Raw genomic sequence first — 114,248 nt, 5'->3', positions numbered from 1 at the left:
CACTGGTGCGAGGCCGTCGGCGGCTGAGGGTTCGCCGTACAGAGCGACCGCCGTGGGCTCCCGGATCACCAGCTCCGCCGTGGGGCGGTCGCCCGTCGGCTGATCACCCCCGGGCCGGACGCCCGCGGACGGGTCCGCCGCGGCCTGTTCGCTGGGGGCCTGCTCGGTGGCGGCTGCCTCCGGGGCCAACTCCTCCGCGGGGCGGCCGCATCCTGGACAGTTCAACGCACCGTTGAGCCGGCGCCGACAGGTCGAGCAGTAGTTCATGGGGTCTTCCGGGCAGGGTGCTGGGCCCACGGCCCAGAGGGTATTCCCGCAGCCTAGAGTGATGAGGACATGATCGAACAGGTGACTGGTGTGTGATTAATGCGGAGAATCGGTGTCGGGCCCGATGTCGGTCCCCGTGTCGACCGCATGCCATCCTCCTGACCGGCCCCGGTTCCGGGCCGTTCAAGGTCTGTCCGGACCACGGCGCGCATGCCACACTCGCGCCATGGCGGCCGTGCAACTCCCACGGGTTGCCTGGCGCCGCGTCCTGCCTGTGCTGGCCGTTCTGGCCGCACTGCTGGAGGCCACCGCCGGGCGCTACGGATACCACCGCGACGAGCTGTACTTCCTGGTGGCGAGCCATCATCTGGCATGGGGCTACGCCGACCAGCCGCCGCTGGTGCCGGTGCTGATCCGGCTGGAGACCGCCGTCCTGGGCGACTCGGTCCGGGCCCTGCGCACCCTGCCGCTGCTGCTGGCGCTGTGCACGGCGCTGCTCGCGGCGCTCTGCGCCAGGGAGTTGGCCGGGCTGGACGAACCGCGCAGCCGCCGCGCCCAGCTGCTGGCCGCGCTGGCCACCGCGGCCTCCGCGATGGCACTGGTGGGCGGCCATCTCTTCGTCACCTCCGGAGTGGACCTGTGCGTCTGGGCGCTGCTGCTCTGGCTGGTGCTGCGCTGGCTGCGCACCCGCGACGACCGGCTCTGGCTGCTCGCCGGACTCGCCGCCGGGGCCGGACTGCTCGTCAACAACCTGGTGGCGCTGCTGGCCTTCGCGCTGGTGCTGAGCGCGGCTGCGGTCGGGCCGAGGGCGGTGTTCCGCAGTCCGCTGCTGTACGCGGGGGCCGTGATCGCGCTGCTGCTCTGGGCGCCCGACCTGATCTGGCAGTGGCGGCACCACTGGCCGCAGCTGACGATGGCCCGGCGGATCTCGTCCAACTCGCAGCGGGTGCAACTGCTTCCCTTTCAGTTCGAGGCGTCCTTCCCGCTGCTGTGGATCGCCGGCTGGTGGGCGCTGAGCCGCCGTCAGGAGTTCACCGGGTACCGGATGCTGGCGGTGGGCTATCCGGTGACGCTGGTCCTGGTGCTGCTCACCGGCGGCAAGCCCTACTACGCGACCGGCTGGGCCCCACTGCTGCTGAGCGCGGGGTCGGTGGCCACGGTGGACTGGCTGTGGCGGGCGGACCGGGCGCGCACCGCGCGGCACACCGGCGCGGTGCTGCTCGCGGCGGTGCTGGGCGTGGTGTTCTCGCTGGTGGAGGTGGTCGCCGCACTCCCGGTGCTGCCGGTCTCGGCCTACCACGTCGTCCAGCCCCTGAACGGCGAGAACGGCGAGACGGTCGGCTGGCCCGAACTGACCGCCACCGTCGCCGGGGTGTACCGCGCGCTGCCCTCGGCCGCAGACCGCTCCAGCGCCATCCTGATCGCCGAGAACTACGGCGAGGCCGGGGCCCTGGACCACTACGGCCGCCCGCTCGGCCTGCCCGCCCCGTACGCCGACCACAACGGCTACGCCGACTTCGGCACCCCCTCGGGCGACGGCCCCTCGATCCTGGTCGGCTTCGATCCGGCCGACCTGACCGGCTACTGGGGCAGTTGCGCCCCGGCCGCCCGGATCGACAACGGCCGCGGGCTCGACAACCAGGAGCAGCACAAGCAGGTCCTGGTCTGCCGGAACCGGCTGCTGCCCTGGCGGGTCCTCTGGAAGCGGCTGCTGCACTACTCCTGATGCCGCACTACTCCTGACAGCCGCTCGGTACGAAGCTCATGGGCCCTCGGCGAGGGCCGACTCCTCCCGGTCCAGGTCGTACTGGAGGTGACGCCGGGTGGTGTCGCTGATCTCGTGCTGCTCGTACAGCCGGCGGAGCTCGCCGCCCTGCAGGGCTATCACCTCGCGGCGGATCTGCCGGTAGGCCGCGAGCACCGAACCGCCGCCCTGGCCATGGCCCTGCCCCTGCTCGCCGGGCTCCTGCTGATCGTGCTGGAGCCGGGCGTCCAGCGCTCGGCGGGCCTGTTCCAGGGCGGCGGTGGGGGCGGCGTCGAGGTCGGCGAGCTGGTCCAGGTGCTCCAGGCCGACGCCTGCCAGCCGGCGCCGGGTGCGGGCCTCCTCGCGGGCCGTGTGCTCGGGCTCCAGGGCGATGCCGGAGCGGTTGACCAGCGGCGCCAGGCTCAGCCCCTGCGCCACCAGGGTGGTCACCACCACGGCGGTGGTCAGCACCAGCACCAGGGAGCGTCCCGGCAGTGCGGTGCCGTCGGCGGCGACCAGCGGGATCGACAGCGCGGCGGCCAGCGGCATCACCCCCCGGGTCCCGGCCCAGGTGACCACGGCCGCCACCCGCCAGGACGCGGCGCCGCCGACGGGTTTGACCACTGAGGTCAGCGGCAGCATCCAGAGGATCCGCAGGCCGATCAGCAGCGCGGCGACGGCCAGCGCCTGCAGCGGCCACCAGCTGGTGCCGCCGGGCAGGTCCCGTACCAGCGTGGGCAGTTCCAGACCGACGATCGCGAAGACCACGCTCTCCAGCAGGAAGACCACGACCCCGTACACGGCCTGCAGCTGGAGCCGGATCCTGGCGTCGCTCAGCTTGTACCCCGAGCGTCCCAACACGACGCCGGCGACGACCACGGCAGTCACTCCGGAGGTGTGCACGCCCTCGGCCAGCACATAGGCGGTGTAGGGGGTGACCAGGGCGATCACCGTCTCCAGCACCGGGTCCGCGGTCCGGCGCCGGACCACCGCCACCCCGGCCGCGACGGCGGCGCCCACCGCGCTCCCGCCACCGGCCAGCAGCAGGAACTCACCCCCGGCGTGCGGCCAGTCCACCGCTGTGCCGGCGACCGCCACCCCGATGGCGACCTTGAACAGCACCAGCGAGGTCGCGTCGTTGAACAGGCTCTCGGCCTGCACCAGCACCTGCACCCGGCCCGGCAGCGCCAGCCGACGCCCCAGCGCGGTGACCGCCACCGGATCGGTGCTGGCCAGCACCGACCCCAGCACGAACGCCATCGGCACCGGCAGCCCGGTCACCGCGATCGCCAGCACGCCGACCGCCGCCGCGGAGGCCAGCACCAGGCCCAGCGCCAGCACCGTCACCGGCCGCCAGACCAGCCGCAGGTCGCGCATCGACAGATCCTCGGCCGAGGCGTACAGCAGCGGCGGCAGCACGACCAGGGCGATGGTCTGCGGAGCGATGTGCAGCGGCGGGGTGCCGGGGATCAGGGCCACCCCCAGCCCGGCCAGGACCAGCAGCGAGGGGGCGGGAATGCGCAGGCGGCGCGCACCCGTGGCCACGACGGTCGCCAGGACCACCAGGACGAGGATCGTGCCCACTGCGCGCATTTCGGGAACTCCGGCTCACCACCGGGGCCACCGCGGCGGAACGCGCGGTCCATCCCCGGGCCGACCAGACTTCCCGGCACACCGCTGCCAGCCTATCGTCCCCGTCCGACTCGCTCCCCTGCCTTCGTCAACCGAAGCTGGTCAGCAGGACCACCACCAGGGCGAGCAGCCCACCACCGACGATCAGCGCGAACGGCAGCACGACCAGCGCCAGCACCGAGAGCTGGGCGGCCCGGACCGCGAACGCCCGGGCGCCGCGCGGGGCGGGCGCGGCCGAGGAGGCGGGCGCGGCCGGCTGCCGGGGTCCGCGGTCGCGTCCCGCGGCGCGGCGGGATCCGCCCGCGGCGCGGGTGCCGGTGGCGCGGGTGCCTGTGGAGCCGCTTCGGTTGCTGGATATGTCGGGCATGGCCTTGCTCCGGGGTCAGCGGTCGGGTGACGAGAGGTCCCGTGTCGTGGGTCAGCGGGCCGCGTGGGCGGCCCGCCGTGACGCGGTGAGCACCGATTCCAACGCGCCGGTACGCAATCGCGCAACCACCGGCAGGCCGATCCGGCCCAGCAGCAGGCTCGCGACGAAGGCCACCGGCAGGGCCAGGACGGCTGCGGCGACCACGTCATGGGGGTAGTGGGCCCCGACGTAGACCCGGGTGAACCCCTCCAGCACGGCGAAACCGGCGGCGATCGCGCTCAGCCGCCGGTCGAGCAGGAACAGCGCGGCCACGGTGGCGGCGGCCGTGGTCTCGTGCCCGCTGGGGAAGGCGTAGTCGGTGCGCACCGGGCAGGCGGCCACGTAGTAGTCGTGCGGCAGCGAGTAGCACGGCCGCACCTCGGCGACCAGCTTCTTGACGACCTCGGCCACCGCGAACGCCGCCACCACGCACACCGGCGCGGCCAACGCGAGGGTCATCGCCCGGGCGTCCCGTCGGCGGGCCTGCCACCAGCCGACGGCCATCAGCACCGCGAACACGCCCAGGCCGGCGTTGGTCCAGAGCTCGACCGGACTGTTGAGCCACTTGGTGTCCCGGGCGAAACCGGTGACCGAGCCGAACAGCGAGCCGTCGATGTGCGAACCGTCGAACGCCAGCAGCACCGGGGAAGCAGTGGTCATGGAATCTGGTCTCTCGCTGTCGGTCGGAGCGGTGCGCGGCGGCGGGCAGCGTGACACACTCAGCTTCTACGAACTCGTAGAAGTTCTTGTGGACTGTAGACGATGAACGGCAGGGAACCAACTGGTGAACAGCGGAGACGATACCGGGACCGCAGGCGAGCGCAGACGCCTGGGGGCGCTGGAGGCCGAGGTCCTCGACCTGCTGCTGGCGTCCCGGGAGCCGCTCATCCCCGGCGAGGTGCTGCGGCGGCTCGACGACACCCTGGCGTACTCGACGGTGGTGACCGTGCTCTCCCGGATGCACGACAAGGGGCTGCTGACGCGCGGCAAGCGCGGTCGGGCCTACGCCTACGCACCGGTCGCCGACAGCCACGGGCTGACCGCCCGTCGGATGCGCCGGGAGCTGGAGTCCGATCCGGACCGGGCGGCCGTGCTGTCCCGCTTCGTCGAGTCGCTGTCGGCCGGCGACGAGGCGCTGCTGCGCCGCCTGCTGGCCGGCGAACTGGCCGGCGAACCGTCCGGCAACCCCTCCGACGTTCCTCCTGGGAGCACCGCGTGAACGCCTGGATCCTCTTCCTGACGGTCTTCCTCGCCTGTGCGGTCGAGGCCGTGGAAGCGCTGACCATCGTCCTCGCGGCCGGCACCAGCCGGCACTGGGGCTCCGCGCTGCAGGGCACCGGCGCCGCCCTGCTGGTGCTCGCCGCCACGGTGGCCGCGCTGGGCCCGGCGATCGGGCTGATCCCGCTCGATCCGCTGCGCCTGGTGGTCGGTGCGTTCCTGCTGGTCTTCGGCCTGCAGTGGCTGCGCAAGGCGATCCTGCGCGCCTCCGGCCACAAGGCCCTGCACGACGAGGAGGCCGCCTACGCCAAGCAGGTCGCCGCCGCAACCGCCGCAGCCACCGACAGCCGCGGCATCGTCCAGGACTGGTACGCCTTCACCCTGTCCTTCAAGGGCGTCCTGCTCGAAGGACTCGAAGTCGCCTTCATCGTCGTCACCTTCGGCAACAACCAGCGCGACGTCCCGGTGGCCGCCCTCGGCGCCCTGGCCGCCGCCCTGGCCGTCGCCGCGGTCGGCGTCGCCGTGCGGGCGCCGCTGGCCAGGGTCCCGGAGAACACCATGAAGTTCGTGGTCGGCACCATGCTCACCGCCTTCGGCCTGTTCTGGTCGACCGAGGGGGCGGGCGCGCACTGGCCCGGGTCCGACACCGCGCTGCTGGTCCTGGTCCCGGCCGTGGCCCTGCTGGCCCTCGGCTACACCGCCCTGCTGCGCCGCCCCGAGACCCCCGAACGGCCGCTCCCCCGAACTCAGGCCGAAGGAATCGTCCGATGAACAGGCTCCGCGCGTTCGGCGCGTTCTGGTACGACTTCCTGGTCGGCGACGACTGGCGGGTCGCCCTCGGTGTGGTGGTCTCGCTGGCCGCCTGCGCCGGCCTGGTCCAGGCCGGGGTGGACGCCTGGTGGCTGCTGCCGGTCGCCGTCGCGGTCCTGTTGGGACTGTCGCTGCGCCGGGCCGTGGCCGCCGCGCGCAAGGGCTGAGCCGTCTCCCCGTTCTGTCCCACCAGCCCATTTAGTCACCTTGACGATAACTGGGTTCCTCGATATCGTCTACCTGACGACAAGGGGGGCCTGTCATGGCCGACATCAACAAGCGCTTCGGACTGCGACACCTGCGCGCCGCACCCACCTCGCACATCCGCCACCTGCGCCGCGGCCAGATCGCCCACGAGGGTGCCGGGATCGCCTTCTGGTTCCGGCCGCTGGTCGCCGCGCTCTCCGAAGTGCCGGTCGACGACCGCGAGTTGGCCATGCTGTTCCACGGCCGCACCGCCGACTTCCAGGACGTGACCGTGCAGGCCACGGTCACCTTCCGGATCACCGACCCGGCAGCCGCCGCCACCCGGCTCGACTTCGGCATCGACCCGGACACCGGGGTGTGGCGCGCCGCGCCGCTGGAGCAGATCGGCTCGCTGCTCACCGAGACCGCCCAGCAGCACGCCCTGCACCTGCTCGCCCGCACCGCACTGGCCGAGGCGCTGGTCGACGGCGTCGCCTCGGTACGGGCCCGGATGGCCGAGGGCCTGGCCGCCGAGCCCCGGCTGGCCGAGACCGGTCTTGAGGTCATCGCGGTACGGGTGGTCGCGCTGCGGCCCGAGCCCGAGGTGGAGCGGGCCCTGCGCACCCCCGCCCGCGAGCAGATCCAGCAGGAGGCGGACCGGGCGACCTTTGAGCGCCGCGCCGTCGCCGTCGAGAACGAGCGCGCCATCTCCGAGAACGAGCTGGAGAGCAGGATCGAACTCGCCCGCCGCGAGGAGCAGTTGGTCGCCCAGCAGGGCGCCAACGCCCGCCGCCTGGCCGAGGAGGAGTCCGCCGCGGCGGCCGTCCGCACCGAGTCCGAGGCAGCCCGGCGAACCACCCTGGCCACCGCGGAGGCCGAGGCGGTACGGACCATCGGCGCCGCCACCGCCGCCGCCGAGGCGGACCGGCTCGGCGCGCACCAGCAGGTCGACCCGGCTGTGCTGCACGCGCTGGCGCTGATCGAGCTGGCCGGGAACCTGCCCAAGGTGAACCAACTGACGCTCACCCCGGACCTGCTGACCGATCTTCTGGGCAGGCTGGCGCGATGAGCCTGGCCCCGCGCGCCGTCCTGGTCCACCGTCGCACCGAGTACCAGGAGTTGATCGACCGTCACAGCACGCGTGGCCAGGCCGAGTTCTTCCTGCACACCCGGGGCCGGGAGATCGGCGAGGTCGAGCGGCGGCACCACCTGGCCGAGGCCGCCCTGGCCCAGGTCGCCGGGGCGGTCCCGGCGGACTGGCGGCACGCCCGGGTGGAGCGCACGGACCTGTCCCGCTTCCTGTTCGCGCCCGACGACGTGGTGGTCGTCGTCGGCCAGGACGGCCTGGTCGCCAACGCCGCCAAGTACCTCGAAGGACAGCCGGTGCTGGGCATCGACGCCGAACCCGGCCGCAACCCCGGCGTCCTGGTCCGGCACCGGGCCTCCGACGCCGCCAAGCTGCTGCGGGCAGCCGTCGAACCAGGGGTCGAGGCGCGGCTGGACCAGCGCACCATGGTGGAGGCGGTCGCCGACGACACCCAGCGGCTGCTGGCCCTCAACGAGATCTACCTGGGCCAGCCCGGACACCAGACCGCCCGCTACCGCCTCCAGCTCCCGACCGGGGCCGGCGACGCGCCCGAGCCGCAAGCCGTGTCGCAAGCCGAGTCGCAAGCCGAGTCGCAAGCCGAGTCGCAGGCCAGCTCCGGCGTCCTGGTCGGCACCGGCACCGGGGCCACCGGCTGGTGCCGCTCCGCCTGGCTGGAGCGGCACAGCACGCTCCGGCTGCCCGCGCCGGACGGGCCGGAGCTGGCCTGGTTCGTCCGCGAGGCCTGGCCCTCGCCCACCACCGGCACCGACCGGGTCCAGGGCCTGCTCGGCGCGGACCAGCGGCTCTCCCTCACCGTCGAGTCCGACCGCCTGGTCGCCTTCGGCGACGGCATCGAGGCCGACGCCCTGGAGCTGACCTGGGGCCAGGTCGTCCAGGTCGGCGTCGCCGCGACCCGGCTGCGGCTGCTCGGCTGAGTCCGGCGCCAGGCCGCCACGGTTCCTGCGTCACGCCGGTTGCAGCTCGGCGACCGGTGCCTCCCGGTTCCTGACCGGCCGAGTCACCTGCTTCGCCAGGCACGACGGCATCCCCGCCGTAACGCCCGCCTCGCGGCGCTGGTAGGCGCTGGGCGGCACGCCTACCAGTTCGGTGAAGCGGGTGCTGAAGGTGCCCAGCGACGAGCAGCCCACCGCGAAGCAGACCGCGGTGACGCTGAGGTCGCCACGGCGCAGCAGCGCCATCGCGCGCTCGATGCGACGCGTCATCAGATAGGCGTACGGTGGCTCGCCGTACGCCAGCCGGAACTGGCGGCTGAGGTGCCCGGCCGACATGTGCACGCCCCGGGCGAGCGCCTCGACGTCCAGCGGCTCCGCGTACTCGCGGTCGATCCGGTCACGGACCCGGCGCAGCCGCGCGAGATCGCTCAGTCGCTGGGCTTCGGCACGTGCGTGCGCCCATCCGGGACGGCACATGGGACTACTCCCTTCCTCGATCTTCCTCGATGTCCGCGAGCACCTCAGCGAAGCTCCTGGATACGGACCAGGTTGCCCGCCGGATCGCGGAAGGCGCAGTCGCGGATGCCGTACGGCTGCTCGGTCGGCTCCTGGACCACCTCGGCGTCACCGGCCTGCACCTTCTCGAACGTGCCGTCGAGGTCCCGGGTGGCCAGCAGAATCCAGCCGTAGGTGCCCTTGGCCATCATCTCGGCGATGGTGCGGCGCTCGTCCTCGGTGATCCCCGGGTCGACGGCCGGCGGCGCCAGCAGGATGGAGGTGCTGGGCTGGCCCACGGGGCCGACCGTGATCCAGCGCATCTTGCCCTGCCCGACGTCACTGCGGACCTCGAAGCCGAGGACGTCGCGGTAGAAGGCGACGGACTCGTCCGGGTCGTCGTGCGGGAGGACGCTGGTGTGAATGGTGATATCCATGCCTGTCACGTTAGCTTCGGCCCGGCGCCGGCACTTCTCGATTCCTGACCGGTTCGGCCAAACGGTCCCGGCCTGCACCCCCGGTTGACGGGGGCGCAGGCCGGGACGGTTCCGGTTCCTTCAAGACCTGACGGTCACAGCTGTCGTACCGTCAGGACGGACCCGTCCACTGCTGGTTGGCGCCGCCGGTGCAGTCCCAGATCTCCGCCTGGGTGCCCGCCGTGGTGGACCAGCCGGTGTCGTCCAGGCACTTGTTGGACTGCGGGTTGTAGAAGGACCCGTTGGACTCGTGCACCCAGACCTGGGCCCCGGTGTTGTTGCAGTCGTAGAGGTCCACGACCGTGCCGTTCGCCGTGCCGCCTCCGTTGATGTCCAGGCACTTCCCGAGGACGTGCAGGGTGGTGCCGGCCTGGACGTAGGTCCACTGCTGCGCGGCGCTGCCGTTGCAGGTGTAGACCTGGACCGGGTTGAAGTTGGCGGTGCTGGCGGAACGGTCGTCCAGGCACAGGCCGCCGTAGCCGGTGATCGCGCTGCCGGTCGTGCCGCCGCCCCCGCTGCTGCCGGTGGTCGTGTAGGCCGCGACGTAGCCGACGCTCATGGTCGCGCCGGAGCTGGTGGAGGAGGTCGGAGTGGTGCAGTTGCAGACGCCGTTGGGGAATCCGCCGCCGATGGCCAGGTCGAAGATGATCGACAGGTTGTGGTCGAAGGCCGCCTGCCAGGTGCTGGCGCCGACCTGACTCTCACTCACGCTGAAGTACTGGTTCCCGTCGAGGTACCAGGTGATGGTCTCGGCCGAGGTGTTGGTGCGGTCGAGGATCATCGAGTAGGTGTGGTACCCGGTCTGGCAGCCGGAGCATGCGCGCAGCCCGCTGCCGATCCCGTTGCCCTCGTTGCAGACGCCGCCGGGGTAGGTGCCGCAGTGGATCGTTCCGGCCACCTGGGACAGGGCGTTGACGTCCTCCATGATGTCGATCTCGCCGTTCTCGGGCCACTGGCCCGGGCCCAGCATCCAGAACGCGGGCCAGTAGCCGAGGCCGCTGCCCGGGTTCGGCTGCTGGATCGAAGCGGTGACCTCCAGCTTGCCCCCGGCCGGTGCGCCGACGTTGGCGCTCGGCGTCTGGATCCGTCCCGAGGTCCAGCTGCCGCCGTTGTTGATCGCGGTGATGTCCAGGTGACCGCTGCCGTCGAGGTGCACGTTGCTGGTCGAGTTGGTCATCGTCTCGATCTCGCCGGTCCCGAAGTTCGACCCGGGGCCGGTGTCGTAGATCCAGTTCGAGGACGACGGCGCGCTGCCGGACGCACCGGCGAAGCTGTCACTGAACACCGTCGACCAACCCGACGGCGGCCCCGGCACGGTGACCGCGTTGGCCGTACCGGGAAAGGTCATGTACGCCGCGACCAGCGCGACCGACGCCAGCAGCACCCCGGCGCGGGTCCGGCGCAGGAACCGCAGGAGAGAGAGCCCGCGCCGTGGGGGGCGCGGGGTTCGTGCATGTGTACCGGTCATCTACGACTCCCAAGAGTGCGCCGCGAACTGCCGTGTGGGGACGGGAGTTCCAGCACGGTTCCGAAACAGGGACGGCAGGACGTGCCGTCGTGAGAGCGCTCTCACATTAGATCTGAGGGAACTATCGACCTTGGCATGGACACGAGTCAATGCCTGCGTCACAGATTGGTCTAAACAACGGTGGCGGGAGGTGGGGGCGTGGGTGGGTGCGGGCGTACTGCGGGTGGCCGGGAGCGGGACGGCGCCGTGGGCGGCGGGGCAGGTCGGCGACCGAGCCCCCTTCCTGCGGCCGTCGAACCGGTGCGCGATTGCTCCCGATGGCTCGCCGTACTCCTCCGTGGGGCACGCCGGTCGATCCCGGGCTGGGGTGGCTCGCTCCGCTCGCGGCAACTACGAGGAGCGGGGCGGGTGGTGGGCGTGCGTTGCCGGGTGCGGGTGCGGGGGTGGTAGCAGAAACGTTCCTGCCGGTGTGACCTGCATGAACCGGGGTCACTTTTGGGACGCCGGGTCACTTTCGGTACGCCAACATCGGGGCGAATCAGGCATATCGGCATGATCAAGTGACACCTTGTCCCGAAGGTGACCCCAGTTCCCCCCATTGCCAGGGTTTTTGGGTCACTGGCCCTACTTTGGGGTCACTCAAATTCGGGCATATACGACATAGCGGACAGGATCTGTCGGACGAGTGACCCGAACGTATAGCCAGTGACCCGAAAACCCCGCGCCACCGGCTGCAGAATCGTTTCGCCACCCGCCCGGCCGGGAGGGCACCGCCCGCCGCCCGGCAACGCACGCCCGCCGCCCTCCCCGCTCCTCGTGGTTGCCGCGAGCGGAGCGAGCCACCCCAGCCCGCAACGGCGGAACGCGCCCCACGGAAGTGACGGGCAGTCACCGGGAGCAAGCGCGCACGCCGAGGCCTCCACCGGTCGGGGGCTCGGTCGCACCACGGAGGGCACGTACAGCAGACCGGTCAGTCGTCATACCCGACCGGGCGTCAGCGCACCGGCTGCGTGACGTCGGAGCCGGCGGCAGCGGACCGACCCTTGGCGTCCCCGTCGGCCGTGGGCCTTGCGCGGCCGGGGAGGAAGGAGGCGACGGCGAGGGCGAAGAGGGCTGCGCCGCTGCCGACGGCCATGACGGTGCGGAAGCCGGTGAGGGTGGGGACGGCGAAGCCGTGGAAGCGGACGGTCATGTGGGCGAGGATCACGCCCGCGACGGCGCTGGCGACGGAGGTGCCGAAGGCGCGCATCAGGCTGTTGAGGCTGTTGGCGGCGGCCGTCTCGCTCGGCGGCACGGCGGACATGATGAGGGACGGCATGGCCGCGTAGGCCAGCCCGATCCCGGCTGCGACCACGGCGGAGACCAGGATGAGCTGCCAGACCGCCGACGTCAGCGCGATGCCGATGCCGTAGCCGGTGGCGATCACCACGGCGCCGGCCATCAGCGTCGTCTTCGGGCCGGCGGTGGCCGTGATGCGTGCGGACAGCGGCGCCACCGCCATCATCACCAGCCCGGACGGGCCCAGGCACAGCCCGGCGACCAGGACGGTCTGGCCCAGGCCGTAGCCGGTGGCCCGGGGCAGCTCCAGCAGTTGCGGCAGTACCAGCGACATGGCGAACATAGCGAAGCCGAAGACCACAGACGCGAGGTTGGTCAGCAGCACCTGGCGGCGCGCCGCGGTGCGCAGGTCCACCAGCGGCTGTGTGCTGCGCAGTTCCCAGCGGGCCCAGACCAGCAGGACGACCACCGCGGCGGCGAAGAGTCCGCCGGTCCTGGCGCTGCCCCAGCCCCAGTCGGCGCCCTTCGATATCGCCAGCAGCAGGCACAGCAGCCCGGCCGAGAGTCCGACCGCGCCCGGCAGGTCGAAGCGTCCGCCGCTGCGCACCGGGGACTCCGGCACGAAGGTCAGCACGAGTGCGGCGACGACGACGCCGAGACCGGCCGCCGTCCAGAAGAGCGTGTGCCAGTCCGCGTGTTCGGCGATGAAGGCGGCGGCGGGCAGACCCAGGGCGCCGCCCACGCCCATCGAGGCGCTCATCAGGGCGACTGCGGCGCCGAGCCGCTCCGACGGGAGTTCGTCGCGCATGATGCTGATGCCCAGCGGGACGACGCCCAGTGAGATCCCCTGCAGCGTACGGCCGGTCACCATCGGCGCCAGGGTGCTGCTGGCACCGGAGATGAGCGAGCCGGTGATCAGCAGGCCGATGCTGATCAGCAGCATCCGGCGCTTGCCGTACATGTCCCCCAGTCGGCCGAGGACCGGCGTCGCGACGGCGCCCGCGAGCAGCGGGGCGGTGAGCACCCATTCGGCACCCGAAGCCGAGGCGTGCAGCAGCGTCGGGAGTTCGGTGACGAGCGGGATCACCAGGGTCTGCATCAGCGAGGCGACGATCCCGCCGAAGGCCAGCACGCCGACGACGACGGCCACGCGTGTCGAGCGGGCGGCATCCGGCCCGGCGTCAGGCCTCACTGCGGGTTCGGGAGAAGCGGACGGAACAGGCATGCGGACAACGCCTCCGGCATAAGGGCTGCGAGTCGGTCGGCGTCATGATGGCATATTTTATGTACGGCGTACACTAAATTGAGGCAGAACGGTGCGGGATAGCCTGCTCCCGGCCGCCCGGACACAACGGACACGCGGCGGACGAAGGGAAGCTCGCGGATGGCACCGGCAGCAGCACAGGAGAGCGGCCGCGGCAGGGGTCGGCCGGCGCGGCTGTCCGCCGAGCAGATCACCCTGGCGACCGTGGAGCTGCTGCGGCAGGAGCCGAACGCCGCCGTGACCGTCAAGCGCGTCGCCGATGCCGTCGGTGCGGCGCCGATGGCGCTGTACCGGTACTTTCCGGACCGCGAGGCCCTGCTCCAGGCGGCGGCGGACCATGTGGTGGCCACCATGGCGCGGATCACGCTCGACGACGGCCCCTGGCAGCAGCGGCTGAGCACCTGGATGCGCGCCGCGCACGAACGGCTGCTGCCCTATCCGCAGTTGCTGCCCTACATGGTCTCCACCCAACAGCCCGCCTGGCTGCCCATGCTCCTGCGCTGCTCGGAGCTGCTGGCCCCGCTGGAACTCGATGAGGACGACCTCGCCCTGGCCGCGGTGCTGATCGGTTCGTCCATGATCGGCCATGCCGTGTACGAGAGCCGGCGGCGGTCCGCCGAGCAGACCACCGCCGTGCTGTACCAGGCACTGGAGGGCCGTCCCCCCGCCGAGCGGGACGCCGTCCGGCCGCTGGTCGACGGCCTCCCGGCCGCCTATGCGCGGCTGCACGACACCGTCCTCGGCCAGACCATCGCCACCGTCGAGGCCCTCGCCCGGCGCCGAGAGAGCTGATCAGACCTGGTAAAAGGCCTGATCAGGCCCGGTCGCGCTGCTTCGCCGCCTCCTGCTTGTGCTTCTCCTTGATCCGCACCGTCTCCTTGCGGACCTCGGCCTGAGTGGCACGCTCGCGCTGCAGCCAGTCCGGGGCGGCGGCCTTCAGCTCGTCGATCTGCTCGGTGGTGAGCGCCTCGGTGACGCCGCCGCGGGCGAGCCCGGAGATGGAGACGCCGAGCTTGTCCGCGACCACCGGACGGGGGTGCGGACCGTTGCGGCGCAGGTCCGCGAGCCACTGCGGCGGATCGGCCTGCAGGGCGTTGAGCTCGTCACGGGAGACGACCCCCTCCTGGAATTCCGCAGGAGTGGCCTGGAGGTGGACACCCAGTTTCTTCGCCGCGGTCGCGGGCTTCATCGTCTGAGGGGTCTTCGGCTTGAGCGTCGTCATGGGGTCAAGAGTAACCAGCGCGCGGGCCCGCCCAGGTCACGGCCGGTAGCCTGGCCCCGTGACAGACACCCAGGCGATCTCCCCGTTCCGGCTCGTATTCGTTCCAGGGGTGACCCCCACCAAGTGGGTGAAGGTCTGGAACGAGCGGATGCCGCAGGTCCCGCTCACGCTGTTGGCGCTCGCCGCGGCGGAGGGGGGCCCGAGCCTGCAGCAGGGCGGAGCCGACGCCGGGCTGGTACGGCTCCCGGTCGACCGGACCGTCCTGAGTGCCATCCCGCTCTACACCGAGACCACGGTCGTCGTGCTCCCCAAGGAGCACCGGCTGGCCGAGGCCGCCGAGCTGACCGTCGGCGACCTGGCCGAGGAGATCGTGCTGCACCCCCTGGACGACGTCCTGGAGTGGGAGCAGCGCCCCGGGGTGCCCGCGAGGGAGCGCCCGGCCACGACGGCGGACGCCGTCCAGCTGGCGGCCGCGGGGATCGGGGTCCTGGTCGTCCCGCAGTCGCTCGCCCGGCTGCACCATCGCAAGGACCTGACCTACCGCCCGGTGACGGACGCGCCCCAGTCGCAGGTGGCGCTGGCCTGGCCGGAGGACCGGACGACCGACCTGGTGGAGGAGTTCATCGGGATCGTCCGCGGCCGGACGGTCAACAGCTCACGCGGTCGCGCCGAGACGCCCCCGCAGCCGAAGAAGCAGCGCGCCAAGGCGGGCGAGAAGACCGGCCAGAAGGCGGGCGACAAGCGCCAGCCGAAGGGCGCGGCGGCCAGGACCGGCGCCGGCGGTGCCGCTGGCGGACGGGCCCGCAGCGGCTCGGGCAAGGCCGGCAAGCCCAAGCCCGGCAAGCGCGGCAAGCCGCAGCGCCGCTCCTGAACCCGGGGCGGAACCCCGGCGTAGGACCTTGTGCATACCCGACTCACAAGGAGGGCGCACATGAACGTACGACGGAGTACAGCCCTTGCCGGTGCGGCGACCATGGCGCTGGCCATGGCGGTCGCGATCCCGGTGGGCAGCGCCGCCGCGGACGGGTCCTTCGTCGGAGCCGCACACCGGGTCTCCACGATCGCGTCCACGGTTCCAGCGAACGGCGACGTCAACCCGTACGGGGTGGCGGTCGTCCCGACGGACCAGGGGCGGCTGTACCGGGGCAATGTGCTGGTCAGCAACTTCAACGACTCCGCGAACCTGCAGGGCACCGGCACCACCCTGGTCCAGGTGTCCCCGGGCGGGAGGGTCACCCAGTTCGCCCGGATCGACTCCGCCAAGCTGCCAGGCTCCTGCCCCGGCGGGGTGGGCCTCACCACCGCGCTGTCCATCCTCCCCGGCGGCTGGGTGGTGGTCGGCAGCCTCCCCACCAAGGACGGAATGTCGGCCACCGCGAAGGCGGGGTGCCTGCTGGTGCTCGACAGCAGCGGGAAGGTCCGTGAAACCCTGTCCGGCCATGGCATCAACGGGCCGTGGGACATGACGGCCGTCAGCCGGGGTCCGGTCAGCGACCTGTTCGTCACCAACGTCCTCAACGGGACGGTGGCCGCCGGCGGCGCGACCGTGCACAAGGGCACCGTGCTGCGACTGACCCTGGTCGCCGGGCCGGACGGCCGACCGCCGCGCCTGGTGTCCAGCACCGTGATCGGCTCCGGATTCGCCGAGCACAGCGATCCCGCCGCGCTGGTGGTGGGCCCGACCGGCGTCGGCCTCTCCCGGAACGGGACGCTGTACGTCGCCGACACCGCCGGCAACCGGATCACGGCCATCCCGGACGCGGTGCGCCGCGACTCGTCCGCCGGCACCGGACGGACCGTCACCGGCAACGGCAGCCTGAACAGCCCGCTGGGGCTGACGGTGGCACCCGGCGGCGACATCCTGACCGTGAACGCCGCGGACGGGAACCTCGTGGAGACCACACCGGGCGGCCACCAGGTCGCGGTGCGCCAGCTCGACAGCTCCGGCAGCCCGGCGGGCGCGGGCGCCCTGTTCGGCCTGGCCGTCCAGCCGGACCGGCACGCCGTCTACTTCGTCGACGACGCCACCAACCAGCTGGACCTGCTGCACTGAGCGAGTAACGCTCGCGGGCCCGGACCGAGGAAAGCGGTTCCCCGGTCCGGGCCTTCTGCGTGCGGCGACGCCGGGCGGTCAGATCTATTGACGCTGGGGCAGGGAGGTAGGTACAACGATGGCACCGCATGGGCGCGCCGGCGGGTGATCCTCGTCCCCGCGCCCCTTCCGGTGCGGCTGGTGCTGTCCGCCGCCCCCCGCAGTGCGGTTCCGCCAAGGTCTCGTCAAGGTCTCGCCACCCACCCTCCGAGGATGTCGTATGCGCCTGCTCGAACGTCCACCCCTCCGCCCCGGGCGCGCCGCCCTGCGGGCGTTCCTCCTGCTCATGTCCTGCCTGGCGCTGGTCGCCGTGCCCGGTACCGCGCACGCGGTCACCACCGGCAACGGCTCGCTGGTGTACTCGCCCGCCGCGAGCAGTTCCTTCGACCCGGCCGGCACGACCTACGCGAAGATCGTCGTGCTGAAGCACAGCGGCACTGCCAACGGGCGCATCCTGGTGACCTACGACCAGCTGGTCTGGGTGAACGGGAAGCAGGTGTACCCGATCTACTCCAGCAGCGACAACGGTGCGACCTGGACGCACCTGACCGACGTGGTGCCGGGGAACGACTTCTCCACGCTGATCAAGACCTCGCAGCCGTCCCTGTACGAGGTACCGCAGGCCACGGGCGGTCTTGCGGCCGGAACGCTGCTGCTGGCGGGGAACATCATGCCCTCGGACAAGTCCAGCACCCGGATCGTGGTCTACAAGAGCACCGACCACGGCGCGACCTGGTCCTTTCTGAGCACCGTCGACAGCGGCGGGCCGGCCGTCTACGACCCGAGCGCGACCTCGACCACCACCGCGGTGTGGGAGCCGTCGCTCGGCCTGGACTCGGCTGGGGCGCTGGTCTGCTACTTCTCCGACGAGCGGCAGAAGGCGAGCGGCATCCTGCAGGCGGTCTCCTACCATGTGTCCACCGACGGCGGGGCCACCTGGGGCGCCGAGGGCAACGTCACCGCGATCGCCAATGACAGCGACCGCCCCGGCATGATCACGGTCACCGCACTGCCCAACGGGAAGTACATGGCGACCTACGAGGTCGTCAACCGCCCCTCGACGACGCTCAACACCGCGGTGGTGTACTACAAGTTCTCCAACGACGGCATCACCTGGACCGCCTCCGACCTGGGCACGCCGATCAAACTCGCGAACGGACGGGGGCTGGGCTCCTCGCCCTTCGTGAAGTGGGTCGCCGGCGGCGGCCCCAACGGCATGGTCGTGGTCTCCGCGAAGTGGGCGCTGGACTCCTCAGGGAGCATCAGCGGCGGCCAGAACTTCTACGTCAACTACAACCTCGGCCAGGGGCCCTGGGAGCGGCTGCCGTACGCGGTCACCTACGACGCCGGCGACACCCAGGGCGGCTACTTCGCCGGCTTCGCCCAGGCCTTCGACACCAGCGTGGACGGGAACACGCTGTACCAGGCGACCGACGTGGAGAACCTGACCACCACCTACAACGACATCCGGGTCGGCTCGATCCCGCTGAACGCCCACCACTACGAAGCTGAACGGGCCACCCTCACCGACGCCACCGTCGTCACGCAGATCGACGCGGACAACGGCAGCAAGGTCGGGAACATCAACTACTCCGACAGCAAGGTCTCGTTCACCCACGTCAACGTGCCCACGGCGGGGACCTACACAGTCAACGTCCGCTATGACAACGGGACCGGCGCCGCCAGCAGCCAGACCGTGAGCGTGAACGGGGGAACCGCCACCACGCTCAGCTATCCGGCCACCGTCGACTGGAACCGCTACGGCTGGGCACAGTTCACGGCGACCCTGAACGCCGGGGCCAACACGATCACCTTCGGCTACAACGGTACCTACGCGGAACTCGACGCCATCGACGTCTACCAGGCCGGGGTGGCCGCGGACGGGGAGTTCAAGCTGGTCAACCGCAACAGCGCGAAGGACCTGGAGATCACCTCCGCGCTGACGACCGAAAGCGCACCCGCGGGGCAGTGGGGGGACACCGACAACCCGGCCCAGACCTGGCGGATCAGCGCCTCCTCCTCGGGGGGCTACACGCTGACCAACCTCAACAGCGGGAAGCTGCTGACCGTGAGCGGGGCCTCCACCGCGAACGGCGCCGCGGTGGTGCAGAACGCGTCGAGCGGGTCCGCGTCGCAGCGCTGGACCCTGACACCGACCGACTCCGGGTACGCGACCTGGACCAACGCCAACAGCAGCAAGCTGCTGGAGATCTACGCGAACTCCACCGCCAACGGCGCGATCGCCGACCAGTGGGCCAGCACCGGCTACAACTGCCAGCAGTGGCTCCTGGTCAAGGAAGGCATCCAGTAACAGCAAGCAGCAGCAGTCGAGGTGGCGGGCCGCACGCCGGCCCGCCGCCGGGCTGTGGCACGTCCAGGCCCTGGAACGCCCCCTGGCCGAGTATTGCGAAGAGACGTCGGCCAGATGACAAACAGGCCATTGACGCGACAGCCACGCCAGGGGTACAACGATAGAACCTGATCAGCCGACCGCCGCTACCAGCGGCCGGCGGACGGCGAACCCCGCAGGTACGGGCCGGTGCTCCGGGTTCGGAGCCGCACTACCCCAGGACCTTCGCCGGTACGGTACCTGCCCGCTCCCCAGCATTCCCCTGCCCCACCCGCCGGCGCTGCCTGAGCGCGTGCCGTCCGTCCGCTCGCCCTGCCCAAGCCAGCAGCAGTAGTCAAGGGAGACTCCTATGTCATCGAACAGCTCCGAGCACAGATCCGCAGCCGCAGCCGCAGCCCAGCCCGCGGCCGGCCCCACCCGCCGTTCCCTGCTGCGTGTGCTCGGCGCGGCCGGGGTCGGGGCCGCCGCCGTCGGTGCGCTCAGCGCCTGTGCTCCCGGTACCTCCGCCGCCCCGAAGGCCCTGGGCTCGGTCGTGCCCTCCCAGGCCAAGGGCAGCACCACCCTCTGGTTCAAGGACGACGACCTGCTGAAGGTCTTCCGCGGCGTGGTGCCCGCGTTCACCAAGAAGTACCCGGCCGTGACCGTGAACCTGGTCGGCGTCGACATCGACAAGAAGCTGGCCCCGGCACTGATCTCCGGCGCGGGCGTGCCCGACGGCGCGTTCCTGGGCGACGGCAGCGTGCTCGGCCAGGCCGAGCACCTGACCGACCTCACCACCCAGATGGCCAAGTACCGCGCCGACACCGTGCAGTACAAGCTGGACGTCAACACCGACGGCCAGCGCCTCGTCGGCATCCCCTGGGACACCGACCCCGGCCTGCTCTACTACCGCGAGGACATCCTGGCCGCCGCCAAGGTCGACCCCGCCCAACTCACCTCCTACGACGCGCTCCTGGACGCCGCCCGGGAGATCAAGGGCCGCGATCCCAAGGCGCAGCCGATCCCGCTGGAGCAGGACCCCGACCTGGCCATGCAGTGGCTGATGATGCTGGTCAACCAGCAGCAGGGCACCGGCATGGTCGACTCCGCCGGAAAGCTCACCATCGACACCGACGCCTTCCGCACTGCGCTGACCTGGATCAAGAAGGTCGCCGACGAGGGCCTGGGAGCCCGCAGCAAGTTCGCCAGCACCGCGCAGATCGCCCAGGCCGACGGCGGTACCGTCTCCCTGGTCCCGTGGGCGATCTGGTACAACTTCCTGGTCCAGGGCACCTTCAAGAAGAGCGTGGGCCACTGGCGGGCCGCGCAGCTGCCCGCCTGGACGACCGGCGGGGCGCGCTCGGGCGTGATGGGCGGCAGCTCCTTCGTCATCCCCGCCAAGGCGGCCAACCCCGACCTGGCCTGGCTCTTCTACGAGTACGCGGTCTACAGCCCGGAGGGCTACCAGGCCGTCTTCGGCAGCAACAGCGTCTACCCCAACGGCCTGAACACCGCGCTGCCCTCGGTCAAGTCCGCACTCAGCGCGCAGAGTTCGCTGTTCAAGCCACTGGCCGGGCTGGGCAGCGAGAACCTGTGGGAGGTCGGCACCCAGGCCTCGCTGGCCATCCCGCCGGGCTACCGCATCCCGACCTGGTTCAACCAGGCCGACGCCTACCTCGGCGCCAACCTGCAGAAGCTGATGGACGGGAAGATGAGCGTGGACGCCGTCATCAAGCAGTCCGCGGCCGACATCCAGACCAACCTCGTCAACCGGGCCTGACCACCATGGCGAACCTGACCTGGAACACACGCGCGCCGCAGACGGCGCAGCAGGATTCGCCGGCCGCCCGCCGGGGCTGGGGCCGCCGCCCCGGCCCCGGCGGGGCCCGGGCCCGGCAGGAGCGGTGGTGGGGCCTCGCCCTGATCTCGCCCTTCCTGCTGATCTTCGTCGCGTTCACGGCCTACCCGCTGGCCTACGCCCTGGAGCTGAGCTTCAGCGACTGGCACGGCGCCGGCGTACTGCGCTGGGTGGGCTGGTCGAACTACAGCTATCTGCTCACCAACAGCGACTTCTGGGCCTCGCTCGGCAACACCGGGGTGATGTGGCTGCTGATCGTCCCCGCGCAGACCCTCGGTGCGGTCGCGGTCGCCAGCCTGCTGACCCGCTCGCGCCTGAGGTTCAAGAAGACCCTGCGCACTGTCGTCATCCTGCCCTATGTGACGCCGCTGGCGGCGATGGCGCAGGCCTTCGTGCTGCTCTTCGACGACCACTTCGGCGCGGTCGACCGGGTGCTGACCGCGCTCGGCGGGCCGAACATCGGCTGGCTGACCACGACCACCTGGGCGAAGCCGGCCATCGCCCTCTTCGTGATCTGGAAGACCAGCGGCTTCGCCCTGATCATCATGCTCGCCGCGGTCCAGGGCATCACGCCCGAGGTCTACGAGGCGGCGGCGCTCGACGGAGCAGGTCCGGTGCGGACCTTCTTCTCGGTCACGGTCCCGCTGGTGCGCCATGCCGTCGGCTTCTTCGTCGTCATCTCCACCCTCGGCATCTCGCAGATGTTCCTGGAGCCGTTCATGATCACCCAAGGCGGCCCCTACAACTCCTCGACCACCTCGGGGATGTACCTCTACAACCACATCTCGGCCTCCGACCTCGGCACCGGCGCGGCGAACTCCTTCCTCCTGGTGGTCCTCGTCCTGCTGCTGTCCCTGGTCGCGGTCCGCGTCCTGCGCTCCAGGGAGGACTGAGCCGTGACCTCCGCTCTGACCGAACGCCCGCCCACCGCCGCTGTCGCGGCCGCCGGATCCGGCTTGCAGCGCGTCCGTACCACCGCCGGCTATGCCTGCATGGTGCTGGCCGCGGCCGCCTTCCTGTACCCGATCGTCTGGATGGTCGAGTCCTCCTTCAGGCCGGGCGCGAGCATCCTCAACGACCCGCTGGGCTTCGACCCGTCCGCGGCGACGCTGCGCAACTGGACCGGCATGTTCGCCAACACGCCGATCCTGCACGCCCTGGTCAACACCGCGATCGTGGTCGTCGGCAAGGGCGGGCTGCTGCTCGTCCTCAGCCCATTGGCCGGCTACGGGTTCGCCAAGTTCGACTTCCCGTTCAAGGATGCGTTCTTCGGGCTGGTACTGCTCACCCTGATGCTGCCGACCATGGTGCTGATCATCCCGATGCTGCTGGAGATGAGCCAGCTGAACTGGGTCAACTCCTACCAGGCACTGATCCTGCCCGGTGCCGTGGACGCCTTCAGCGTGTTCTGGATGCGGCAGACCATCAGTCAGATCCCGGACGAACTGCTGGACGCCGCGCGGATCGACGGCTGCGGGCCGCTGCGCGCCTTCTGGTCGGTGATCGTCCCGGTGCTGCGGCCGAGCCTGGCCGCCCTCGCGGTGCTGTCCCTGTTCAACATCTACAACGACCTGGTCTGGCCGATCGTCGCCATCAACGACCAGCAGCACGAGACCGTCTCGATCCTGCTGGCAGGCATGTCCTCGAACATCCACGGCGGCCAGGCCGGCGTCAGCAGTGCCGACCTGTGGGGTCAGCTGATGGCCGCCTGCACCTTCGCGACCATCCCCACCGTGCTGCTGTTCGTGTTCCTGCAGCGCCACTTCATCCGCGGTCTGCTCGCCGGCAGCAGCCGCTGACCCCGCTACCAGGCCCCGGACGCCGGGCCCCAGGAAGCCGCGACAGTCCCCCTGCCCCACCGCCGAAGGAATGACGCCAACGTGACCGCACGGCAGCAAGCCCACCTCACCGTCCACCCCCTGTTCGACATCGGCGAGATCGATCAGCGCATCTTCGGCAGCTTCGTGGAGCACATGGGACGCTGCGTCTACTCGGGCGTCTTCGAACCCGCTCACCCCACCGCCGACTCGGCCGGCTTCCGCGGCGACGTCACGGCCCTGGTCCGCGAGCTCGGCGTCGGCCTGGTGCGCTACCCGGGCGGCAACTTCGTCTCCGGCTACGACTGGCGCGACGGCGTCGGCCCGGTCGGCGACCGCCCGACCCGCCTGGACCTGGCCTGGCGCTCCCTGGAGCCGAACACGGTCGGCATCGACGAGTTCCTGCCCTGGGCCCGCAGGAACGGCCTGGAGCCCATGATGGCCGTCAACCTCGGCACCGCCGGTCCCAAGGAGGCCGCCGAACTGGTCGAGTACTGCAACCTCGCCGAGGGCACCGCCACCGCCCGCGAGCGCGCCGCCAACGGGCATCCCACCCCCCACGCGGTGCGGACCTGGTGCCTGGGCAACGAGATGGACGGCCCCTGGCAGATCGGCCACACCACCGCCGCCGAGTACGGCCGCCGGGCGGCCGAGGCCGGCAAGGCCATGCGCCTGGTCGACCCCGGCATCGAACTGGTCGCCTGCGGCTCCTCGTTCCGCCACATGCCGACCTTCGGCGCCTGGGAGGACACCGTGGCCGAGCTCACCCTGGACGTCGCCGACTACATGTCCATGCACGCGTACTACGACGGCACCGCCGACCGCCGCGACTACCTCGCCTCGGGGCAGCGGCTGGAACGCTTCATCCGGGACGTCGTCGCCACCTGCGACGCCGTCAGCGCCAGGCTGGGCTCCTCACGCCGGATGATGATCTCGCTGGACGAGTGGAACGTCTGGTCGTCCGCGGCCGCCTCCTCGCCCGTCGGCGAGGGCCAGGACCACGAGATCAGCCACGCTCCCCGGATCACCGAGGACCCCTACCAGGCCCTGGACGCCGTCGTCCTGGGCGACCTGATCATCGGAATCCTCAACCACGCCGACCGCGTCAAGATCGGCTGTCTCTCCCTGCTCGTCAACGTCAGCGCGCCGATCCTCACCGAGCCCGGCGGCGGGGCGAGCAAGCAGGCGATCTTCCATCCCTTCGCCGCCGCCGCACACACCGCCCGCGGACGCGCCCTGAGCACCCGTCTGACCGCACCGGCGTTCCGGACCCCCTCCCACGGCGACGTCCTCCAGGTGGCAGCCGCCGTCACCCATGACCCGGCGACCGGCCAAGCGGCGGTCTTCGCCACCAACCGGGGCAGCGAACCGGTCGAACTCACCATCGACCACAGCGCGTTCGGTGCCTTCGACCTCAAGTCCGCGCACACCCTCACCGCAGCCGACCCCCGCTCTCCTGGAGACCTCGGCCTGGTTCCGCTGGACCGGATCCACCCAGGAGCCCGCACCTCGACGCTGCTCCTGCCGCCCGAGTCCTGGACCCTCGCCGAAGCCGTCACCCGAAGCTGAGCCCACGCAACTGATCCTGCTCGCCTGCTCCAACCTTTCAGTGAAAGGCAGTTCATGTCGCACGAACGCACCGCCCCCGCCCGCTTCACCCTCGACCCGGCGTTCACCGTCGGCGAGGTCGACCCGCGCCTGTTCGGCTCCTTCGTGGAACACCTGGGGCGCTGCGTCTACACCGGCATCTACGAGCCGGGCCATCCCGCCGCCGACGAGGCGGGGCTGCGCACCGACGTGCTGGAACTGGTCCGCGAGTTGGGAGTGACCACGATCCGCTACCCGGGCGGAAACTTCGTCTCCGGCTACAAGTGGGAGGACAGCGTGGGTCCGGCGGACGCGCGACCGCGCCGGCTCGACCCGGCCTGGCGCGCCACCGAGACCAATGCCTTCGGCCTGTCCGAGTTCATGGGCTTCCTGCGGAAGCTCGGCGGCGAGGCGGAACCGATGATGGCGGTCAACCTCGGCACCCGAGGCACGGCGGAGGCGATCGAACTGCAGGAGTACGCCAACCACCCGTCCGGCACCGCGCTTTCCGACCTGCGCGCGGCGCACGGGGACAAGGACCCGTTCGGGATCCGGCTCTGGTGCCTGGGCAACGAGATGGACGGCCCCTGGCAGATCGGCCACAAGAACGCCGAGGACTACGGCAAGCTGGCCGCCGCCACCGCCCGCGCGATGCGCATGATCGACAAGGACGTGGAGCTGGTCGCCTGCGGCAGCTCCAGCCAGAGCATGCCGACCTTCGCCGCGTGGGAGGCGACCGTTCTGGAGCACACCTACGACCTGGTCGACTACATCTCCATGCACGCCTACTACGAGGAACTGGGCGACGACCGCGACTCCTTCCTCGCCTCGGCGGTGGACATGGAGGCGTTCATCGAGAACGTGGTGGCCACCTGCGACCACGTGGGCGCCCGGCTGAAGTCCGGGAAGCGGATCAACATCTCCTTCGACGAGTGGAACATCTGGTACAACTCCCGCTTCCAGCAGGACTTCGACGAGAACCCGCCGGACTGGCCCGAGGCGCCGCGGCAGTTGGAGGACAGCTACTCGCTGACCGACGCGGTGGTCTTCGGCTCGCTGCTGATCGCACTGCTGCGCCATGCCGACCGGGTGCGGGTGGCGTGTCTGGCACAACTGGTCAATGTGATCGCCCCGATCATGACCGAGCCGGGCGGGCCCGCCTGGCGGCAGACCACCTTCTTCCCCTTCGCGCAGGCCTCGCGGTACGGGCGCGGACGGGTGCTGCAGGTCGATCCGAAGAGCCCTGTGTACGACACCGCCAAGTACGGCCGGGTTCCGCTGCTGCACGCCACAGCGGTGCTGGACGAGCGCAGCGGGGAGGTGACCGTGTTCGCGGTGAACCGCAGCCGGACCGAGGTGCTGCCGCTGGAGGTCACCCTGCACGGCACCGGTGTGTCCGAGGTGGTCGAGCACAGCGTGCTGGCGGATCCGGACCCGGACGCCCGCAACACCCTGGCCGAACCCGACCGGATCGTCCCCCGCCAGGTCGCGGGCGCCACCATCGACGGCGAGCTGTTCCGCTGCGAGCTCCAGCCCCTCTCCTGGAACATGATCCGGCTGACGCCGGGCGGCGCGTGACGACGGCGGGTTCCTCCGTTGTACCTTTGGCTGTGTGAGCCGGTTGACGGCGGCCCGACAGCTGCCCGACTCGATTGGGTAACGTCGCACCGGAAGCACGCACACGAAATGCGCAGCCGCGCCAAAGTCTCAGTGGAACGACTTCTGGAGGAACCCCGTGGGCGAACCCACCCTGCACGATGTCGCCGCCCGGGCCGGAGTGTCGATCAAGACAGTCTCCAATGTGCTCCGCGGGGTGACCGGCAAGGTGTCCGCCGAGACCGCGGCCCGGGTGCTGCAGGTGATTGAGGAGATCAACTACCGCCCCAACCTCTCCGCCCGCCGGCTGCGCAGCGGCCGGTCCAACGTTGTCGCCCTCGCCGTTCCGGACCTGCGCAATCCGTACTTCGCCGAGGTCGCCACCGCGATGATCAGCGCAGCCCGTCGGGCCGGCTACACCCTGCTGATCGAGGAGACCGGCGGCAACGCCGAGGACGAGCTGAACGCGGCCGAGGGACTGCGCGACCCACTGATCGAGGGCGTCATCATGGCTCCGCTGGCCCTGGACCCGCGGCAGTTGGACCGGCGCGGCCGTACCGTCCCGCTGGTGCTGCTGGGCGAACACGACTACGACGGGGACTGCGACCACGTCATGTTCGACAATCTGACGGCGTCTCAGCAGATGACCGCGCACCTGGTCGAGCAGGGCTACCGGCGGATCGCCGTGATCGGACGTCAGGACGCCCCGCCGCAGGCCGCGGCCATGGCGGCGATGAGGTTCAACGGCTACCGCCGGGCGCTGGGCGAGGCCGGCCTGGCGTACGACCAGCGACTGGCCCCGGTCATCCCCACCTCCGCCTACGGCAAGGCGGCCGGCGCCGAGGCGGCGGAGCAGATCTTCGAGCGGGGGCTCAAGCCCGACGCCCTGTACTGCTTCGCCGACGTGCTCGCCATCGGCGCGCTGCGCGCCGCGCACTGCCGCGGCCTGCACGCCCCCGAAGACTTCGGGCTGGCCGGGTTCGACGGCATCGAGGAGGGCCGGTTCACCATCCCCACCCTGACGACGATCGCCCCGGACTACGTGGACATGGCCTCGCTGGCGGTGAACGCACTGATCGAGCGGATGGAGTCGGCGGTCCCGATCGGCCACCGGGACATCCTCTGCCGCTACGAGCTGGCGGTCCGCGAGAGCACCCAGCCGGGGCTGCGCACGGGCGCTCCGAGCGCGGGAGCGAGCGCGGGGGCGAGGGTCGCCGCCGTCTAGCGTTGCGCCCTCGCACCCCGGCGCAGCTGCTTGAGGCGGTCGATGTCGCGGGTGTGCAGGGCGCCCTCGACGCGGTCCGGGGCGTGGCGGTCGTCCGGGGTCTCGATGATCAGCGGGACGCCCTCGGTGGCCGGGTGGGTGAACAGCTCGGCGAAGGGCTCGGCGCCGATGTGGCCGGCGCCGATGTTGGCGTGGCGGTCCTTGCGGGCTCCGGCCACGTCCTTGGAGTCGTTGGCGTGGATCAGCCGCAGCCGTCCGGGTCCGGTGGCGGCCACCAGCTCGTCCAGCATCAGCGCGGTGCCGCCCGGGGCCGCGAGGTCGTGGCCGGCCGCGAAGGCGTGGCAGGTGTCCAGACAGACGCCGACCCGTGGGTGGTGCTCCAGCGCGTCCAGGTACTCGGCGAGGTCCGGCATCCGCGAGCACAGCGAACTGCCCTGTCCCGCCGTCGGTTCGAGCAGCAGCCAGGGCGGGGACTCGCCGGAGCCGTCCAGCTCGTCCAGCTCGTCGAGGAGCGGCAGCATCCCCTCGTGGACCTGACGCAGCGCCTTCTCCCGGCTGCCGCCCATCGCCGAGCCGGTGTGCACCACGACCCCGGCCGCACCGATCGCATGGGCCCGGCTGAGTGAGTGCCGCAGCGACTCGCCGGAGCGCTCGCGGGTCGCCGCGGAGTCGGAGCCGAAGTTGATCAGGTACGGGGCGTGCACATAGGCGGAGACCCCGCGCTCGACGCAGCCCGCGCGAAAGGCCCGGTCCTGCGCCGGATTGCCGGTCGGGGCCGCCCAGCCGCGCGGATTGGCGACGAAGACCTGCACGCTCTCCGCCCCTACCTTGTCGGCGTAGGCCAAACCGGTGCCGGCCAGCCCCCGGCCGGCGACCGGGACATGTGCGCCGACGGGATTGCGGAGGGCGGAACGGATCACGGCCCGAGCATCGCACACCCGGGCCCGGCGGGGTCCGGCACACCGATCCATGTGGTTATTCCTGTGTTCCATGCCCGAATCTGTGCTTTCTTGCCCGAGTGTCTTGACAGCCCTCGTAACCGGGCGTAAAACCATTCGAAACAAGCTTCTAACGGCGGTGAAACCACATGTACGCGGAGGAGCGTCACCAGCTCATCGTGGAGCAGGCGCGGCGGGACGGCCGGGTCGACGTCACAGCCCTCGCATCGGGGCTCGACGTCGCCACCGAGACCATCCGGCGCGACCTGACCATGCTGGAGCGGCAGGGCCTGCTGCGCCGGGTCCACGGCGGGGCCATCCCGGTCGAACGCCTCGGGTTCGAACCGGGTCTGGCCCAGCGGGCGTCCGCCCTGATCGGGGAGAAGGAGCGCATTGCCAAGGCGGCGGTCGCCGAGCTCCCCGACGAGGGAACGATCCTGCTGGACGCCGGGACCACGACGGCGCGGCTGGCCGAGCAGCTGCCCGCCGACCGCGAACTCACCGTGGTCACCAATGGACTGGCCATCGCAGCCCTGCTGGCCAACCGCCCCAACATCACCCTCTTCATAGTCGGCGGCCGGGTGCGTTCGCGTACCCACGCGGTGGTCGGCGAGTGGACCCGGAACCCGCTGGCGGACACCTATGTCGACGTGGCCTTCATGGGCACCAACGGCATCTCGGTCCAGCGCGGGCTGACCACACCCGACACCGCCGAGGCCGACGTCAAGCGGCAGATGATGGCGAGCGCCCGGCGCACGGTCGTCCTGGCCGACCACACCAAGTTCGCCGCCGACCACTTCGCCCGCTTCGGCAAGGTGGACGAGGTCGACGTGGTGATCACCGATTCGGGCCTGGACTCCGAGGTCGCCGACGAACTGGCCGACGCCGGCCCCCGGGTGGTGCGCGCATGATCGTCACGCTGACTCCCAATCCGAGCCTGGACCGCACCCTGGAGGTCCCGGAGCTGCATCGCGGCGCCGTGCTCCGGGCGACGGCCCGACACACCGACCCCGGCGGCAAGGGCGTCAACGTCTCCCGGGCACTGGCCGCCAACGGCCGCAAGACCGTGGCCGTGCTGCCCTGCGGCGGAATCGTCGGCAGCCGGCTGGCCGAACTGCTCGCGCCGCAGGGGGTGGAGGTCCTCGCCGTGCCCGTACTCGGCGAGATCCGGGTCAACATCAGCGTGGTCGAGCCCGACGGCACGGTGACGAAGATCAACGAACCGGGCCCTGTGCTCACCCCGGAGGAACTGGACGCGCTCGCCGAGGCCGCCGTCCGGGCCGGCCAGGGAGCCGCCTGGGTCGCCCTCAGCGGCAGCCTGCCCCCCGGGACGCCGAACGACCTCTACGCGCAGCTGATCACCCGGATCCGCAGCACCGGCGGACCGCTGGTCTCGGTGGACTCCAGCGGCGTGCCGCTGGTCGCCGCCCTCGCCGCCGGTCCCGATCTGATCAAGCCCAACCGCGCCGAACTCGCGGAGGCGTCGGGGCTGCCGGTCACCACGCTCGGCGAGGCCGTCGCCGCCGCCCTGGCCCTGCGCGACCGCGGAGCCAGGACCGTGCTGGCCAGCCTCGGCGCCGACGGCGCCCTGCTGGTCGACGGATCGGGCGCGGTGCACGGCCGGGCCCACGTCGCCGAGCCCCGCAGCGCCGTGGGCGCGGGCGACGCGCTGCTCGCCGGGTACCTCTCCGCCGGCAGCGGCGGAGCGGAGGCCCTGGCCGAGGCCGTCGCCTGGGGCGCCGCCGCGACCTCGCTGCCCGGCAGCCGGATGCCCGGGCGCGACCACCTGGACCGGGCGAGCGTCCGCCTCGACCCGTACTTCGACCCCAACCACCCGCTCACCGAACGGAACTGACGCCATGTCCGATCTGATCACCCCCGATTTCGTGGATCTCGACCTCAGGGCCGCAGATCGCCATGAGGTGGCCTTCACCCTGGCCTCCCGGCTGGCGTCCGACGGCCGGGTCACCGACCTCGCCGGTTTCCTCGCCGATGTGCGGGCGCGCGAGGAGCAGATGCCCACCGGCATCGAGGGCGGCATCGGCATCCCCCATGCCCGCTCCGCCCACGTCACCGAACCCTCCCTCGCGTTCGGCCGCAGCGCCGCCGGAATCGACTTCGGCGCCGAGGACGGCCCCGCCGACCTGGTGTTCCTCATCGCCGCCCCGGCGGGCGGGGACACCGACCATCTCACCATCCTGGCCTCGCTGGCCCGCCGCCTGGTGCACGCCTCCTTCCGGCAGGCGCTGCGCGACGCAACCGACCCGCAGACCGTCGTCGATCTCGTCAACAAGGAGGTGCTGGGCAGATGAGACTCGTAGCCGTCACCGCATGCCCCACCGGCATCGCTCACACCTATATGGCCGCCGAGGCCCTGGAGCAGGCGGCCAAGGACGCCGGCCACCAGATCACCGTGGAGACCCAGGGCGCAGCGGGCGCAGTCCCGCTGACGGCGGATCAGATCGCCGCCGCCGACGCCGTGATCTTCGCCGTCGACGTGGAGGTCCGCGGCCGGGACCGGTTCGCGGGCAAGCCGACCGTCGAGGTACCGGTCAAGAAGGCCATCAGCGGCTCGGCCGAACTGCTGGCCCGCGCCGAGGAGGCGATCCGGCAGGCCGGACCCGCAAACGCTGCGGCGGGAGTTGCTTCCGGTAGCGCCCCGGCTCCCGTGAGTGCGCCCGCGCCGTCGGACCACGGCTCCTCGGCCGCGCGCTTCGGCACCCACCTGCGCCAGTGGATGATGACCGGCGTCAGCTACATGATCCCGTTCGTCGCCGCGGGCGGCATCCTCATCGCGCTCGCCTTCATGTTCGGCGGCGCCGAGGTGGCCATGAAGGTCAACGGCGGCGTGTTCCAGGGCCACACCTACCCGGGCGTGACCGACCTGTCCAAGCTCATCTCCCAGGCCGGGTTCGCGGGAGTGCTGTTCAAGATCGGCGCCACCGCGTTCTCCATGCTGGTGCCCATCCTCGCCGGCTTCATCGCCTACGCGATGGCGGACCGTCAGGGCCTGGTACCCGGTATCGTCTCCGGGCTGCTGGCCTCGGCGATCGGCGCCGGCTTCCTCGGCGGCCTGGTCGGCGGTCTGCTGGCCGGCGCCCTGGTGCTCGGACTGACCCGGTTCAAGCCGCCGCGTGCGATCGCCGGCATCATGCCGGTGGTGGTCGTCCCTCTGGTCTCCACGCTGATCATGGGCGTGCTGATGCTGGTGGTCATCGGCGAGCCGATCGCGGCGGCACAGCGCGGGCTCACCAACTGGCTCGGCGGGCTCACCGGCACCAACGCGATCCTGCTGGGCGCGCTGCTGGGGCTGATGATGGCCTTCGACCTCGGCGGCCCGGTCAACAAGGTCGCCTACACCTTCGGCGTCGGCAGCCTCGCCAGCGGCGAACTGAAGGTCATGGCGGCCGTGATGGCGGCCGGCATGGTGCCGCCGATCGCGATGGCGCTGTCCACCGTGGTGCGGCCGAAGCTGTTCGGCGAGAGCGAGCGCAAGGCCGGTGAGGCGGCCTGGCTGCTCGGCGCCTCGTTCATCACCGAGGGCGCGATCCCCTTCGCCGCGGCCGACCCGCTGCGGGTGCTCCCCTCGCTGATGGTGGGAAGCGCCACGACCGGCGCCGTGTCCATGGCCTTCGGCGCCACCTCGCGGGCCCCGCACGGCGGGCTCTGGGTTATCGGCCTGATCGGCCGACCGGGGCTCTACCTGCTGGCCATCGCCGCCGGCGTGCTGGTCGCAGCGGCCTGCGTCATCGGAGCGAAGCAGATCGGCCGCTCCGACGCCGTCGACGAGGCGACGGACGCACCGGAGGCCGGGACCTCCGAGGCCAAGCCCGTCGTGAACCACGAGGCACTGGTCGGCTGAGCCCAGCCCCTGCCCCACCCCGAACCGCCCGGCCCCGCGCGCTCCCCCGGCCCGCGGGGCCGGGCACCAGTCCGGTGCACCGCTCCCCCGTTCCCCTGTCTGTCCCCGAATTTGTCCCTGGAGGGATTCCCATGCCCCAGCGCTCGGTCGCCGTAGGTTCCAGCAGCGGCCTGCACGCCCGCCCCGCGTCCCTGTTCGTGCAGGCCGCCGCCCGCCAGCCGGTCCGGGTCACGGTCGCCCGGCAGGGCGGCGACGCGGTCGACGCCCGCAGCCTGCTCTCGGTGCTCGCACTCGGCGCGCGCCACGGCGACACCGTGGTCCTCTCCGCCGAAGAGGGCCCGCAGGCCGAGGACGCGCTGGAGGAGCTGGCCACGCTGGTCGCCCACGACTTCGACGCGCCGGAGCAGCCGTGACCGCGGTACTCACCGGCATTGCCGTCGGCACCGGCAGCGCCACCGGGCCGGTGGCGCGGATGGCCCCGATGCCGCCGCTGCCCGAACCCCGCACCGTCGCCGACACGGCCGCCGAGGCGGAGGCCGCCCTCGCGGCGCTGCGCGAGGTCGTCGCGGACCTGGAGTCGCGCGCGAGGACGGCCGGAGGCGCCGCCGCCGAAGTCCTCGAAGCCCAGGGCATGATGGCGGCGGACCCGGTACTCGCCGAGCGCGTGGAGAAGCTGGTCCATGAGGGCCGGGACGGCGCCCACAGCCTGGACGCCGCCTTCGGCGAGTTCCGCGCCGCGCTCAAAGCGGCGGGCGGGTACTTCGCCGAACGCACCGCGGACCTGGACGACCTGCGCGACCGTGCCGTCGCCCGGCTGCTGGGGCTGCCCATGCCGGGACTGCCCGCTCCCGGCCATCCGTTCGTCCTGGTCGCCGAGGACCTCGCGCCCGCCGACACCGCGCTGCTCGATCCGACACAGGTCCTGGCCCTGGTCACCGGGCGCGGCGGGCCGACCAGCCACACCGCCATCCTGGCCAAGGCTTTGGGGCTGCCGGCCGTCGTCGGCTGCGGCGACACGGACGACCTCACCGAGGGGCGCCTGGTCCTCGTCGACGCCGCAGCCGGCACGGTACGACTCGACCCCGCCCCGGAGGCAGTGGCCTCCGCCGCCGCCCGCGAGCAGCAGCGACGCCAACGCGCCGGCCGCGTCCACGGCGCGGGACGCACGGCCGACGGCCACCCGGTCAAACTCCTCGCCAACCTCGGTGCGCTGCAGGAGCTTTCGAGCGCCGCGTCGGCCGACTGCGAGGGCGTGGGTCTGTTCCGCACCGAATTCCTCTATCTGGACCGGGCGGAGGCACCCGGCCTGGACGAGCAGACGGCCGCCTACCGCCAGGTCTTCGACGCCTTCGCGGGACGGCGGGTCGTGGTCCGCACCCTGGACGCGGGAGCCGACAAGCCGCTCCCCTTCGCGAACGCCGACGACGAGCAGAACCCGGCGCTCGGCGTGCGCGGGCTGCGCACAGCGGCCCGCAACCCCGAACTGATCGACACTCAACTTGCCGCTGTGGCAACTGCGGCAGCGGCGAGCAGTGCCGAGGTGTGGGTCATGGCGCCCATGGTGTCCGTGCCCCGCGAGGCGGCGGACTTCGCGGCGCGGGTTCGCGCGCACGGGCTCACGGTCGCCGGAGCGATGGTGGAGGTCCCCGCGGCCGCGCTGCGCGCCGAGGCGATGGCCGACTCCTGCGACTTCCTCAGCATCGGCACCAACGACCTGGCCCAGTACACCTTCGCGGCGGACCGCACCCTCGGTTCCCTCGCCGAGCTGCTCGACCCCTGGCAGCCCGCCCTGCTGGACCTCGTCCGGATGACGGCGCAGGCGGGCGAACGGCGCGGCCGCCCGGTCGGCGTCTGCGGCGAAGCCGCAGCGGACCCGCTGCTGGCTCTGGTCCTGGTCGGGCTCGGCGTGACCAGTCTCTCGGCCGCCCCGTCCTGCCTCGGGGAGGTCCGTGCCGCCCTGTCGGAGCACACGCTGGAGGACTGCCGGACCCTGGCCGACCTGGCCCGCGCCGCCGAGGACGCACAGTCGGCCCGCGCGGCCGTGCTGGCCCGCACGGGCTGACGCCTCGGCCCTGAGGCAGGCGGCCTCAGGCGGGCAGTGTCAGTCGCCGGGTCGCATGATCAGGCAGCTGCTGGTCGCCGTCGCGCAGACCCTGCCCGCGGCGTCCACCAGCCGGGCCTCGGCCAGCGCGGTACGGCGGCCGAGGTGGACCACCGAGCCCACCGCGGTGATCGCACCGGTGGCGACCGAGACCGGGCGCAGGAACTTCACCGAGAGGTCGAGACTGGTGTAGAAGACACCGGCGGGGAGTCGGGTGTGCACGGCGCAGCCGCAGGCCGAGTCCAGCAGGGTGGCGAACACCCCGCCGTGCACCGAGCCGATCGGGTTGTAGTGGAACTCCTCGGGCGTGAGCCTGAACTCGACACGGCCCTCGTCGAAGGAGATGCAGTCGAAGTCCAGCGTGTTGAGGATCGGCGGCGGCGGGACCAGCCCCTGCTGCATCGCGGCGAAGAACTCCATCCCGCTGAGGCCGGCAGCGATCCCGGCCGTCTCCATCGGATCGGACCAGCTGTACGCACGCTCCCGGACGGTCCGCGGCGCCTGCGCCTGGGGCGCCTGGGGCGCCTTCTCCGTCTGCTCGGTACCGGTCATCGTCGTGGCCCCTCGTTCGTCCGCTCGGTGGTCGGGCTGCACGGCCACGCTAGGCCAGCTGAGTTCTTAACCGCAACCCAGCTTGGTAGCATCACACCATGAGCAGCAGCACGGGTTGGGCAGTTCCGGAGTACAGCGCCTTCGACAGCGAGACCTGCTCGATCGCGCGCACGCTGGCGCTGGTCGGCGACCGCTGGACGCTGCTGATCCTCCGCGACCTGGCGAACGGCGTCGGCCGCTTCGACGACCTGACCTCGCACCTGGGCATCGCCCGCAATGTGCTGTCCAAGCGACTCACGGCTCTGATCGACGCGGAGCTGGTGGTCCGCTCCGCCTACCGGACCGAAGGCTCCCGCGAGCGCCACGAGTACCGACTCAGCCGCGCGGGGCGGGAACTGATGCCGATCCTGCTCGCCTTCATGGGCTGGGGCGACCGCCACCTCGCCGACCCGCAGGGGCCACCGGCCGTCCCCGTCCACGCCGACTGCGGCGCGCCGGTGCGCGTGTCGGTGACCTGCGAGGCCGGGCACGACCTCGGCGACCGCCCGCGACTGCGCGTGTATCCCGGCCCGGGCAGCCGCCGACGGGAGGGCTGACGCGGGGCGCCTGGCGACAGGTGGTGCAGTGGAACCTCCGTGGTGCGGCCGAGCCCCCGACCGGTGGAGGGCTCGGCGTGCGCGCTTGCTCCCGATGACTGCCCGTCACTTCCGTGGGGCGCGTTCCGCCGTTGCGGGCTGGGGTGGCTCGCTCCGCTCGCGGCAACCACGAGGAGCGGGGAGGGCGGCGGGCGTGCGTTGCCGGGCGGCGGGCGGTGCCCTCCCGGCCGGGCGGGTGGCGAAACGATTCTGCAGCCGGTGGTGCGGGGTTTTCGGGTCACTGGCTATACGTTCGGGTCACTCGTCCGACAGATCCTGTCCGCTATGTCGTATATGCCCGAATTTGAGTGACCCCAAAGTAGGGCCAGTGACCCAAAAACCCGGGCAATGGGGGGAACTGGGGTCACCTTCGGGACAAGGTGTCACTTGATCATGCCGATATGCCTGATTCGCCCCGATGTTGGCGTACCGAAAGTGACCCGGCGTCCCAAAAGTGACCCCGGTTCATGCAGGTCACACCGGCAGGAACGTTTCTGCAACCACCACGCCCGCACCCGGCAACGCACGCCCCACCACCCGCCCCGCTCCTCGTAGTTGCCGCGAGCGGAGCGAGCCACCCCAGCCCGGGATCGACCGTCGTGCCCCACGGAGGAGTACGGCGAGCCATCGGGAGCAATCGCGCACCCGTTCGCCGGCCGCGGGAAGGGGGCTCGGCCGCACGACGAACCCCGGACCTGACGGAGCGACACCTCGAGCGGGGAAGCTGGGACGCATGGTGCTGGGACGGATGGTGCTGGTGTGACGGATGAGGCGACGCCGTCGCCCGAATGGTTCACGCCGGTGGCGCTATCGGGTGACGATCGCAGGCTGGTGAATGGAGGCCGCGTCAGTGCGGGCTCCCGGCCAGGCGGTGGATTCCCCCCAACTGTCAAGCGGGGCAAAGGACTCCGCCAGGCGACAGACCAGGATGACCCCTCCTGACGGACCGTCAACCGATCCCGCCCAACCAGGCGGCTCATCCCATCCAGCACCACCCACATCAGGAGGAATCTGTGGCACGCGCCATTTCCGCCAACGCCAACGCCAACGAAGAATCGTCCGAACTCCACCCCCAGAGCGGTCCCGACGCGACCCAGGCTCCCCGCAACGACGCCGGCCGGCTGCTGCGGACCATCGCCCTGCAGCGACCGGTCCCGGAACTGCTGCAGTTGGTGACGCTCCTGAGCGCGGCGGACCAGCGCTGCCACGCGCAGGAGATCCTCACCACCGCTGCGACGCTGCGCCCCGTCGCCGATGTCGCCATTCTGGTCCCGCTGCTGATGGGTCCGCAGGCGGCCAGCACCCTGAACGCCGTGGCCCAACGGCCGGTCGAGGAGCTCGCCGAGCTCGTCGAACAGCTGGACACGCCCAACCCGACTCCCCCGCAGCAGGACCAACCCGGCCGCTGGAAGCTGCTCCGTTAGCGGAATAGCCGAATAGGCGAACAGCGGACAGCGAAGGCCCCCGCACGCCCGCGGGGGCCTTCGCCGGGTACCGGTCACCCGAAGGCGAGCGGCGCAAGGCCGCCGGAGCGTCGGTCGCGCGGCGACAGCGGCACGCGGAGAATGGACAGGAATGGGAACGGGAACGGGAACCGTCTCCGGTCGAACGAAGGAGTCCGCCATGGCGACCGCCCTCCGCCTCGCCCAGAACCAGGACGCCGACGCGCTGCTCAGCCGCAGCCCCCTGGCGGCGCTGATCGGCATGCTGCTGGACCAGCAGGTACCGATGGAGTGGGCGTTCAGCGGCCCGTACACGCTGCTGGAGCGTCTCGGCGGCGACGACCTGGACGCACATCTGATCGCGGCCTACGACCCCGACGCGTTCGCGGCGCTCTGCTCGCTGAAGCCGGCGGTGCACCGCTATCCCGGCGCGATGGCCAAGCGGATCCAGCAACTGTGCGTATTCCTGGACGAGCACTACGACGGCGACGCGACCGCGGTGTGGCGGGACGCCGGCAGCGGGCCGGAGCTGCTCGACCGGCTGGTCGGCCTGCCGGGCTTCGGCAAGCAGAAGGCGCAGATCTTCCTGGCTCTGCTCGGCAAGCAGCTCGGCGTCCGGCCCAGGGGCTGGCGCGAGGCGGCCGGGCCTTACGGGAGAAGGGCAGCTTCCGCTCCGTCGCGGACATCACCGGGCCGGAGTCCCTGGACCAGGTCCGGGCCTTCAAGCAGGCGGCGAAGGCAGCAGCGAAGGCCGCCAAGGCGTAGCGCAGGGGCACCCATGCCCAGCACCGCCGTCCAGCACCGCCGTCCCGCACCGCCGCCCAGCACCGCCCCCCCAGCACCGCTCAGTGCAGGGCCACCCGACCCGACTCCCGGTGGACGCGGTCCAGGAGGGTGGCGTAGGAGGAGACCATGCGGGTGCGGCTGAAGCGCTCGCGGCTGCTGGCCAGGGAGGGGGCGAGTTCGGTGCGGCGGGCCGCCGCCTCGGACCAGGCGGCGGCGATCGCCTCGGGGTCGGGCTGGGTGACGAAGCCGTGCCCGGCCACGATCGACACGCAGTCGCCCACATCGGTGGCGACCGGTACGGCGCCGCACATCATGCCCTCGATCAGGCACAGCGGGGCGGCCTCCCCGTTGGACGAGGTCAGCGACACCACGTCGGCGGCCGCGTAGACGGCCTCCATGTCCAGGCGCACGCCGAGCAGCGACAGCCGGCCCGCCAGCCGGGGACGGTCGGCGAAGGCCGCTGCGATGTCGGCGAGCAGCCCCAGGTTCTCGGCGGTCATCCCGGCGCCGCAGAGCAGCAGCCGTGCGCGGGGCTCGCGCCTCAGGTAGGCGCGGGCGGCCCGGAGGAACAGCGGCACGTTCTTCATCTCCGCGTAGCGGGCAGCGAAGACGATCACCGGTGCGGTCGGCGGGATCCGCAGCGATGCCCGCAGCAGTACCCGGCGAACCGGGTCCGGCCGGAACCGCAGTAGGTCCACCCCGTTGGGGATGACGTGCATCAGCCCGGCCGGGACACCGGCTGCCACATAGGCGTCCCTGGTGGACTCCGCGCAGCAGACGCAGGCGGCGACCCGGCCTGCGGCGACGGCGGCCCGCAGGTCGTCCAGGGCCGGTCCCTGGTTCTCCGGGTCGGAGCGGTGCAGGCAGACCACCACCGGGCGGTGCGCGGGCACGGCCTGGTTGAGCAGGCCGAGGGGTTGCTCCTTCAGCGAGAGCACGACGTCGGCCTCGGCTGCCAGGCGGGCGGTGGCGGCCAGCTCCGCCGTGCTGAACTGCGGACCGGCGGTCAGGGGTAGACCGGCGCTCGGCTGCAGCCCGCCGCCCGGATCCGCGTGCCGGCCCAGCGAGGTGACCGGTACACCGGCGGCGGTCAGCCTGGCGTAGCAGGCGTCGTCCTCCATCCGCTGGCGGGTCGCCTCGCGGTGCATCTCGCCGTGCATGCTCAGCACGCTGTGGCGCTGGCCGCCACCCTCGTGCAGTCCGATCACGGCGTCGGTGTGCAGCATCCGGGCCCCGCCCGAGAAGAATCCCTCGTAGACCGACAGCACACGCAGTCTGTCCTTCTCCTGCACCCCATCACCCGCCGTTCTGTACGCAACCGGTCCGCGAAAATCACGGGCCAGCCGCCATCAGGACTCATCGAGCTTGCCGGTCTGTGACGAACGTGTTGCCGACATATAAAAGGTCGGTGAGCAGACTCCGTTCTTCGTTGATCAATCGTCAGTTCAGGTGCCGGTCACGCAACTGGAGGGCGAACCGGCCGGTGAATCCGGCGATCCGGTCGGCCACCTCCGACGTCGCGAGTCCGGCGAAGGCGCCCCAGGTGCGGACCCAGTACTCCAGGGTGACCAGGGTGGTGATCACGGCCTGGACGGTGGTGGAGGGCTGCGACTCCAGGCGTCCCCAGCCACCGCTGCCCGGGACGGGGCCGCCGTTGGCTGCGGCGGCCCAGGTGCGGCTGTGCGCGGCGGCGGACAGAACCGTGTAGACGCCCAGGCTGGCGTTGGCGGGCAGGAGCTTCCCGATGGTCCGGGTGAGGTTCACCCCGGTCTCGTCCAGGGTGGTGCGTTCGAGCCGGAGCGCCAGCGGATGGCCGCGACGGTCCTCCAGCAGGCTGATGCCGGCCCGGTCGAAGGTCTCGACCATCTCCCGTCGGCGCGCCAGCGCACCGGTCGCGTCCTGCGGCGAGACTGCGGTCGTCAGATCCACCTCATAGGCCGCCTCGGTGGCCCAGAGTCCGGCGGCGCGGGCCAGTCTGACGGTCAGCGGCTCGGAGCTGTCCTGCAGGTGGAACGCCAGCGCCGCGGCCTCCAGGACGGCCCGGGTGAGCGTCACCGGGGGGAAGGCCGGCGGCTGCCGGGTCAACAGCCCGGCCAGCGCCTCGACATGGCCGCGGGCGTCCTCCCAGGCGAAGTTGGTGCGGACGGTGCCGGTGCGGTAGACACGGGTCCGGGCGTCGGCGACCCCGGTCGGCATCCGCCGGATCTCGTCGAGGTCCACCTGGAAGGCCGACTGGTCACCGCTCGCCCGGTGCAGCACCGCATCTGCCGTCTCCAGCGCCGCGAGCAGCGCGGCCCGGGCGTCGGCGAGCAGCTCTTCCGACCACGCCAGATTCGGGACAGAGGACTTCGGTTGCGGAGAAGTTGTGTCCATGCCACAGCACGCTAGGGCGTCCCACCTGCTCTTGCAGCCCTTTCCGCGCAACCCGGCACACCGCAGCCCCGGCGCCTGGGTCGTCTGGACATGTCACGAAGCGTCCACTCGCCTGTCACAGCCGTGTCCGGGTGTCCCGTACCTGGCAACTGCGCTGGTGGCGACCGGTGTCCGGAGGGACAGAAGGACGGACAGACGGAAAAGCCTGCTCGCCACGGGCAGGCACCGGTTCAGGAGGAGACACGATGCGCGTTCGGAAGATCTCGGCAGTCGCCCTTGTCAGTGTGGCCGCCGGCCTTGCGCTCACGGCCTGCGCCGGCACGGGCAGCGGCGCCGCCGCCGGAGCTCCGAGCGCCGGCGCTTCCGCAGGCGCCCCGCAGGCGAGCCCCACCTCCGCCGGCAGCTCCTCCGGCGGCCAGGCCGCGACGGACCCGAGCGCCTCCGCCACCGCCGCGGCGGGCGCTCCCGTCGCTGCCACCGCGCCCGCCGCCTGCCGGACCGCGCAGCTGTCCTTCTCCGCCTCGGGCGGAATGGCGGAGGGCGAGGTGCTGATCAATCTCACCAACACCGGTTCCGCCGGCTGCACCATGCACGGCTTCCCCGGCGTGGACCTCAAGGGCGCGGACGGCACGATCAGCGCGGCGCGCAGCAGCGTGGCCGTGCCCACCGTCGTCCTGCGGCCCGGTCAGGCCACCCGCTTCACCCTGCACTACCCGCCGAACAACTCCGGCGGCAGCGGCGTCACCTTCCACAGCCTGGTGGTCACCCCGCCCAACGAGACCCACTCCCACACCCTGTCCCTGAGCATCAACATCCCCGTCGGCAGCAAGTCCGGCTCCGTCGTCACCGTCGACCCGGTCGGGGCGGGCAAGTAACCCAGGCCCGCGACCCAAGACGCCGATCCGCGCCGCCGGCCAGATGGCCGGCGGCGCGGCACTGCCGATCACTTCATGAACTGAAGACATCCGAACCGCCTTGGCCCACCTGCTTACAGACCATTGACGGTGCACACCCCAGCTGCTTGACTTCCCTCCTGAGAGCGCTCTCTTGTTGCTCAGGGAACAACCGCACCATCCTCCCCATCCACCACGTCAGGGAGAGCCATGTCCGTCAGACCCAACCGCCGTACCGTGCTGCGCAGTGCGGCCGTCGCCGCCGCGATCCCACTGGTCGGCAACCTCGCCACCGAAGCGGCCTTCGCCGCGTCACCCGCCCGCGGAGCCGACGACCTGGGCGCCAACGTCCTCGTGTTCGATCCGTCCATGGGCGACGCGGCGATCCAGGCCCAGGTCGACGCTGTGTTCAACACTCAGCAGTCCAACCAGTTCGGCACCGAGCGGTACGCCCTGGCCTTCAAGCCGGGCACCTACAACGTCGACGTCAACGTCGGCTTCTACACCCATGTGCTCGGGCTGGGCGACAGCCCCGACGATGTGGTGATCAACGGTCATGTCACGGTCGACGCCCAGTGGTTGGGCGGCAACGGCACCCAGAACTTCTGGCGCGCCGCCGAGAACCTGTGCATCGTCCCGCCGGACGGCCTGGAGCGCTGGGCGGTCGCCCAGGCGGGCCCGATGCGCCGCGCCCACATCAAGGGCAACATGACCCTGTGGCCGAGCCCGCCCGGAAACCGCTGGTCCAGCGGCGGGTTCCTCGCCGACAGTGTGGTGGACGGTCAGGTCGACTCCGGTTCGCAGCAGCAGTGGCTGTCCCGCAACGACACCTTCGGCAGCTGGACCGGCTCCAACTGGAACATGGTCTTCGTCGGCACCCAGGGCGCTCCCGCCCAGCACTTCCCCAACCCGGCCTGGACCGTGGTCGATCAGACCCCGGTCGTCCGCGAGAAGCCGTTCGTCACGGTGGCGCAGGACGGCTCGTACCTCGTCTTCGTCCCCGCGCTGCGCCGCGACTCCACCGGGACCACCTGGGCCGGCGGCCGGGCCGCCGGACAGAGCGTCCCGCTGTCCCGTTTCCATGTGGCCCGGCCCGGCGACTCCGCCGCCGCCATCAACCGGTCCCTGGACCGGGGCCAGCACGTGCTGTTCACCCCCGGCGTCTACGCTCTCTCGGCCCCCCTGCGGGTCAACCGCCCGGGCACCGTCGTCCTCGGCCTGGGACTGGCCACGCTCCAGGCCACGAACGGCAATTCGCTGATCGAGGTCGCCGACGTCGGCGGCGTCACCGTCGCCGGCGTGCTCCTGGAGGCGGCCTCGGCCGACTCCCCCGTCCTGCTCCGGGTCGGCCACGGTTCCTGCCGCAGCAGGCACAGCGAGAACCCCACCGTCCTCTTCGACGTCTACGCCCGCATCGGCGGCGCCCTCGCGGGCGGCGCCACGGTCAGCATCCAGATCGACAGCAACGACGTGGTCTGCGACAACCTCTGGCTCTGGCGCGCCGACCACGGCAACACCGGCACCGTCGGCTGGTCGGTCAACCCGGCCGACACCGGTTTCCTCGTCAACGGCGACCGGGTCACCGCCTACGGCCTGGCAGTTGAGCACTACCAGAAGTACGAGGTGCTCTGGAACGGCAACCACGGCCGGACCTACTTCTTCCAGAACGAGCACCCGTACGACGTCCCCACCCAGTCCGCGTGGGTCCACGGCTCCACCAACGGCTACGCCTCCTACAAGGTGGCCGACCAGGTCACCGACCACCTGGCCTGGGGACTGGGCAGTTACTGCTACTTCGACCTGTCGGCGAACATCTACACCGACCGGGCCTACGAGGTCCCGGACACCCCCGGCGTCGTCTTCACCGACCTGATGACGGTCTGTCTGAACGGCCCGGGCGGCGGGGGCATCCTGCACTGCATCAACAACACCGGCGATCCGGTCGAGAACGGCTTCGGCACCTTCTACATGAAGAGCTACTCGAACGGCGTGGGGACGGCCTGAGCCGACCGGTATGGAACGGTGGCTTCTTGACGAACAGTCAGGAGGCCACCGGCGGCTCAGGTTCCGGCGTGGGTCCAGAGGTAGTCGAGGACCAGCGCCCACTTGAAGGCGGCGGCCTGCCGACCGGACTGCGACCGGTCAGCACTGACAGCGGCCCGGACCGACTTGACGCCGGTCGCCCCTCACAAGGAACTCAGCGGGTGCCGTTGCCTCGCCATCGGACCGCGAGGGTGACGGCCCCCGTCAGTATCAGGACCAGGCCGAGCGTCACACAGCTGGCAGTGAGCATCCAAAATACCTGCCGACAGCGGCTGGCGCGCGGTCCGGGAGGAGTTTCCGAACGGTGACCCGACAGTCCAAGGGGACGCTCTGCCTCTTGTCGGCGGTCTCCTGAGCGGGGCCGTTCCTCTCAGCCTGGTGTCCGGAGCAAGTGCATGTTGTCCGAGTTCCGCGACCACTGAATGACCCCAGGGCCAGCCGGGACCTCCACCGCGACCCAGCCCTCGACGTACTGCCTCGGAGCCGGGTTCGGCTGCAAAACGATGTCCTGGCCCTGCTTGCCAACGCCAAAGTCACTACAGTCCACCGTGGCGATCTGCGGCTGCTGAGTCTGGCCGTTCGCGCCGATCCACTGGCCATAGATCTGGTGGAGGTCTGGCGTGCTGGTCCCCGTGTTCCGGAACCGGTAGTTCTCGCACACGAACAGCATGCCCGGATGGGCCTGCTCCACAGTGCCGTAGCTAGTGTTCACGGACATCGCTGTGCGTTCACCGAGCAGGGTGATGGTGAGCTGTGTCCTCGGGGCTCCGTACATCGTCTGGTCGGCCATGACGGTCACGCTCTGCCCGACCGAGAGGAGGGGATTCGGCGATGCGGTCGGGCTGCTGCTGCTCGCCGACGCTGATGACGGGGACGTTGGCGGCGAACTGCTGGCTGGTGCCGCGGCGGAAGGCGTCCCCGCGCTGGTCGTGGGTGTCCCGATGGAGTTCTTCGTCGTGGAGCTGCACGCGGTCACCAGAAGGGGCACGATCAGCAGACTGCCGATCACGGTCCGACGCATACGTCATCGCCTCCCACGCTCAGCCCCCGAGCCGGAACGCACCGCATCTCCACGCTAGGCCGACCACACGTACGGCGCAGAACGAGGGCCGACGTCTCAACCGATCGGGGCCTCGCCAGTTCGGGCATGCGGTCTTCGCCGTGTCCGTGATTCTCGCTACGGTGCGGAGCAGCCCGGTGACCGATCCGGGATCGAGCGAAGGGTGACCACCATGAAGCTCACGTTCCTCGGCACCACGTCCAAGGACGGCGACTGCCCCACCCTGTACGAGACCGAGACCGGCGACATCGTCGTCCAGGGCGATCGGCTCACCGACCCCGAGGCACTTGAGCAGCTGCGCCACGTCAAGGACTCGGAGACCTTCGTCGTCATCCCCCGCGCGCTGCTGACGCCCTTCGCGCCCAAGGAGTAGCCCGCGTGCTCGACCTGATCAGTGGCCCGGCCATCACCGAGTTCTTCCGCGACGGCTTCCAGCACACGGCCTGGCGCTGGGAGACCCGGCGAGCCTACGGCGTAGCCGCGGAGAGCGAGGCGCTGCAAGCCTTCCTTCGCGGCGAGGACGTCTCCGACCCTGGCCGACCCTGGCTCGCGCTGATGCGGCAGCTGGCGGGCCAGCGGAAGACGGTGGGCCGGGTACGCCTGGTCGACACCCCGCCGTCCGACTACCAGCGGTTCCTGCTCGCCGACGTGCTGGACAGCGTCGACGCCGGCGAGGACATCCGCTACCTGCCCCGCACCGAGGCGCAGCGTCTCGGACTGCCTGAGTACGACTTCTGGCTGTTCGACTCCCGGACCATCGGCATCTTCCACTTCGACGGCGACAACTCCCTCGGCATGAGCCTGAGTGAGGATCCCGCCGAGGTCCTCAAGGGCTGCCAGATCCGTGATGCAGCCCTGCACTTCGCCATCCCCGCCCGCGAGTTCACCGCGCAGGTACCGTCGTCGGTGTGAGCACCGACTTCCAGCAGGCCAGGATCACCCTCGGTGCGCGGCTACGCGAGCTGCGCACCGAGGCCGGGCTCACCGGCCGCGAGCTCGCCCGCGCCCTGGGCTGGCTGCCTTCCAAGGTGTCGAAGCTGGAGAACGCCAAGCAGACGCCGAGCATCGCCGATCTGGAGGCCTGGGCCCGCGGGGTCGGCAACCCGGACTCCGCAGTCGAGCTCAAAGGCCGGCTGCGCGGCTTTGAGACCCGGTACCGCTCCTGGCGCCGCCAACTCGCCAGCGGCCACCGGGCCCGCTAGGAAGCGGGCATCGTCGAGCTCTCCCGTACCCGGGTGATGCGCGGCGCGGAGTTCGGCGTGATTCCGGGCATCTTCCAGACCGCCGAGTACGCCCGCGCAGTCCTGAACCGCTACGTCGAGCTGCGCGGCACACCCCGGGACGTGGAGCCCGCGGTGAGCGCGCGGATGCGCCGCCAGGAAGCCCTGTACGAGCCGGGCCGCGAGTTCCACGCCCTGATCTGGGAGGGCGCCCTTCGCGTCCTGATCTGCAGCCCGGACGTCCTGGTCGGCCAGCTGGACCGGCTCACCGGACTGCTCGGGCTGGGCACCGTCTCGCTGGGGATCATCCCCTTCGAGGCCCCGATGCGAATCGCCCCGGGCGACGGGTTCTGGATCTACGACGACCGACTCGTGATCTCGGAGAGTTGGAACACCGAGATGTGGCTCGACGACGCTACGGACGTCGCCCTGTTCGGGAAGATCTGGGACACCCTCAACGAGTCCGCTTTCTACGGACCGCAGGCCCACCGGCTGATCGCCCGCGCACGGGCCGCTCTGAACCTCGCGTGAGCAACTCCCGGAAGCAGCAGCCCCCGCGAAAGCAATTCCGAGCAATCGCGGCACATTGCAGCAATCCTGATCCCTACCGTCCGTTACATGGCGAACACAGCCGAAGCACCCACCCTCGCCCTACCCGTCGACGACCAGGTTCTCGTCCGGCTGCACGCCTTGGCGTGCTTCTCCTGCGGCGCCGCCTCCCGGCCGCTGATCCCGGCCGGCCACGTCTACACCGGTGACGGGGACGGAGGCCGGTACGGCTGGCCCGTCGTCGCCTGCCCCGAGCATGTCGGCGACGAGCCTTCACGGGCGGACCAGCCATGACCGCCCCCGCCGGGGCCACCGGCAGGATGCTGCCGCATCCGTGGGACCTGCACATCGACCAGTGCCGCGGCCTGCGCTGCGCGTGGTGCAAAACGACCCTCACCGCCGCCCGGGTACCGGTCGGCACGACCGAGAGCGTGCACCAGCACGGCCGCTACCGGCGTGTGGTGACGTTCCGCCTGTTCTCCTGCCCGGACTGCCCCGAGGAGCCCACGCCATGACCGATGACCCGCACCCCGACGATTCGGCGCTCCTCAACAATCTTGCGTTCACCTCGACGTACCTGCGCCGGTACTGCGACCGCTGCAAGAAGGAGCGCCACACCGTCATCGTCGGCGGCATCGAGGCCGGCACGGGGCCAGGCTGGGACATCCGGTTCTGCAGGCCGTGTGTTGCCGCGGTGCTCGCGGACGCGCGCGCTCTGGCGGGCGACGGCGAACACATTTCCGTGCTGCCCGCCTACTACTGAACTCCCGCCCCGCTGGCCAATGCCTTGGTGTCGCAACCGGGCGGGGCTCGACGGCCGTCTGGGCGTCCTGGTCCAAGGTAGCCGTGACGGTCACCCTAGGGCCCCGGCGGTGATCTACGTCGCCGCCGGGGCCACCATACCCCTGCGACTGGCCTGCAGCGTGATGGCCTGGCAATCACGGTCATGACTGCCGTGGCCGAGCCCTGACGGCCCCGGGGACAAAGGTCTACGATGCATGCCGTTGACACCAATCGGGGGCGGGCATGGACAGACGATTGATCGCGTGGCGCGTCCTCACGTTGGGGGTCCTCCCCGTTGCCGTCGCCCTTGAGGCGCTTCTGATCTACACCGCGGGAAGCCCGATGGCGGGGGGTACAGCCGAGGGTGTATGCGGCTTCGCGCTTGATATCGGGATCCTCGTCGCTGTGCGGCGCAAGCTGGCGCTCAGGCAGCAGACCGAAGGAACGCCCCGGCAACCGCGCCGGTCGTGACCCTCTTGGTCACGACGGCGCGGCAACCGGTGCAGGCAGAAGCCCCGGAGGACCTTGACACTGCTGATCGCCGTATGAGGAGGTCGGCCCGGCAACTTTGCCCAGGGCGAGGACAGGTCACGTGACCTCGTACATCGCGGCGGCGCAGCCGCATGCGACGATCGGAAGCGTCATGGGGACCGCCGTGATCTCCCTGGCGATGGGGCTGATCATGCTGATGGCTGACAGGCATCATCGCAGGATGGTCGGCTCGGGCTCGGCGGTGCAGGTGGGCGACCAGCTGGTCGAGCGTCCATCGATGAGCGAGACCCGGCGCATCACCGGCCTGATGGTCATCGTGGTGAGCGTGCCCTTCCTCGCCGTGGGGGTGCTCGGCCTGCTGGACGCGCTGCTGCTGGGAATCCGTTGAGGCCCCGCGTCCAGCACATCGGTGGCGGGATCACCGCACCGGGATGAGCCTGGTCGTATGGACGACACGCCGACCGAGCCGCAGCGCAGCCATCGCGCGCATGTCGTCGTGTACCCCGTCGTCAACGCCAACCCGCGGTACCGTCGCGTCCACATCCTGGGCAGGCGGGTCTACGGCCGCAGTCTGCCTGCCGCGCGGGGCCGTTGGCCCCCGCTGTAGAAGCGGTGGACCTCTATCCACGCCGCGCTCACTGTGTTCCGTCGTGGCGGAGCCGCCGGGCTCGGGTGTGGAGTCGCCGGCCGAGGCGGACACGGTGACCGACTCGACACGGACGGAGGAGTCGTACGCTTGTCCACAGTCGGCTACAGGGTGTGAACAGCCGTTGTTGTCAGTCTCCTCGGATCGTCCTGGTCGCACTGGCGAGATTGTTCAAGGCTGCGCCGAAGTCGGCCTGAGAGGAACTGCCAGGCGTATCGGGCGCTTCCTTCGCGATCCTCTTCGCTGTGGCTGAGACAGCCGCGAGGACGGCCATCTCTGTTTCTTGGATGGCGGTGTCCTTCTGTACCCGCTGTTCTCTGTCGGTGGTCATGACCCCAGTTTCAGCCTGCCCCCAGGGAGGCGCACGGCGGGCTGCCCCGAAGGGCTCCAGGGCCTGCTCGGGATCGGATGCGGTCCGGCTGCGGTACTCGGCTGGATTGCGCTGCGCCAGGTGCTGGCGGACCTCGTCGGTACCGCCGATTACGGCGGCGATGTCGGCGAGGTGGTCGACCGGCGTGGCCGGCGCGGCTGAGCCCCGAGTCGCCACCGCGGACCGGAGGGCCTTGGCCGCGGTCGGTCACTCGACTGACAGGCCCGGGCGGCGGGGGCATCCCGCACTGCATCAACAACACCGGCGATCCGGTCGAGAACGGCTTCGGCACCTTCTACATGAAGAGCTACTCGAACGGCGTGGGGACGGTCTGAGCCGACCGGTATGGAACGGTGGCTTCTTGACGAACAGTCAGGAGGCCACCGGCGGCTCAGGTTCCGGCGTGGGTCCAGAGGTAGTCGAGGACCAGCGCCCACTTGAAGGCGGCCTGCTCGTTGTTGGAGGCGCCGCCGTGGCCGCCCTCGGTGTTCTCGTAGTAGTGGACGGTGTGGCCCAGGTCCAGCATCCTGGCGGCCATCTTGCGGGCGTGGCCCGGATGCACCCGGTCGTCCCGGGTGGAGGTGGCGAACAGGACCGGCGGATAGCCGGGCTCCGCGCGGAGGTTGTGGTACGGCGAGTACTCGCTGATCCAGGCCCACTCGACGGGGTCGTCCGGATCGCCGTACTCGGCCGTCCAGGAGGCCCCGGCGAGCAGCCGGTGGTAGCGCCTCATGTCCAGCAACGGGACCTGGGCGGCGACCGCGGCGAACAGTTCGGGGTAGCGGGTGAGCATCACGCCCATCAGCAGCCCGCCGTTGCTGCCGCCCTGGATCACCAGCTCCGCAGGGGTGGTGACGCCTCGTCGGACCAGGTCGGAGGCGACGGCCGCGAAGTCCTCGTAGACCTTGTGCCGCCCGGCCTTGACCGCCTGGGTGTGCCACTCGGGTCCGTACTCGCCGCCGCCGCGGATGTTGGCCAGGACGTAGGTGCCGCCGCGCTCCAGCCAGCCGCGGCCGATCACGCCGAGGTAGTCGGGAGTGAGCGACACCTCGAAACCGCCGTACCCGGTCAGCAGAGTGCGAGCGCCGCCGGCGCCACTGCCTTCGCTTGGGCGAACGACGAAGTAGGGGATCTGCGTGCCGTCCTCGGAGGCGGTGAAGTACTGCTCGACACTCATCCCCTCGGCGTCGAAGAAGGCCGGCGCCCGCTTGAGCACCGCGACCTCGCCACCGACGACGCCCCGGCTGAGGGTCGGCGGGGTGGTGAAACCGCTGGTGACAGCGTAGAACTCGTCGTCGTCCTCGGGACTGGTGTCGACGATCGCGGCCGCACCCAGCGGCACTGTCCCGGGGAGCGACGCGGAGGCCCACGGGCCGTCGGCGGCGGGGGTCAGCACCCGCAGCTCACTGGTGACATCGCGCAGGACGGTCAGCAGCAGGTGGTTCCGGGTCCAGCTGTAGCCCTCCAGGGAGGTGCGGGCGTCCGGCTCGAATACGGTGGTGAAGTCCCGGCTGCCGGCCAGGAACTCCTCGAAGCCGATGGCCAGCAGCGCGCCGGCCGGATGCTCCCGGCCGCCGGTCTGCCACGCTGAACGGGGCCGCACCAGCAGCCACTCCCGGTGCACCGACGCCTCCGCGTCCTCGGGGACGTCCACCCGCACCAAGTCGCCTTCAGCCGGGCGCAGATAGAGCTCGCTGCGGTAGAAGTCGATCGACCGGTACACGAAGTCGCGCTCGAATCCCGGCGTCGGATCGTGGTACGCGCCCACGGAGACGTCGTCGGACCGGCCCTCGAAGACCGTCACCGCCTGGTCCGGCGAGGTTCCTCGGCGCCACTCCTTCGTCAGCCTGGGATAGCCCGAGTCGGTCAACGAGCCCTCGCCGAAGTCGGTGCCGACGTAGACCCGGTCGGCGTCGATCCAGCCGACCCGGCTCTTGGCCTCGGGGAGGGTGAAGCCGTCCTTGACGAACCGGCGCTCCTCGATGTCGAACTCCCGGACCACGGAGGCGTCCGCGCCGCCGCGGGAGAGCTCGACCAGGGCGAGCCGGTGCCCCGGCCGCAGCACGGTGGCGCCGTGCCACACCCAGTTCTCGTCCTCGTCCCGGGCGAGCGCGTCGACGTCCAGGACCACGTCCCAGGCGGGGGCGTCGGAGCGGTACTCGTCCAGGGTGGTGCGCCGCCACAGGCCGCGCGGATGCTCGGCGTCCTGCCAGAAGTTGTAGAGGTGCCCGCCGCGCCGCGTCACGTAGGGGATTCTCCCGTCCGCGTCCAGCACGTCACGCAGGCTCTGACGCAGAGCGTCGAAGGCGGGGCCGGTGGCGAACCGCCCGGTCGACTCCTCGTTGCGGGCGCGCACCCAGTCCAGGGCCCGCTCGCCGGTCACGTCCTCCAGCCACAGGTACGGATCATCGTCAGCCATCCCCAGAGTCTGGCACGTCAGGCGACGCCGCCGGCGGAGAACAGGACCTGGCCGGAGTCAGTACCCCATTTCTCGCAGATCCGAATATGGCCGTCGTGCGGGTGGCACCTCGCGGACGGACGATGGGGTCATGGGTCGGCCGGCGCTACAGCGGACCCGACGTGTGGGCGTGAGCAGGGAGATGAGTGCCATGACGGGACAGGTACTGACCGAGGTCAGCGCCATCGTCGCAACCGACCGCGCAGGAGACCTCATCGCCGCCTATCGTGAGGTCCTCGCCCGCCCGCTACCCGACGGGCTGCTGCGAAGCGAGCTGTTGAGCGGACCGGACGGACACTGGCGTATCCAGACGCTGTGGCGGGACCGCGCCGCCCTGGACGCCATGCGCGCGGCCCCGGAGGGCCCGGCGGCACCCCGGCTCTTCCGCAGCGTGGGCGCTGACCCCGAACTGAAGCTCTTCGACATCGCAGCCGGCACCGTCGCCAGCACGGCCTGAGGAGACTCGAACGCTTATCGGTCGGCAGCCGATGCCGTCACCGCCTGGTCCGCCGAGGTGCCGCGGCGCCACTCCTTGTCGGGCGGCGCCACTAAAATCGCTCAGATGTTCTATTCTTGAGTTCGGGGGCCAGACACACAGACTCGAGGAGACGCCATGCGCTGGCAGAATCTCAGTGCCGACGGCACCGGCGGCACCGCCGCGGCGGCGCTCTTCGGCCTCGACACGGTGACGCGTACCTTCGACACCCCGGAGTTCCGCGGCATCACCTTCCACGAGGTGCGCGCCCGGTCGATCATCAACCGGGTACCGGGCGCCTCCCGGATGCCGTTCGCCTGGACCGTCAACCCGTACCGGGGCTGCAGCCACGCCTGCGTCTACTGCTTCGCGCGCAGCACCCACAGCTACCTCGACCTGGACACCGGGCACGACTTCGACAGCCAGATCGTCGTCAAGGTCAACGCCGCCGAGCTGCTGCGCCGCGAGCTGGCCGCGCCGCGCTGGGCGGGAGAGCACATCGCCATGGGCACCAACGTGGACTGCTACCAGCGCGCCGAGGGCCGCTACCGGCTGATGCCCGGCATCCTGACCGCGCTGCGCGACCGGGCGAACCCGTTCTCCATCCTGACCAAGGGCTCGCTCATCCTGCGCGACCTGCCGATCCTCGAACAGGCCGCCCGGGTCACCGAGGTCTCCGTCGCCGTCTCCATCGGCCTCACCGACCAGGACCTGTGGCGCAGCGTGGAACCCGGCACCCCCTCCCCCGCCAAACGCCTGGAGGTCTGCCGCACGATGAACGACCACGGCATACCCTGCGGCGTGCTGATGGCCCCGGTGCTCCCCTTCCTCTCCGACTCCCCCGAACAGCTGCGGGCCACCGTCCACGCCATCGCCGCCGCCGGCGCGACCTCTGTCACCCCGCTGGTCCTGCACCTGCGCCCCGGGGCCCGCGAGTGGTACTTCCAGTGGCTCGCCCAGCACCGCCCGGACCTGGTCCGCCGCTACCAGGCGCTCTACCGCCAGGGCGCCTACGCCCCCACCTGGTACCAGCGCCGCATCACCCGCCAGGTCCACGAACTCGCCACCGAATACGGCATCGGCCCCACCCAGGGACTCCGGCGCGGAACCACCCCGGAGCCGGCCCCGGCCCCGAGCGCGGAAGCCGTGGAGCCTCCGGAGCCGACCCAGCTCAGACTGATCTGATCACCGACGTCGACGGAGCGGCCGTCCTGGTCGAGGATGAGTCCCGGCAGCCACTCGATCAGATGGGGACAAGGCATGGGACAGCCGTTCGGCTCCTACCAGAACGAGATCTACCTCAACGGGCTGGGCGGCATCGTGCCGCAGTACCCGATGGGCTTCGCGGAGCTGGAGGAGCGGGCGCGGGCGGCGTTGCCGCCCTCGGTGTGGTCCTACGTCGCCGGTGGTGCGGGTGACGAGCGCACTCAACGGGCCAATGTGACCGCTTTCGAGCACTGGGGGCTCGTGCCGCGGATGTTCGTCGGCGCTGCGGAGCGCGATCTGTCCGTGGAGCTGTTCGGGATGCGGCTCGCCTCGCCGGTGTTCATGGCGCCGGTCGGCGTCATCGGGCTGTGCGCCCAGGACGGGCACGGCGACCTGGCCACCGCGCAGGCCGCCGCGCGCACCGGGGTGCCGATGGTCGCCTCCACGCTCACCGTCGACCCGCTGGAGCAGGTCGCCGCCGAGTTCGGAGAGACCCCGGGCTTCTTCCAGCTCTACACCCCCACCGACAAGGATCTCGCCGCGAGCCTGGTCCACCGTGCCGAGCAGGCGGGCTACCAGGGCATCGTGGTCACCCTGGACACCTGGATCACCGGCTGGCGCCCGCGCGACCTCGCCACCGCCAACTTCCCCCAGCTGCGCGGCCACTGCCTGGCCAACTACACCAGCGACCCGGTCTTCCGGGCCCGCCTGCAGCGCACCCCCGAGGAGGACCCGCAGGCGGCGGTGTTCCTCTGGACGCAGCTCTTCGGCAACCCTCTGACCTGGAGCGACCTACCCTGGCTGCGCTCGCTGACCGACCTGCCGCTGATCGTCAAGGGCATCTGCCACCCCGAGGACGTCCGCCGGGCCAAGGACGCCGGCGTGGACGGCATCTACTGCTCCAACCACGGCGGCCGCCAGGCCAACGGCGGGCTCCCGGCCCTGGACGCGCTGCCCGCCGTCGTCGGCGCCGCCGACGGCCTGCCGGTGCTGTTCGACTCCGGGATCCGCAGCGGAGCCGACATCGTCAAGGCCCTCGCCCTGGGCGCCTCCGCCGTCGGTATCGGCCGCCCGTACGCCTACGGCCTCGCCCTCGGCGGCGCCGACGGCATCGTCCATGTGCTCCGCTCACTGCTCGCCGAAGCCGACCTGATCATGGCCGTCGACGGTTACCCCACCCTCGCCGACCTCACCCCGGAGACCCTCCGACGCGTCGGCTGACGCTCAGGGGTGCGGGGAGGTGTGCAGCTGGCCGGACCAGATCAGCACCGGGAAGGCCAGGAACCCGGCGCCGACGATGAGGCCGATGACGGCGAAGCGCAGGGTGAGGTGACCGTCCGCGCGACGGGCGCGGTCAGGCCGGTCCGCCGGATAGCAGAGCAGGACGTCGTGTCCCACCGTGCCCTGGAATCCGGGCAGCTGGACCTGGAACGGGCGTCCGGCGGGGTCCATGAAGCCGACCACACTGGTGTACGTGTCGCCGCCCCTGCCCCGCGAGCGGCTGACGGACCGCACCATCCCGTACACCCGCGGCCCCGCGTGGGCACGGCAGTGCCGCACGATCTCCCGTGCCACCGTCGCCCACACCCCCAGGCCCGCGACTGCGGTGAGCCCGGCTGCGGCGTTGTTGCTCATCATCCTGTTCGGCTTCCTTTCTGCAGCTGAGCAGCCTAGGTGATGCCTCAGCCCGGCGGTGACAGAGGTGCTGTTGGGAGAGTGTTCGACCGCCGGTACCCGGCGCGCAGGTCCGGCGTACGGAAGGCGTCCCTAGCGTGACTCCGTTCGAACACCCGGCACCTTGGAGCGGACATGCACAGTACGGATGACCAGCACGCGGCCGGCTGCGAATGCCCCCGCACCGCGGAGCTCGACGGTGACGGCATCGCCGCGTCGAGCCGCCGTACCTTCCTGCACCGGGCCGGTGCGCTCGGCGCCGGCGCGGCCGCGGCGGGGCTGCTCGTCGAGACGCCCGCGTACGCGGCCGGCGGCAGCAACGGCGGCGGGAGCGGAAAGGGCGGCTCGGACGACGACCCCTACGGCCTGACCACGATGACCCCGGCGCCGCGTGGCAGGTGGAGCCCGGACCCGGAGAGCCCTCGGTTCACCGTGGTCGTGATGCCCGACACCCAGTACATGTTCGACGAGGACCGCATCCACCCGGTGCCCATGGAGGCGTCGTTCCGCTACGTCCTGGACCCGGCGGGCCGGGCCGGCGGCAGCGACGAGAACATCGTCTTCCTGGCCCACCTCGGCGACGTGACCAACAACGGTCTCGCCGAGGAGTACGCCGCGGCCACCAAGGTCTTCGACATGCTCGACCGCGCGGGAGCCTCGTACGGCGTGCTGGCCGGCAACCACGACGTCAGGGGCAACGACCAGCGCGGCAGCACCCCGTACCTGGACACCTTCGGCCCCGCCCGGGCCAGGAGGACGCCCGGCTACCACTCCTCCAGCCCCGACGGCTACAACACCGCCCACATCTTCACTGCGGGCGCTCGCAAGTGGATGCTGCTGTCGCTGGACTGGCGCATGTCGGCCCAGGGCTTCGCCTGGGCCAACGCCGTCATCGCCGACAACCCCACGCTGCCGGTGATCGTGACGACCCATGAGATCGTCGGCGCCGACGACACCGGCACGGCCGGCCTGTCCGCCTACGGACAGCAGATGTGGGACGGCCTGATCAAGGACAACGACCAGATCTTCCTCACCCTCAACGGGCACTACTGGCCGCCCGGCAGCACCGTGATGAAGAACAGCGCCGGCAACGACGTGCAACTGCACATCACCAACTACCAGGACCGGTACTACGGCGGCGCCGGCATGATCCGCTCCTACCGCTTCGACCTCGACCGCGGTGTGATCGACGTGGCCACCTTCTCCCCTTGGATCCGCGAGCTGGCGGCGAAGAAGGAAGCGAACGCCCTCGCCGCGCAGGAGCTCGAACTGACCTCCAAGGTCGACTACTTCTCGATGGAGATCGACTTCGACCAGCGCTTCGCCGGCTTCGCGCCGATACCGCCCCGCAAGGCGCGGCCCGCCCGGCGGATGCTGCTGCCCGGCACCCTCGCCTACTGGCGGTTCGACGAGGGCGGCACGGCGGGCAGCGACGTCGCCTCCGACACGGTCGTCAAGGACCAGACCGGGAAGGGCAACGACCTCGTGCTGCGCAGCGCCCCCGGCACCCCGGCACACGCGCTCACCTGGACCGCCGACCACCACCCCGACCAACCCGGCCACGCGGGCCTGGTCTTCGCCGGCGAGGGCAACCCGGTCAGCGGCACGTACCTGCAGACGGTCGACCAGGCGCCGATCAACGGCGAGACCTTCGCCGGCGGCTACACCTTCGAGGCGTTCTTCAAGGTGCCCACCGACTGGGACGGCGGCCGCAACGGCTGGTCGTCGCTGCTCAGCCGCGCGGGCAGCGCCGGCCAGGCGGGCAAGAACGGCCCCACCGCCACTGCGGAGGAGCCCATCCTCGCCCTCAGCCTGTCCAGCTCGATCGAACTGCAGTGGAACGCCTACCCGTTGAACCAGAACGGCGCCACGACCGCCTGGAGCCACCTGCTCCAGCAGAACCAGTGGTGGCACGTCGCCGTCGTCAACGACGGCCGGATCAGCAAGCTCTACGTCAACGGATGCGAGGAGGGCCGCAACCCCACCAGCACCGCGATCGGCCTGACCACCCTCAACATGCCCTTCCTGCTGGGCGGTTACCTGTGGTCCGGCGCGATCAACCAGGTCTTCCACGGCACCATCGGCGACGTCCGCATCACCGGCCGGGCGCTGCCGCCCAGCCAGTTCATGAACGCGTAAAGCACCGGGAAGCAACTTCCCAGGGGGCGGTCCGGGCGCAACCCGGACCGCCCCCTGCCCAAGCCGTCGCCACGGGCTGACAAGACTGTCCCGGAGCGCCGGGGCGACCTACGCTGGCGGAGTGACCGTTCCTGTACGGAAGTTGGGGCTGCGGAGACCCAAGACCCCGTGGTACGCGGGCCGTGACCAGCGGATCGTCGGCAGACTTCTGCTCGGCCGCAGGCTGGTCCTACGCCGACCGCGGCTGTTCTCCCCGCGGTTCACGCTGGTGGCGATCGACGTGGACCCCGACGCCGGTGTCGCCGCGATCTGGGTCGCGCACGACCGGGCCGATCAGCAGGAGCAGGACGGGTACGTCTGGCTCTACGAGCACGTCGACCGTCGATGGATCTGGGTCTCCGGGAGCGAGTGCGGCGTCCCGGTCGCCGATCCGAGTGCGGGTCGGGCGCCGGCCGGGCAGGACGGGCAGATCGGCATGATGGACGTCCTCGGCTCCTGCGGCTCGATCAGCCTCGCCGACCGCCGCAGAGCCCGCACCGGCGACGACATCTCGGACGCCGCCTGGGTCGGCTGCACCTTCCTGCGTGTGGCCGCCGAGACGAACCAACTCCTGGTGGGACAGCGGAAGATCGCCGTCCCGCACCACGGTTGCACTGTCATCCCCTGGAAGGCGTCCATCGCCGTCCCGCTCTCCGGACGGCCGGGGATCAGCGCCGTCGCCCCCGACGGCACCTATCTCTCCGTACTGGGGCCGCACGACTACCTGGACAGCTTCACCTGGTCGCGACTGGCCTACGAGACGGAGGGCTGACCGGGTCGAGGCAGTTGTCGACAGGCTCAGGACAACGATTTGGCAAAGGTGCTCCACAGACGTATCTGTCACCACCCTGAGTGTGGTCAAGTCACCCTGCACACATGCGCAGCAGTGCTGACCAGTGACACCGACCACTCGGGGAGGACCTGTTGACCACGACACACCGCAGGCGGCGAGGGCTCGCGATAGGGTGCTTCGCCGTCGCCGGGCTGATGGCCGCACTACCCACGCAAGCGGCAGCCGGAGGCAGCGGAACGAGCATCTTCGCCCCGGGGGCGGCCAAGGCCTACGCCCAGAAGCACTCAAGTGCGCTGCGGGCCGCAGCCAGCGGGACGACCTCGAAGGCGTCCACCAATGACGGCAGCGAAGAGGCCGATCAGATAGCCGAGGGCGCAGCCCAGTGGTCCGAAGCGCGGACCTCCCCCGGCGTGGTCGCACCCGGGGCCTACGGCGCCGCCTGGACCGCGCTGCAGAAGTTGCCGAATACCGGGGGCAGTTGGAAGAACGTCACCAATCTCCCCTACAACTCCGACGATCCGCGCTACCGCGACTACGACTCCAACTCCAGCGGCGGCATGGGCCTGGTGACCGGCCGGACGGCCGCGCTGGCCGCCGACAACGAGGGTCATGTCTACACCGGCGCGGCCGGCGGCGGGGTGTGGCGCTCCAGCACCGGCGGCGGCAAGTGGACGTCGATCAGCGACGAGCTGTCCGCGCAGTCCACCGGGGCGCTGGCGCTGGACGCCAAGAACCGGCTGTGGCTGGGGACCGGTGAGGCCACCACCAACGCCGACGCCTACCTGGGCAGCGGCGTCTATGTGCTGGACCACCCCGAAGACGGCAGTTTCAACTCCCGGGACCGGGTCGGCGGCACCGAGCTGCAGAGCACCAGCATCCACGAACTGCGGTTCAGCGGAACCACCGTGTGGGCGGCGACCAGTGAGGGCCTGTGGTCGCACTCCACCGTGCACCTGAACGGCCCGTGGAAGCTGGAGTTCGCCCCCAACCCCGCCTACCTGCCGGGCGGTTCGCTGGCCAACGACCCCTCGGCCGCCTACAAGAACATCATCAGCGACATCGCCTTCGACCCCACCGACCCCACCAAGGTCGTGGTCGCGGCCGGCTGGCGCTCCGGCGACACCTACAACGGCTTCTACACCAAGGTCGGCGGGAGCTGGCAGCTGCTCACCTCGCTGGGCGATCTGCCCTCCGACGCCGCCGACATCGGCAGCGTCACCTTCGCCCGTTCCGCGGACGGCTCGCGCTACTACGCCATCGACCAGTCCCCGGCCGGACTCTCCTCCGGAACCAACGCCCTGGACGGCATCTTCGTCTCCAAGTCCGGCTCCCCGTTCGGCCCCTGGACCAGGATCGCGACGTCCGCCACCCTCGCCGCCTCCGGCTCCGCGCTCAGCTCCCCCGGCGGCCAGGGCTGGTACGACCAGTTCCTGCAGGTCGACCCCACCGACCCGAACCATGTCTACGCCGGCCTGGAGGAGGTCTTCGAGACCAAGGACGGCGGCACCACCTGGACCACCCCCGGCCCCTACTGGAACTTCGGCTTCGCCTGCTGGAGCATCGACCCGACCAAGCAGTCCGGCGACTGCCCGCAGACCACCCACCCCGACCAGCACGCGGTCGCCATCGGCAGCTACCACGGCAAGTCCGTGCTGTACGTGGGCAACGACGGCGGCGTCTACAAGCGTCCCGTCAACGGCGCGGCCGACGCGCTGGGACACGCCACCGACTGGACCTCGCTCAACGACGGCACCATCGACACGCTGCAGTACTACTCCGTCGGCGTGGGCAAGGACCTCACCAACGGTGGGGTCTCGGTCACCGGCGGCCTGCAGGACAACGGCCAGTCCATCCTGCGCGGCCTCGGCAGCGCCAACAAGGACACCGTGATGGGCTCCAACTTCGGCGGCGACGGAGGCATCACCCTCGCCGACCCGACCAACGGCTGCAACATCGCCGCGGAGTACGTCTACCTGGAGATCAACGTCACCCAGAACTGCGCCGTCAACAACGGGCTGGGCGCAGCCACCACCTACAACGTCCCCCCGCCGGACAACGCCACCAGTAGCGCCCGCTTCATCGCTCCCTTCACCTCCGACCAGAAGACCCCGACCACCTGGGTGGCCGGCGGCGAGCACGTCTGGGTCCAGACCCAGGGCTTCGCCATCCGCTCCTCCAGCGCCTGGACCAGTGCCTTCGACCTGGGCGCCGGACATGTCGCCACCGCCGTGGCCGCCTCCGGCGGCAAGATCTACGCGGCCTGGTGCGGCCCCTGCAACAGCCCGGGCTTCACCCGCGGCATCGCGGTCGGCAACGCCGACGGCACCGGCTGGCAGCAGATCACCCTGCCCACCACCGGCAGCGTCCCCAACCGCTACCTCTCCAGCCTCGCCATCGACCCCAGTGACAGCAGCCACGTGTACCTGGCCGTCAGCGGCTTCTCCCGCGCCTGGAACGAAGGTCCCGGCGCCGGGATCGGCCACCTCTTCGAGTCCCACGACGGCGGCCTGACCTGGAAGGACATCTCCGCCAACCTGCCCGACATCCCCGCCGACTCCATCGCGCTGACCCCCGCCGGCGGCATTGTGCTCGGCACCGACCTCGGAGCCCTGTACCGGGCGCCGGGCAAGACCAAGTGGAAGCAGATCGGCGACCTGCCCGCCGTCGCGGTCACCCAGGTCCTGGTCGGCCCCGACAACAAGGTCTACGCCGCCACCCACGGACGCGGCATCTACTCCATCAGCCTCAACCGCCTGCACTGATCGACGACCGCAGGCTCCCTTCTGACGCTGCCCGGACCGGTACTGGTCCGGGCAGCGTCACGTCCGGGGCGCCCAGGGCGCCCTTCCACGGCTCCGGGCGGGTGTCATAGTTGTGCCGCGACGGGGCACCGACATCGGGGAGCGACGGATGCCGACGGGACTCATCGCGCTGGCTGTCGGCGGTTTCGGCATCGGCCTCACCGAGTTCCTGATCGCCGGGCTGCTGCCGCAGGTGGCGTCGAGTTTCGGGGTGTCCGAAGCCGCTGCGGGCGGGCTGTGCGCCGCTGGCCGCCAGCGCCAACGTGTCCGCGTCCAACCTGGGCAACGCCCTCGGCGCCTGGCTCGGCGGCCTGGCCATCTCCGCGGGCCTCGGCTACAGCTCGCCGCTCTACGTGGGCTCCGCGATCGTCCTGACCGCGCTCGTCGTCATGGTGGTCGCCGCCGGCCTCGCCAGGCCGGTACACCGCAGTCAGTCGCAGCACGGCCTCGGTTAGGCTCGGGCACATGAAACTCCACGTCGGATGCGCGATGTGGGCCCACACCGGTTGGCAGGGCCGCCTGCTGCCGCACCCGCTCGCACCCCGGGAGCGCCTGCGCGCCTACGCCAGCTGGTGCAACGCGGTCGAGGGCAACACCACCTTCTACGCGACACCGTCCGCCGACACGGTCAGGTCCTGGGCCGAGCAGACCGCGCCGGACTTCCGCTTCCTGCTCAAGCTGCCCAAGCACATCACCCACGAACGTCGCCTGACCGACACCGACGGCCCGCTGCGCGCCTTCCTCGACGTGGTCGAGCCGCTGGGCCCGCGCGTGCACGCCCTGTGGGTCCAACTCCCGGCGTCCTTCGGCCCTTCCGACCTCGGCGCGCTGGCCGCGTTCCTGCACCGGGTGCCACGCGGGCTACGCTGCACAGTCGAGGTCCGGCACCCCGCGTTCTTCGAGGACCCGCGCTGGGAGCGACGGTTGGAGACAGTCCTGGAAGCCGTGGGCGCCGAGTGGACGTCCTTCGACACCAGCAGCCTCTTCGCTACCCCGCCGACCAGCGCGGCGGAGCGCGAGGCCTGGACGAAGAAGCCCCGACTGCCGCGCAGGGACCGGGCGCTCACCGCCCATCCGGTGGTCCGCTACATCGGCCGGGACGACGTACAGCGCACCGCGGAGGGCTGGCGCCACTGGACCGGCACGGTCGCCGAGTGGCTGCGCGAGGGCCGCTCCCCCACGGTGTTCATCCACACCCCTGACAACGAAGAGGCCCCCGTCCTCGCCCGACGCTTCCACGACGAGGTCAGCACACTCGTCCCCGGCCTCGAACCGCTACCCGAACCCGTCCCCACCGGTCCGCCCACGCTCTTCTGACCCCTCAACGCCAATCGTGCGTCTCGGCCTGCTTGGAGACCGCGTCCAGCAGCGGCGTCAGCTGGTTCACCAACTTCTGGTAGTCACTGCTGTGTCCGTCGGACCACTGCGCGATGCCGACGACGACCAGATGGCCATAGCTCTGATATTCCTGTATATGTCCGCTGGAGTCCGGTAGGTCGCGAAGGGCTGAACCCGGCGGTGGGAGCTGGACTGCGACCTCGTAGTCGGTGGCGCGCACGCCGAGCACTCCGACGATGGTCGCCGCGTCGACGGGGTTCTTCATGGTGAAGACCGCGAGGCTGTACTCGTTGTTCGAACTGTCCTGATAGAGCGCGAAGTCCAGACCGAGGCAGCCATGGCCCTGGGTGATCATCCCGGCCAGCGTGGGGCCGACGCTGTCCGCACCGGTGCAGCTCGCGACGGCGGTGTCGCCCACCCTGGTGTAACCGGCAACGGCGGCGGGGAAGGCCTGGTCGGGAGTGACGGCCACCAGTGGGACGGCGGCACTCGCCGTCGGGACCGCCTTCACAGCGGGCACGACCGGCTGCGCCGCCACCGAGGTCTGCCGCGCCGGGTGCAGGTGCAGATAGCGGTATCCCCCGCCGACCGCGACCACCATCAGGCAGCCCACCAGGGCGACCCAGGGCCACCGCCGCCTCCGCCCGAGTCCTTGGTCACGGCCGGACTCTATTGATCAGCCCCACAGCATGCAAGATTCGTTCGAACGCGGGAGCGCTCCTCCACCCCGGCGCCGAGGGCGGGATGCATGTTCTGCATCGACCCGGCCCACAGGCCCACCAGCATGCCCCGCCAGTCGCTGAAGTACCGCCAGGCCAGCGAGTTCGGGCCAAGAGGCTCGGGCGTGGCCCCGTCGCTGCGCGAGTCGAACGACGGCACGGTCATCCCGTCATGATGCCAGCGGGTTCTGTGTGATGCATTGACGGTTCGTCATGGGTTCTGTTGACTTCTGCTGGTAACCGCAGCTTAACGTTCCATCGCCCGCTTGAAATTGTTCAGGCTTGCGCGATTGCCTCGGCTTCACGGCCCACCCAGCCGGAAGGGAACAGGGAACACGGATGACCATCGTCGAAAGTCTTCTCCAGCATGCGGGAGGGCAGGCGCGACGGGCGCTGAGCCTGGCCCTGGCAACCGTCACCGGACTGGCGCTCCTGCTTCTGCCGACCACTCAGGCACACGCGGCCACCGTCTCGTTCACCCTCGGTGCCGCCCGGACCGACACCAGTGGCAACACGCTGCAACTGCACGGTCTCGGCATCATCAAGGTCGGCAGCACCTGGTACGGCTTCGGCGAGGACAAGACCGGCGAGAGCAGCTCGAACACGTCCTTCCAGGACATCCCCTGCTACAGCTCGACCGACCTTTCGACCTGGACCAGGGCGGGCACCGCCCTCACCCGGCAGAGCAGCGGAGACCTCGGTCCGAGCCGGATCGTGGAGCGACCCAAGGTCATCTACAACTCCTCGACCGGCACATACGTGATGTACCTGCACATCGACAGCCTCTCCTACGCTGAGGCCAAGGTCGGGGTGGCGACCAGCAGCACCCCCTGCGGGCCCTACACCTACCGGGGCAGCTTCCAGCCGCTCGGTCACCAGAGCCGGGACCTGGGTCTCTACCAGGACACCGACGGCACCGCCTACCTGCTCAGCGAGGACCGCGCCAACGGCCTGCGGATCGACAAGCTCTCCGCCGACTACCTGTCAGTCGCGAGCTCGGTGGCCCTGTTCGCCGACTACGAGGCGCCGGCGATGTTCAAGGCCAACGGCACCTACTACCTGTTCGGCTCCCATCTGACCGGCTGGTCCAGCAACGACAACGTCTACGCCACCGCCACCTCCCTGTCCGGGACCTGGTCCTCCTTCCGCGACTTCGCGGCCCCCGGCACCAACACCTACAACTCCCAGACCGCGAACGTCATCACGGTCCAGGGCAGCAGCGGCACCGCCTACCTGTACGCCGGAGACCGCTGGACCACCGGAGATCTGGGCTCCTCCCCACTCATCTGGCTGCCGATCACCATCAGCGGGACCACGGTCAACGTGGGCCAGTACCCCTCCTGGTCACTCGACGTCAGCGCGGGCACCTGGACGGCCGACTCCGGTCTCCCGTCGACGGGAACGCGCACCCTGACCAACTCCAACAGCTCGGATCTGATGGATGTCGTCGGCGCGTCCACGGCCGCCGGTGCCAAGGTCGACCAGTGGCCCGCCAACGGCGGCACCAACCAGCAGTGGACGCTCACCCGGGTGTCGGACAACGTCTACACGCTCACCAGCGTCAAGAGCGGTCTCTGTCTGGACGTTCCGGGCGCGGCGGCCACCAACGGCCTGCAGTTGGAACAGTGGACCTGCATCGGGGGCGGCAACCAGCAGTGGGCCGCCGACCTGGTCGGCAGTCTCACCGGCAGCACCTACGTCCTGGTCAGCCTGAGCAGCGACCTGGCCGTCGGCGTCTCCGGAAGCTCCACCGCCTCCGGCGCCCAGGTCGTGCAGCAGAGCGGCACCGGCGCAGCCAACCAGAAGTGGACCATCGGCTGAGAGCGGTGCAAACCGGGTGTCCCCGTCCGTGAGCGGCAGTGGACGGGGACACCCGGCGGAGGCTGAGTGGGCGTCAGCCGGTGAAGGCGGTCAGGCCGTTGGGGGTGCCCAGGCCGGTCGGGCCGTCGTAGCCGACCTCCGCGGTGCAGAGGTAGGCCGGGGTGCAGGTGGTGGTGGAGCCGACGGTGACGTCGTTGAGCGAGGAGGTGTGGGCGTAGGCGATGGACGCGGGGACGGAGGCGCTGTGGCTGCCCGCGTCGGCGTAGACGCCGGCGATCAGCGGGGAGGCGACGCTGGTGCCTCCGAAGACCATCCAGCCGGTGGCCTGGCTGTAGGTGTCGTAGACCGAGACGCCGGTGGCCGGGTCGGCGACCGCGGAGACGTCGGCGACCGTGCGCTTGGTGCAGCCGGTGTCGGTCTGCCAGGTGGGCTTGGCGTCGTACGCGGAGCAGCCGGAGCTCGCGCCCTCGGTGCTGCTGGTGAACCACACGCTCTCGGACCAGCCGCGGGAGCTGGAGTCCCTCTTGAGGGCGGTGCCGCCGACCGCGGTGACGTACTTGGAGGCGGCCGGGTACTCGACGCCGTAGCCGCTGTCGCCCGAGGAGACGGTGATCGGGATGCCAGGGTGGTTGAAGTAGCTGGTGTCGTAGCTGGTGTCCGAGGAGGACTCGCCGCCGCCGTAGCTGTTGGTGATCTCGGTCGCGCCCAGCTTCGCTGCCGTGTTCACCGCGGTGCCCAGGCTGGTCATGCTGGTGCTGGAGGCCTCAACCAGGATGATCTTCGCATTGGGGGCCATGGCGGAGACCATGTCCAGGTCCAGCGACTCCTCCTCGGCCCAGCCGGAGTTGCCGCGCGGCAGCGAGGTGCCGCCGCTCTGGTTGACCTGCTTGAAGCAGCCGGAGGCCACGGTGCAGGCGGGCAGCCCGTACTGGGCCCGGTAGACGGCCAGGTCGGCGGCCGCGTTGGGGTCGTTGTAGGCGTCGACGACGGCGACGGTCTGGCCCGCGCCGCCGTTCGCCGGGATGTTGTAGGCGCTCAGCAGGTCGCTGGGGCCGAAGCCGGAGGGGGTCGCGTTCGGAGTGACGCCCTTGGCGTTCACGTGCTCGGCGACGCTGGTGACGTGCAGCGCGTTGCAGTACGCATGGTCGACCGTGGTGACCACGGCGCAGGAGCGGTTCCAGCTGACACCGTGTCCGGCGGCGTCAGCGGGGACTGCGGCGACGAACAGACCGGTGGCCGAGAGGGCCGCGAGTCCGAGCGGAAGGGCGATCCGTCTGGCGGGCGCGGATATCGAAGGGGTGCGCAACGTACTGCCTCCTGAAGCCGTGGTTTACCAAGGGGCGTGCATGCCGAACAGACTGTCCCCCCGATCCGGGGTGGCAGCTGGGCGTGAACGTTAGCGAGGTGAACGGGGCCCGACAAGAGAGCGGTAGAAGAAGATCCTCAGTGTTAACAAAGAGCATTCTGTGCGCCGACAGTGCAGCGCACGCGCACCACCTGCGTCGCACCGGGCTCTACGCGAGTGGAGACGGGCCCTGTCACACAGCAGGGCCCGTGAGCAGACCGTGGCCGCCCTCGGCGACTATCGCGTGGTGCCACCGGACACGCGACGGCGGCGTCGGAGCAGGAGGCTTCCGCCGGCCACCGCCCCAGCGGTCAGCAGGGCCGAGCCGACCGCGATCTGACCGGTCGGCATACCCTGTGACGCGCCGCCCGCGCCCGCGTCGACCGCACCGATCGGGGCACCGGGGCCGCCCGGGCTGCCGGGGTTGCTGACGTGACCCCCGGTCTCCGTACTGCCCGGCGGCAGGCTCGTCGACGGCGGGCAGGAGACGAAGAAGACCTTGTGCTTGGCGCTGCCGTGCTCACCCGAGAACTTCCAGGTGAGCTTGTAGTGGCCGTTGGGCAGGCCCATGTTCACGGTGTGGCCGGTGCCGTTGGTCAGGGTCAGAGTGCCGCTGAGCACCAGCTTGTGCCCGGTCGGCGGCTGCTGTGAGATCGACCAGCTCACCTGCTGGACGGTGTCGAAGTGGAAGGCGTCCAGATAGAACCGGCACACCATCGGATTGTCACGCTCGTCCGACACCGCCGTGGTGGTTCTGTGCACCTTCACATCGCCGTTGTCGCCCGGCGCCTTGGCGAGCGCGGCGGGGGCGGCGGTCAGCACGACGGCGGCGGAAAGCGCCGCCACAAGTGGCACAGTACGGCTCGAACGGGCAGATCTGATCACGGCGCGGACTCCCAGGTGCGAGGACGGCAGTCATACCGTCCGACAGTCGGATAGCCATGAACGTCCGTCACGATCCATATCCGCTCAAGCACGACACGCGCTCGTGCCTCGCCTCCACCCGTCCGGCCCAGCAGATCGCGACGGCGTCAACGCGACAGGAACGTCCTGCCGTCCTTCTCGGGGGCGAACGGGATGCCCGCCGCCATGGCGCGCGGGACGATGACGGCGGCCTGTGCGAGCCGGTTGAGGCCCAGGGCGAACAGCAGGGTCGCGCTCGATGCGGCGACGTGGGCGTGCGTGGCGGCCGCGGGCAGGTAGACGATGCCGCGCCAGGCCACCAGGGCGAGCCACAACCACAGCCCGCGCACCGGCATCCTCGCCCACAGCGTGCCGTCGCGGGACTCCAGGTGCATGATCGCACCGAAGCCCAGGCCGATCGCGATCGAGCCGGCGGCCCCGACGGCCAGCCACACCACGTCGACCGCCTGGAGGTGCCGGCCACCGCCGGTCAGGTCGGTGAACCCGATGACCGTGAGGACCGCCGGCAGCAGCACCACGCGTTTGCCGCGCAGCGACTGCCCGCGCAGCTGCTGGTAGATCACCAGTCCGATGACGCCGATGACGGCGAGGATCTCAAATCCGGACACGACGGGCTCCCTTGTTCTGCGCCTCCGCCGACCGTGGACCGGCCGGCTTGACGACACACCCGACGCTAGGGAGCAGGGCGGTACCAGGGCGTCCAACCCAGGGTTGGTCGGCGGTACGGGAGCAGGGACGGCCCTGGTACCGGGCCGACCCGTCTCGCGAACTGTTTGGTCTAGTCCTCTTGACGTGAACGCACGCAGGTTGTTTGGTATGTACCAACGCCAGGCCTGCGTGGCACCACTCCCCCACACCTCCCCGCTCGACGGGCATCCCCGAGAGGGATCACTGTCATGCACCTGGCAAAACTTGCCGCTTCTGCCTGCGCTCTCGCGCTCACGACCACCGGCGCGGTCGCCGCTCTGGCCCCCACCAGCAGCGCCGCCGCAGGCAGCGTCTACTCCGTGGCCCCCTACGTCGACATGTCCAACGGCCAGGAAGGCATGCTGGACACCGCCATCACCAGCCACGGCCTCAAGGCCTACACCGCGGCCTTCGTACTCGGCGAAGGATGCAACCAGATCTGGGGCGACACCCTCCCCATCGGCGCCGACTCCTACACCGACCCCCTGATCGCCAAGGCGAAGTCCGAGGGCGCCTCCGTCATCATCTCCTCCGGCGGATCGGCCGGTGAGCCGCTCGCCTGGACCTGCACCACGCAGAGCAGCATCGACGCCGGGTACCAGGCCATCATCAACGACTACGGGGTCACCCAGCTCGACTTCGACGTCGAGGGCGCGGCGATCGCGGACACCGCCGCTGCGGCCCGGCAGATGCAGGCGATGAAGGACCTCAAGGCGTCCAACCCCAATCTGCAGTTCTCGATGACCCTGCCGGTGCTGGCCAGCGGTCTGACCAATGACGGCGTCAACATCCTCAAGGCCGCCAAGTCCGCGGGCATCAGGATCGACGTGGTCAACCTGATGACCATGGACTACTACTCGGGCACCGGGACCGAGATGGGCCAGGGGTCGGTCGCCGCCGCCCAGGCCACGCTGGCGCAGATGCAGTCCGTCGACTCCGGCTACAGCTACGCCAACGTCGGGATAACCCCGATGATCGGCAAGAACGACGACGGTTCGACGTTCACCCTCGCCGACGCCCAGACGGTGGAGAGCTTCGCCGTGCAGCACAGCGTCGGGCGGTTGGCGTTCTGGTCGGTCGACCGCGACCAGCCCTGCAGCGGCACCGCCAACTCGCTGTCCACCTGCAGTGAGATCAGCCAGAGCAGCCTCGCGTTCACCAGCGCGTTCGTCCCGTACGAGGGCAGCTCGGGCGGTGGAGGCGGCACCACCACCAGTGACTTCTCAGTCTCGCTCTCGCCGAGTTCCGCGTCGGTCGTCCAGGGCGGTTCCGCCACCGCGACCGTCGCCACGGCGGTCACCTCCGGCAGCGCCGAGTCGGTCAGCCTGTCCGCGTCCGGAGCGCCTTCCGGCGTCACCGTCTCGCTCAGCCCGACCTCCGTCACCTCCGGCGGCAGTTCGACGCTGACGGCGACCGTCGGCTCGTCCGTGGCCGCGGGCAGCTACCCGATCACCGTGACCGGCAGCGCCTCCACCGGCAGCCACAGCGCGACCTACACGCTCACCGTCACCAGCAGCACCGGCGGCGGGGGCGGTGGCGGCGGTTCGCTGACCAACGCCGGCTTCGAGACCGGCAGCCTCAGCCCGTGGACCTGCACCGGCGGCAGCAGCGTGGTCTCCAGCCCGGTCCACTCCGGCAGCCACTCCCTGCAGGTCACCCCCAGCGCCAGCAGCACCGGCGAATGCGACCAGACGCTCACCCTGTCCCCCAACCACACCTACACCCTGACCGGCTGGGTCCAGGGCCCCTACGCCTACATCGGCGTCACCGGCGGAGCCAGCGCCAGCACCTGGTCCAACAGCAGCAGTTGGAACCAGCTGACGGTCTCCCTCACCACCGGCAGCAGCGGAACCGTCACCGTCTTCGTCCACGGCTGGTACGGCCAGGCCAACGTCTATGCGGACGACTTCACGCTCAGCTAGGCGCCACACTCGCACGGCCGCGCGTGACTCCTACGCGCGGCCGTGCGAGCCGCCGTCAGTAGTAGGTCGCGATGTTGTCGTGCGGCGCCGGCAGCTGGCGTCCGGCCGGGCCCTTGGCGAAGGCGGTGAGCAGGTTCGAGGTCGCCCTGGTCACGAAGGCCCCGGTACGGGCGTCCATGCCGTGGTCCCGGTGGTCGTCGTGGGTGCCCGCCATCAGCCCCTCCACCCAGCGCATGGTCCCGGACGCGAAGATCCCGGCCCCGCTCGGGACGGTGTAGTAGGCCGTGTCGGAGTGGCTGGCACGACCCTGGCAGACCAGCGGCGAGTGGGCCAGGATCTGCAGCGGGCGCGGGGTCGGCCGGTCCGGGGTCACCCGGTCGTACTCGACGCCGACCAGGTGCGCGAAGGAGTCGCCCGCCTTGACTCCGGTGCCGGCGTACAGCCAGTGATCGGCGGCGCCGACCACATAGGGCGCGTCGGTCGGGAAGCCCTCGTAGAGGACGCCGGTGAGCGAGGACTCGGGGTCCGCGCCGGGCGCCGCCCGGAAGTCGGTGGTGGCCACGCCGGCGCTCGGCCGGTAGGCCGGGTCGTCCGCGTAGGCGGTCTTGTAGCAGACGACGGTCCGTCCGCCGTCCTCGTAGCGGATCCGGCGGTAGCAGGTGTTGGCGCCCAGGAAGGCGATGTTCGACCCGGTGTCCCTGGCTCTGGTCACCGCCGCACGCTGCTGCGGGGTCCAGTACTCGTCGTGGCCGAGCGAGAGCAGCGTGGTCGCGCCGCGCAGTATCTCCGGCTGCCGGTGCACGTCGTAGCCGGTCGTGTAGGCCAGCGGGATGCCGAGCCGCTCGGCGAGCACCACCAGGGCCCGTTCGTAGACCAGGAAGAGCTCGGCGCCGGTGTCGTCGTAGGGGCGGTCGAACGAGACCGCGAGCGAGCGCGTCGCGTAGGCGCCGTCCTCGCCCTGGTAGAGGCTGCGGCCGCCCCAGAGGTTGTACGCCTGCCAGGTCGCCGGGGCGTGCATCAGCAGCGTACGGCCCACCGCGCTCGGGGATCTGACGATCAGTGGGACGTAGCGCTGGTGGCCGTTCTCGGCGTCCAGGCGCAGCAGGTAGGCACCGGGCGGCCAGCCGTCCGTGCCGACCCGTAGGCTCGGCTGCCAGTCCGCCCTGACGGTACGGGTGGACTGGACGATCCGGGTGGCCGACTGCTGCCGCCCCGCGATGCGGCCCGAGCGCCAGACCCGGCGGGCCTGCGCGCCGCCGTACCAGCCGACCCGGTAGGCCGACACGGTGAAGCCGGGTGCGGTGGTGGAGACGTACAGGGTGAACGATCCGCCCGGGTCCACACTGACCTGATCGGCGTAGCCCTGGACGGCCTCCGGGGCGCCCTGGTCACGCAGTCTCCAGTCGGCGTCGCCGGGCCGGGCCTGCTCGGTCTGCTCCGCCGTCAGTGACGCGGTCGGCGCGGGCGTGGCCTCCGGCGAACCGGTCCTGGCGACGGTCGCCGACGGGTGCGGAGCGGCGCATCCGGACAGCACGGTGAGGCCCGCCGCCGCGGTGCCGCCCAGGAACCGCCGTCTGTCCAGCCCGTCCACGTGCCGGACCTCCCGTCCGCAGCCGCTCTTCCGGAGGGCCAGCCTATGCGGTCCACCGCCCGCCGTTCAGCGTCAGGCGGCCGTTCGTGCTCTCCCGGACCAGCTCCCGCGACAGCGAGAGCGCCGCGGTGCGCACCGCCGGTGCCAGTCGTTCCAGGTCGAGGCGGTGCGAGCCGCCGGTGATCGACACCGCCGCGATCACCCGGCGCCGGTGGTCGAAGATCGGTGCGGCCACGGCGGTCACCCCGGTCTCCGACTCCTCGCGGTTGAGCCCGTACCCGCGGTCGAGGGTTCTGGCCAGGTCGGCACGGAGCATGCCCGGGGTGATGATGGTGCGCGGGGTCAGCCGGGCCAGCCCGGCCTGCACCGCGCGGCGCAGGTGCTCGGGCGGGCCGAGGGCCAGGAAGAGCTTTCCGGTCGCGGTGCAGTGCGCGGGCAGCCGGCTGCCGACCCGGGACATGATCGGGGTGGACCGCCGACCGGACACCTTGTCCAGGAAGAGGGTGTCCGTACCGTCCTGGACGGCGAGGTGGACGTTCTCGTGGGTGGCCTCGTAGAGGTCCTCCAGGTACGGGAGGGCCGCCTCGCGCAGGCTGCGCTGGCGCGGGGCGCGCTGGCCCAGCAGGAACAGGCTCAGGCTGAGCCGGTAGCCGCCGCGGGTGCCGCGTTCGACGCCGCCCCAGGCGACCAGTTGCGCGAGCAGCCGGTGCGCGGTCGGTTTGGCCAGCCCGGTGCGGGCCGAGAGTTCGGCGAGGGTGAGCTCGGCGTCGCTCGGGCCGAAGGCGTCGAGCAGCAGAAGTCCGCGGGCCAGCACGGATTTCGGTACGACGGCACGGTGCTCGTCCATGTCAGGATCATCACCCGCGCCGGGTGAAAAGGGAACGGTCGGCGACCGGGTAGCCGTGCTCCTCCGCGTGACTGGCGACCGGGACGTCGACCAGCAGCGGCGCGTCGAGTTCGCCGACCGTCGCGGCGACACCGCGCAACTGCTCGGCGCTGTCGATCCGGACGGCATCGATGCCGAAGAACCTCGCGGCGTGGGACCAGTCCAGCCGCCCGGCGGCCCGGGACGGCACCCCCAGGTCGAGGCCGACATAGCTGCGGGCGGTGCTGGACCGGCTCTGTCCTGCGTCCAGGGTCTCCTTCAGGGTGCGGTACTCGCCGTTGTTCATGACGAAGAACGCGGCCGGGACCCGGTAGCGGGCCGCGCTCCACAGCCCCTGGACCCCGAACATGGCACACCCGTCCCCGAGCACCGCGGCCACCGGTCGCCCTGGCGCGCCGAGGCGGCTGCCGACGGCCGCGCCGATGCCCCAGCCCAGGCCGCCGCCGACGGTGTGCACATAGGACCGCGGCAGGTCCTGGCGCAGCACGGTGCGCAGCTTCAGACCGGCCGTGATCGCCTCCTCGACCACGACGGTGTCCCGGGGCAGGCCCGCGGCGAGTGCGTGCACCGCGGCCAGCGGATCGAGCGGGGCGGGTCCGTAGCGGGCCAGGGCGTCCCGGTCCAGCGCGTCGCGCCCCTCGGCGTGCGCCGCGCCGAGACGGGCGATCCGCTCCGCCGCCGCGGCCACCGGGTGCGCCCGCAACTCCCCGGCGAGCGCCGCGAGCGAGGGCGCGAGCGCCCCGGCCAGGCCCAGCCGGACCGCGAAGTTGCGGCCGATCTCCTGCGGGTCGGAGTCGAGTTGAACGACCGTCAGCCCGTCCGGGACGGCCGGCCCCGGCGAGTAGTGGTGCGGCATGAAGGCCCGGCAGCCGACAAGGAGCAACGCGTCGTGCGGGCGCAGCAGTTCGCGGATGGCCGCGTTGCGCGGCGGGAGCATGCCCGCGTACAGGGGATGGCTGCCGGGGAAGTCGACGCCGTCGTTCATCGGCTGGTGGTAGACGGTCGCCCCCAACTGTTCGGCGACCTCGACCAGTTCGGAGACCGCGCCGTCGCGCCCGACGCCGTCGCCGGCCACGATCACCGGGCGCCGGGAGCCCGCCAGCAGCGCGGTCGCTTCGCCGAGCCTGGTCGCCGGGCCCTGCGGGGCCCTCGCCGACCGCCCCGGCAGGTCGACCAGTTCCTCCTCGGCCAGCAGGTCCATCGGGATCGCCACGAAGACCGGCCCGGCCGGGGGCTGTGGCGCCAGCGCGAAGGCGCGCCGCAGCACGATCGGCAGGTCGGCGGCGTGGTGCACCTCGACGGCGGACTTGGCCACCGGTGCGGCCATGGCCACCAGGTCGCCGCTGAGCATCGGGTCCTGGACCAGGTGGCCGCGGTGCTGCTGGCCTGCGGTGACCACCATCGGGGTGCGCGAGCGCGCGGCGTTGATCAGGCCGATCAGGCCGTTGGCGAGCCCGGCCGCGATGTGCAGGCTCACGAACGCGGTCCGGCCGGTGGCCCGGGCGTAGCCGTCCGCCATCGCGACCGCCGACGCCTCCTGCAGAGCCAGCACGTACCGCAGGTCGGGTGCGTCCACCAGGGCGTCGGTGAACGGCAGTTCGGTGGTGCCGGGATTCCCGAAGATCCGGTCGACCCCCTCCTCCCGGAGGACGGCGAGCAGCGCGTCCACCGGCCTGGCGCGAACCGTGCGGGGCGGGGCGTTCACCGTGGGAGTTCCTTTGCGAGGTGGTCGGCGACCTTGGCGGCGAGCGCCATCACGGTCAGGGACGGGTTGACCGAGAGCGACGCCGGGACCAGGGAGGCGTCGCCGACGTAGAGCCCGTCGACGCCGCGCACCCGTCCGTTGCCGTCGACGGCCGAGCGGTTCGGGTCGTCGCCCATCGGCACACTGCCCTGGACGTGCGAGCTGGAGAGTCCGCTGCAGACCACCTCGCGGGCCCCGGCCGCCCGCAACGCCGCGACGGCGAAGGCGAGTCCACGGTCGAGGCGGTGGCGTTCGGCCGCGGAGAAGCGCTTGGTGAAGACCGCCTCGCCGCGCGGGTCCAGATCCACCGTGCCGGTGTTCTCGTCGGTGGCCATCACCAGCAGCCCGGCCCAACGGCGGTACGCCGCGACGGTGGCGCTGAGTTCGGCGCCCCACAGCGGGCGGGCCCCGGCGTCCACCAGGGACTGGGCGAAGGAGACCGGGTCCTGGATGGTGGTGCCCTCGATCACGAAACCGCCGTCGGAGTCGCGCTGGTGGTCCAGACTGTGCGCGGTGATCGGGTAGACCATGTGGCAGTCCTGCGCCTCGTCGAAGAGCCCGTGGACCAGGCGGGCCGGATGCAGGCCGAGCGTCCGGCCGACCAACCTGCTGGACGGGGTGTCGAGTGCGGTGAACTCCGGGCTTCTGAACAGGATCTGAGGGGTGCTCAGAGCACCTGCCGCAAGGACGACGGTGTCGGCCCCGATGGTGCCGCTGGTTCCATCGGGACGGGTGACGGCGACACCGCAGGCCCTGGCCCGGCCACCGGAGCGTTCGATGAGCACCCGGTCCACGACCGTGCCGGTCCGCAGCCGGATCTCGCCGCGTCCCAGCGCCGGGGCGATGAACGTGTTGAGCGCGGACTTCCCCGCGTTGCTGGGACAGCCGGTCAGACACGCGCCGCAGCGCGTGCAGTTGTGGTCGGTGTACGAGTCCACCGGCTCCCAGGACGCGCCGAGCGCGGCGAATCCGCGTCCGACCCGGCGGACGCTGGGGGTCCAGTCCGCGCGGGGACGGACGCCGAGCCAGGACTCGACCCGGTCGTACCAGGGTTCGAGGTCGGCCGGGGCGAAGGGGCGCCCGGACGGGCCGAGCAGTCCGGTGCGGGCATGGAACTTGGCGATGTCCTCGGGATGGGCCCGCATCGCGACCTTGGTGTTGATCACCGTCGAGCCCCCGACGCACCGGCCGGCCAGCAACGCGATCTGCCCGGCCGGATCGTCCGGGTCCCCCGCGAAGCGGGCGGGCCACCACAGCCGGTCGCGCGCCTGCAGCTCGAACCGGGTGTGCGAGTCCGCCTGGTGCAGCCCGCCGGCCTCCACCAGCAGCACGTCGTGGCCGCAGGCGCCGAGCTCGGCGGCGATCAGGCCGCCGCCGGCGCCGGAGCCGACGACGACCACCGCAGCCCTGCCCCCGTCACTGCCCTGATCGCCGAACTGGTTCGGCGGAGACGGGTCCAGGAACGCCCAGTCCTTGCGCAACCGTGCAGCGGCGGGCGGGTTGAAGCCCATGGCGGCGTGCCCGCCCGGCCCCGGGCGCCCCGGCGCCAGGTAGTCGCCGTAGTACGCCTCGACGGCCAGCGTCCGCAGCAGCTCGAACGCCCTGGTGTCGACCATGCGGTCCGGCGTCCTCACGTCGGCGACGACGCCGATCGCCGCGTGCAGCGCGTCCTCCTCCGACAGCGACATCCGCTCCAGCGCGCGCTCGATGTAGTCGACCACGCCGATTCCTGCCGACCCGGGGACCACGCGGTCGCAGAAGCGCGCGAGCACCCGTGCTTCGGTCTCGCCCAACCTCGCGGGCTGCGGCGGCGGCTGCGGCTGCGGCTGCGATTGCGACATGCCGTCGAGACTGCGCCGCGCCGGGATGGTGCACAAGAACCGCATTCCGTTCAGTGGAACGCGATCCTTGCCCCCACACCGAACCGGGCGGAACCTTCCAGCCAGCCACCCGCCCGCGCCGACAGGAGCAGTCCCATGACCCAGCCGGTCACCGTCGACGAGACCGCAGCGGACCGCTCGCACGGTGCGGGGTCGCAACGGGGGGCCTGGCGCCGCCGTCTGCTGCGCGACGAGCTCGGTGTGAGCCTGGTGCTGGTCCTCATCGTCGTGGCCGCCGGCATCGCCCACCCGGATTTCGTGCGCAAGGACAACCTGCTGTCGATCGCCCAGAGTTCGTCGTACGTCGGCCTGATGGCGGTCGGGATGGTCTTCGCCCTGGCCATGCGCGAGGTCGACCTGTCCGTCGGCGGCACGTACACCCTGTGCCTGGTCGTCGGCGCCGTGCTGATCCGGGACGGCACCGATCCGTGGCTCTCCCTGCTGGTCACCCTCCCGCTGGCGGCCCTGCTCGGCGCGTTCAACGGCCTCGTCACGACCGTCCTCAAACTCCCCTCGTTCATCGTGACGCTGGCGACGGCGATGCTCTACCGCGGCATGGCGCTGGCCCTGGCCGACGGTCGGCAGATCGGGAACCTGCCGGCGGGCAACTCGTTCTTCACCGTCCTGGGCGGCAATGTGCTCTCGGTGCCCACCTCCGTGTGGGTGCTGCTGGTCGCCCTGGTCGCCCTCACCGTGGTGCTGACCCGTACCCGGTTCGGGGCGCAGGTCCGGGCGATCGGCTCCAATCCGGACGCCGCACGGTTCAGCGGTCTGCCGATCACCCGCACCCGGATCAAGGCGCTCGCACTGACCGGTCTGATGTCCGGCGTCGCCGGAGCACTGGCGCTGGCGTTCTTCATCGCCGGGGACCCGACCGTCGGGCAGGGCTATGAACTGACCGCGATCGCCGCCTGCATCATCGGCGGAACCTCGCTGGCGGGCGGACGCGGATCGGTGGCCGGCGCGGTCTTCGGCTCGCTGATCCTGTCCGTGGTCGCGGCCGCCCTGGTGTTCTTCCAAGTCCCCATCAACTGGACCACGTTCGCCACCGGCGCGGTGATCCTGCTGGCCGTGGCCCTCGACAGCGCGCTGCGCCGCTCACGCGGAGCGGGCCTGCGGCAGGGCGCGGCAGCGGTGGCCTCCCGGCTGTTCCGCCGACCCACCTGAAACGACAGGAGAAGTGACGTGAGACGCACCGACCCGCACCTTCCAGGGCGCCGAACCCGCTGGTCCGCAGCGCTGGCCGGGACCGCCGCGGCCGCACTCGTGCTGAGCGCGTGCTCAAGCGGCGGGGGGAGCAGCAGCAGTAGTTCCTCCGGTTCCGGCGCCAAGCTGAAGATGGGCATCGCGGTCGCCAACATCAGCCTCAACTTCGCGCACGAGATGGTGCTCGGCGCCCAGTCCGCGGCCGACCACGCCACCGGCGTCGACTGGAGCACGGTCGGCCCGCCGAACACCGACGGCCCCGCCGAGCAGCAGCTCTTCCAGAGCCTGACCACCACCGCGCACGACGGTGTGGTGCTGGAGAACCTGGACCCGCCGATCTTCACCCGCCCCGCCGCGCAGGCGGTCGCCAAGGGCGTGCCGATCGTGGCGCTCGACACCTCGCCGACCCCGGGCTCCGGCGTCACCTTCTACGTCGGCAACGACAACTACCAGCTCGGCGTGACACTCGCGCAGGAGACCCTCAAGCGGCTGGGCGCCAACCCGCACGGCACGGTGGTGATCGGCGTCCCGAACCCCGGAACCCCGGTGCTGGACTCCCGGGCGAAGGGCATCAAGGACACGCTGAACGCCAAGGCGCCAGGGATCACCGTGCTCGGCCCGTTCCAGACCTACAGCGACCCGGCGCAGAACTACAGCGCCTGGCTCTCCCAGGTGCACGCGCAGCCGCACGCGCTGGCCTTCCTCGGTGTCGGCGACGCGGACTCCTACGACCTCGCCAGGATCAAGCAGCAGGAGAAGGGCACCTACCTGGTCGCCGGAATGGATGTGGACGCCAAGACACTTGAGGACGTCAAGGCGGGACTCGACTTCGTCACCATCGACCCGGAGCACTTCCTCAAGGGGTACCTCGCCACCGCCCTGCTGATCGACTCCGTGAAGCAGCACAAGAGCCTGCCCCAGGGCTGGTTCGAGACTCCCGGGCTCGTGGTCGACCAGTCCAACATCGACGCGATCATCCAGCGCGAGACCTCCCCGCAGGCGGCCTACGCCTGGTACAAGTCGCAGATCGACACACTGCTCGGCAACGTCACCGCCAATCTGAAACCGCTGGCCAATGCCCGCTGACCGGGTCGACCGGGTCGACCGGCAGACCGTGCTGACCGCGACCGGCGTCACCAAGCGCTACGACGGGGTCCGCGTCCTGGCCGACGCGGCGGTCACCCTGCGCGCCGGCGAGGTGCACGCGCTGGTCGGCGAGAACGGAGCCGGCAAGTCGACGCTGGTCAAGATCCTCTCCGGAGTGGTCCATCCGGACGCCGGACGGGTCCTGCTCGACGGCCGGGAGGCAGCCTTCGCCACGTCCCGTCAGGCCTCCGAGGCCGGTGTCGCCCTGGTCTCCCAGGAGTTGGCGATCTTCGGTGACCTCAGCGTCGCCGAGAACCTCTTCCCCCACGGCCTGCCCCGGCGCGGGGGGTTGACCAGCAACGCCGAGGCCGAACGGCGTGCCCGGCCGGTGCTGGACGAGCTCGGCCTGCGGATCCGGCTCGACGCCAGAGCCGGTGACCTGGACCTGGCCGACCGTCAACTGCTGGAGATCTGCCGGGCCCTGCTGACCGAGCCACGGGTGCTGATCCTGGACGAGCCCACCTCGGCGCTGCCGAAGGAAGCGGTCGACCGGCTGGCCGCCGTACTGCTGCGGACCGGCGGCCGGGGCATCGCGATCCTCTACATCTCGCACTACCTGGAGGAGGTGCTGCGGTTCTCCCAGCGGGTCACCGTGCTGCGCGACGGCCGGGTCACCCTGAGCGGCGCCGAGATCGCGGACGTGGACCTGACCGCGCTGGTGACCGCGATGCTGGGCGAGAGCCACGCCGCGACCGCCGCACCCAAGGCCAGCCCCGGGACCGGGGCACCCGGCGCACCGGCCGTGGTCCTGGAGTCCGTGACCATCCCGGGCCGGCTGGACGGGGTCTCGCTGACCGCGCGCCGCCGTGAGGTCGTCGGGCTCGCCGGGTTGCAGGGCGCGGGCCACCTCGCGGTGCTCGAAGTGATCAGCGGCCAGGCCCGCCCGACGTCCGGCAGCGTACGGCTGGCCGCCGGAAAGGCGCCACGCTCATTCCGGCAGGCGATAGGCCAGGGTGTCGCCTTCGTTCCCAGCGACCGCAAACGCTACGGCCTGATGCTCGACCGGCCGGTGTGGGAGAACATCACCTCGGTCAGCTGGCTCGGCCTGCACCGGGGCAGTCCGATGCTGCACCGCCGCGAACTGGTCGACCGGGCCGCGCGCAGCGCCCGCGGCCTGCGCGTCAACGGCGGCGTGCACCGCCGGACCGGCGAGTTGTCGGGCGGCAACCAGCAGAAGGTGGTGTTCGCCAAGTGGCTCGACACCGACCCCTCGATCATGCTCCTGGACGATCCGACCCGTGGCGTCGACGTCCGTGCCCGCGCCGAGATGCACGCCGTCATCCGTGCCCTGGCCGACGAGGGCAGAGCCGTCCTGATCACCTCGACGGACCTGTCCGAACTCGTCGACCTGTGCGACCGTGTGCTGGTCCTCCAGCGCGGCCGAACCGTCGACGAGCTCAGCGGCGAACGGCTGACCCAGCAGGCGCTGAGCGTGTCCATGAACGCCGGCTACGCCGGATGACTGTGCAGAGAGCAGGGATGCCCCGATGGACCGGCTCAAGGGCAAGGTGGCGCTGATCACCGGCGGCGAGAGCGGCATCGGAATGGCCACCGCCCGGCGGTTCACCGCCGAGGGCGCGCTGGTCCACCTGGTCGGCCTGGACGGGGAACGGCTGCGCCGCGCCGTGGCCGAGCTCGGCCCGGAGCAGGCGGGGTGCTCGGTCGCCGACGTCACCGACGAGGCCGCCGTCCGAGCCGCCGTGCGCGCCGCGCTCGACCAATTCGGCACCCTGGACGTGGTGTTCAGCAACGCCGGTGTCAGCGGCCCGATCGCGCCGATCACCGAGTATCCGACCGAGGCGTTCCGTCGCGTGCTCGACGTGCACGTGCTGGGCGCGTTCCTGGTGCTCAAGCACACGCTGCCGGTGCTGGCCGACGGCGGCAGCGTCATCATCAACTCCAGTGTCGTCGGCCTCACCTCGGATCCGGGAATCGCCGGCTACGCCACGGCCAAGCACGCCCAGGTCGGCCTGGCCCGGACCGCCGCCAAGGAGGCCGCCGCCCGCAGCATCCGGGTCAACACCATCCACCCCGGCCCCACCGACACCCCGTTCCAGGCCGCGATCGAAACCGCCGCGACCGGCCTGCCCCCGGCAGCGGCCGCCTCAGTGTTCGACCAGATGATCCCGCTGCGCCGGCACGCCTCCCCGGAGGAGATCGCCGCATCGGTGCTCTACCTCGCCTGCGACGACTCCCGCTTCGTCACCGGCAGCACCCTCCGCGTGGACGGCGGAATGAGCATCTGACGGCAGCGCCGCGGGTTCAGCCGAGACCGGCCGTGAACTTCCCGAGCCGGGTGAGCCCTTCGCGGAGGTCGTCCGTCGACGCCGCGTACGAGAGGCGGACGTGCGTCTCCGCCGTGTGCTCGCCGAAGTCCCTGCCCGGGGTGAGGGCGACGTGTGCCTCCTGAAGGGCGCGTTCGCAGAACTCCCAGGAGCTGAGCCCGGTGCCGCTCCCCGACTACCGCCTCACCTCCACCCTCGTCATGAAGGACGTCGTCAACGACCGCCCACTCCCCGGGTAGTTCGGACCTCCCACATATATTGACGGAGCATCAGGTGTGCGGGACTCTGGATTTATATCGGGAACCCGATATAAATCGCTCGACCCGGGGATGCCGCCCATGGCCCGCAGTCAGCAGCAGCGCAAGTCAGAGACCAGGGCGCGGCTGATCGACGCCGCCGCCGAGCTCTTCGCCCGCAAGGGGTTCCACGCTGTCTCGGCCGAGGCGGTGGCCGACGCGGCGGGGCGGACGACCGGCGCGCTCTACAGCCACTTCGGCGGCAAGGAAGGGCTGCTGCTGGCCCTGCTGGAGGTCTGGAAGGAGCGCACCGCCGAGGAGTTGTCAATGCGGCTGGCCGGACGGGCCGACCCCGCGGAACACTTCGGCGCGATGTGGGGCAGCATCGTCCGGCCCGTGGCCGACCGCGGGGACGCCTGGCTGCTCCTGGAGCTGGAGCTCTGGCTGAACGGCGCCCGCGGCGGGCCGGGCGGCGACGACCTCGCCCAGCGCTACGCCGCGACCCGCGCCCAGCTCGGCGAGGGACTGGCCGACTGGGCGCGGACGGTCGGCCGCCCGCTGCCGTACCCGCCCGCAGAGACCGGGGCCCTGGTTCTGGGCGTGCTGCTGGGCTGCGCCCTGCAGCACCGGCTCGACCCCGCGAGCGTTCCCGACGAGATCGTCGTCGGCGCCCTGCGCACCCTGCTCCGGCTCGACGACCCACCCGACCCGAGGGGAGAGACGCAATCGCCATGACCGCCACCACCGGCATCAACCTGCTCGAAGACACCTGGGCCCGCGAGATACCGCACGACCAGTTCGCCCGACTCCGTCGCGAGGACCCGGTGCACTGGCACGAAATCCCCGGCCACCAGGGCTTCTTCGCGGTCACGCGGCACGAGGACATCATCGCCGCGAGCCGCAGTCCGGAGCTCTGGTCCGTCGAGACGGGCTCGTTCTTCATCCGCGACCAGACGCCGGAGGCGCTGGAGAGCCTGGCGCTGACCCTGGTCGGCATGGATCCGCCCAGGCACACCCGGATGCGGCAACTGGTGAGCACCGCCTTCGCACCGCGGATGATCCGCAAACTCACCCGGGACATCGAGCGGCGGGCTGCCCTGCTCGCCGATTCCGTCGCCGCAAAGGGCGGACGGGTCGAGTTCGTCGAGGAGATCGCGGCCCGTCTGCCGCTGCAGATCATCTGCGAGATGGTCGGCGTCCAAGCCGCCGACGAGGACCGCATCTTCGCCTGGAGCAACCGCATGGTCGGCTTCCAGGACCCGGACTTCCGCACCAGCGAGGAGGACGGCCAGAACGCGGCAGTAGAGATCTACGCCTACTGCGACGCCCTGGCCGCCGACCGCCTCAAGGAACCGCGCGACGACATCATCAGCGCGCTGGTGCACGCGGAGGTGGACGGGGAGCGGATGACCACGCACGAGATCGACATGTTCTTCGTGACGCTGTGCGTCGCGGGCAACGAGACCACCCGCAACCTGCTCGCCGGCACCCTGCTCAGCCTGATCCACCACCCCGCCGCCCGCGCCGAACTCGTCGCCGGCATCGACGACGACGCCCTGTGGACCACCGCCACCGAGGAGTTCCTCCGCTGGAACGGCTCGATCCACAACTTCCGGCGCACCGCCACCCGCGACACCGATATCCGCGGAGTACCGGTCAAAGCCGGACAGAAGGCCGTCCTCTACTACACCTCGGCCAACCGCGACGAGGAGGTCTTCAACGCTCCCGACGTCTTCGACATCCGCCGCACCCCCAACGAGCACCTCACCTTCGGCGGCGGCGGACCGCACTACTGCCTGGGAGCGGGCCTCGCCCGCGCCCAGATCAAGTCACTCACCCGGGAGTTGCTGCGCCGTCATCCGCACGTCGAGCTGACGGGGGAGCCCCGCCGGATGCGCTCCGACTTCATCAACGGCATCAAGTACCTTCCTGTTCAGTTCAGTTGACACCACATCACCTCTCGTCACTGGTCGGTTCCCCCGAACGGGACAGCCTGCGAGGCGGAGGTGTGCCAGTCGGTGACGATCGGCTGGTCGACGACGATCGTGCCGACCTTCAGGGAGACCGGGTTCGGGTCGCTGTTGCCGATGCTGAGGATGATCTCGCTCAGCTGCTTGCCGGCGTTGCCCTTGGTGGTCTTGGGCTTCACACCGGCATAGGCGGTGACCCCCGCGCGCAGCGTGATCGGGTCACCCGCGACCTGCTCCGCGTTCTTCGCCTGCGTACCGTCCGAGCCGAAGGCCACGGTCGGCAGGCCTCCCGGCAGAACGCAGGTGATACCGGGCTTCGCCTTGGCGATGACCAGGATGTAGCCGCCGGCCTGCGTCTCCGTCCTGGTGCTCCAGGAGATGTCGTTGGCGCCGCAGCCCTGCCCGTAGCCGGTCTTGTCGCCGGCACCGCTGCTGCTCGTCGTCGAGCCCCCGCCCCCGCTCGTCGCGGACCCGCCGCCCGAGGAGGTCGAGGAGGACGAGGAGGACGAAGACGAGGGCGACGACGTAGACGGCGAAGAACTGCTGCCGCCGGCCGAGCCCTTGGGGTCCGCGCTGCCGGCCTTGGCAGACGACCCCCCGCCCTGTGCGACCGGATTGCCGGTCCCCTGACATGCCGTCATGAACAGACCCGCGCTGAGCGCGGCGCTGACCAGGACAGTGATACGCAGATGACGATTCATCCGATTTCCTTTTTTCGACTGTTCGTTGGTGGTGTCCAGCAGGGGTGGCCTTCATCGCGTCGGCCTCGCGGCACGGCACGCTTCGTTGCGGATGAAGGCGAGGAACTCGCCGACGGTGCAGCCCGACAGCTGCCGCTCGACCAGAGCGGAGTGCCGTCGCGCCAGTTCCGGGTCGCCGCAGTAGGTGAAGCCCGCGATCACCGGGCCGCCGCGCCTGCGGATGACGATCCCGTCCGGACGGATCTCGCTGTGCGGCCGAAGCCCGAGCAGTACGCCCAGGACCTCGCGGGCCAGCAGGGCGACCTTGCGGGGCGCCCCGCCGGGGGCGGTCTGCCACCGGACCTCGAAGTGCTCGTGAGCCGGAGCGGCCGGGTCGGGCTGTCCCATGACGGCGGTTCTGCGCGTACCGGGCACGTTGGGCCCATCCTCTCTCGTCCCACGAGCGGTGCTTCGGCCCGGGCTGGGCGGGTGCTACCAGGTCAGGGCGGTGCTGGGGCTGGTCTCCCAGTAGGTCACCCGGAGCGACTCGTCGGCGTAGACGCCCTTGCGCAGATGCACGGTGGCGCTCGACCCGGTGAACGCCAGGGCGCGGTTCTGGAACCACACGCGGAAGGACTTCACCGTCTCGCCGTGCCCCCCGCTGCCGTCGGCGCTGGACAGCAGCACCCCCGCGTAGCCCGACTGCCCCGGCTTGAGCGTGACGACCGCCTGCGGCCGCGACTCGCCGACCACCGGCGGCACCGCCTGCGCCCCCGGGACCTGAACCGCCGGGTAGCCGTACAGGTAGCAGACCTTCCGCCCGGTGTTCCGCACCGTCAGCAGCAGGTGGTTGATCGGGCGCGAGACCTGCTGCGCCGTGACCTTGGTGTTGGCGCCGGTGCACGCGACGCTGCCGCGCGAGGTCGCGGCCCTGGGCAGCGCCTGCGCGCTCTGGGCCACGCCCGCACCGAGCGTGAGGGCCGTGGCGGCGGCGGTCACGGCGAGCAGCCCCGCACGACGGCGGGTAAGGGCAAGAGACATGACTGACTCCCTGTCCGGGTGGGTGATGAGATCCGTACCGCCGCTCTCCGGGGCGGCACGGCTTCGATGACCTGAGCTTGTGCCACCACCTGTCCCAGCCGCTACGGCCACCGGACCATCAGGGACACTGGAACGGTCAAACCGGCCTTGACCTGCTGGAACATACTGTCCCTGGAACGCTCAGGCGGGACGGGAAAGCAGTCTGTGCCATATGCATGACAAGTAAGTGACCATGAAATCAGCCCGCCGTCGTGCGGGGCTCGCTCACTGGCCGCTGGTGTCCGGGGACCACGTCGGGCTGCCGAGGTGCCAGATGTAGCGCGCCGCGTTCCGGGTCCCGACCGTGCGGAAGGGCCGGCCGTGGAAGTCGATGCGGTACGTGCCCTGCTGGGTGCCGCTGCTCCAGACCAGGTCCAGGTACCAGCTGACGTCGTGGGTGGAGACGGCCGCGTCGATGTCGATCACCTGCGGGTCCGTGGAGGAGACCTGGTAGGGGAAGGAAGTGGCGAGGATCTTGGTGCCGTCGGCCTGAGCACCGCTGACCGGCGTGGCCTGCGGCGCCGCGGAGTCGAGGTTGATGCCGTAGTACGCGGGCTGGAGGCCGCCACCACAGCCGTCCCCGGTGTTGTAGACGGTCCAGGACGTGGGCGCTGCAGCTCTGTTGACGACGTGCACCTTGAGGGAGTGCAGCACCACGGCCTGGTCGGTGGTGCCCTGGACGGTCAGTTCGAAGCGCAGGTGCCCGGCGCGCACGGCGCCGACGGCGGTGGCCCAGGTCTGCGGCGCCTCGTTCTGGGCGGGGACCCGCAGGGAGCCGGGCGGCTGCTTGGCCAGGTAGTACCAGTCGCAGGGATTGTTCCAGTTGTCGTCGAGGACGTTCACCGCGAAGGGCAGACCGCCCGAGGACGCCTGGGAAGTCGCGGCCGCGGCGCTCGTGACGGAGGCCGACGCGGAGGCCGACGCAGACGCGGACGCGGACGCCGGCTTCGAGGGGGAAGCGGTCCGACTACCGGCGGCACTGGGTGAGGCGGACGCGGTGGCCTTGGCGGACGCGGACGCGGACGCGGAAGTGTCCGCGACGAGCGGGGTGGGGTTTCCGGTCCGCAGCATCATCGGGACCGTGGCCCCGGCGATGCCGATCACCGCGAGCACGGCCGAGGCGAGCACCACTCCGTTACGTCGCACCGGCCACCTGCGCGCGCCCGCCCCGGGCAGCTTGGGCGACCGGTCATCCGCCTGGCTCAGCTCCACGGTCAGCGGGTATTCCGTCGCCGGGGGCCCAGGTGCGCGGGGCTCGGGTTCGGCGCCGCTGTCCTTGCTCTGGGAGCGTTCCGCGTCGGCCAGGATCCAGCGCCGATGCAGTTCGACGAGTTCCTCGGAGGTGGCTCCGCAGGCCCGGGCCAGGCGCTCGACGGGTGCGTAGTCCTGCGGCACCGAACTGCCGCTGCAGTACCGGTGCAGCGTGGAGGTGCTCACATGGAGCCGGGCGCCGAGCGTCCCGTAGCTACGGCCCGATCGGTCCTTCAGCTCACGCAGCAGCGCTGCGAACTCCTCCACTCGCGTGGCCACTGGCACTCCCTGACATCCCCGAGCCGACGTACACGGTCGCGCTCATGGCAGGCGCTCCCGTGGCACGGGACGCCGGAACACACGGATCCAGTTCCAGGCGAGCCGGTCATTTCGCTTCCAGATCCAGCAGGACCTTCGACGCCCGGGTGCGGTCACCGGCCAGATCGAACGCCTCGACCGCCCGACTCAGCGGGAAGGTGTGGCTGATGACCGGGCCGACGTCCAGGCCCGAGGCCAGGAGTGAGAGCGCGTCGTCGAACTCCCGGTCGAAGCGGAACGCGCCGCGCATGGTGATCTCCCGGGTGACCACCAGATTGCCCATGAAGCCGGTCTCGCCCGGCGGGAGCAGTCCGAGCAGGACGACGGTGCCACCGCGGCGCACCCGCTGCAGGCAGGTGCCGAGGCCGGCCCCGGAACCGGATGCCTCGACGGCGACATCGAAGTCGTCCGGCCAGGCCTGACCTGCGACCGAGTCGGGCTGATCCGCCAGGACGGTGGCCGTGGCCCCGACCTGCCTGGCCACGGCCAGCGGAGCGTCCAGCAGATCGCTGACGATCACCTCGGCCGCGCCCGCGTGGCGCAGGGCGGCGACCACCAGGGAGCCGATCGGCCCGGCGCCGGTGACCAGCACCCGTCGGCCTGCCACCTCCCCTGCGCGGCGCACGGCGTGCAGGGCGACGGCCAGCGGCTCAGCGAGTACGGCCCGGCGCAGGTCGAGACCGGGAGGCAGGGCCCGTACCTGATCGGCGGGGACGACCAGCCGCTGGGCGAAACCGCCCTGGACGTGGGGCATCCGTGCGGCGCTGCCCAGATAGCGCGCCTGCCCGCAGACGTTCCGCTCGCCGCGCACGCACTCCGGGCAGGCGCCGCACGGGGTGGCGGGATGGATCGCCACCGGGGCACCGACAGCCGGGCCCGCCACACCGGGGCCGAGCGCGCTGATCCGGCCGACCACCTCGTGTCCGAGCACCAACGGCTCGCGCACCTGGAAGTCACCCACCGAGCCGCGATGGTAGTAGTGCAGGTCGGAGCCGCAGATGCCGCCCAAGGCGGCAGCCACGACAACCTGCCCGGGACCGGGAAGACCGGGGTCCCACTCCTCGACCCGGAGATCACCCGCCTTGTGGACGACGCACGCACGCATCCGGACTCCTTCGCCGATCTCACACCTCACAGGACGGACAGCATTCCGCCGTCGACGTACAGCACCTGTCCGTTGACGAAGTCGGACGCGGGCGCCGACAGGAAGATCAGCGCGCCGACCAGATCGGAGACCCTGCCCCAGCGGCCGGCGGGCGTGCGCCTGCGCACCCACGCGCTGAACTCCTCGTCCGCGACCAGCGCCTCGGTCAGCTCGGTCTCGAAGTAGCCCGGACCGAGGCCGTTGACCTGGATGCCCGAGGGTCCGAGGTCCGCGCACATGCCTTGGGTGAGCAGCTTCAGCCCGCCCTTGGTGGCGGCGTAGGGGGCGATGCCGGGTCGTACCGTCTCGCTCTGCACGGAGCAGATGTTGATGATCTTTCCGTGGCCGCGCGGAACCATCCGCCGGGCGACCTCCCGGCCCATGAAGAAGGCGCTGGTGAGGTTGGTGCCGATCAGCCGGTGCCAGTCGTCGTCGGTGAAGTCGGTCAGCGGTGCGCGGTGCTGCGTCCCGGTGTTGTTGACCAGGATGTCGATCGGACCGGCCTCGTCCTCGATCGCGGCGACGCCCGCGGCCACGGCTGCGGAGTCGGTCACGTCGAAGGCCCGCGCGAGCACCCTGCCGGCGAAGCGCTCGGCGCTCGCCTCCAGTTCCTCGCGGGTCCGGTCGAGGGCGGTGGTGTCGCGGCCGTTGAGGACGACCGTGCAGCCGGCCTCCAGCAGTCCCTGGGCCAGTGCCCGGCCGATGCCCCGGCTGGAGCCGGTGACCAGCGCGATGCGTCCGGCGATGTCGAACAGCGGGCTGCCGCTCACGCCGGTACCGCCGTGGTGCCGGGCAGCGGGGTGCGGGCCGGTCGGCCGCTGAGGACGTCCAGGACGTTGTCCACCGCGAGGTCCACCATCGCGGCGCGGGTGGTCTCGGTGGCCGAGCCGATGTGCGGCAGCGCGAACAGGCCCGGCCGACCGGTCAGATCGGCGACGTCCGCGCCGCGCGGCTCGCGTTCGTAGACGTCCAGGCCGGCCGAGTGGATGGTGCCGTCGTCGAGTGCGCGCAGCAGCGCGGCCTCGTCCACCACCCCGCCCCGGGAGGTGTTGACCAGCGTCGCGGTCGGCTTCATGGCCCGTAGTTCGGCCGCGCCGATCAGGTGGCGGGTGGCGTCGGTGAGCGGGACGTGCAGCGAGACGACGTCGGACTGGGCGAGCAGCTGCGGCAGGGCCACGGCGGTGGACAGTTCGCCGCCGGGCGGCCCGGACGGGTCGTGGTGCAGCACCCGCATGCCGAATCCGGCGGCCCGCCGGGCCACGGCCCGGCCGATCTGCCCGTAGCCCACCAGGCCGAGGGTGGCGCCGTGCACGTCCAGACCGAGGTAGTCCTCCATCCGGAACAGGTCCCATGCCCCGGCGTGCAGCGAGTCGCGCGCTGCTCCGATCCGGCGGCGGGCAGCCAGGATCAGAGTGAACGTCAGATCGGCGGTGGTCTCGGCCAGTACCCCGGGGGTGTGGGTGACCACGACGCCGCGCTCGGCGGCGGCCTGCTGGTCCACGCCGTCGAACCCCATGCTGGCCAGGCTGACCACCCTCAGTGCGGGACCGGCCGCGTCCAGCAGTTCGGCGTCGATCCGGTCGTTGCCCAGGGCGAGGATGGCGCTCGCGCCGCCCGCACGTGCCGCGAATCCGGCCAGTTCGGCCGGTTCGGGCCGGCCCTGGCCCGGTCGGCAGACGACCTCGGCGCCGGACGCCAGGCGGGTCAGTCCACCGCCCGGGAGCCGCCCGCGAGTAATCAGCACACGCTTCGTCATCCACCGCTCCCGTAATGCCTTATGGCTTTTTGGCTCTGGTGGCGTGAACGCTATCCGGCGCCCGGTCCGGTCGACCAATAGGCGTTCGGTGTGGCGTCATCGGCCGCCGGAATTCTTTCCGAAATCGAGGATCAGCCCGTGGAAAATATCGTGTACGGCGTGGGCGGGTTCGGAGAGCGGCTGGTGGTCGGAGGTGCAGAGGGAGAGCTTGACTTCGATCGCGGGGTTGACGATCCGCCGCACCACCAGTTTCCGCACGTCGAGGATGGCCTGGGCCGCCGACCACGGCAGCACGGTGGCCCCCAGGTCGGCGCTGACGGCGCTCACCAGCGTCAGCACCGACTCGATCTCGCCGACCACCCTCGGTTCCAGCGAGGCCTGCCGGAAGGCGGCGTCGACGACCTGACGGATGGTGTGGATGCGGCTCGGCAGCAGCAGTCCCACCCCGGCCAGTTCCTCGATGGACACCTCGCCGCCGCTGGAGTCCGGAGCGGCTCCCGGTGCGGCGACCAGGTACAGGTCCTCGGTGCGCATGGGCTCGAACTGGACGCCGCGGATCGGGCCCGCGTCGTAGATGAACGCCATGTCCATCCGGCCGGTCATGATCGCCTCGCTGATCACACCGCCGAAGTTCTCGTTGATGTGCAGCAGGATGTCGGGGTAGCGCTCGCGCACGGCCCGCAGCAGCGGCAGGGCCAGAGCGGCGCCGGTGCTGTACGGGGCGAGGCCGACCGAGACGCTCCCGGCGGGCGCCCGTCCGGACACGTCGACGGCCGCCTGGGCGTGTTCGAGCTGACGCAGGATCAGCTGGGCGTGCCGGTAGAGGGCTCGCCCGGCCTCGGTCGGCGCCACTCCGCGCTTGCTCCGGATCAGCAGCTGCTGCTTGAACTGGCTCTCCAGCAGCGAGACCTGCTGGCTCAGCGCGGGCTGCGCGATATGCAGGATGTCGGCGGCGCGCGTGATGCTGCCGGCGTCGACGATCTTCACGAACGAGTACAGACGCCTGGTGTCCATCGGCGACCTCCAGCCTGGCCGGAGGCTCATCCTACGGGTCGGGCGCGGCGCCGGGTCATATCCGGGTCCTATCACGTCACACGCAACAGGTATTTGATGTGCCGGTCCCCCGGCATTAGGTTCGCCGAAACGCGGAATACCTGCCCGCCGAGGAAATCGTAACACCCGCGTTAAGCGTGTTACGGACTGTTTTCCGAATTCGGATCGAATCTCTTGAGCGGAGGACGACATGACACACAGGGTCGATCTCGTGGCCGACCTCGGCGAGGGGTTCGGTGCGTACACCATGGGCGACGACGAGGCGCTGCTGGATGTGCTCACCTCGGCCAACATCGCCTGCGGCTTCCACGCGGGCGACCCGCGGATCATGGACGCCACGGTGCGGCACTGCGTCGAGCGCGGTGTCGCCGTCGGCGCGCACCCCAGCTTTCCCGACCTCGTCGGATTCGGCCGCCGGGCGATGGACCTGTCCCCGGACGAGGTCCGTACCGATGTGCTCTACCAGGTCGGCGCGCTGCAGGCGTTCGCCGCCGCGCACGGCACCCGGGTCCGGCACGTGGCGCCGCACGGCCGCCTCGGCAACCTGGTCGCGACCAGGCGGGACTACGCACACGCGGTGGTCGACGCGATCGCCTCCCTCGACCGGTCGCTGATCGTCCTGGCCCAGGACGGCGAGCTCGCCGACGCCGCCCGCGCCGGTGGACTGCGGCTCGGCATCGTGGGCATCGCCGATCGGGCCTACCGCGACGACGGCACGCTGGTGCCGAGGGGCGAAGCCGGCGCGGTCATCCAGGACGAGCGGGAGATCGCCGAGCGGACCGTCCGCATGGTGACCGAAGGGGTGATCCGCAGCGCCGGCGGCCGTGACATCCCGGTCGTCTGCGACACCGTCCTGCTGCACGGCGACACCCCCGGCGCCGTCCCGCTCGCGCACCGCATCCGCAAGGAACTGCTGGCGGCGGACGTCGAGATCGCCCCGCTGAGCGAGGTGCTGGACGGAAGGGGTGCCTGACATGGGCGGGAACATCATCGTCACGGACTGCGGCGACTCGGCCGTGGTGGTCAGAACCGTGAGCGCCGATACCGAGCAGGCATGGCGGGTCGTGCACGCCCTGGCCGACGCGATCGAGGCGGCCCGGCTCGACGGCGTCCACGGCATTGTCCCCAGCTACGACTCGCTGCTCGTCGAGTTCGACTGCTCCGGCACCGACCACGCCACCGTCCACCGTGCGCTTCAGGGCGCGGCCGAGCGGCTCGCCGGGAGCCCGGCGCCCCGGTCCGCGCCCAGGCGCTTCACGGTCCCGGTCGTGTACGGCGGCGAGCACGGCCCGGACCTGCCGGTGGTGGCCGGGCAGTTGGGACTGAGCGCATGGGAAGTCATGGCGCTGCATACCGCCCAGGACCTGACGGTGCGCTGCCTCGGCGCACCGGCGGGGGCCCCGATGATGGACGGCCCCGCGTTCCCCAAGCCGGTGCCGAGGCTGGCCTCGCCGCGCGTCAGCGTCCCGCCCGGGTCGATTGCGGTGGCGGGGCGGCAGGCCGTGATCTGCCCGATGCGTTCCCCGGGCGGATGGCCGCTGCTGGGACGCACCCCGCTGCGCGTCCTGGACCTCGACGCCGAGCCGCTGACCGCGTACCGGCCCGGCGACACCTTCCGGTTCGTCGCGATCGCCCCGGAGCAGTGGGACGCGTACGACGGCATGATGCTGGCGGCCGATGAGGCGGTGGCCCATGGCTGACACCCTCACCGTCCACCGTGCCGGACTCACCGCCGTCCAGGACCTCGGGCGGCTCGGCCGCTCCCGCTACGGCCTGCCGGTCAACGGCGCGCTCGACCAGTACTCCGCCCGCGTCGCCAACGTCCTGACCGGCAACCACGAGAGCGCTCCGCTGCTGGAGATCACCGCACTCGACTTCAGCTGCACGCCCTCGACCGATGTGCTGGTCGCGGTGACCGGCGCCCCCGCCGACCTCACCGTCGGCGATGTGCCGCGACCGCGCTGGGAGCCCGTCCTGGTCCGGGCCGGCCAGACGATCCGCATCACCGCCGTCCGGCTCGGCCTGCGCGTCTACCTCGCCGTGCACGGCTCGGTGGAGACGCCCTTCCTGCTGGGGAGTTGCGCCCCCGACACCGTCCTCGGGTTCGGACGCCCGCTGCGCGACGGCGACGAACTGGCGGTGCGTACGCCGTGCCCGCCGATCGACCACCCGGTGTTCCGCATCCCGCTGTTCCAGCTGCACGCACCCGTACCCCGCTTCGGCGCCTCGTGGACGATCGACGTCACCGACGGCCCCGACCTGGCGGAGTTCGGGGACTCGGCGGAGCGGCTGTTCCGGTCGGAGTTCACCGTCTCCCCTCGGAGCAACCACATCGGGCTGCGGATGCACGGCGACGTGCCCCGCCGGGTGGCGACCGGCGAGCTGCTCTCCCGGGGGGTGCCGGTGGGAGCGGTCGAGGTGCCGGCCGGCGACGAACTGCTCGTGCTGCACCGCGGCCGGGGCGTCACCGCCGGCTACCCGGTGCTCGCCGTGGTCACCTCGACCGGCCTGTCCGCCCTGGGACAGACCCGGCCCGGCCAGTCCGTCCGCTTCCGCCGCCGGACCGTCGCCGAGGCGGTGGCCGCCTACCGGTCGGAGCGCGCCGACATCGAGGCGCTGCGGGCTCGGGTACGCGCGGTCTTCGACGTCCTCCGCATCCCCTTCAACCCCCTCCCCGTCCCCGGTCCCGTCCCACAGTCCCCGTAAGCGAGTGAAGGAGACAGCCATGGCCACTGTGGCCGCACAACTGACGCCCAGCACCGTCGATCCGAGAACCGCCCGCAGAGTCACCCTCGCCGGCTGCGTCGGCATCTTCGCCGAGCTCTACGACAACGGCATCTTCGGCTTCATGGCCGGCACCCTGGGCGCCGTCTTCTTCCCGCACTCGCACAACGCCGTCCAGCTGGTCTTCCTCGGTTACGCCGTCTCCTTCTTCTTCCGCCCGTTCGGCGGCGTCATCTGCGGCCACCTCGGCGACCGCATCGGCCGGCAGCGCATGCTGGTCTTCGTCATCCTGCTGATCAGCGTCGCGACGGCGGCGATCGGCCTGCTGCCGACGTACGCGAGCATCGGCATCGCCGCTCCGGCCCTGCTCATCCTGCTCCGGGTGATGCAGGGCTTCTCGGTCGGCGGCGAGGCGTCCGGTGCGATGAGCTTCCTCGCCGAGCACGCGCCCGAGGGCAAGCGCGGCCTCTACACCAGCTACGCCCAGATCGCCTCCTTCCTCTCCCTGCTCACCGGAACGCTGATCGCCGCCGCGCTGACCAGCGGCCTCGGCGCGCACCGGATGGAGTCCTACGGCTGGCGGATCCCGTTCCTGCTGGCCATCCCGCTCGGCATCACCGGCATCTACATCCGCAAGCGCATCAGTGACACGCCGAACTTCACCCGGCTGCAGGAGAACGGCGGGCTGTCGCGGAACCCGCTGAAGGAGGCGTTCTCCTCCGCCGAGCACCGCCGGGCGATGCTGCTGGCCCTGTTCATCCCGCTGATGAACGGCTCCGGCTACTACGTCCTGTTCAGCTACATGCCGACCTTCATGAGCAGCGAACTCCACTTCAGCAAGGTGCAGGGCCTGCTCGTCACCGCGACCAGCCTGGTGGCCATCTCCATCGCCATCCCCTACATGGGCCGGCTGTCCGACCGGGTCGGGCGCAAGAAGGTCCTGATGGGCGCCGCCGTCGCCATGGCGATCGCCGGAGTCCCCTGTTACCTGCTGATCGGGACCGGCAGTGTGCCGCTCGCCATCCTGGGCGCGTGCGTCATGGCCGTCATCTTCGCCGGCCACACCGGGGTCATCCACATCCTGCTGGTCGAGCTCTTCCCGACCCGGGTGCGCTACTCCGCCTACGGGCTCGGCTACAACGTCTCCGCCGCCCTGTTCGGCGGCACCGCACCGCTGCTGATGACCTATCTCATCCACCGGACCGGCAACGTCAACATGCCCGCCTTCTACGCGGTCGTCACCGCGCTCGGCACGCTGCTCGCGGTGTCCCGGGTGAAGGACAGGGCGCACCTGCCGCTGCGCGACGAGTAACCCACGACGCCGACGCCGCACAACCGACGGTCCCACCTAGGAGCAACCCGTATGCCCTTCTCCGACTACAAGACCGCGCTCGTCACCGGTGCATCGACCGGGATCGGAGCGGTGGTCGTCGAACGCCTGGCGAAGCAGGGACTCGACGTCCACGCCGTGGCCCGCGACGCGGACCGGCTCGACGACCTGGCCCGGCGCACCGGCTGCACACCGCACGCCGTCGACATCACCGACACCGCCGCACTGACCGAGCTGGTGCGGGGCATCGAGGGCGGCGTCGACGTCCTCGTCAACAACGCCGGGGTCTCCCGTTCCGGGAACATCCTCACCGCCGACGAGTTCGCCATCGACGAGCAGGTCGCGGTCAACGTCCAGGCGGTGCTGCATCTGGTGCGCCTGGTCATGCCGGGGATGGTCGAGCGCGATCTCGGACACATCGTCAACATCAGCTCGATCGCCGCCGTCTACAACTTCGGCGGCAACACCATCTACCACGCCACCAAGGCGGCCGTGCACACCCTCTCCCGCCAGCTCCGCGTCGACGGGTACGGACGCAGGATCCGGGTCACCGAGATCTGCCCCGGCCGGGTGGAGACCGAGATCTTCGGCCGGCTGCTCGGTGACATGAAGGAGGCCCAACGCCTCTACTACGACGGCTACGAGTCGCTCAAGCCGGAGGACATCGCCGACGCGATCGAGTACGCCATCGGCTCGCCGCGCCATGTGAACATCGGGCACCTGGAGATCATGCCGACCTTCCAGGTGCCCGGCGGCCTCAACTTCGAGCGGAGGGCCGACTGAGATGGAGCTGGCACAGCGGGTCAACCGCATCAAACCGTCGCCCAGCACGGCCGCCGCCCAACGCGTCCGCGCACTCAAGGAACAGGGCCACGAGATCCTCGACCTCACCGTGGGCGAGCCCGACTTCGACACCCCCGACCACGTCAAGGCCGCCGCGATCGAGGCCATCGGGCGCGGCGAGACCAAGTACACGCCCGTCAACGGCACCCCCCAGCTGCGGGCCGCCATCGCCGACAAACTCGCCCGACGGCACGGACTGCACTACCCCACCGACCGGATCACCGTGGGCGGCGGAGCGAAGCAGATCATCTACCTCGCGCTGACCGCCACCCTCAACGCGGGCGACGAGGTGGTCATCCCCGCTCCCTACTGGGTGTCCTACCCGGACATGGTGCTCGCCAACGACGGCACACCCGTTGTGGTCCCCTGTCCCGAGGCCGACGGATTCAAGCTCACGCCACAGCGGTTGGAGTCCGCGATCACCGACGCGACCCGCTGGGTCGTCCTCAACGCCCCCAACAACCCCACCGGTGCCGCCTACAGCACCCACGAACTCCGGGCGCTCGCCGACGTGTTGCTCGCCCACCCGCGCGTCCAGGTGCTGACCGACGAGATCTACGACGAGATCTGGTACGAGCCGGGGCTGCCGCCGACCATCGTCGCAGTGGAACCGCGCCTGGCCGACCGGGTGTTCCTCACCAACGGCGTCTCCAAGACCTACGCCATGACCGGCTGGCGCATCGGCTACGGCGCGGGACCGGCCGAACTGGTCGGCGCGGTCAACACGTTGCAGTCGCAGATCTCCTCGTGCCCCTCGTCGATCAGCCAGGCGGCCGCCACCGCCGCGCTCACCGGCGACCAGGGTTTCATCCGCGACTGCGTCGACGTCTACCGGGCCCGGCGGGACCGGACGGTGAAGCTGCTGACCGACATCCCCGGTCTGACCTGCACCGCGCCGAGCGGTGGCTTCTACCTGCTGGTGGGCTGCGCCGGGCTGCTCGGCAAACGGACCGCCGCAGGCCAACTGATCAGCGACGACCAGGAGTTCGCCCGGCACCTGCTGGAGTCACAGCGGGTCGCGGTGATCCACGGCGCGGCCTACGGAGCACCGGGCTACTTCCGCATCTCCTTCGCGACGTCGAGCGCCGTCCTGACCGAGTCCTGCGAGCGCATCGCCCGCGCGTGCGCCGAACTGTCCTGATCCTGCTGAAAGAGAGCCGGCCCGCCATGCTGCGCGTCACCACCACGTTCGACCGCCCCGACCCCGAACTGGTCAGCCGACTGAGCGAGTACTCCTCCGCCACCGTCCACGAAGCTCAGGGCCGGCTCGGCGCCCTGAGCTCGAAGATCAAGCCGGTCGACCACACGATGTCGCTGTGCGGGCCGGCCTTCACCGTGTGCTGCGCCCCCCGCGACAACATCATGCTGCAGGTCGCCATCGCCTACGCCAGTCCGGGCGATGTCATCGTGGTGTCCGCCGGCGAGTTCGCCGAGGCCGGATCGTTCGGCGACGTGCTCGCCAACGCCTGTGTGGCCAAGGGCCTCGGCGGCCTGATCACCGACACCGGCGTCCGCGACACCCAGGAGCTTCGCGAACTCGGTTTCCCGGTCTTCTCGCTGAGCGTCTCGATCAAGGGCACGGTCAAGGAGACCATCGGCCCGATGGCGGAACCCGTCCTGATCGGCGGCGAGATCGTCCGCCCAGGTGACGTGGTGCGCGGTGACGCCGACGGGATCGTGGTGGTGCGGCGCGAGGACCTGGGCGAAGCCGTCCGCAAGTCCCAGGAACGCGTCGACGCCGAGGCCGCCTACATCGCCGCCTACCGCGCCGGACGGAGCGTCATCGAGGTCAGCAACCTCGCGTCCGTGCTCAGGGCGAAGGGCCTGGTCGTCGACGACGCTACGCCGCCCGAAGGGTGAGCAGGGTGATCTCGCTGGGCGCGAAGATCCGGAAGGGAGGGCCCCAGAAGCCGGTGCCCCGGCTGGTGTAGAGCTGGGTCCGCTCGCCGTGCCGGCTCAGGCCGTGCACCACCGGCTGGTCGATCCGGACCAGGAAGTTGAACGGCCAGATCTGCCCGCCGTGGGTGTGCCCGGAAATCTGCAGGTCGATCCCGGCGCTCGCGGCCTGTCCGACGTACTTGGGCTGGTGGGCGACGAGCAGGACCGGCAGCTCCGGGTCCGCCCCCGCCAGCGCGCCGACCAGGTTGGCGCGGTGCCCGGCCAGCCCGGAGGAGGCCGCAGTCACGTCGTCCACACCGGCGAGCACGAGGCTGTCGCCGCCCCGCTCGACCACCACATGACGGTTGTGCAGCGGCTCCCACCCCAGCTCCGCCATGTGGTCGAGCCAGCCCTGGGCCTCGCCGAAGTACTCGTGGTTCCCGGTGACGTACACCTTGGCGAGCCGTGACCGCATCGTCCCGAGCGGCGCGGCCTGCCCCCGGCGCTGGTCCAGGGTGCCGTCGGCGATGTCGCCGGCGTGGCAGACCACGTCGGCGTCCAGTTCGTTGACCGCCTCGGCCACCCGCGCCGACCATCCGGCCCGGTCGATCGGTCCGTAGTGGGTGTCGGCCAGCACCACGACCCGCGTCCCGTCCAGGCCGGGTCCGAGCCGCGGGACGGTGACGTCCAGCCGCTTGATCCGGGGCAGCCGCATGGCCTCGCGGTACCCCCAGACCAGCAGTCCGACGGCGACCACCGCGACCGCGACGGCCACGATCCTGGACCGGGCCGGGTCACCGACGCCGAGCGCGAACAGCACCAGCCGCAGCAGGCCGCCGAGCGCGGACCAGGCGAACAGCACCCAGACCACCCCGAGCGTGGTGTCGGCGACCCGCGCCGCCCGGTCCTGCCGCCGGCGCCCGTGCCCCCTGACCATCAGCACCGGGAAGCCCAGCAGGGCAGCTGCGGTGAGGACCGTACCGACCAGGACCACCGGGAACGGCCAGTCGGTGCCGGAGGAGAACAGCGTCCACCAGGGCAGGAAGAACAGGAGCACGAGCACGCCCAGGACCACGAACCCGCCCAGCCACCGCCGCAGGCTCCCAGCGCCGCCCCCGCCGTCCGCCGCCGACGCCCCGGCATCAACCGAAATGTCGGCCTCGGCCGAGGGTCCGAGCACGACGGTGTCCGGTCCTGCGACGTGGGCCGTCCGTGCGCCCGGCTCCGACCAGTGGGATTCGTTGTCTGTCACTGCCTGCCCCTCACATCCGCTGCCCTGCTGATCCCAATCATCCGGCATGCGGCGCCGACACCCGGACGCCACCTACGAACGCCACCTACGAACGCCTGCGCGACAACGCGGGTGGCAGGCCGCGTAGTTCCCTGGCCAGCGACCGCAACCAGCCTGCCCGGAAGGCTGGTTCGGCAGCCATCCTACGCACCAGCCCTGCGCACACCTCTCACCCTCAGCCCTGCCAGGCGGCGAGGAGGTCTTCCGGTCCCCAGTGAGCGGCGAGTGGGACGTTGTCGGTGACTCCACAGCGCGATACCGCCACCAAGGGCGTGTCGCGGTTGGTGCCGGGGACGGCGAGGAGGTCCCGAACCAGAGCGTCGTACTCGCGCCGTCCGAAGGGCTGGGTCTCCAGCCACTTGACGGATCCGAGGAAGTGGATCTGCTTGGCGACCGGGTCTCGGTCGGCGCCGACGATGTCGATCTCGGGGTTGTTCTGGCGATTCCACCAGCCGCCGACGGCCTCGGTCCCGGGCCACCGGTCATCTGGCAGCAGCCGCAGCAGAGCCTCACGAATGACGGGTTCGACGGCTCGCCCACGCCAGCTCGTCCACGAGGCCTCGATCCGACGCAGGGCGACATCGCCGCGGCCTCGTTCGATCAGGGGGATGCCGCGTTGCAGGAAGGCGAGCCAGAAGCGCAGGTAGGGGTCGGCGACGCGGTAACGCTTGTTCTTCGTGTCGGGCTTGGTGGACAGCGGGCTGTCAGTGGCCAGGACCCGTTTGTCCAACAGCGTGTGCAGGATCGGCGACAGCGTTCCCGAGGCGAGCGGGGAGGCCCCGCCGGCCTGCGTGGCGATGGCCGTGAAGGTACGCTCGCCGGTGCCGACAGCCTCCAGAACCGCGCGGGAGTGGGACGCCTCGGGGAACTCCCCGAGCAGCGACAGCTCGCCCGCCATCAGCAGTGGCGACAGCGGGTTCGCGACGGACGCCTTCAGGTAGTCGATGCGGCTCATCCCGGGCTGCCAGGCCTGAACAACCTCGGGGAAACCCCCTGTGATCAGCAGCGCGTCCATTGCTTCGGCGGCGTCCAGGCCAGTCATCCGGGCCACGTCGGCCAGATGAAGCGGCTGGACGGTCATCTTCGCGGCCCGGCCGAAGAACGGCCGACCGTGGGACTGCAGGGCCTCCATGACCGACATGTCGCTGCCCACCAGGATCAGCAGCACCGGCTTGGCAGACAAGTGCCGGTCCCACACCGTCTGCAGAGCGCCTTCGAACTCGCGGTCCTGCTCCACGAGCCAGGGCACCTCGTCGATGACCGCGATGCTGGGAGCGTCGTCGGGGAGAGCCAGGGCCAGGGTCCGCAGCGTCTGGTTCCAGTCCGTGCTCTGCAGGCCGACCACCGCCTCGGCCCCGCTCAGGCCGGACTGCGCCAAGGCTGCGGCGAACTCGGCGCGCTCGGCCACCGGATTGCGCCCCCGTGTCGCCTGGAAGACCACGTACGGTGCCCGGGAGCGGTCGCAGAACTCCTGGACCAGTCGGGACTTGCCCACGCGCCGCCGCCCGGTCACGATCACCGCCCGCCCGCGCGTCAAGCCACGTCCCTCACGGATCTGCAGCAACTGCCCGTCGAGCAGCTCAAGGTCGGAGGCCCTGCCCCTGAAGTCCATCAGCATCCCATATACATAGATTACATCTAACGTAGATCGACTCTTACATTCACCATAGTACTCTGAAACGAGCAGTGCGGCCCGAAAGACGAAAGCAGGGCCCGCGTAATCCGAGGGCCCTGCAGTTCTTCGTCATCCGCTGTTCGTCGTGTTCCGCCGCGCTCCGTGATCGCCGGGGCGACGTAGTCGGCCGCGGCGCGGCCGGTCAGAACCGGAGCACCGGCTTGATGGTCGCTCCGGAGAGCATGTCGGCGACCGCGCGCTGGATCTCCTCGAACTTGTAGTGCCTGACCAGGCGTTCGACCGGCAGCCGTCCCGAGGCCACCAGCTCGACCAGGACCGGGATCAGCGACTCGGTCTCGCCGTCGCCGAGGGTCACGCCGACGACCCGGCGGCCCGGCAGCATGAAGTTGACGTCCAGTGGGACGGTCGAGCCGAACGGCGGTGCGCCGACCAGCGCGGCGGTGCCACGGGCGGCGAGGGTGGCGATGGCCGCGCCGGCGACCGCGGTGTTGCCGGTGGACTCCACCAGGCCGTCGGCGCCCCGGCCGCCGGTGATCCCGGCGACGGCCTCGGCCAGGCCGGTCGTGGTGGTGTCGACGGTGTGGGTGGCGCCGAGCTCGCGCGCCAGCTCCAGCCGGGTCGCCACCCGGTCCACCACGATGACCTTGGTGGCCGGGGTGAGCCTGGACGCCATCACGGCGGACAGGCCGACGGCACCGGCCCCGGTCACCAGCAGACTGGCGCCGGGACGCGGCCGCAGGACGTTCCAGACCGCCCCCACCCCGGTCAGCACGCCGCAGCCGAGCGGGGCCAGCAGGTCCAGCGGCGCGCCGTCGGGGACCTTGACCAGGCTGCGCTCGTCGACGAGGGCATGCCGGGCGAAGCAGGACTGCCCGAAGAAGTGCCCGCCGATCGCCTCGCCGCCTCGACCGATGGTGGGCGAGCCGTCGGCGCGGGCGCCGCCGAGCAGGTTCAGCGGGAGCCAGGTCGCGCAGTAGGCGGGGTGCCCGTCCCGGCAGTTGGCGCAGCTCCCGCACGAGGTGAAGGACAGCAGCACCTGGTCGCCGGGGCGGACCCGGGTCACCGCGGAGCCGACCGCCTCCACCACACCCGCGCCTTCGTGGCCGAGGACGCCGGGAAGCGGGAAGGGCAGTCCGCCGCCGGCGACCCCGAGGTCGGTGTGGCACAACCCGGCCGCGACCATCCGGACGAGCACCTCGTCCGGGCGGGGAGCGGCCAGGTCGACCTCGGTCAGGGAGAAACCGGCGCCGGCGGACTCGACCACGGCGGCAGTGGTGGTGGTCATGACGAACGTGCCTTTCAGGCGAGGGATTTCAGGCGAGGGTTTTCAGGCGAGCGAGATGACGACGGACTTGACCCTGGTGTAGGCCTCCAGCGCCTCGGGGCCGTACTCGCGGCCGAAGCCGGACTGCTTCACGCCGCCGAAGGGGATCGCCGGGTCGAGCATCGCCCAGTCGTTGACCCAGACGATGCCCGCCTGCAGGCGCGCCGCGACCCGGTGGGCCCGGGCCAGGTCCCTGGTCTGCAGGCCCGCAGCGAGCCCGTAGGGCGTGCTGTTGGCCAGGGCCACCGCCTCGTCCTCGGTGTCGAAGGGCTGCACGGTCAGCACCGGGCCGAAGATCTCCTCCTGCACGGCGCGGGAGTCGTTGCCCAGGTCGGCTATGACGGTCGGCCGATAGTAGTAGCCGCCGTCGAGGTCGAGGCGCTCGCCTCCGGCGACGATCCGGCCGCCCTCCTCCTGGGCGATGCGCACGTACTCCTCGACCTTGGCGAGGTGCCGCTCGCCCGCCATCGGGCCGATGACGGTCGCGGGGTCGAACGGGTCGCCGAGCGGCACCCCCGCGACGGCGCCGGCCAGGATCTCCAGGACCGTGCCGTACAGCGAGCGGTGGACCAGCAGTCGTGGTCCGCCCATGCAGAACTGGCCGGTGTTGAAGACGAAGCCCTTGATCGCCGAGCCGATCGCCTTGTCCAGGTCCGCGTCCTCGAAGGCGATCTGCGCCGCGTTGCCGCCGAGTTCCATGGTGACGGGCTTGAGCGCCTCCCCCGCCGTGCTCGCCGCGTGCCGTCCGATCGCCGTGGAGCCGGTGAAGGCGATCTTGTCGACGCCGGGGTGGCGCAGCAGCGCCTCTCCCACGACCGGGCCGCTGCCGGTCACCACATTGACCACGCCGTCCGGCACCCCGGCCTCGGCCAGGATCTCCGCCATCAGCAGCGCGCTGAGCGGGGTCTCCTCCGCGGGCTTGTGAACCACGGTGTTGCCGGCGGCGAGGGCCGGGGCGAGCTTGGAGGTGCTGAGGATCAGCGGGAAGTTGAAGGGGGTGATCGCGCCGACCACGCCGAGCGGTTCGCGGCGGGTGTAGGCGTGTACGGGGAGGGGGATCTGCCGGGCCGAGCCGTCGGCGCCCTGCGCGAGCGCGGCGAAGTACTCGTAGACCTCGGCGGCGGTGGTCACGTCGACGGCGCGGCACAGGCTCACCGGCTTTCCGACGTCGAGGCTCTCGACCGCGACGAGTTCGTCCTCGCGCCGCCGGATCAGCTCCGCGACCCGGTTGAGCACGCGCGAACGCTCGCGCCCCGAGGTCCGCCCCCAGGGGCCCTCGTCGAACGCCTTCCGGGCTGCGGCGACCGCGGCGTCGACATCCGTGGCGTCGGCCTCGGCCACGGTGCTGACGACCTTCCCCGTGGACGGATCGATCACGTCCCGGCGTCCCTTGGCGTCCGCCTCGCGCCAACGACCGTCGATGAAGAGCCTGCCCGGCTCAAGGTGCGGCCTGCTCACAGGGGTCATGTCCAACCCGCCTTCACTGATGCCGGCCGCGCCGATGCGACCAACAGGTTTCCTGATGATTGCGCCCCTGCGACGAGGATGGCAAGACCTTGGAGATAATCAGGAAGCCTGAATGTCGAACATGGAGGAAAAAGGTGGCCCGTGCAGCGAACAGGGACAGTGCCGGCGAGCCCGCGAGCGTCGCGGAGGGGCCGCGCCCGTCGCTGATGTACGCCATCAAGCAGGTCGAGCTGGCCGCCCGGGCGCACATGGACGAGCTGGTCAAGCCCGTGGGAATCACCGCCCTGCAGTACACCGCGCTCACCGTGCTGCGCCGCCACGACGGGCTCAGCTCCGCCCAGCTCGCCCGGAACTCCTTCGTCACCGCGCAGTCGATGGCCGACATGGTCACCGCGCTGGAACGGCGCGGCCTGATCGTCCGCCGCCGCGACCCGGACAACCGGCGGGCCCTGCTGATCAGCCTCACCTGCGTCGGCCACGAGCTGCTCGCGGCCCAGGACGCGGCGATGACCGCCCTGGAGGAGCGGATGCTCGCGGACCTCAGCGAACGCCAACGCCTCGACCTGGAGGACTACCTCAACCTCTGCCGTGCCGCGCTCTCGGACCGGCCGTCGCACTGACCTCGGATAAGCTCGCCCTATCCGAGGCGTCGGACTGCCTGACGCCTCACCGGGAGGGAACCCCCTTGAGCTCCAAGCGCAACCAGACCATCGCACTGCCCACCCTCGCCGACGCCTACCGACTCGCGGCTGTGGAGGCGACCGACGCCGATGCCCGCGACTTCGCCGCGCAGCTCGCCACCACCGAGCTGCGCCGCGCCTCGCACCCGGGCCGGGCCACCTGGTCCCCCACCGACCAGACCGAGCCCGACCCGGTCCCGCAGACCGTGGTCGACGGCGACGAGGACCTGTGGCTGCGCACCCCCGCCACCGGGACCTGGACCATGCCGAGCTTCGACCCCGCGCACGACGCGCCCCGCTGCGGCGACGCGCTGACCTGGCAGGAGCTGGCCCACGAGTACGGCCCGCTGACCTCGCTCGCCGACGACCGCCGCGCCGGCGGACGCCGCTGACAGTTCAGCGGCGTCGGTCTCAAGCGGCGTCGGTCTCAGCCGGTTCCGCCGAGCAGGTGTCGGCCCCGGCCGAAGAAGTCGGCCACGGCGCCCACGCCGCCCAGCTCCCGGATCGTCCGCGCGGCGCCGAACGGCGCGTTCCAGAACTCCCCGCGCCCGTGCTGCAGGTCGTGCGGGCCGACGTAGGCGTACGGCTCCGGTTGGAAGCCGTCGCCCGGCGAGACGCCGTAGTTCGCCGCGTCGACGGTCACGGCAATGTCGAAGTGCTCGGGCCAGATGACCGGATCCGCGTCGGGGAAGGTCCCGCGCAGCGCGGCATCGCCGATGGCGAAGCAGCGGGCCAGCCATGCGGCGGCAGCCGGATCGGCGTCGATGACCTCTTCGCCGCCGACGCCCGCGCCGTCCTGGTACAGCCCGGCCGGAGCGCCGACCGCGACCCCCAGCTCCGCCGCGAGCGCGGCACAGGTGGTCCGTTCCAGCGACAGGAACCGCCCGGCCGCCACCAGCTCGGCGCCGACCACGCGCAGCCACGGCTCGGAGCGGGTGGCGAAGCCGCCCGGGCACGCCTGCAACCTGATCGTGCCACTGGTCCGGTGCTGCGGGCCGGCCAGCAGCGTCTCCGCCACCGCGTGCAGGGCCCGGCGCGTGCGTACGACAGTCTCGGAGTCCATCGCCCCATCCTCGCCGACCGCCGCCCTGGTACCGCTGCGCCGCGCCGCACCCCTGCGCCGCGGGGTGCTCAGCAGATACAGGCCACCGTCAGGGTGATACTCGGGGGCGGGGGCGGCGAGTTGAGGTAGGGGGCGATCCAGGCGCCGACGCCGCCGCCTCCCCCGATGACCGTCCAACGCCATCGCTGGTCTTTGCCGAGCGGGGTGCCGTCGCCGTTGGTGATGGTGAAGTGGTCGTCCGGGTGCAGGCCCTGGGGACAGATGGCGGTCACCCCGCCCGGGGAACCGGTGACGGACACGGTCTCGGGGAGGCTGTCGGCTCCGGCGGGGCCGGCGAGGATGGCGCTCAGTGCCACCGCTGCCAGGCCCGCACCGACAAGTCGTCCGGGTCGCATGGATGTCCTCTCGCTGAGCGGCCCCTCCCAGTCGGGGCCGAGCGATCACATCCGTTGCCACATTGCGGCACGGCTCACACCACTTCCGCCGCACTCCACTCTTCTGCGCCAGGTGAGAGGGGCGGGTCACAGGCAGCGGATAGACTCCCGGAGATCACCGGGGGAAACCATGACACCATCAGTACGCACGACGCTCTGCCTTGTGGTACTCGGTGTCCTGCCCCTGGCGGCCTGCGCTGCGGGCGGCCACACCAGCAGCGGCGCGAGTGCCGCTCCCGGCACCGTCCCGAGCCCCAGCAGCACGATCTACCCGACGCATGTCGTCGGCCCGAGCGGAATCGGTCCGCTGCACCTCGGCATGACGATCCAACAGGCCCAGGCCACCCACCTGTTCGGGCAGCTCAACGTACCCTCCACTGCCTGCGCGGAAGCCTCGAACCAGGACCTCACCATCAAGTACTCGGTGAAGTACGGTGTCACCCTCATCGGGGCCGAGCGTGGTCGCACGCCCGAGGGCATCGGCCTGGGTTCGACGTTCGCCGAGGTCAAGCACGCCTACCCGCGCTCGGCGGAACCAGAACTCGGCACCTTGGACGAACAGTTGTCGATGTTCGGCGACGTCGAGGCCCAGGTGCCGGGCAACCCCGCGGCCGACTACACGATCGTCTTCGACCGCCCCGGACACCACCGGGTCCTCTACGTGTTCCTCAAGCTCAAGGCGGAGCAGGACTGCTGAGCGGGAAGGCCCGCCGGTTGGTTACCGGCAGGCCTCCCCTGAGGTATCAGCTGACGTCGGAGGCGTCGAGCCGGTAGAGGCCCGAACTGGTGCTCGACGAGGTGCTGGTGCTGTCGTAGGCGGATGCCTTCACGGCCGTGCCGTGGGCCTTGACCCAGGCGGCGATCTCCGAGTTGGTGCCCTGGCCTCCGCTGGTGCTGATCACGATGTAGTGCAGCTTGCCCGCCGCGACCAGGGCCTTGAGCTTGGCCAGCGTCATCGCGTTGTCGCTGCCGCTCCAGCCGCCCATCGAGATGACCGGCTCACCGGACTGCAGGATGATCGAGGAAGCGGTCTGGTCGGTGGCGACGGCCACCAGCCAGGTGGCGCCGTCCTGATGCGCCTTCAGGTAGCTGATCATCGCGGACGAGACCTCGGTACCGCCGCCCATCCCACCACCCCCGGTCGGGGCCGACGTCGACCCGCCGGCCGAGGCAGTGCCGCCCGGCGCCGTACCGCTGGGCGCGGTGCCGCTGGGCTTGGTCCCACTGGGCATGGTGCCGGTCGGGGCGCTGCCGCCCATGCGGGCTCCGCCGCCGCCCATCCCGCCACCCATCCCGCCGGTGCTCGGCCCGGCGGTCGGGTTGGTGCCGTTGGTCTGGCTGGTGGCGGCAGAGACGCTGTAGGCGGCCGGTCCGGCCAGCAGGGCGACGACCGCGGTCAGGGCGGCGACGCCCATCAGCCGCTGCCGCTTGGTGAACCGTCCGACCAGCAGGCCGATCACCGCGATGGCCGCACCGGCGACAACCGCGACCTCGGCGACCGTGTAGATCGTCCCGCTGCCGGAGGCCCGCCGCAGCAGCACGACCGCCCAGACCGCGCTGCCCGCGACCGCGGCCGGCAGGACCCAGCCCCACCTGGCCGCCGAACGCTCGCGGAACGCCTGGTACATCGCCACGCCGCCGGCGCCGACCAGGGCGGCGATACCGGGGGCCATCGCGGTGACGTAGTAGGGGTGGAAGGTGCCCTCGGCGAGGGAGAAGGTCAGGTAGTGCAGCAGGAACCAGCCGCCCCAGAGCAGCAGCGCCGCGCGCCGGGAGTCCGTGCGCGGAGCCCGTCCGCGCAGCAGCAGGCCGGAGACCAGGGCGATCGCGGCGAACGGGATCAGCCAGGAGATCTGGCCGCCCATGATGGAGTTGAACATCCGGTAGATGCTCGCGGTGCCGCCGAAGCTGGCGCCGTTGCCCGCGCCGCCGGTACCGGCGCTCGCGCCGAAGATGCGGCCGAAGCCGTTGTACCCGATGACCAGGTCCCACACCGTGTTGTCGGTCGAACCGCCGATGTAGGGGCGGGAGGACGCCGGGATCAGGTCGACGATCACCATCCACCAGGCGCTGCTCACGACCAGGGCGACGGTGGCGACGGCGAGATTGCGGATCCGCTTGCCCAGCGAGAGCTTGGCGGCGAACAGGTAGACCACGAAGAAGGCCGGCAGCACCACGTACGCCTGCATCATCTTGGTGTTGAACGCGAAGCCGATCGCGACCGCCGACCAGACCAACGGAGCGAGCCTGCCGCCGCGGACGGCCTTGAGCAGCCCGGCGGCGCCCAGCAGCATCAGCAGGACCAGCACCGGGTCCGGGTTGGTGTCCCGGGTGATGGCGACGGTGATCGGGGTGAGCGTCAGGACCAGCGCGGCGATGGTCGCGGCGACATGGCCGAAGTCCTTGCGGACCATGCGGTACAGCAGCGCCACCGAGCCCACGCCCGCCGCGACCATCGGCAGTGCCAGTTGCCAGTCGCCGTAGCCGAAGATCCGGGCGGAGATGCCCATCACCCAGAGGGCGCCCGGCGGCTTGTCGACGGTGATGAAGCTCCCGGAGTCCAGGGCGCCGAAGAAGAACGCCTTCCAGCTCTTGGTGCCGCTGTAGACGGCGGCGTTGTAGAACGAGTTGCCGGTGAGGCTGGACAGGTTCCAGGCGTACAGCGCGGTGGCCAGGACCAGGATGGCCCACAGCGCGGGGCGGGCCCAGCGCGGGTCCTCCGGGCGGCCGAGGAACAGTCGGCGGCCCCGGGCCGCGAGCCTGCCGCCGTGCTCGGGGACCGGTGCACGGTGGGAGGAGGGTCCGCTGCCCTGGGTGGGCGCGGCAGGCCGGGAAGTCTGGGTGCTCATATCGCTCGCTCCGGATTGAGGAAGAGTGAGAACTCGCGGCGCGGGTCGCCCTGCTGTCGTTTCCTTCATGGCAGCGACTCTGGCCACCGACTTTGGGCCAACCGTGAGGCTGGCCTAGAGCCCGGATGAGAAGCGAACTCACAGCTTTCCGACAGGATCGGCCTCCGGTCGGCCCTGGAGGCGCACAGAGATGTGCAGCGCCCCCGGCCGCTTCGCCACGACTGCGGTGGTCAGAAGCTCGGCACGGGGACGCTGCACACGGGAGAGCCAGGAACGCGGGACAGGACTAGCGGAAGTCCTCCAGCTGGTTGCTGAAGAATCCCTGAGCCGGAGTAAGGCCCCGCGCCACGGTGGTCCCCGCCGTTGCGGTCGGGCGGACACCCCGCTTCAGACTGCCCGCGCCGCCGACCAGCGGCAGGGACAGCGAGGAGTGGGCCAGGTCGACGGTGACGGTCGGGGTGGTGGAGGCCGGGTTGAGCAGCCCGTTGTCGGTACCGGCCACGATCAGCGCCAGCCGGTGCCCGGCGGGGACCACATGGTCGGTGCCGGCCAGGTTGAAGGTGATCGAGTAGGACTTGCCGGGAGTGATGGTGGAGGTGCTGTTCAGGCTCGCGTAGTGGCCCAGGTCGGCCCAGCCGCGGCTGAAGATCGTGTAGCCGACCTGCGAGGTGTCGGCCGCCGTGTCCAGGAAGCAGGCGCTGTCGCCGGCGGTGCTGTCACCCCAGCAGGAGCGCGTGGTCAGCGTGGTGATGCCCTCGCCCGCGCCCTCGTAGTTGCGGATGGTGGCCGCGCCGAGGTCGACCAGCACAGCGCTCAGATGCGCGCTCCTGGTGGACGATTTCACGCTCAGCGTGATCGAACCCTGGCCCGACATCCGCAGGTCGCTGCCCAGCGCTCCGGTGCTGAACACGGTCTTCTCCGAGGTGGTGCTGCCCGCCTCGGACGCCCAGGTGTCCTCGCCGACGTTGGGGTTGTCGGTGAAGCCGGCGGTGCCGCTGCCGGCTGCCGTAGTGAGCGCACCGGGCTTCAGGTGCAGCGTGCTGCTCACCGTGCCCGGGGCGGGCCAGGTCGCGGAGGTGGTCCACTGGTCGGGCGCCCGCTCGATGTCGGCGACCGGGGCGCTCTGGATGCCGTTGTCGACGCCCAGCAGGTAGTGGTCGAACCAGCTGTGCAGGGTGTCCACCCAGGCGCTGCGCCGGAAGTCGAACGGGTCGACATGGCCGGTCTGGGACAGCCAGATCTTGCGGTCCACGCCGGTCTGCGCGAGCGCCGTCCACCACTGGGAGAAGTTGATGTCACGGACGTTGAGGTCCTGCATTCCGTGCACCACGAAGACGCTCGCATGGACGTTGGCGGCCGAGGCGACGTAGTCGCGCTGCTGCCACAGGGCGGACCAGTTGCCGTTGGACGGCGATCCGGCGGCCAGCTGCGTCTGCACCGCGCCGCAGTTCGACGCGGCGGTCGAGCTCTCCACATAGGACGCCAGGTCGGCCGGAGTGCCGTCGTAGAGGGGCGCGCCGTCGGAGCGGTAGTAGTCGTACCAGGAGCTGATCGCCGAGATCGGCACAATGGTCTTCAGACCCTGGACGCCGGTCGCCGCCACGCCGTTGGCGATCGTGCCGTCCCAGGACTTGCCGATCATGCCGACGGAACCGTTGGTCCAGGTCGGCGTGACACTGCTGCCGCCGGTGCGGGCGCTGTAGCCGGTGGCGCGACCGTTCAGCCAGTCGACCACGGCCTTGGCCGAGGTGACGTCGGACGGCCCGCCGACGTCGACGCAGCCGTCCGAGCGGTTGGTACCGGCCAGGTCGACCAGCACCACCGCATAGCCGCGGGAGACGAAGTAGTTGTCGTAGAAGAGCGGGAACTGGACCGGCTTCCCCTGCGCGTCATAGGTCTTGAGCTGGCTCTCATTGCCCCGCCCGCAGCAGGAGTAGTACGGACTGGCGTCCATGATGACCGGGATCTTCTGCCCGGCCGCCGCAGGTTCACTCGGCCGGATGATGTCGGCGGCCACCCGGTCGGTGCGGCCGTCACCGTCCCCGTCCAGCCCGGTGTCGACCCAGACGGTCTCCCGGACGGCGTTGGCATAGGAGTAGAGGGGCTGACTGACACCGTGCCGGACCGTGCCCGGATGCACAGCGGAAGCAGCGGCGGCTGCGGTCACGGGGGCGGCGGAACTCGCTCGGGCGGTTGGGGAGCCGAGCACCGCCATGGTGAGCGTGACCAGGATCGTGGTGACGACGGCGGTCGCGCGGGATCTACGTGTAATCACAAGCGTCGAAGGTAGTTCGTGGAGAGCCCCGCCAGAAGCATTTTGACGAGACATCAACAATGATTTTAAGGCGAACGGCCTATCGCGGACACAGGCTCATGTGCGGTCGACGGGGAAAAGGAGATGGGCGTCCAGGTGTTCCTCCAGTTCGGCATGGGTCCACGTGCCGGCCTGGCCGCCTGACAGGGTGGCCGTCAGCGTCTCGAAGGCACTGACCGAGCGGCCAATCGGGTCAGCGGTGGCATGAGGGTCGTGACGTGTCTTCTCCGGGGCTCTTCTCGTCCTGCATCCGTTTGGGTCGCACCTTCGAATGTAGGCGGAAGAGCCCTACTGTCCTACCGCTGAAGCGAGTTGGGCGAACCACCGGCCCGGCGGCGGTCCGTGGTGAACAACCCAGGGGTGTCTTTGTCCAGCCAGCCCCGCTCCACCAGCCTCTTCAGCTCCGACCGGGTGCCCTCGATCTTCGCGGCCGACACGGGCAGCCCGATCCTGGGTGCGATCTGCTTGGCGCGGACCGCCCCCGGCGCATCGGACACCACCTCCACGATGTCCCGGTAGTCCGACGGCAGGACCTCCATCCCCATCCCGTGCTGCCAGTTCGGCACAGCCAGCACCCCGACGACCTGCCGCTCCGCCCCCGCATACGCCGACACCACCCGCTCGGCCACAGGCGACTGTCGCACCGCGACCGCCACCGCGGGCACCGGCGACGTCATCTCGGCGAGCACTTCGGCGACCGTCTCCCGCGCGATCCGCAACCTGTCGAGCCCCGCGCGGCCCGCACTGAGCCTCGCGGACACCTCGGCGAGTTCGGCTTCCAGCTCATCCACCTGAACCCTTGGCGGCGGCCTGCCGAGCCTCCAGCTCCTCGAAAAGCGAACCCATCAGACGCCCTCCTCCACCTTCACGGTAGAGACGAACCTCCCCGAGCAGAGCCCCAAGCACCGCTCCCGTAACTCAACCCTTCACTCAAGAAGAGCCGCACCCACCTGGGGTTCACCATGAAGCCGCCTTCGGGACTCGAACCCGAGACCTACGCATTACGAGCGCCAGAGAGATCATGATGATGTGTGATCGCTAGTGCCGCGTGGCGCTGTTCGTGCTGGTCAGCGCCACGTGGTCGGTTGCCGGGTCCGTTGCGAATTGGCTGCGGCTGGCGCATCCGCTCACGCATCGCTCACGCCGCCAAGCCCAACCGCGAGCGCTGACGGCCGTAACTACGGCTACCACCGACTACGTGCCGTCGAACCTGCACGTGTTCGGATCACCCCGCGTCGGCGAGGAAGACGAGGTCCTTGGACAGGTCCGGGGTCTGTGCCGGAACACTCCATTATCGGCGGGGAGTACACGGAGCGAGCGACGAGGACGTCTTGCGTCATAGGAACATCCCCACTCGGTGGGGAGGATGAGCGTCGCGCAGCTGACGAGGATCCGGTCGGCGGACCCCCCGTCAGCGAGGAGGACAGCACCGTGCTGAACGCGGCGCAGTCAATGAACGGACCACCCCCGCGTCGGCGGGGAGGACGCGTCGGGGAACGCGGCGATGGTCTCCGCGAGCGGAACACCCCCGCGTCGGCGGGGAGCACGCGGGACCAACCGCCGCCCGGCGGGTCGTGCGCGGAACACCCCCGCGTCGGCGGGGAGCACTTCCCGGGGATGGGTTGCAGGGGTCGCAGGGGCGGAACACCCCCGCGTCGGCGGGGAGCACCCGATCTCCGGCCCGGGGGCGGGGATCGGAACCGGAACACCCCCGCGTCGGCGGGGAGCACCAGCCACGACGGTTTCCTCTCGGTTCGCGGAACGGAACACCCCCGCGTCGGCGGGGAGCACTCGGCCTCGTGCCACAGTCCGGCCCGGACCAGCGGAACACCCCCGCGTCGGCGGGGAGCACACCCTTCGAGAAGCCGCCGAGAAGCTGCGCGGCGGAACACCCCCGCGTCGGCGGGGAGCACGGCCCTGTCATGATCGAGGAGCGGGCCTCCAACGGAACACCCCCGCGTCGGCGGGGAGCACCGGCGCGGGCGTTGGCCCGGTCCTCGCGGTGCTGGAACACCCCCGCGTCGGCGGGGAGCACCTGCTGTCATGGCCCAGTGAGATCACCGGGTTCGGAACACCCCCGCGTCGGCGGGGAGCACTGCCGCGCCCCCGGACCGAACGAGGGCGACGACGGAACACCCCCGCGTCGGCGGGGAGCACACCTACGCCCCCAGGTGCCGGCGGGGTTTCCGCGGAACACCCCCGCGTCGGCGGGGAGCACGTGAACGACACCCACATCAGCCTCATGCTCTGCGGAACACCCCCGCGTCGGCGGGGAGCACACTTCGCGACCTGCAGTCTAGTTGAGGCTTTGCGGTTCCTTTGCCTGTTCTCGCATCCCGACTCCATGTATCGCATCCGAGGGCACAGTCCGTGAAGGGAGGCGGCTCAACGCCACCGACCGCACGGGCCATGCCGCCTGCGGTCGGCCGCCCAGTGATGGCGGGCCCGTCCGGAATCCCGGAGTTCTCGCAGGCATCTGTGCAATGCCTGCGGGGGAAGCTGTAGCACACACCGTCCGCCGGTCAGGGGCCGGTGGATCCGGGCTCATCCTGGAGTGTTGCTGGCTCCTCGGGGCCGTGCGGGCAGCTTCTCAGACTGTGGGCGGAAGGACGCGGATTGCCATCACAGTGCCGTCCGGACGAACAGAGACCGGTCCCCACTCCGGATCGCCGTCTGCGAACTCCAGTTCAGGCTGCATCGCGTAGACCTCGCGCCTGCAGTCGGCAAGACGCCCTTGCTGGAGCCGATTGTAGAGCCCGTCCGCGAGGCCGGAAAATGCCTCCACCCGAGTCTTGTTGAGCCGGAATACATGGTCGGTGCCGCTGAAGTCGATGCCGCAGATGCGGTGCTCGGCATCGCTCACGCTGTCGGCGCCAGCGTATGCAGGGATATCGAAGAAGCGCTTGCCCTGCTCCCTCGTCAGGTACTGGGCTGTTGGCCGACCTCCCCCGGTGAACGCCATCAGCGCGGCGGCTTCCGAACGGGCGAGTACCTGGCTGAACCAGCCGAACTTCTCGGCCTTCACCTGGAAGCCGTAGTTGTTGAGATCCCCGCCGTCCCAACCACTGTGCATCGTCATCAACGTACTCTCGTTCCCCTCGTCGAGTTTGGCGTCCAGGTTCGGCTCCTCCGGCTCCTTGCTGCCGGGGCGGAGAAGGACGTTGCCGGGGGCTTCGAGAATGTGCACTACGATGCCGCCCTTCTCGGCGAGCTCGGTACCGATGAGGAGACTCGGCGTCTGGCCGTAGCGGCCGATGTGTACCGCGTCCAGGTGCGCGGTGCCCTTCTCCAATTGGCTGTACACCTGAGCGGGCTTTCCATGGGTGCCCTTGCTGGCCACTTCAAAGACCCGGGAGGGCTCCCCTGGACGCCAGACCTCCAGGAGGAAGTTGGGCCGACGCAGCAGGGCCTCAGGGCGTTTTCCCTTGGCCTGCCCCTTGTTCTTTAGCGGCCAGCCGGCCTGGAGCGCGATGTCAGAGTCGATCACGGACACCACATGGTCCGGGTATCGCTTCTTGAGCAACTGCTCGGCGACCACGAGGGCGAAGCCGATACCGATTTCCGACGACTGGGTTGCCTTGTAGTAGCGTTCCGGATTCCGTCCCTCTCCAGATAGCGCCAGATAGCCGCCTCGATCGCGATCCAGCGCCTGGCAGTACTTCAAGCTCTGCCAGTGCTCGGCGAGACCGCGCCCTGCGCCCTGCCTCGCCAGGACAAGTCCGCGTCCGATGGCATGGAGCACCTGCCACGGCGTGAGCTCGACTGTCCGGCCGACGCCCCGTTCGCTGAGTGCGCGAAACCCATCCCGCCTGCGGAGAACGGCCAGCTTCTTCTCTTCCCGCCGCTCGTTCTCGGCAGACACCTCCCCTGCTATACAGGTGACCAGTTCGCCGGATGAACGCACCTGGACGTGCGCCTTCTTGACCAGGTCACTCAGTATCTCCTCCGCCGGCTTCGCTGCGTCCGTCATGGTGCCCCCCGACTGTGTCCCGAGCGGTGCATGCCAAGGCTGGACGCTAGGGCTACCGTCCGGGGCGTACGCAAGTACGCATCCGCGCGCAGGAAGGTACACGAACAACCGAGAAGTGCGCCGCTCCTCCGCCCCCGGACCCTTGAGTCTTGCGATGGCTGAAGCTAGACCTCAGAAGCTGTCGGCGCCGCTGTACCCGAGACAGCGGTCATCGGTTGTGGCTGTCCTGCCAGGCGCGCGTGCGGCCGCCTCGGCTCTCTCGCCCCAGAGGGACTGAAGGGCGTCGGTCACGCGGGCTGTCTCCCGTGAGGTCATGTCGGGGTAGCAGGGGAGGGAGAGCTGCTGCCGTGCGACCGTTTCGGTGACGGTCAGCGGGTGTGCCTGTGCCTGGGCGTAGATGCCGAGTGTGTGGACGGGGCGGAAGTGCTGGCTGGTGCCGATCTTGTAGCGGGTCCGTAGGAGTTCGGCGGTTTCGTCCCGGCTGGCGGGTGCCGTGTCGTCGATGAAGATCGAGTAGAGGAACCAGCCGGGTTCCACGGACGGCAGGACTTTGGGTGTGGCCAGGCCGGGCAGGCCGGACAGGGCGCTGGTGTAGGTGGCGGCGATTTCGGCGCGGCGTGCGGTGAAGGCGGGGAGCTTGCGGAACTGCTGGACGCCGATGGCTGCGGTGACGTCGGACATGACGTACTTCAGGCCGGGGACGGTGACCTCGTAGGCGGCGGTGTTGCGGGTGCCGTGTCGTTTCCAGATTGAGGAGTCGATGCCGTGTCGGCCGAGGAGTCGGGCGCGGTGGACCAGGTCGGCGCGGCCGACTAGCATGCCGCCCTCGCCGGTGGTCATGACCTTGTTCGCGTAGAAGCTGAAGACTGCGAGGTCGCCGATGCTGCCGGCGCGGTGGCCGTCGCGGCTGGCGTGCAGGGCGTGGGCGGCGTCTTCGATCAGCAGGAGTCCGTGGTCATCGGCGAGCTTGCGGAAGGCGCGCAGGTCGCAGGGGTGTCCGCCGTAGTGCATGACCACGATGGCCTTGGTGCGGTCGGTGATCGCGGCCTCGGCCGCGTGCGGGTCAATGTTGTAGGTGAGGGGTTCGACGTCGACGAAGACGGGGGTGGCACCGGTCTGCAGCACTGCGTTGGGTGCGGCGCAGAACGTCAGGCTCGGGGTGATCACCTCGTCGCCGTTCCCGATGCCGGAAGCGAGGAACGCGAGGTGCAGGGCAGCGGTGCAGGAGGAGACCGCGAAGGAGTCCTCAACTCCGAGGGCCTTGCGGACGGTTTCCTCGAATCGTGCGGCTTTGGGTCCGTGCGTGAGCCAGCCGGAGCAGAGGGTGTCGGTGACCTCGGCGATCTCCTCGGCACCGATGGAGGGCCGGTTCCACGGCAGGAACGGCAGCAGGTCGGTGTCGGTCATCGGGCGCTCCAGGTCGCGGTTGCGTACTCGGTGTGGAGGCGCTGGCAGTCCGGTGAGCCCAGCGCCTGGATGCGACCGCGGCTGAGCGAGACGATCAGGCCCTTGTGGTTGTCGTACTCGGGCAGGTCGGGGTCACCTAGTTCCTTGGCGGCCACGGCCTGGGCAATCGCGCGGACGCCGTCCTCAAGCGGTGTCGAGGACAGGTCGGGGAAGGCGTCGGCGAGGCGGGCGAAGCTGGTCCGGTAGTCCCGTGCGTCGGCTTCGTCGCGCTCCGGCCCCCGGTCGATCCGCGCTCCTGGCACGGCTGCCTCGACCGTTTCGGCGATCTCCGCGATGGTGAAGTTCTCCCGGTCTGCTCCCACATTGAAGGTCCGGTGGCCTTGGGGTGTCCTGAGCACGGCCGCGAGCACGCCCGCTACGTCGCTGACGTGGACCAGTGGGCGGCGCTGCGCTCCGCCGTTGAGCGGGATGCGGCCGGTCGCGACGGCCCGGGCGGTCATGCGGTTGACGACCGAGTCCAGCCGCTGGCGCGGTGAGCGGCCGTGGACAGTTGCCAGCCGCAGCACGGTCAGGCTCTGGTCGTCCGTCATTATTGCGGCGATCCGCCGTTCTGCCAGGACTTTGGTTCGGGCGTAGATGCCCAGCGGGTTGGTGGTGGTGTCCTCGTCGACCGTTCCCTCGTGGCTGCCGTAGACGCTGCATGACGAGAAGAAGAC

The 114,248-nt window shown here is 70.9% G+C and carries 103 protein-coding genes, 5 pseudogenes and 1 CRISPR repeat array (2 of these 109 cut by a window edge); of the genes and pseudogenes, 63 read left to right on the top strand and 45 right to left on the bottom strand.

Annotated features, from left to right (window positions below):
• Together ABH941_RS01035 and ABH941_RS01030 are read left to right on the top strand one after the other, a co-directional pair.
• On the top strand, positions 1-103 hold the final stretch of the coding sequence (locus ABH941_RS01035; RefSeq protein ID WP_370126582.1) for a hypothetical protein. 491 nt of this gene lie to the left of the window's left edge; only the last 103 of its 594 coding nucleotides appear in the window; the start codon falls outside the window, past its left edge; its stop codon occupies positions 101-103.
• Positions 104-493: 390 nt separating this feature from the next.
• Positions 494-1,993 carry a glycosyltransferase family 39 protein gene (locus ABH941_RS01030; protein ID WP_370126581.1) on the top strand — a complete coding sequence of 500 codons (1,500 nt, stop codon included), beginning with the start codon at positions 494-496 and terminating at the stop codon, positions 1,991-1,993.
• A gap of 36 nt (positions 1,994-2,029) precedes the next feature.
• On the opposite strand, the gene ABH941_RS01025 is transcribed toward ABH941_RS01030, so the two are convergent.
• The 3 genes from ABH941_RS01025 to ABH941_RS01015 all read right to left on the bottom strand — a co-directional run bounded on the left by ABH941_RS01025 (position 2,030) and on the right by ABH941_RS01015 (position 4,709).
• Entirely contained in the window at positions 2,030-3,604 is a 1,575-nt protein-coding gene (locus ABH941_RS01025) for a Na+/H+ antiporter (protein WP_370126580.1), read from the bottom strand.
• A 127-nt stretch (positions 3,605-3,731) separates the two neighbouring features.
• Positions 3,732-4,010 carry a hypothetical protein gene (locus ABH941_RS01020; protein WP_370126579.1) on the bottom strand — a complete coding sequence of 93 codons (279 nt, stop codon included), beginning with the start codon at positions 4,008-4,010 and terminating at the stop codon, positions 3,732-3,734.
• 51 nt (positions 4,011-4,061) lie between these two features.
• Positions 4,062-4,709: a phosphatase PAP2 family protein gene (locus tag ABH941_RS01015; protein ID WP_370126578.1), complete on the bottom strand. Its 648-nt coding sequence runs from the start codon at positions 4,707-4,709 to the stop codon at positions 4,062-4,064.
• Positions 4,710-4,833: 124 nt separating this feature from the next.
• Between ABH941_RS01015 and ABH941_RS01010 the strand changes: the two genes are divergently transcribed.
• The 5 genes from ABH941_RS01010 (at position 4,834) to ABH941_RS00990 (ending at position 8,285) form a co-directional block, all read left to right on the top strand.
• A complete protein-coding gene (locus ABH941_RS01010; protein ID WP_370126577.1) occupies positions 4,834-5,268 on the top strand; it encodes a BlaI/MecI/CopY family transcriptional regulator in 435 nt (144 codons plus the stop codon).
• A complete protein-coding gene (locus ABH941_RS01005) occupies positions 5,265-6,038 on the top strand; it encodes a COG4280 domain-containing protein (RefSeq protein ID WP_370126576.1) in 774 nt (257 codons plus the stop codon). Before ABH941_RS01010 ends, ABH941_RS01005 begins: the two co-directional genes overlap by 4 nt.
• Entirely contained in the window at positions 6,035-6,244 is a 210-nt protein-coding gene (locus ABH941_RS01000; RefSeq protein WP_370126575.1) for a hypothetical protein, read from the top strand. The genes ABH941_RS01005 and ABH941_RS01000 overlap by 4 nt, the downstream gene beginning before the upstream one ends.
• Before the next feature lie 95 nt (positions 6,245-6,339).
• The gene (locus tag ABH941_RS00995) at positions 6,340-7,332 is read left to right on the top strand and encodes an SPFH domain-containing protein (RefSeq protein WP_133998663.1); all 993 of its coding nucleotides are present in this window, start codon (positions 6,340-6,342) and stop codon (positions 7,330-7,332) included.
• Positions 7,329-8,285, top strand: coding sequence for a hypothetical protein (locus tag ABH941_RS00990; protein WP_370126574.1), 957 nt, complete (start codon positions 7,329-7,331; stop codon positions 8,283-8,285). The genes ABH941_RS00995 and ABH941_RS00990 overlap by 4 nt, the downstream gene beginning before the upstream one ends.
• Before the next feature lie 30 nt (positions 8,286-8,315).
• On the opposite strand, the gene ABH941_RS00985 is transcribed toward ABH941_RS00990, so the two are convergent.
• From ABH941_RS00985 to ABH941_RS00970, 4 genes are all read right to left on the bottom strand, one after another.
• The gene (locus tag ABH941_RS00985) at positions 8,316-8,780 is read right to left on the bottom strand and encodes a helix-turn-helix transcriptional regulator (protein ID WP_370126573.1); all 465 of its coding nucleotides are present in this window, start codon (positions 8,778-8,780) and stop codon (positions 8,316-8,318) included.
• Between the two features lie 44 nt (positions 8,781-8,824).
• Positions 8,825-9,235, bottom strand: coding sequence for a VOC family protein (locus ABH941_RS00980; protein ID WP_370126572.1), 411 nt, complete (start codon positions 9,233-9,235; stop codon positions 8,825-8,827).
• 151 nt (positions 9,236-9,386) lie between these two features.
• Positions 9,387-10,742, bottom strand: a complete 1,356-nt coding sequence (locus tag ABH941_RS00975; RefSeq protein WP_370126571.1) for a ricin-type beta-trefoil lectin domain protein — start codon at positions 10,740-10,742, stop codon at positions 9,387-9,389.
• Between the two features lie 994 nt (positions 10,743-11,736).
• Positions 11,737-13,245 carry an MFS transporter gene (locus ABH941_RS00970; RefSeq protein WP_370126570.1) on the bottom strand — a complete coding sequence of 503 codons (1,509 nt, stop codon included), beginning with the start codon at positions 13,243-13,245 and terminating at the stop codon, positions 11,737-11,739.
• 159 nt (positions 13,246-13,404) lie between these two features.
• Between ABH941_RS00970 and ABH941_RS00965 the strand changes: the two genes are divergently transcribed.
• Entirely contained in the window at positions 13,405-14,076 is a 672-nt protein-coding gene (locus ABH941_RS00965; RefSeq protein ID WP_370126569.1) for a TetR/AcrR family transcriptional regulator, read from the top strand.
• A 22-nt stretch (positions 14,077-14,098) separates the two neighbouring features.
• Here ABH941_RS00965 and ABH941_RS00960 read toward each other — a convergent pair whose 3' ends face one another.
• Positions 14,099-14,506: a DUF5997 family protein gene (locus tag ABH941_RS00960; protein ID WP_370126568.1), complete on the bottom strand. Its 408-nt coding sequence runs from the start codon at positions 14,504-14,506 to the stop codon at positions 14,099-14,101.
• Between the two features lie 58 nt (positions 14,507-14,564).
• Between ABH941_RS00960 and ABH941_RS00955 the strand changes: the two genes are divergently transcribed.
• The 9 genes from ABH941_RS00955 (at position 14,565) to ABH941_RS00915 (ending at position 27,010) form a co-directional block, all read left to right on the top strand.
• Positions 14,565-15,377, top strand: coding sequence for a LysR family substrate-binding domain-containing protein (locus tag ABH941_RS00955; RefSeq protein ID WP_370126567.1), 813 nt, complete (start codon positions 14,565-14,567; stop codon positions 15,375-15,377).
• A 60-nt stretch (positions 15,378-15,437) separates the two neighbouring features.
• Complete coding sequence (locus ABH941_RS00950) at positions 15,438-16,559, top strand: hypothetical protein (protein WP_370126566.1); 1,122 nt, start codon at positions 15,438-15,440, stop codon at positions 16,557-16,559.
• A 259-nt stretch (positions 16,560-16,818) separates the two neighbouring features.
• Positions 16,819-18,909 (top strand): RICIN domain-containing protein, encoded by a 2,091-nt coding sequence (locus ABH941_RS00945; RefSeq protein ID WP_370126565.1) that lies wholly within the window; start codon positions 16,819-16,821, stop codon positions 18,907-18,909.
• A gap of 388 nt (positions 18,910-19,297) precedes the next feature.
• Entirely contained in the window at positions 19,298-20,707 is a 1,410-nt protein-coding gene (locus ABH941_RS00940; protein ID WP_370126564.1) for an ABC transporter substrate-binding protein, read from the top strand.
• Between the two features lie 5 nt (positions 20,708-20,712).
• Positions 20,713-21,678 (top strand): carbohydrate ABC transporter permease, encoded by a 966-nt coding sequence (locus ABH941_RS00935; protein ID WP_370126563.1) that lies wholly within the window; start codon positions 20,713-20,715, stop codon positions 21,676-21,678.
• Positions 21,679-21,681: 3 nt separating this feature from the next.
• The gene (locus tag ABH941_RS00930; RefSeq protein ID WP_370126562.1) at positions 21,682-22,584 is read left to right on the top strand and encodes a carbohydrate ABC transporter permease; all 903 of its coding nucleotides are present in this window, start codon (positions 21,682-21,684) and stop codon (positions 22,582-22,584) included.
• Positions 22,585-22,665: 81 nt separating this feature from the next.
• Positions 22,666-24,171, top strand: a complete 1,506-nt coding sequence (locus ABH941_RS00925) for an alpha-N-arabinofuranosidase (protein WP_370126561.1) — start codon at positions 22,666-22,668, stop codon at positions 24,169-24,171.
• 54 nt (positions 24,172-24,225) lie between these two features.
• On the top strand, positions 24,226-25,767 hold the full coding sequence (locus tag ABH941_RS00920) for an alpha-N-arabinofuranosidase (RefSeq protein WP_370126560.1): 1,542 nt from the start codon (positions 24,226-24,228) through the stop codon (positions 25,765-25,767).
• A gap of 157 nt (positions 25,768-25,924) precedes the next feature.
• Positions 25,925-27,010, top strand: coding sequence for a LacI family DNA-binding transcriptional regulator (locus ABH941_RS00915; protein WP_370126559.1), 1,086 nt, complete (start codon positions 25,925-25,927; stop codon positions 27,008-27,010).
• Here ABH941_RS00915 and ABH941_RS00910 read toward each other — a convergent pair.
• Positions 27,007-27,927, bottom strand: coding sequence for a deoxyribonuclease IV (locus tag ABH941_RS00910; RefSeq protein ID WP_370127056.1), 921 nt, complete (start codon positions 27,925-27,927; stop codon positions 27,007-27,009). The two genes, ABH941_RS00915 and ABH941_RS00910, sit on opposite strands and share 4 nt — an antisense overlap.
• Positions 27,928-28,097: 170 nt before the next feature.
• On the opposite strand from ABH941_RS00910, the gene ABH941_RS00905 reads away from it, so the two are divergent.
• The 5 genes and pseudogenes from ABH941_RS00905 (at position 28,098) to ptsP (ending at position 33,872) form a co-directional block, all read left to right on the top strand.
• Positions 28,098-28,859, top strand: coding sequence for a DeoR/GlpR family DNA-binding transcription regulator (locus ABH941_RS00905; protein ID WP_370126558.1), 762 nt, complete (start codon positions 28,098-28,100; stop codon positions 28,857-28,859).
• Entirely contained in the window at positions 28,856-29,803 is a 948-nt protein-coding gene (locus ABH941_RS00900) for a 1-phosphofructokinase family hexose kinase (RefSeq protein ID WP_370126557.1), read from the top strand. The genes ABH941_RS00905 and ABH941_RS00900 overlap by 4 nt, the downstream gene beginning before the upstream one ends.
• A gap of 4 nt (positions 29,804-29,807) precedes the next feature.
• Positions 29,808-31,810 (top strand): annotated as a pseudogene (locus tag ABH941_RS00895) (fructose-specific PTS transporter subunit EIIC).
• A 131-nt stretch (positions 31,811-31,941) separates the two neighbouring features.
• Positions 31,942-32,223, top strand: coding sequence for an HPr family phosphocarrier protein (locus ABH941_RS00890; RefSeq protein WP_133998707.1), 282 nt, complete (start codon positions 31,942-31,944; stop codon positions 32,221-32,223).
• Complete coding sequence (gene ptsP / locus ABH941_RS00885; protein WP_370126556.1) at positions 32,220-33,872, top strand: phosphoenolpyruvate--protein phosphotransferase; 1,653 nt, start codon at positions 32,220-32,222, stop codon at positions 33,870-33,872. Before ABH941_RS00890 ends, ptsP begins: the two co-directional genes overlap by 4 nt.
• Before the next feature lie 39 nt (positions 33,873-33,911).
• Here the strand turns inward: ptsP and ABH941_RS00880 are convergent, their stop codons facing one another.
• The gene (locus ABH941_RS00880; RefSeq protein WP_370126555.1) at positions 33,912-34,463 is read right to left on the bottom strand and encodes a PaaI family thioesterase; all 552 of its coding nucleotides are present in this window, start codon (positions 34,461-34,463) and stop codon (positions 33,912-33,914) included.
• A 98-nt stretch (positions 34,464-34,561) separates the two neighbouring features.
• Here ABH941_RS00880 and ABH941_RS00875 point away from each other — a divergent pair, with 98 nt between their 5' ends.
• The 3 genes and pseudogenes from ABH941_RS00875 (at position 34,562) to ABH941_RS00865 (ending at position 37,305) form a co-directional block, all read left to right on the top strand.
• Positions 34,562-35,059: a winged helix-turn-helix transcriptional regulator gene (locus tag ABH941_RS00875; protein ID WP_370126554.1), complete on the top strand. Its 498-nt coding sequence runs from the start codon at positions 34,562-34,564 to the stop codon at positions 35,057-35,059.
• A gap of 1,052 nt (positions 35,060-36,111) precedes the next feature.
• A complete protein-coding gene (locus ABH941_RS00870) occupies positions 36,112-36,522 on the top strand; it encodes a hypothetical protein (RefSeq protein ID WP_370126553.1) in 411 nt (136 codons plus the stop codon).
• Between the two features lie 199 nt (positions 36,523-36,721).
• Positions 36,722-37,305 (top strand): annotated as a pseudogene (locus tag ABH941_RS00865) (HhH-GPD-type base excision DNA repair protein).
• An 80-nt stretch (positions 37,306-37,385) separates the two neighbouring features.
• Here ABH941_RS00865 and ABH941_RS00860 read toward each other — a convergent pair.
• Together ABH941_RS00860 and ABH941_RS00855 are read right to left on the bottom strand one after the other, a co-directional pair.
• Positions 37,386-38,594 (bottom strand): glycosyltransferase, encoded by a 1,209-nt coding sequence (locus ABH941_RS00860; RefSeq protein WP_370127055.1) that lies wholly within the window; start codon positions 38,592-38,594, stop codon positions 37,386-37,388.
• Positions 38,595-38,766: 172 nt separating this feature from the next.
• Positions 38,767-39,699 (bottom strand): hypothetical protein, encoded by a 933-nt coding sequence (locus ABH941_RS00855; RefSeq protein ID WP_370126552.1) that lies wholly within the window; start codon positions 39,697-39,699, stop codon positions 38,767-38,769.
• A 245-nt stretch (positions 39,700-39,944) separates the two neighbouring features.
• Between ABH941_RS00855 and ABH941_RS00850 the strand changes: the two genes are divergently transcribed.
• On the top strand, positions 39,945-40,574 hold the full coding sequence (locus ABH941_RS00850; RefSeq protein WP_370126551.1) for a DUF4232 domain-containing protein: 630 nt from the start codon (positions 39,945-39,947) through the stop codon (positions 40,572-40,574).
• Positions 40,575-40,802: 228 nt separating this feature from the next.
• Complete coding sequence (locus tag ABH941_RS00845; RefSeq protein WP_370126550.1) at positions 40,803-42,596, top strand: adenylyl cyclase; 1,794 nt, start codon at positions 40,803-40,805, stop codon at positions 42,594-42,596.
• Positions 42,597-43,005: 409 nt separating this feature from the next.
• Here the strand turns inward: ABH941_RS00845 and ABH941_RS00840 are convergent, their stop codons facing one another.
• Positions 43,006-43,425 carry a hypothetical protein gene (locus tag ABH941_RS00840; RefSeq protein ID WP_370126548.1) on the bottom strand — a complete coding sequence of 140 codons (420 nt, stop codon included), beginning with the start codon at positions 43,423-43,425 and terminating at the stop codon, positions 43,006-43,008.
• Between ABH941_RS00840 and ABH941_RS00835 the strand changes: the two genes are divergently transcribed.
• The 9 genes and pseudogenes from ABH941_RS00835 to ABH941_RS00795 all read left to right on the top strand — a co-directional run bounded on the left by ABH941_RS00835 (position 43,424) and on the right by ABH941_RS00795 (position 47,346).
• On the top strand, positions 43,424-43,714 hold the full coding sequence (locus ABH941_RS00835; protein WP_370126547.1) for a hypothetical protein: 291 nt from the start codon (positions 43,424-43,426) through the stop codon (positions 43,712-43,714). The two genes, ABH941_RS00840 and ABH941_RS00835, sit on opposite strands and share 2 nt — an antisense overlap.
• Positions 43,715-43,867: 153 nt before the next feature.
• Complete coding sequence (locus tag ABH941_RS00830; protein WP_370126545.1) at positions 43,868-44,068, top strand: hypothetical protein; 201 nt, start codon at positions 43,868-43,870, stop codon at positions 44,066-44,068.
• Between the two features lie 5 nt (positions 44,069-44,073).
• Positions 44,074-44,607 (top strand): DUF6879 family protein, encoded by a 534-nt coding sequence (locus tag ABH941_RS00825; RefSeq protein ID WP_370126544.1) that lies wholly within the window; start codon positions 44,074-44,076, stop codon positions 44,605-44,607.
• A pseudogene (locus tag ABH941_RS00820) lies at positions 44,604-45,446 on the top strand (helix-turn-helix domain-containing protein). Before ABH941_RS00825 ends, ABH941_RS00820 begins: the two are co-directional and overlap by 4 nt.
• Before the next feature lie 87 nt (positions 45,447-45,533).
• Positions 45,534-45,758, top strand: coding sequence for a hypothetical protein (locus ABH941_RS00815; protein WP_370126543.1), 225 nt, complete (start codon positions 45,534-45,536; stop codon positions 45,756-45,758).
• Positions 45,755-45,979, top strand: coding sequence for a hypothetical protein (locus tag ABH941_RS00810; protein ID WP_370126542.1), 225 nt, complete (start codon positions 45,755-45,757; stop codon positions 45,977-45,979). The genes ABH941_RS00815 and ABH941_RS00810 overlap by 4 nt, the downstream gene beginning before the upstream one ends.
• The gene (locus ABH941_RS00805) at positions 45,976-46,227 is read left to right on the top strand and encodes a hypothetical protein (RefSeq protein WP_370126541.1); all 252 of its coding nucleotides are present in this window, start codon (positions 45,976-45,978) and stop codon (positions 46,225-46,227) included. Before ABH941_RS00810 ends, ABH941_RS00805 begins: the two co-directional genes overlap by 4 nt.
• Before the next feature lie 612 nt (positions 46,228-46,839).
• A complete protein-coding gene (locus ABH941_RS00800; protein WP_370126540.1) occupies positions 46,840-47,127 on the top strand; it encodes a hypothetical protein in 288 nt (95 codons plus the stop codon).
• 57 nt (positions 47,128-47,184) lie between these two features.
• Complete coding sequence (locus tag ABH941_RS00795) at positions 47,185-47,346, top strand: hypothetical protein (protein ID WP_370126539.1); 162 nt, start codon at positions 47,185-47,187, stop codon at positions 47,344-47,346.
• Between the two features lie 169 nt (positions 47,347-47,515).
• Here ABH941_RS00795 and ABH941_RS00790 read toward each other — a convergent pair whose 3' ends face one another.
• On the bottom strand, positions 47,516-47,716 hold the full coding sequence (locus tag ABH941_RS00790; protein WP_370126538.1) for a hypothetical protein: 201 nt from the start codon (positions 47,714-47,716) through the stop codon (positions 47,516-47,518).
• A 430-nt stretch (positions 47,717-48,146) separates the two neighbouring features.
• A complete protein-coding gene (locus ABH941_RS00785) occupies positions 48,147-50,174 on the bottom strand; it encodes a prolyl oligopeptidase family protein (RefSeq protein ID WP_370126537.1) in 2,028 nt (675 codons plus the stop codon).
• Between the two features lie 190 nt (positions 50,175-50,364).
• Here ABH941_RS00785 and ABH941_RS00780 point away from each other — a divergent pair, with 190 nt between their 5' ends.
• The 3 genes from ABH941_RS00780 (at position 50,365) to ABH941_RS00770 (ending at position 53,115) form a co-directional block, all read left to right on the top strand.
• Positions 50,365-50,670: a hypothetical protein gene (locus tag ABH941_RS00780; protein ID WP_370126536.1), complete on the top strand. Its 306-nt coding sequence runs from the start codon at positions 50,365-50,367 to the stop codon at positions 50,668-50,670.
• Between the two features lie 156 nt (positions 50,671-50,826).
• Complete coding sequence (locus ABH941_RS00775; protein ID WP_370126535.1) at positions 50,827-51,873, top strand: Rv2578c family radical SAM protein; 1,047 nt, start codon at positions 50,827-50,829, stop codon at positions 51,871-51,873.
• Positions 51,874-51,948: 75 nt separating this feature from the next.
• The gene (locus ABH941_RS00770) at positions 51,949-53,115 is read left to right on the top strand and encodes a lactate 2-monooxygenase (RefSeq protein WP_370126534.1); all 1,167 of its coding nucleotides are present in this window, start codon (positions 51,949-51,951) and stop codon (positions 53,113-53,115) included.
• A gap of 3 nt (positions 53,116-53,118) precedes the next feature.
• Here ABH941_RS00770 and ABH941_RS00765 read toward each other — a convergent pair whose 3' ends face one another.
• Positions 53,119-53,532, bottom strand: coding sequence for a DUF3592 domain-containing protein (locus tag ABH941_RS00765; protein WP_370126533.1), 414 nt, complete (start codon positions 53,530-53,532; stop codon positions 53,119-53,121).
• Positions 53,533-53,703: 171 nt separating this feature from the next.
• Here ABH941_RS00765 and ABH941_RS00760 point away from each other — a divergent pair, with 171 nt between their 5' ends.
• The 6 genes and pseudogenes from ABH941_RS00760 to ABH941_RS00735 all read left to right on the top strand — a co-directional run bounded on the left by ABH941_RS00760 (position 53,704) and on the right by ABH941_RS00735 (position 60,657).
• Positions 53,704-55,707 (top strand): LamG-like jellyroll fold domain-containing protein, encoded by a 2,004-nt coding sequence (locus tag ABH941_RS00760; RefSeq protein ID WP_370126532.1) that lies wholly within the window; start codon positions 53,704-53,706, stop codon positions 55,705-55,707.
• Between the two features lie 121 nt (positions 55,708-55,828).
• Positions 55,829-56,518 (top strand): hypothetical protein, encoded by a 690-nt coding sequence (locus tag ABH941_RS00755; protein ID WP_370126531.1) that lies wholly within the window; start codon positions 55,829-55,831, stop codon positions 56,516-56,518.
• Between the two features lie 152 nt (positions 56,519-56,670).
• A complete protein-coding gene (locus ABH941_RS00750) occupies positions 56,671-59,301 on the top strand; it encodes a glycosyl hydrolase (RefSeq protein ID WP_370126530.1) in 2,631 nt (876 codons plus the stop codon).
• Between the two features lie 148 nt (positions 59,302-59,449).
• Positions 59,450-59,578 (top strand): annotated as a pseudogene (locus tag ABH941_RS00745) (MFS transporter); the annotation flags it as partial.
• A gap of 25 nt (positions 59,579-59,603) precedes the next feature.
• A complete protein-coding gene (locus tag ABH941_RS00740; protein WP_370127077.1) occupies positions 59,604-59,795 on the top strand; it encodes a hypothetical protein in 192 nt (63 codons plus the stop codon).
• A gap of 10 nt (positions 59,796-59,805) precedes the next feature.
• Complete coding sequence (locus ABH941_RS00735) at positions 59,806-60,657, top strand: DUF72 domain-containing protein (protein WP_370126529.1); 852 nt, start codon at positions 59,806-59,808, stop codon at positions 60,655-60,657.
• Between the two features lie 4 nt (positions 60,658-60,661).
• On the opposite strand, the gene ABH941_RS00730 is transcribed toward ABH941_RS00735, so the two are convergent.
• Positions 60,662-61,279 (bottom strand): hypothetical protein, encoded by a 618-nt coding sequence (locus ABH941_RS00730; protein ID WP_370126528.1) that lies wholly within the window; start codon positions 61,277-61,279, stop codon positions 60,662-60,664.
• A 107-nt stretch (positions 61,280-61,386) separates the two neighbouring features.
• A pseudogene (locus ABH941_RS00725) lies at positions 61,387-61,563 on the bottom strand (oxygenase MpaB family protein); the annotation flags it as partial.
• A 173-nt stretch (positions 61,564-61,736) separates the two neighbouring features.
• Here ABH941_RS00725 and ABH941_RS00720 point away from each other — a divergent pair.
• Positions 61,737-63,218 (top strand): RICIN domain-containing protein, encoded by a 1,482-nt coding sequence (locus tag ABH941_RS00720; RefSeq protein ID WP_370126527.1) that lies wholly within the window; start codon positions 61,737-61,739, stop codon positions 63,216-63,218.
• Between the two features lie 73 nt (positions 63,219-63,291).
• Here the strand turns inward: ABH941_RS00720 and ABH941_RS00715 are convergent, their stop codons facing one another.
• The 3 genes from ABH941_RS00715 to ABH941_RS00705 form a co-directional block, all read right to left on the bottom strand.
• A complete protein-coding gene (locus tag ABH941_RS00715; protein WP_370126526.1) occupies positions 63,292-64,524 on the bottom strand; it encodes a peptidase S8 in 1,233 nt (410 codons plus the stop codon).
• A 276-nt stretch (positions 64,525-64,800) separates the two neighbouring features.
• The gene (locus tag ABH941_RS00710; RefSeq protein ID WP_370126525.1) at positions 64,801-65,409 is read right to left on the bottom strand and encodes a hypothetical protein; all 609 of its coding nucleotides are present in this window, start codon (positions 65,407-65,409) and stop codon (positions 64,801-64,803) included.
• A 185-nt stretch (positions 65,410-65,594) separates the two neighbouring features.
• Positions 65,595-66,095 (bottom strand): hypothetical protein, encoded by a 501-nt coding sequence (locus tag ABH941_RS00705; RefSeq protein WP_370126524.1) that lies wholly within the window; start codon positions 66,093-66,095, stop codon positions 65,595-65,597.
• A 288-nt stretch (positions 66,096-66,383) separates the two neighbouring features.
• Between ABH941_RS00705 and ABH941_RS00700 the strand changes: the two genes are divergently transcribed.
• Positions 66,384-68,096 (top strand): carbohydrate binding domain-containing protein, encoded by a 1,713-nt coding sequence (locus tag ABH941_RS00700; protein ID WP_370126523.1) that lies wholly within the window; start codon positions 66,384-66,386, stop codon positions 68,094-68,096.
• Positions 68,097-68,151: 55 nt separating this feature from the next.
• On the opposite strand, the gene ABH941_RS00695 is transcribed toward ABH941_RS00700, so the two are convergent.
• From ABH941_RS00695 to ABH941_RS00680, 4 genes are read right to left on the bottom strand one after another with little or no spacing between them, the layout of a single operon-like run.
• Positions 68,152-69,687 carry a N,N-dimethylformamidase beta subunit family domain-containing protein gene (locus ABH941_RS00695; RefSeq protein ID WP_370126522.1) on the bottom strand — a complete coding sequence of 512 codons (1,536 nt, stop codon included), beginning with the start codon at positions 69,685-69,687 and terminating at the stop codon, positions 68,152-68,154.
• Between the two features lie 43 nt (positions 69,688-69,730).
• Positions 69,731-70,534 carry an IclR family transcriptional regulator gene (locus tag ABH941_RS00690; protein WP_370126521.1) on the bottom strand — a complete coding sequence of 268 codons (804 nt, stop codon included), beginning with the start codon at positions 70,532-70,534 and terminating at the stop codon, positions 69,731-69,733.
• 10 nt (positions 70,535-70,544) lie between these two features.
• Positions 70,545-72,278 carry a thiamine pyrophosphate-binding protein gene (locus ABH941_RS00685; RefSeq protein WP_370126520.1) on the bottom strand — a complete coding sequence of 578 codons (1,734 nt, stop codon included), beginning with the start codon at positions 72,276-72,278 and terminating at the stop codon, positions 70,545-70,547.
• A complete protein-coding gene (locus ABH941_RS00680) occupies positions 72,275-74,158 on the bottom strand; it encodes a GMC family oxidoreductase N-terminal domain-containing protein (protein ID WP_370126519.1) in 1,884 nt (627 codons plus the stop codon). The genes ABH941_RS00685 and ABH941_RS00680 overlap by 4 nt, the downstream gene beginning before the upstream one ends.
• A 135-nt stretch (positions 74,159-74,293) precedes the next feature.
• Here ABH941_RS00680 and ABH941_RS00675 point away from each other — a divergent pair, with 135 nt between their 5' ends.
• The 6 genes from ABH941_RS00675 (at position 74,294) to ABH941_RS00650 (ending at position 81,016) form a co-directional block, all read left to right on the top strand.
• Positions 74,294-75,364, top strand: a complete 1,071-nt coding sequence (locus ABH941_RS00675; protein ID WP_370126518.1) for an ABC transporter permease — start codon at positions 74,294-74,296, stop codon at positions 75,362-75,364.
• A gap of 18 nt (positions 75,365-75,382) precedes the next feature.
• Complete coding sequence (locus tag ABH941_RS00670; RefSeq protein WP_370126517.1) at positions 75,383-76,489, top strand: sugar ABC transporter substrate-binding protein; 1,107 nt, start codon at positions 75,383-75,385, stop codon at positions 76,487-76,489.
• On the top strand, positions 76,479-78,011 hold the full coding sequence (locus tag ABH941_RS00665; RefSeq protein ID WP_370126516.1) for a sugar ABC transporter ATP-binding protein: 1,533 nt from the start codon (positions 76,479-76,481) through the stop codon (positions 78,009-78,011). Before ABH941_RS00670 ends, ABH941_RS00665 begins: the two co-directional genes overlap by 11 nt.
• 25 nt (positions 78,012-78,036) lie before the next feature.
• Positions 78,037-78,795: an SDR family NAD(P)-dependent oxidoreductase gene (locus ABH941_RS00660; RefSeq protein ID WP_370126515.1), complete on the top strand. Its 759-nt coding sequence runs from the start codon at positions 78,037-78,039 to the stop codon at positions 78,793-78,795.
• A gap of 377 nt (positions 78,796-79,172) precedes the next feature.
• The gene (locus tag ABH941_RS00655; RefSeq protein ID WP_370126514.1) at positions 79,173-79,805 is read left to right on the top strand and encodes a TetR/AcrR family transcriptional regulator; all 633 of its coding nucleotides are present in this window, start codon (positions 79,173-79,175) and stop codon (positions 79,803-79,805) included.
• Positions 79,802-81,016 (top strand): cytochrome P450, encoded by a 1,215-nt coding sequence (locus ABH941_RS00650; RefSeq protein ID WP_370126513.1) that lies wholly within the window; start codon positions 79,802-79,804, stop codon positions 81,014-81,016. Before ABH941_RS00655 ends, ABH941_RS00650 begins: the two co-directional genes overlap by 4 nt.
• Positions 81,017-81,033: 17 nt before the next feature.
• On the opposite strand, the gene ABH941_RS00645 is transcribed toward ABH941_RS00650, so the two are convergent.
• From ABH941_RS00645 to nac, 8 genes are all read right to left on the bottom strand, one after another.
• Positions 81,034-81,741, bottom strand: a complete 708-nt coding sequence (locus ABH941_RS00645; protein WP_370126512.1) for a DUF4232 domain-containing protein — start codon at positions 81,739-81,741, stop codon at positions 81,034-81,036.
• Positions 81,742-81,792: 51 nt separating this feature from the next.
• Entirely contained in the window at positions 81,793-82,128 is a 336-nt protein-coding gene (locus ABH941_RS00640) for a hypothetical protein (RefSeq protein WP_370126511.1), read from the bottom strand.
• An 84-nt stretch (positions 82,129-82,212) separates the two neighbouring features.
• The gene (locus ABH941_RS00635) at positions 82,213-82,761 is read right to left on the bottom strand and encodes a DUF4232 domain-containing protein (RefSeq protein ID WP_370126510.1); all 549 of its coding nucleotides are present in this window, start codon (positions 82,759-82,761) and stop codon (positions 82,213-82,215) included.
• A gap of 264 nt (positions 82,762-83,025) precedes the next feature.
• A complete protein-coding gene (locus ABH941_RS00630; RefSeq protein ID WP_370126509.1) occupies positions 83,026-84,330 on the bottom strand; it encodes a helix-turn-helix domain-containing protein in 1,305 nt (434 codons plus the stop codon).
• A 106-nt stretch (positions 84,331-84,436) separates the two neighbouring features.
• The gene (locus ABH941_RS00625) at positions 84,437-85,474 is read right to left on the bottom strand and encodes an L-idonate 5-dehydrogenase (protein ID WP_370126508.1); all 1,038 of its coding nucleotides are present in this window, start codon (positions 85,472-85,474) and stop codon (positions 84,437-84,439) included.
• Between the two features lie 26 nt (positions 85,475-85,500).
• A complete protein-coding gene (locus ABH941_RS00620; protein WP_370126507.1) occupies positions 85,501-86,283 on the bottom strand; it encodes an SDR family oxidoreductase in 783 nt (260 codons plus the stop codon).
• Positions 86,280-87,269: a 2-hydroxyacid dehydrogenase gene (locus ABH941_RS00615; protein ID WP_370126506.1), complete on the bottom strand. Its 990-nt coding sequence runs from the start codon at positions 87,267-87,269 to the stop codon at positions 86,280-86,282. Before ABH941_RS00615 ends, ABH941_RS00620 begins: the two co-directional genes overlap by 4 nt.
• Positions 87,270-87,365: 96 nt before the next feature.
• The gene (gene nac, locus ABH941_RS00610; protein WP_370126505.1) at positions 87,366-88,283 is read right to left on the bottom strand and encodes a nitrogen assimilation transcriptional regulator NAC; all 918 of its coding nucleotides are present in this window, start codon (positions 88,281-88,283) and stop codon (positions 87,366-87,368) included.
• 229 nt (positions 88,284-88,512) lie between these two features.
• On the opposite strand from nac, the gene ABH941_RS00605 reads away from it, so the two are divergent.
• From ABH941_RS00605 to ABH941_RS00575, 7 genes are read left to right on the top strand one after another with little or no spacing between them, the layout of a single operon-like run.
• Positions 88,513-89,295 (top strand): LamB/YcsF family protein, encoded by a 783-nt coding sequence (locus tag ABH941_RS00605; RefSeq protein WP_370126504.1) that lies wholly within the window; start codon positions 88,513-88,515, stop codon positions 89,293-89,295.
• A 1-nt stretch (position 89,296) separates the two neighbouring features.
• Positions 89,297-90,022, top strand: a complete 726-nt coding sequence (locus ABH941_RS00600; RefSeq protein WP_370126503.1) for an allophanate hydrolase subunit 1 — start codon at positions 89,297-89,299, stop codon at positions 90,020-90,022.
• Positions 90,015-91,028 (top strand): biotin-dependent carboxyltransferase family protein, encoded by a 1,014-nt coding sequence (locus ABH941_RS00595; protein WP_370126502.1) that lies wholly within the window; start codon positions 90,015-90,017, stop codon positions 91,026-91,028. Before ABH941_RS00600 ends, ABH941_RS00595 begins: the two co-directional genes overlap by 8 nt.
• Before the next feature lie 19 nt (positions 91,029-91,047).
• Entirely contained in the window at positions 91,048-92,358 is a 1,311-nt protein-coding gene (locus ABH941_RS00590) for an MFS transporter (protein ID WP_370126501.1), read from the top strand.
• 51 nt (positions 92,359-92,409) lie between these two features.
• Positions 92,410-93,159 (top strand): SDR family oxidoreductase, encoded by a 750-nt coding sequence (locus tag ABH941_RS00585; RefSeq protein WP_370126500.1) that lies wholly within the window; start codon positions 92,410-92,412, stop codon positions 93,157-93,159.
• 1 nt (position 93,160) lies between these two features.
• Complete coding sequence (locus tag ABH941_RS00580; protein ID WP_370126499.1) at positions 93,161-94,360, top strand: aspartate transaminase; 1,200 nt, start codon at positions 93,161-93,163, stop codon at positions 94,358-94,360.
• Positions 94,342-95,079: a 4-carboxy-4-hydroxy-2-oxoadipate aldolase/oxaloacetate decarboxylase gene (locus ABH941_RS00575; protein WP_370126498.1), complete on the top strand. Its 738-nt coding sequence runs from the start codon at positions 94,342-94,344 to the stop codon at positions 95,077-95,079. The genes ABH941_RS00580 and ABH941_RS00575 overlap by 19 nt, the downstream gene beginning before the upstream one ends.
• Here the strand turns inward: ABH941_RS00575 and ABH941_RS00570 are convergent.
• The 4 genes from ABH941_RS00570 to ABH941_RS00555 all read right to left on the bottom strand — a co-directional run bounded on the left by ABH941_RS00570 (position 95,060) and on the right by ABH941_RS00555 (position 100,815).
• A complete protein-coding gene (locus ABH941_RS00570; RefSeq protein WP_370127054.1) occupies positions 95,060-96,196 on the bottom strand; it encodes a metallophosphoesterase in 1,137 nt (378 codons plus the stop codon). The genes ABH941_RS00575 and ABH941_RS00570 overlap by 20 nt on opposite strands.
• Positions 96,197-96,563: 367 nt before the next feature.
• A complete protein-coding gene (locus ABH941_RS00565) occupies positions 96,564-98,000 on the bottom strand; it encodes an ATP-binding protein (RefSeq protein ID WP_370127053.1) in 1,437 nt (478 codons plus the stop codon).
• A 205-nt stretch (positions 98,001-98,205) separates the two neighbouring features.
• Positions 98,206-99,309 (bottom strand): NAD(P)-dependent alcohol dehydrogenase, encoded by a 1,104-nt coding sequence (locus ABH941_RS00560; RefSeq protein WP_370126497.1) that lies wholly within the window; start codon positions 99,307-99,309, stop codon positions 98,206-98,208.
• A 42-nt stretch (positions 99,310-99,351) separates the two neighbouring features.
• Positions 99,352-100,815: an aldehyde dehydrogenase gene (locus ABH941_RS00555; protein WP_370126496.1), complete on the bottom strand. Its 1,464-nt coding sequence runs from the start codon at positions 100,813-100,815 to the stop codon at positions 99,352-99,354.
• Between the two features lie 206 nt (positions 100,816-101,021).
• On the opposite strand from ABH941_RS00555, the gene ABH941_RS00550 reads away from it, so the two are divergent.
• Complete coding sequence (locus ABH941_RS00550; RefSeq protein ID WP_370127052.1) at positions 101,022-101,435, top strand: MarR family winged helix-turn-helix transcriptional regulator; 414 nt, start codon at positions 101,022-101,024, stop codon at positions 101,433-101,435.
• A gap of 65 nt (positions 101,436-101,500) precedes the next feature.
• Positions 101,501-101,887, top strand: a complete 387-nt coding sequence (locus ABH941_RS00545; protein ID WP_133998863.1) for a hypothetical protein — start codon at positions 101,501-101,503, stop codon at positions 101,885-101,887.
• A gap of 35 nt (positions 101,888-101,922) precedes the next feature.
• Here ABH941_RS00545 and ABH941_RS00540 read toward each other — a convergent pair whose 3' ends face one another.
• Together ABH941_RS00540 and ABH941_RS00535 are read right to left on the bottom strand one after the other, a co-directional pair.
• Positions 101,923-102,558 carry a hypothetical protein gene (locus tag ABH941_RS00540; protein ID WP_370126495.1) on the bottom strand — a complete coding sequence of 212 codons (636 nt, stop codon included), beginning with the start codon at positions 102,556-102,558 and terminating at the stop codon, positions 101,923-101,925.
• Positions 102,559-102,626: 68 nt separating this feature from the next.
• Positions 102,627-102,953 (bottom strand): hypothetical protein, encoded by a 327-nt coding sequence (locus tag ABH941_RS00535; protein WP_370126494.1) that lies wholly within the window; start codon positions 102,951-102,953, stop codon positions 102,627-102,629.
• Positions 102,954-103,155: 202 nt separating this feature from the next.
• Between ABH941_RS00535 and ABH941_RS00530 the strand changes: the two genes are divergently transcribed.
• Positions 103,156-103,689, top strand: coding sequence for a hypothetical protein (locus tag ABH941_RS00530; protein ID WP_370126493.1), 534 nt, complete (start codon positions 103,156-103,158; stop codon positions 103,687-103,689).
• Positions 103,690-103,735: 46 nt separating this feature from the next.
• On the opposite strand, the gene ABH941_RS00525 is transcribed toward ABH941_RS00530, so the two are convergent.
• From ABH941_RS00525 to ABH941_RS00500, 6 genes are all read right to left on the bottom strand, one after another.
• Positions 103,736-105,841, bottom strand: coding sequence for an ArnT family glycosyltransferase (locus ABH941_RS00525; RefSeq protein WP_370126492.1), 2,106 nt, complete (start codon positions 105,839-105,841; stop codon positions 103,736-103,738).
• A gap of 286 nt (positions 105,842-106,127) precedes the next feature.
• Entirely contained in the window at positions 106,128-108,056 is a 1,929-nt protein-coding gene (locus tag ABH941_RS00520) for a Xaa-Pro dipeptidyl-peptidase (protein ID WP_370127051.1), read from the bottom strand.
• A 395-nt stretch (positions 108,057-108,451) separates the two neighbouring features.
• Positions 108,452-108,946 (bottom strand): hypothetical protein, encoded by a 495-nt coding sequence (locus ABH941_RS00515; RefSeq protein ID WP_370126491.1) that lies wholly within the window; start codon positions 108,944-108,946, stop codon positions 108,452-108,454.
• A gap of 605 nt (positions 108,947-109,551) precedes the next feature.
• Positions 109,552-110,434: direct repeats of the CRISPR family, unit length 29 nt; unit sequence CGGAACACCCCCGCGTCGGCGGGGAGCAC.
• A 311-nt stretch (positions 110,435-110,745) separates the two neighbouring features.
• Positions 110,746-112,125: a hypothetical protein gene (locus tag ABH941_RS00510; protein ID WP_370126490.1), complete on the bottom strand. Its 1,380-nt coding sequence runs from the start codon at positions 112,123-112,125 to the stop codon at positions 110,746-110,748.
• 171 nt (positions 112,126-112,296) lie between these two features.
• Positions 112,297-113,532 (bottom strand): DegT/DnrJ/EryC1/StrS family aminotransferase, encoded by a 1,236-nt coding sequence (locus ABH941_RS00505; protein ID WP_370126489.1) that lies wholly within the window; start codon positions 113,530-113,532, stop codon positions 112,297-112,299.
• Positions 113,529-114,248, bottom strand: partial view of an NAD-dependent epimerase/dehydratase family protein gene (locus tag ABH941_RS00500; protein ID WP_370126488.1) — the 3' portion only. It continues 342 nt past the right edge of the window; the window shows 720 of its 1,062 coding nt (coding positions 343-1,062); the start codon falls outside the window, past its right edge; its stop codon occupies positions 113,529-113,531. The genes ABH941_RS00505 and ABH941_RS00500 overlap by 4 nt, the downstream gene beginning before the upstream one ends.

The organism is Streptacidiphilus sp. EB103A, from assembly GCF_041261405.1.
Lineage (GTDB): Bacteria > Actinomycetota > Actinomycetes > Streptomycetales > Streptomycetaceae > Streptacidiphilus.
Note: the sequence above shows the minus strand (reverse complement) of the source record. Positions and strands in the feature narration are given on the sequence as shown.

Excerpts from the sequence above, each read along its gene's own strand:
- ABH941_RS01030 (WP_370126581.1), top strand. The coding sequence starts at position 494 with ATGGCGGCCGTGCAACTCCCACGGGTTGCCTGGCGCCGCGTCCTGCCT.
- ABH941_RS01025 (WP_370126580.1), bottom strand. The coding sequence starts at position 3,604 with ATGCGCGCAGTGGGCACGATCCTCGTCCTGGTGGTCCTGGCGACCGTC.
- ABH941_RS01020 (WP_370126579.1), bottom strand. The coding sequence starts at position 4,010 with ATGCCCGACATATCCAGCAACCGAAGCGGCTCCACAGGCACCCGCGCC.
- ABH941_RS01015 (WP_370126578.1), bottom strand. The coding sequence starts at position 4,709 with ATGACCACTGCTTCCCCGGTGCTGCTGGCGTTCGACGGTTCGCACATC.
- ABH941_RS01000 (WP_370126575.1), top strand. The coding sequence starts at position 6,035 with ATGAACAGGCTCCGCGCGTTCGGCGCGTTCTGGTACGACTTCCTGGTC.
- ABH941_RS00995 (WP_133998663.1), top strand. The coding sequence starts at position 6,340 with ATGGCCGACATCAACAAGCGCTTCGGACTGCGACACCTGCGCGCCGCA.
- ABH941_RS00990 (WP_370126574.1), top strand. The coding sequence starts at position 7,329 with ATGAGCCTGGCCCCGCGCGCCGTCCTGGTCCACCGTCGCACCGAGTAC.
- ABH941_RS00985 (WP_370126573.1), bottom strand. The coding sequence starts at position 8,780 with ATGTGCCGTCCCGGATGGGCGCACGCACGTGCCGAAGCCCAGCGACTG.
- ABH941_RS00980 (WP_370126572.1), bottom strand. The coding sequence starts at position 9,235 with ATGGATATCACCATTCACACCAGCGTCCTCCCGCACGACGACCCGGAC.
- ABH941_RS00975 (WP_370126571.1), bottom strand. The coding sequence starts at position 10,742 with ATGACCGGTACACATGCACGAACCCCGCGCCCCCCACGGCGCGGGCTC.
- ABH941_RS00970 (WP_370126570.1), bottom strand. The coding sequence starts at position 13,245 with ATGCCTGTTCCGTCCGCTTCTCCCGAACCCGCAGTGAGGCCTGACGCC.
- ABH941_RS00965 (WP_370126569.1), top strand. The coding sequence starts at position 13,405 with ATGGCACCGGCAGCAGCACAGGAGAGCGGCCGCGGCAGGGGTCGGCCG.
- ABH941_RS00960 (WP_370126568.1), bottom strand. The coding sequence starts at position 14,506 with ATGACGACGCTCAAGCCGAAGACCCCTCAGACGATGAAGCCCGCGACC.
- ABH941_RS00950 (WP_370126566.1), top strand. The coding sequence starts at position 15,438 with ATGAACGTACGACGGAGTACAGCCCTTGCCGGTGCGGCGACCATGGCG.
- ABH941_RS00945 (WP_370126565.1), top strand. The coding sequence starts at position 16,819 with ATGCGCCTGCTCGAACGTCCACCCCTCCGCCCCGGGCGCGCCGCCCTG.
- ABH941_RS00940 (WP_370126564.1), top strand. The coding sequence starts at position 19,298 with ATGTCATCGAACAGCTCCGAGCACAGATCCGCAGCCGCAGCCGCAGCC.
- ABH941_RS00935 (WP_370126563.1), top strand. The coding sequence starts at position 20,713 with ATGGCGAACCTGACCTGGAACACACGCGCGCCGCAGACGGCGCAGCAG.
- ABH941_RS00920 (WP_370126560.1), top strand. The coding sequence starts at position 24,226 with ATGTCGCACGAACGCACCGCCCCCGCCCGCTTCACCCTCGACCCGGCG.
- ABH941_RS00905 (WP_370126558.1), top strand. The coding sequence starts at position 28,098 with ATGTACGCGGAGGAGCGTCACCAGCTCATCGTGGAGCAGGCGCGGCGG.
- ABH941_RS00900 (WP_370126557.1), top strand. The coding sequence starts at position 28,856 with ATGATCGTCACGCTGACTCCCAATCCGAGCCTGGACCGCACCCTGGAG.
- ABH941_RS00890 (WP_133998707.1), top strand. The coding sequence starts at position 31,942 with ATGCCCCAGCGCTCGGTCGCCGTAGGTTCCAGCAGCGGCCTGCACGCC.
- ABH941_RS00880 (WP_370126555.1), bottom strand. The coding sequence starts at position 34,463 with ATGACCGGTACCGAGCAGACGGAGAAGGCGCCCCAGGCGCCCCAGGCG.
- ABH941_RS00875 (WP_370126554.1), top strand. The coding sequence starts at position 34,562 with ATGAGCAGCAGCACGGGTTGGGCAGTTCCGGAGTACAGCGCCTTCGAC.
- ABH941_RS00855 (WP_370126552.1), bottom strand. The coding sequence starts at position 39,699 with ATGGACACAACTTCTCCGCAACCGAAGTCCTCTGTCCCGAATCTGGCG.
- ABH941_RS00850 (WP_370126551.1), top strand. The coding sequence starts at position 39,945 with ATGCGCGTTCGGAAGATCTCGGCAGTCGCCCTTGTCAGTGTGGCCGCC.
- ABH941_RS00845 (WP_370126550.1), top strand. The coding sequence starts at position 40,803 with ATGTCCGTCAGACCCAACCGCCGTACCGTGCTGCGCAGTGCGGCCGTC.
- ABH941_RS00835 (WP_370126547.1), top strand. The coding sequence starts at position 43,424 with ATGACGGTCACGCTCTGCCCGACCGAGAGGAGGGGATTCGGCGATGCG.
- ABH941_RS00840 (WP_370126548.1), bottom strand. The coding sequence starts at position 43,425 with ATGGCCGACCAGACGATGTACGGAGCCCCGAGGACACAGCTCACCATC.
- ABH941_RS00830 (WP_370126545.1), top strand. The coding sequence starts at position 43,868 with ATGAAGCTCACGTTCCTCGGCACCACGTCCAAGGACGGCGACTGCCCC.
- ABH941_RS00815 (WP_370126543.1), top strand. The coding sequence starts at position 45,534 with ATGGCGAACACAGCCGAAGCACCCACCCTCGCCCTACCCGTCGACGAC.
- ABH941_RS00810 (WP_370126542.1), top strand. The coding sequence starts at position 45,755 with ATGACCGCCCCCGCCGGGGCCACCGGCAGGATGCTGCCGCATCCGTGG.
- ABH941_RS00805 (WP_370126541.1), top strand. The coding sequence starts at position 45,976 with ATGACCGATGACCCGCACCCCGACGATTCGGCGCTCCTCAACAATCTT.
- ABH941_RS00795 (WP_370126539.1), top strand. The coding sequence starts at position 47,185 with ATGGACGACACGCCGACCGAGCCGCAGCGCAGCCATCGCGCGCATGTC.
- ABH941_RS00790 (WP_370126538.1), bottom strand. The coding sequence starts at position 47,716 with ATGACCACCGACAGAGAACAGCGGGTACAGAAGGACACCGCCATCCAA.
- ABH941_RS00785 (WP_370126537.1), bottom strand. The coding sequence starts at position 50,174 with ATGGCTGACGATGATCCGTACCTGTGGCTGGAGGACGTGACCGGCGAG.
- ABH941_RS00780 (WP_370126536.1), top strand. The coding sequence starts at position 50,365 with ATGACGGGACAGGTACTGACCGAGGTCAGCGCCATCGTCGCAACCGAC.
- ABH941_RS00775 (WP_370126535.1), top strand. The coding sequence starts at position 50,827 with ATGCGCTGGCAGAATCTCAGTGCCGACGGCACCGGCGGCACCGCCGCG.
- ABH941_RS00770 (WP_370126534.1), top strand. The coding sequence starts at position 51,949 with ATGGGACAGCCGTTCGGCTCCTACCAGAACGAGATCTACCTCAACGGG.
- ABH941_RS00765 (WP_370126533.1), bottom strand. The coding sequence starts at position 53,532 with ATGATGAGCAACAACGCCGCAGCCGGGCTCACCGCAGTCGCGGGCCTG.
- ABH941_RS00760 (WP_370126532.1), top strand. The coding sequence starts at position 53,704 with ATGCACAGTACGGATGACCAGCACGCGGCCGGCTGCGAATGCCCCCGC.
- ABH941_RS00735 (WP_370126529.1), top strand. The coding sequence starts at position 59,806 with ATGAAACTCCACGTCGGATGCGCGATGTGGGCCCACACCGGTTGGCAG.
- ABH941_RS00730 (WP_370126528.1), bottom strand. The coding sequence starts at position 61,279 with ATGGTGGTCGCGGTCGGCGGGGGATACCGCTATCTGCACCTGCACCCG.
- ABH941_RS00720 (WP_370126527.1), top strand. The coding sequence starts at position 61,737 with ATGACCATCGTCGAAAGTCTTCTCCAGCATGCGGGAGGGCAGGCGCGA.
- ABH941_RS00700 (WP_370126523.1), top strand. The coding sequence starts at position 66,384 with ATGCACCTGGCAAAACTTGCCGCTTCTGCCTGCGCTCTCGCGCTCACG.
- ABH941_RS00690 (WP_370126521.1), bottom strand. The coding sequence starts at position 70,534 with ATGGACGAGCACCGTGCCGTCGTACCGAAATCCGTGCTGGCCCGCGGA.
- ABH941_RS00680 (WP_370126519.1), bottom strand. The coding sequence starts at position 74,158 with ATGTCGCAATCGCAGCCGCAGCCGCAGCCGCCGCCGCAGCCCGCGAGG.
- ABH941_RS00675 (WP_370126518.1), top strand. The coding sequence starts at position 74,294 with ATGACCCAGCCGGTCACCGTCGACGAGACCGCAGCGGACCGCTCGCAC.
- ABH941_RS00665 (WP_370126516.1), top strand. The coding sequence starts at position 76,479 with ATGCCCGCTGACCGGGTCGACCGGGTCGACCGGCAGACCGTGCTGACC.
- ABH941_RS00660 (WP_370126515.1), top strand. The coding sequence starts at position 78,037 with ATGGACCGGCTCAAGGGCAAGGTGGCGCTGATCACCGGCGGCGAGAGC.
- ABH941_RS00655 (WP_370126514.1), top strand. The coding sequence starts at position 79,173 with ATGGCCCGCAGTCAGCAGCAGCGCAAGTCAGAGACCAGGGCGCGGCTG.
- ABH941_RS00650 (WP_370126513.1), top strand. The coding sequence starts at position 79,802 with ATGACCGCCACCACCGGCATCAACCTGCTCGAAGACACCTGGGCCCGC.
- ABH941_RS00645 (WP_370126512.1), bottom strand. The coding sequence starts at position 81,741 with ATGAATCGTCATCTGCGTATCACTGTCCTGGTCAGCGCCGCGCTCAGC.
- ABH941_RS00640 (WP_370126511.1), bottom strand. The coding sequence starts at position 82,128 with ATGGGACAGCCCGACCCGGCCGCTCCGGCTCACGAGCACTTCGAGGTC.
- ABH941_RS00635 (WP_370126510.1), bottom strand. The coding sequence starts at position 82,761 with ATGTCTCTTGCCCTTACCCGCCGTCGTGCGGGGCTGCTCGCCGTGACC.
- ABH941_RS00625 (WP_370126508.1), bottom strand. The coding sequence starts at position 85,474 with ATGCGTGCGTGCGTCGTCCACAAGGCGGGTGATCTCCGGGTCGAGGAG.
- ABH941_RS00615 (WP_370126506.1), bottom strand. The coding sequence starts at position 87,269 with ATGACGAAGCGTGTGCTGATTACTCGCGGGCGGCTCCCGGGCGGTGGA.
- nac (WP_370126505.1), bottom strand. The coding sequence starts at position 88,283 with ATGGACACCAGGCGTCTGTACTCGTTCGTGAAGATCGTCGACGCCGGC.
- ABH941_RS00605 (WP_370126504.1), top strand. The coding sequence starts at position 88,513 with ATGACACACAGGGTCGATCTCGTGGCCGACCTCGGCGAGGGGTTCGGT.
- ABH941_RS00600 (WP_370126503.1), top strand. The coding sequence starts at position 89,297 with ATGGGCGGGAACATCATCGTCACGGACTGCGGCGACTCGGCCGTGGTG.
- ABH941_RS00595 (WP_370126502.1), top strand. The coding sequence starts at position 90,015 with ATGGCTGACACCCTCACCGTCCACCGTGCCGGACTCACCGCCGTCCAG.
- ABH941_RS00590 (WP_370126501.1), top strand. The coding sequence starts at position 91,048 with ATGGCCACTGTGGCCGCACAACTGACGCCCAGCACCGTCGATCCGAGA.
- ABH941_RS00585 (WP_370126500.1), top strand. The coding sequence starts at position 92,410 with ATGCCCTTCTCCGACTACAAGACCGCGCTCGTCACCGGTGCATCGACC.
- ABH941_RS00580 (WP_370126499.1), top strand. The coding sequence starts at position 93,161 with ATGGAGCTGGCACAGCGGGTCAACCGCATCAAACCGTCGCCCAGCACG.
- ABH941_RS00565 (WP_370127053.1), bottom strand. The coding sequence starts at position 98,000 with ATGGACTTCAGGGGCAGGGCCTCCGACCTTGAGCTGCTCGACGGGCAG.
- ABH941_RS00560 (WP_370126497.1), bottom strand. The coding sequence starts at position 99,309 with ATGACCACCACCACTGCCGCCGTGGTCGAGTCCGCCGGCGCCGGTTTC.
- ABH941_RS00555 (WP_370126496.1), bottom strand. The coding sequence starts at position 100,815 with ATGACCCCTGTGAGCAGGCCGCACCTTGAGCCGGGCAGGCTCTTCATC.
- ABH941_RS00550 (WP_370127052.1), top strand. The coding sequence starts at position 101,022 with ATGTACGCCATCAAGCAGGTCGAGCTGGCCGCCCGGGCGCACATGGAC.
- ABH941_RS00540 (WP_370126495.1), bottom strand. The coding sequence starts at position 102,558 with ATGGACTCCGAGACTGTCGTACGCACGCGCCGGGCCCTGCACGCGGTG.
- ABH941_RS00535 (WP_370126494.1), bottom strand. The coding sequence starts at position 102,953 with ATGCGACCCGGACGACTTGTCGGTGCGGGCCTGGCAGCGGTGGCACTG.
- ABH941_RS00525 (WP_370126492.1), bottom strand. The coding sequence starts at position 105,841 with ATGAGCACCCAGACTTCCCGGCCTGCCGCGCCCACCCAGGGCAGCGGA.
- ABH941_RS00520 (WP_370127051.1), bottom strand. The coding sequence starts at position 108,056 with ATGGCGGTGCTCGGCTCCCCAACCGCCCGAGCGAGTTCCGCCGCCCCC.
- ABH941_RS00510 (WP_370126490.1), bottom strand. The coding sequence starts at position 112,125 with ATGACGGACGCAGCGAAGCCGGCGGAGGAGATACTGAGTGACCTGGTC.
- ABH941_RS00505 (WP_370126489.1), bottom strand. The coding sequence starts at position 113,532 with ATGACCGACACCGACCTGCTGCCGTTCCTGCCGTGGAACCGGCCCTCC.